The 113,895-nt window shown below is 56.0% G+C and carries 105 protein-coding genes and 1 tRNA gene (1 of these 106 only partly in view); 42 read left to right on the forward strand and 64 right to left on the reverse strand.

The genetic code is table 11. The annotated features are described in order from the left end of the window. Positions 1-735 precede the first annotated feature (735 nt). A complete protein-coding gene (locus ACIGG6_RS09040) occupies positions 736-2,748 on the forward strand; it encodes a sensor domain-containing diguanylate cyclase (RefSeq protein ID WP_399844022.1) in 2,013 nt (670 codons plus the stop codon). 152 nt (positions 2,749-2,900) lie between these two features. On the opposite strand, the gene ACIGG6_RS09045 is transcribed toward ACIGG6_RS09040, so the two are convergent. The 6 genes from ACIGG6_RS09045 to ACIGG6_RS09070 form a co-directional block, all read right to left on the reverse strand. Further along, on the reverse strand, positions 2,901-3,317 hold the full coding sequence (locus tag ACIGG6_RS09045) for a hypothetical protein (RefSeq protein WP_305947784.1): 417 nt from the start codon (positions 3,315-3,317) through the stop codon (positions 2,901-2,903). A gap of 131 nt (positions 3,318-3,448) precedes the next feature. Next, the gene (locus ACIGG6_RS09050; protein ID WP_050713463.1) at positions 3,449-4,219 is read right to left on the reverse strand and encodes a copper resistance protein B; all 771 of its coding nucleotides are present in this window, start codon (positions 4,217-4,219) and stop codon (positions 3,449-3,451) included. 9 nt (positions 4,220-4,228) lie between these two features. Next, entirely contained in the window at positions 4,229-6,109 is a 1,881-nt protein-coding gene (locus ACIGG6_RS09055) for a copper resistance system multicopper oxidase (protein ID WP_253018709.1), read from the reverse strand. 68 nt (positions 6,110-6,177) lie between these two features. After that, the gene (locus ACIGG6_RS09060; RefSeq protein ID WP_287706170.1) at positions 6,178-7,512 is read right to left on the reverse strand and encodes an ATP-binding protein; all 1,335 of its coding nucleotides are present in this window, start codon (positions 7,510-7,512) and stop codon (positions 6,178-6,180) included. Then, positions 7,499-8,164, reverse strand: coding sequence for a response regulator transcription factor (locus ACIGG6_RS09065; protein ID WP_159341611.1), 666 nt, complete (start codon positions 8,162-8,164; stop codon positions 7,499-7,501). Before ACIGG6_RS09065 ends, ACIGG6_RS09060 begins: the two co-directional genes overlap by 14 nt. A 14-nt stretch (positions 8,165-8,178) precedes the next feature. Next, entirely contained in the window at positions 8,179-8,679 is a 501-nt protein-coding gene (locus ACIGG6_RS09070) for a cupredoxin domain-containing protein (protein ID WP_159341612.1), read from the reverse strand. A 342-nt stretch (positions 8,680-9,021) separates the two neighbouring features. Here ACIGG6_RS09070 and ACIGG6_RS09075 point away from each other — a divergent pair, with 342 nt between their 5' ends. Further along, entirely contained in the window at positions 9,022-9,459 is a 438-nt protein-coding gene (locus ACIGG6_RS09075; protein WP_016915528.1) for a DUF411 domain-containing protein, read from the forward strand. An 87-nt stretch (positions 9,460-9,546) separates the two neighbouring features. Continuing rightward, entirely contained in the window at positions 9,547-10,803 is a 1,257-nt protein-coding gene (locus tag ACIGG6_RS09080; protein ID WP_399844026.1) for an ISL3 family transposase, read from the forward strand. 22 nt (positions 10,804-10,825) lie between these two features. On the opposite strand, the gene ACIGG6_RS09085 is transcribed toward ACIGG6_RS09080, so the two are convergent. The 11 genes from ACIGG6_RS09085 to ACIGG6_RS09140 all read right to left on the reverse strand — a co-directional run bounded on the left by ACIGG6_RS09085 (position 10,826) and on the right by ACIGG6_RS09140 (position 20,094). Then, on the reverse strand, positions 10,826-13,138 hold the full coding sequence (locus ACIGG6_RS09085) for a heavy metal translocating P-type ATPase (RefSeq protein WP_159341614.1): 2,313 nt from the start codon (positions 13,136-13,138) through the stop codon (positions 10,826-10,828). Further along, positions 13,131-13,589, reverse strand: coding sequence for a hypothetical protein (locus ACIGG6_RS09090; protein ID WP_008958467.1), 459 nt, complete (start codon positions 13,587-13,589; stop codon positions 13,131-13,133). The genes ACIGG6_RS09085 and ACIGG6_RS09090 overlap by 8 nt, the downstream gene beginning before the upstream one ends. A gap of 27 nt (positions 13,590-13,616) precedes the next feature. Further along, positions 13,617-14,954: an APC family permease gene (locus ACIGG6_RS09095; RefSeq protein WP_159341615.1), complete on the reverse strand. Its 1,338-nt coding sequence runs from the start codon at positions 14,952-14,954 to the stop codon at positions 13,617-13,619. A gap of 220 nt (positions 14,955-15,174) precedes the next feature. Continuing rightward, positions 15,175-15,519: a hypothetical protein gene (locus ACIGG6_RS09100; RefSeq protein WP_022522184.1), complete on the reverse strand. Its 345-nt coding sequence runs from the start codon at positions 15,517-15,519 to the stop codon at positions 15,175-15,177. Between the two features lie 40 nt (positions 15,520-15,559). Next, the gene (locus ACIGG6_RS09105) at positions 15,560-15,766 is read right to left on the reverse strand and encodes a DUF2933 domain-containing protein (RefSeq protein ID WP_035586996.1); all 207 of its coding nucleotides are present in this window, start codon (positions 15,764-15,766) and stop codon (positions 15,560-15,562) included. A 475-nt stretch (positions 15,767-16,241) separates the two neighbouring features. Further along, entirely contained in the window at positions 16,242-16,784 is a 543-nt protein-coding gene (radC, locus tag ACIGG6_RS09115; protein ID WP_451923648.1) for a RadC family protein, read from the reverse strand. Positions 16,785-16,828: 44 nt separating this feature from the next. Continuing rightward, complete coding sequence (locus ACIGG6_RS09120; protein WP_399844029.1) at positions 16,829-17,440, reverse strand: lambda exonuclease family protein; 612 nt, start codon at positions 17,438-17,440, stop codon at positions 16,829-16,831. A 38-nt stretch (positions 17,441-17,478) separates the two neighbouring features. Continuing rightward, a complete protein-coding gene (locus tag ACIGG6_RS09125) occupies positions 17,479-18,270 on the reverse strand; it encodes an ERF family protein (RefSeq protein WP_399844031.1) in 792 nt (263 codons plus the stop codon). Between the two features lie 63 nt (positions 18,271-18,333). Next, positions 18,334-18,528, reverse strand: a complete 195-nt coding sequence (locus ACIGG6_RS09130; RefSeq protein ID WP_399844033.1) for a hypothetical protein — start codon at positions 18,526-18,528, stop codon at positions 18,334-18,336. A gap of 124 nt (positions 18,529-18,652) precedes the next feature. After that, positions 18,653-19,621: a DUF932 domain-containing protein gene (locus ACIGG6_RS09135; RefSeq protein ID WP_399844034.1), complete on the reverse strand. Its 969-nt coding sequence runs from the start codon at positions 19,619-19,621 to the stop codon at positions 18,653-18,655. 116 nt (positions 19,622-19,737) lie between these two features. After that, positions 19,738-20,094 carry a hypothetical protein gene (locus tag ACIGG6_RS09140; protein WP_399844036.1) on the reverse strand — a complete coding sequence of 119 codons (357 nt, stop codon included), beginning with the start codon at positions 20,092-20,094 and terminating at the stop codon, positions 19,738-19,740. 618 nt (positions 20,095-20,712) lie between these two features. Here ACIGG6_RS09140 and ACIGG6_RS09145 point away from each other — a divergent pair. Together ACIGG6_RS09145 and ACIGG6_RS09150 are read left to right on the forward strand one after the other, a co-directional pair. After that, positions 20,713-21,855, forward strand: coding sequence for a YagK/YfjJ domain-containing protein (locus tag ACIGG6_RS09145; RefSeq protein ID WP_399844038.1), 1,143 nt, complete (start codon positions 20,713-20,715; stop codon positions 21,853-21,855). Between the two features lie 172 nt (positions 21,856-22,027). Then, on the forward strand, positions 22,028-22,552 hold the full coding sequence (locus ACIGG6_RS09150; RefSeq protein WP_399844040.1) for a helix-turn-helix domain-containing protein: 525 nt from the start codon (positions 22,028-22,030) through the stop codon (positions 22,550-22,552). Between the two features lie 136 nt (positions 22,553-22,688). Here the strand turns inward: ACIGG6_RS09150 and ACIGG6_RS09155 are convergent, their stop codons facing one another. The 3 genes from ACIGG6_RS09155 to ACIGG6_RS09165 all read right to left on the reverse strand — a co-directional run bounded on the left by ACIGG6_RS09155 (position 22,689) and on the right by ACIGG6_RS09165 (position 27,100). Then, positions 22,689-24,506: a hypothetical protein gene (locus ACIGG6_RS09155; protein ID WP_399844041.1), complete on the reverse strand. Its 1,818-nt coding sequence runs from the start codon at positions 24,504-24,506 to the stop codon at positions 22,689-22,691. A 607-nt stretch (positions 24,507-25,113) separates the two neighbouring features. Then, positions 25,114-26,058 carry a hypothetical protein gene (locus tag ACIGG6_RS09160; protein ID WP_399844043.1) on the reverse strand — a complete coding sequence of 315 codons (945 nt, stop codon included), beginning with the start codon at positions 26,056-26,058 and terminating at the stop codon, positions 25,114-25,116. 271 nt (positions 26,059-26,329) lie between these two features. Continuing rightward, positions 26,330-27,100 carry a hypothetical protein gene (locus ACIGG6_RS09165; RefSeq protein WP_399844044.1) on the reverse strand — a complete coding sequence of 257 codons (771 nt, stop codon included), beginning with the start codon at positions 27,098-27,100 and terminating at the stop codon, positions 26,330-26,332. 532 nt (positions 27,101-27,632) lie between these two features. Here ACIGG6_RS09165 and ACIGG6_RS09170 point away from each other — a divergent pair. After that, a complete protein-coding gene (locus tag ACIGG6_RS09170; RefSeq protein ID WP_399844046.1) occupies positions 27,633-28,631 on the forward strand; it encodes a tyrosine-type recombinase/integrase in 999 nt (332 codons plus the stop codon). Between the two features lie 39 nt (positions 28,632-28,670). Here the strand turns inward: ACIGG6_RS09170 and ACIGG6_RS09175 are convergent. Continuing rightward, positions 28,671-28,747: transfer RNA gene (locus ACIGG6_RS09175), tRNA-Ile, on the reverse strand. A 138-nt stretch (positions 28,748-28,885) separates the two neighbouring features. Here ACIGG6_RS09175 and ACIGG6_RS09180 point away from each other — a divergent pair. After that, on the forward strand, positions 28,886-29,461 hold the full coding sequence (locus tag ACIGG6_RS09180) for a hypothetical protein (protein WP_044629537.1): 576 nt from the start codon (positions 28,886-28,888) through the stop codon (positions 29,459-29,461). Positions 29,462-29,487: 26 nt separating this feature from the next. Here the strand turns inward: ACIGG6_RS09180 and ACIGG6_RS09185 are convergent, their stop codons facing one another. The 5 genes from ACIGG6_RS09185 to ACIGG6_RS09205 form a co-directional block, all read right to left on the reverse strand. Continuing rightward, a complete protein-coding gene (locus tag ACIGG6_RS09185; RefSeq protein WP_399844145.1) occupies positions 29,488-31,263 on the reverse strand; it encodes an ABC transporter ATP-binding protein in 1,776 nt (591 codons plus the stop codon). A 107-nt stretch (positions 31,264-31,370) separates the two neighbouring features. After that, a complete protein-coding gene (locus ACIGG6_RS09190) occupies positions 31,371-32,171 on the reverse strand; it encodes an ABC transporter ATP-binding protein (RefSeq protein WP_399844048.1) in 801 nt (266 codons plus the stop codon). After that, positions 32,168-33,298 carry a FecCD family ABC transporter permease gene (locus tag ACIGG6_RS09195; RefSeq protein WP_399844049.1) on the reverse strand — a complete coding sequence of 377 codons (1,131 nt, stop codon included), beginning with the start codon at positions 33,296-33,298 and terminating at the stop codon, positions 32,168-32,170. The genes ACIGG6_RS09190 and ACIGG6_RS09195 overlap by 4 nt, the downstream gene beginning before the upstream one ends. Positions 33,299-33,324: 26 nt before the next feature. Further along, a complete protein-coding gene (locus tag ACIGG6_RS09200; protein WP_399844147.1) occupies positions 33,325-34,293 on the reverse strand; it encodes a FecCD family ABC transporter permease in 969 nt (322 codons plus the stop codon). A 62-nt stretch (positions 34,294-34,355) separates the two neighbouring features. Further along, the gene (locus ACIGG6_RS09205) at positions 34,356-35,291 is read right to left on the reverse strand and encodes an ABC transporter substrate-binding protein (RefSeq protein WP_399844051.1); all 936 of its coding nucleotides are present in this window, start codon (positions 35,289-35,291) and stop codon (positions 34,356-34,358) included. Between the two features lie 290 nt (positions 35,292-35,581). Here ACIGG6_RS09205 and ACIGG6_RS09210 point away from each other — a divergent pair, with 290 nt between their 5' ends. From ACIGG6_RS09210 to ACIGG6_RS09225, 4 genes are all read left to right on the forward strand, one after another. Continuing rightward, complete coding sequence (locus tag ACIGG6_RS09210; protein WP_399844053.1) at positions 35,582-37,714, forward strand: TonB-dependent receptor domain-containing protein; 2,133 nt, start codon at positions 35,582-35,584, stop codon at positions 37,712-37,714. Positions 37,715-37,944: 230 nt separating this feature from the next. Further along, positions 37,945-39,027: an efflux RND transporter periplasmic adaptor subunit gene (locus tag ACIGG6_RS09215; protein WP_399844055.1), complete on the forward strand. Its 1,083-nt coding sequence runs from the start codon at positions 37,945-37,947 to the stop codon at positions 39,025-39,027. Further along, positions 39,027-41,270: an efflux RND transporter permease subunit gene (locus ACIGG6_RS09220; protein WP_399844057.1), complete on the forward strand. Its 2,244-nt coding sequence runs from the start codon at positions 39,027-39,029 to the stop codon at positions 41,268-41,270. Before ACIGG6_RS09215 ends, ACIGG6_RS09220 begins: the two co-directional genes overlap by 1 nt. Before the next feature lie 6 nt (positions 41,271-41,276). Next, on the forward strand, positions 41,277-41,687 hold the full coding sequence (locus ACIGG6_RS09225) for an efflux RND transporter permease subunit (RefSeq protein WP_399844058.1): 411 nt from the start codon (positions 41,277-41,279) through the stop codon (positions 41,685-41,687). Positions 41,688-41,738: 51 nt separating this feature from the next. Here the strand turns inward: ACIGG6_RS09225 and ACIGG6_RS09230 are convergent, their stop codons facing one another. Continuing rightward, on the reverse strand, positions 41,739-43,697 hold the full coding sequence (locus ACIGG6_RS09230; protein ID WP_399844060.1) for a ligand-gated channel protein: 1,959 nt from the start codon (positions 43,695-43,697) through the stop codon (positions 41,739-41,741). Between the two features lie 190 nt (positions 43,698-43,887). On the opposite strand from ACIGG6_RS09230, the gene ACIGG6_RS09235 reads away from it, so the two are divergent. From ACIGG6_RS09235 to ACIGG6_RS09255, 5 genes are all read left to right on the forward strand, one after another. Beyond that, positions 43,888-44,811 (forward strand): LysR family transcriptional regulator, encoded by a 924-nt coding sequence (locus ACIGG6_RS09235; RefSeq protein WP_399844062.1) that lies wholly within the window; start codon positions 43,888-43,890, stop codon positions 44,809-44,811. Between the two features lie 69 nt (positions 44,812-44,880). After that, complete coding sequence (locus ACIGG6_RS09240) at positions 44,881-45,756, forward strand: AEC family transporter (protein WP_289099950.1); 876 nt, start codon at positions 44,881-44,883, stop codon at positions 45,754-45,756. Positions 45,757-45,878: 122 nt separating this feature from the next. Next, a complete protein-coding gene (locus ACIGG6_RS09245) occupies positions 45,879-47,039 on the forward strand; it encodes a PQQ-dependent sugar dehydrogenase (protein WP_399844149.1) in 1,161 nt (386 codons plus the stop codon). Positions 47,040-47,064: 25 nt separating this feature from the next. Then, positions 47,065-48,510, forward strand: a complete 1,446-nt coding sequence (locus tag ACIGG6_RS09250) for a sensor histidine kinase (RefSeq protein WP_399844065.1) — start codon at positions 47,065-47,067, stop codon at positions 48,508-48,510. Positions 48,511-48,521: 11 nt separating this feature from the next. Next, positions 48,522-49,925 (forward strand): sigma-54-dependent transcriptional regulator, encoded by a 1,404-nt coding sequence (locus ACIGG6_RS09255; RefSeq protein ID WP_399844067.1) that lies wholly within the window; start codon positions 48,522-48,524, stop codon positions 49,923-49,925. A 44-nt stretch (positions 49,926-49,969) separates the two neighbouring features. On the opposite strand, the gene ACIGG6_RS09260 is transcribed toward ACIGG6_RS09255, so the two are convergent. Next, positions 49,970-50,185 carry a hypothetical protein gene (locus ACIGG6_RS09260; protein WP_253501442.1) on the reverse strand — a complete coding sequence of 72 codons (216 nt, stop codon included), beginning with the start codon at positions 50,183-50,185 and terminating at the stop codon, positions 49,970-49,972. A 235-nt stretch (positions 50,186-50,420) separates the two neighbouring features. Beyond that, entirely contained in the window at positions 50,421-50,840 is a 420-nt protein-coding gene (locus ACIGG6_RS09265) for a hypothetical protein (protein WP_399844069.1), read from the reverse strand. A gap of 373 nt (positions 50,841-51,213) precedes the next feature. On the opposite strand from ACIGG6_RS09265, the gene ACIGG6_RS09270 reads away from it, so the two are divergent. The 4 genes from ACIGG6_RS09270 (at position 51,214) to ACIGG6_RS09285 (ending at position 56,142) form a co-directional block, all read left to right on the forward strand. Continuing rightward, the gene (locus ACIGG6_RS09270; protein WP_399844070.1) at positions 51,214-52,416 is read left to right on the forward strand and encodes a glycine betaine/L-proline ABC transporter ATP-binding protein; all 1,203 of its coding nucleotides are present in this window, start codon (positions 51,214-51,216) and stop codon (positions 52,414-52,416) included. Further along, positions 52,416-53,249, forward strand: coding sequence for an ABC transporter permease (locus ACIGG6_RS09275; protein WP_253501433.1), 834 nt, complete (start codon positions 52,416-52,418; stop codon positions 53,247-53,249). Before ACIGG6_RS09270 ends, ACIGG6_RS09275 begins: the two co-directional genes overlap by 1 nt. A 151-nt stretch (positions 53,250-53,400) precedes the next feature. After that, positions 53,401-54,273 (forward strand): glycine betaine ABC transporter substrate-binding protein, encoded by an 873-nt coding sequence (locus ACIGG6_RS09280; RefSeq protein WP_399844071.1) that lies wholly within the window; start codon positions 53,401-53,403, stop codon positions 54,271-54,273. Between the two features lie 228 nt (positions 54,274-54,501). Then, on the forward strand, positions 54,502-56,142 hold the full coding sequence (locus tag ACIGG6_RS09285) for a BCCT family transporter (RefSeq protein WP_399844073.1): 1,641 nt from the start codon (positions 54,502-54,504) through the stop codon (positions 56,140-56,142). Positions 56,143-56,227: 85 nt separating this feature from the next. On the opposite strand, the gene ACIGG6_RS09290 is transcribed toward ACIGG6_RS09285, so the two are convergent. The 3 genes from ACIGG6_RS09290 to ACIGG6_RS09300 all read right to left on the reverse strand — a co-directional run bounded on the left by ACIGG6_RS09290 (position 56,228) and on the right by ACIGG6_RS09300 (position 59,510). Then, the gene (locus ACIGG6_RS09290) at positions 56,228-56,953 is read right to left on the reverse strand and encodes a 3'-5' exonuclease (RefSeq protein WP_399844075.1); all 726 of its coding nucleotides are present in this window, start codon (positions 56,951-56,953) and stop codon (positions 56,228-56,230) included. A 1-nt stretch (position 56,954) separates the two neighbouring features. Further along, positions 56,955-58,865: a DUF294 nucleotidyltransferase-like domain-containing protein gene (locus ACIGG6_RS09295; protein WP_399844076.1), complete on the reverse strand. Its 1,911-nt coding sequence runs from the start codon at positions 58,863-58,865 to the stop codon at positions 56,955-56,957. Between the two features lie 255 nt (positions 58,866-59,120). Then, positions 59,121-59,510 (reverse strand): DUF4168 domain-containing protein, encoded by a 390-nt coding sequence (locus ACIGG6_RS09300; protein WP_253501418.1) that lies wholly within the window; start codon positions 59,508-59,510, stop codon positions 59,121-59,123. A 146-nt stretch (positions 59,511-59,656) separates the two neighbouring features. Here ACIGG6_RS09300 and ACIGG6_RS09305 point away from each other — a divergent pair, with 146 nt between their 5' ends. Together ACIGG6_RS09305 and ACIGG6_RS09310 are read left to right on the forward strand one after the other, a co-directional pair. Further along, on the forward strand, positions 59,657-60,580 hold the full coding sequence (locus ACIGG6_RS09305) for a DMT family transporter (protein ID WP_253501415.1): 924 nt from the start codon (positions 59,657-59,659) through the stop codon (positions 60,578-60,580). Positions 60,581-60,620: 40 nt separating this feature from the next. Beyond that, positions 60,621-61,388: an EAL domain-containing protein gene (locus tag ACIGG6_RS09310; RefSeq protein WP_451923649.1), complete on the forward strand. Its 768-nt coding sequence runs from the start codon at positions 60,621-60,623 to the stop codon at positions 61,386-61,388. Between the two features lie 30 nt (positions 61,389-61,418). Here the strand turns inward: ACIGG6_RS09310 and mtgA are convergent, their stop codons facing one another. The 4 genes from mtgA to ACIGG6_RS09330 all read right to left on the reverse strand — a co-directional run bounded on the left by mtgA (position 61,419) and on the right by ACIGG6_RS09330 (position 65,243). Then, positions 61,419-62,135 carry a monofunctional biosynthetic peptidoglycan transglycosylase gene (gene mtgA, locus ACIGG6_RS09315; RefSeq protein ID WP_253501409.1) on the reverse strand — a complete coding sequence of 239 codons (717 nt, stop codon included), beginning with the start codon at positions 62,133-62,135 and terminating at the stop codon, positions 61,419-61,421. A gap of 10 nt (positions 62,136-62,145) precedes the next feature. After that, on the reverse strand, positions 62,146-63,000 hold the full coding sequence (gene fghA / locus ACIGG6_RS09320) for an S-formylglutathione hydrolase (RefSeq protein WP_188639165.1): 855 nt from the start codon (positions 62,998-63,000) through the stop codon (positions 62,146-62,148). A gap of 83 nt (positions 63,001-63,083) precedes the next feature. Further along, positions 63,084-64,193 carry an S-(hydroxymethyl)glutathione dehydrogenase/class III alcohol dehydrogenase gene (locus ACIGG6_RS09325; protein WP_253501406.1) on the reverse strand — a complete coding sequence of 370 codons (1,110 nt, stop codon included), beginning with the start codon at positions 64,191-64,193 and terminating at the stop codon, positions 63,084-63,086. Between the two features lie 63 nt (positions 64,194-64,256). After that, a complete protein-coding gene (locus tag ACIGG6_RS09330) occupies positions 64,257-65,243 on the reverse strand; it encodes an MBL fold metallo-hydrolase (RefSeq protein WP_399844081.1) in 987 nt (328 codons plus the stop codon). Positions 65,244-65,372: 129 nt separating this feature from the next. On the opposite strand from ACIGG6_RS09330, the gene ACIGG6_RS09335 reads away from it, so the two are divergent. Continuing rightward, positions 65,373-66,260, forward strand: a complete 888-nt coding sequence (locus tag ACIGG6_RS09335) for a LysR family transcriptional regulator (RefSeq protein WP_399844082.1) — start codon at positions 65,373-65,375, stop codon at positions 66,258-66,260. On the opposite strand, the gene ACIGG6_RS09340 is transcribed toward ACIGG6_RS09335, so the two are convergent. Then, positions 66,257-67,624 (reverse strand): L-serine ammonia-lyase, encoded by a 1,368-nt coding sequence (locus ACIGG6_RS09340; RefSeq protein ID WP_399844084.1) that lies wholly within the window; start codon positions 67,622-67,624, stop codon positions 66,257-66,259. The genes ACIGG6_RS09335 and ACIGG6_RS09340 overlap by 4 nt on opposite strands. 186 nt (positions 67,625-67,810) lie before the next feature. Between ACIGG6_RS09340 and ACIGG6_RS09345 the strand changes: the two genes are divergently transcribed. Then, a complete protein-coding gene (locus ACIGG6_RS09345; protein WP_399844086.1) occupies positions 67,811-68,455 on the forward strand; it encodes a hypothetical protein in 645 nt (214 codons plus the stop codon). A gap of 180 nt (positions 68,456-68,635) precedes the next feature. Further along, positions 68,636-70,207 (forward strand): AbgT family transporter, encoded by a 1,572-nt coding sequence (locus tag ACIGG6_RS09350; RefSeq protein WP_399844088.1) that lies wholly within the window; start codon positions 68,636-68,638, stop codon positions 70,205-70,207. 131 nt (positions 70,208-70,338) lie between these two features. Here ACIGG6_RS09350 and rpoD read toward each other — a convergent pair whose 3' ends face one another. The 3 genes from rpoD to rpsU form a co-directional block, all read right to left on the reverse strand. Beyond that, positions 70,339-72,195, reverse strand: a complete 1,857-nt coding sequence (rpoD, locus tag ACIGG6_RS09355; RefSeq protein ID WP_253501389.1) for an RNA polymerase sigma factor RpoD — start codon at positions 72,193-72,195, stop codon at positions 70,339-70,341. A 235-nt stretch (positions 72,196-72,430) separates the two neighbouring features. After that, on the reverse strand, positions 72,431-74,290 hold the full coding sequence (dnaG, locus tag ACIGG6_RS09360) for a DNA primase (protein ID WP_399844090.1): 1,860 nt from the start codon (positions 74,288-74,290) through the stop codon (positions 72,431-72,433). Positions 74,291-74,477: 187 nt separating this feature from the next. Then, positions 74,478-74,693, reverse strand: coding sequence for a 30S ribosomal protein S21 (gene rpsU / locus ACIGG6_RS09365; protein ID WP_016416934.1), 216 nt, complete (start codon positions 74,691-74,693; stop codon positions 74,478-74,480). A 200-nt stretch (positions 74,694-74,893) separates the two neighbouring features. Here rpsU and tsaD point away from each other — a divergent pair, with 200 nt between their 5' ends. Beyond that, positions 74,894-75,937 (forward strand): tRNA (adenosine(37)-N6)-threonylcarbamoyltransferase complex transferase subunit TsaD, encoded by a 1,044-nt coding sequence (gene tsaD, locus ACIGG6_RS09370; RefSeq protein ID WP_399844092.1) that lies wholly within the window; start codon positions 74,894-74,896, stop codon positions 75,935-75,937. Between the two features lie 9 nt (positions 75,938-75,946). Here tsaD and plsY read toward each other — a convergent pair whose 3' ends face one another. Further along, on the reverse strand, positions 75,947-76,516 hold the full coding sequence (plsY, locus tag ACIGG6_RS09375; RefSeq protein WP_253501380.1) for a glycerol-3-phosphate 1-O-acyltransferase PlsY: 570 nt from the start codon (positions 76,514-76,516) through the stop codon (positions 75,947-75,949). 102 nt (positions 76,517-76,618) lie between these two features. On the opposite strand from plsY, the gene folB reads away from it, so the two are divergent. Both folB and folK read left to right on the forward strand, forming a co-directional pair. Beyond that, positions 76,619-76,999: a dihydroneopterin aldolase gene (gene folB, locus ACIGG6_RS09380; protein WP_044629667.1), complete on the forward strand. Its 381-nt coding sequence runs from the start codon at positions 76,619-76,621 to the stop codon at positions 76,997-76,999. Beyond that, positions 76,996-77,541 (forward strand): 2-amino-4-hydroxy-6-hydroxymethyldihydropteridine diphosphokinase, encoded by a 546-nt coding sequence (gene folK / locus ACIGG6_RS09385; protein WP_399844095.1) that lies wholly within the window; start codon positions 76,996-76,998, stop codon positions 77,539-77,541. Before folB ends, folK begins: the two co-directional genes overlap by 4 nt. Here folK and ACIGG6_RS09390 read toward each other — a convergent pair. Together ACIGG6_RS09390 and ACIGG6_RS09395 are read right to left on the reverse strand one after the other, a co-directional pair. Continuing rightward, positions 77,538-78,674, reverse strand: coding sequence for a polynucleotide adenylyltransferase (locus tag ACIGG6_RS09390; protein WP_399844096.1), 1,137 nt, complete (start codon positions 78,672-78,674; stop codon positions 77,538-77,540). The genes folK and ACIGG6_RS09390 overlap by 4 nt on opposite strands. Further along, positions 78,675-79,490 carry a symmetrical bis(5'-nucleosyl)-tetraphosphatase gene (locus tag ACIGG6_RS09395; protein WP_399844098.1) on the reverse strand — a complete coding sequence of 272 codons (816 nt, stop codon included), beginning with the start codon at positions 79,488-79,490 and terminating at the stop codon, positions 78,675-78,677. Between the two features lie 127 nt (positions 79,491-79,617). Between ACIGG6_RS09395 and ACIGG6_RS09400 the strand changes: the two genes are divergently transcribed. Then, positions 79,618-79,803 (forward strand): hypothetical protein, encoded by a 186-nt coding sequence (locus ACIGG6_RS09400; RefSeq protein ID WP_399844100.1) that lies wholly within the window; start codon positions 79,618-79,620, stop codon positions 79,801-79,803. Beyond that, positions 79,803-81,257 (forward strand): GMC family oxidoreductase, encoded by a 1,455-nt coding sequence (locus tag ACIGG6_RS09405; RefSeq protein ID WP_399844102.1) that lies wholly within the window; start codon positions 79,803-79,805, stop codon positions 81,255-81,257. Before ACIGG6_RS09400 ends, ACIGG6_RS09405 begins: the two co-directional genes overlap by 1 nt. Before the next feature lie 6 nt (positions 81,258-81,263). On the opposite strand, the gene apaG is transcribed toward ACIGG6_RS09405, so the two are convergent. Genes apaG through ACIGG6_RS09430 form a run of 5 tightly spaced genes read right to left on the reverse strand, consistent with a single transcriptional unit; the run spans position 81,264 to position 87,078 of the window. Next, positions 81,264-81,641, reverse strand: coding sequence for a Co2+/Mg2+ efflux protein ApaG (apaG, locus tag ACIGG6_RS09410; RefSeq protein ID WP_044629671.1), 378 nt, complete (start codon positions 81,639-81,641; stop codon positions 81,264-81,266). Then, a complete protein-coding gene (gene rsmA, locus ACIGG6_RS09415) occupies positions 81,638-82,486 on the reverse strand; it encodes a 16S rRNA (adenine(1518)-N(6)/adenine(1519)-N(6))-dimethyltransferase RsmA (protein WP_399844104.1) in 849 nt (282 codons plus the stop codon). Before rsmA ends, apaG begins: the two co-directional genes overlap by 4 nt. A 26-nt stretch (positions 82,487-82,512) precedes the next feature. Next, entirely contained in the window at positions 82,513-83,556 is a 1,044-nt protein-coding gene (gene pdxA, locus ACIGG6_RS09420; protein ID WP_399844106.1) for a 4-hydroxythreonine-4-phosphate dehydrogenase PdxA, read from the reverse strand. After that, complete coding sequence (locus tag ACIGG6_RS09425) at positions 83,556-84,593, reverse strand: peptidylprolyl isomerase (RefSeq protein WP_399844108.1); 1,038 nt, start codon at positions 84,591-84,593, stop codon at positions 83,556-83,558. The genes pdxA and ACIGG6_RS09425 overlap by 1 nt, the downstream gene beginning before the upstream one ends. Positions 84,594-84,630: 37 nt before the next feature. After that, entirely contained in the window at positions 84,631-87,078 is a 2,448-nt protein-coding gene (locus ACIGG6_RS09430; protein ID WP_399844110.1) for an LPS-assembly protein LptD, read from the reverse strand. Between the two features lie 70 nt (positions 87,079-87,148). Here ACIGG6_RS09430 and ACIGG6_RS09435 point away from each other — a divergent pair, with 70 nt between their 5' ends. From ACIGG6_RS09435 to speD, 4 genes are all read left to right on the forward strand, one after another. Continuing rightward, the gene (locus ACIGG6_RS09435) at positions 87,149-88,159 is read left to right on the forward strand and encodes an aminoglycoside phosphotransferase family protein (RefSeq protein WP_399844112.1); all 1,011 of its coding nucleotides are present in this window, start codon (positions 87,149-87,151) and stop codon (positions 88,157-88,159) included. Further along, a complete protein-coding gene (murU, locus tag ACIGG6_RS09440; RefSeq protein WP_399844113.1) occupies positions 88,156-88,818 on the forward strand; it encodes an N-acetylmuramate alpha-1-phosphate uridylyltransferase MurU in 663 nt (220 codons plus the stop codon). Before ACIGG6_RS09435 ends, murU begins: the two co-directional genes overlap by 4 nt. A gap of 94 nt (positions 88,819-88,912) precedes the next feature. Next, positions 88,913-89,332 (forward strand): OsmC family protein, encoded by a 420-nt coding sequence (locus ACIGG6_RS09445; RefSeq protein WP_253501342.1) that lies wholly within the window; start codon positions 88,913-88,915, stop codon positions 89,330-89,332. A gap of 219 nt (positions 89,333-89,551) precedes the next feature. Next, positions 89,552-90,346, forward strand: a complete 795-nt coding sequence (gene speD / locus ACIGG6_RS09450; RefSeq protein WP_044629679.1) for an adenosylmethionine decarboxylase — start codon at positions 89,552-89,554, stop codon at positions 90,344-90,346. Between the two features lie 78 nt (positions 90,347-90,424). Here the strand turns inward: speD and lpxL are convergent, their stop codons facing one another. From lpxL to ACIGG6_RS09510, 12 genes are all read right to left on the reverse strand, one after another. Continuing rightward, complete coding sequence (lpxL, locus tag ACIGG6_RS09455) at positions 90,425-91,339, reverse strand: LpxL/LpxP family Kdo(2)-lipid IV(A) lauroyl/palmitoleoyl acyltransferase (protein WP_399844116.1); 915 nt, start codon at positions 91,337-91,339, stop codon at positions 90,425-90,427. Between the two features lie 12 nt (positions 91,340-91,351). Beyond that, positions 91,352-92,452, reverse strand: coding sequence for an alanine racemase (gene alr, locus ACIGG6_RS09460; protein WP_399844117.1), 1,101 nt, complete (start codon positions 92,450-92,452; stop codon positions 91,352-91,354). A gap of 179 nt (positions 92,453-92,631) precedes the next feature. Continuing rightward, complete coding sequence (gene rpoS, locus ACIGG6_RS09465; protein ID WP_253501333.1) at positions 92,632-93,606, reverse strand: RNA polymerase sigma factor RpoS; 975 nt, start codon at positions 93,604-93,606, stop codon at positions 92,632-92,634. 153 nt (positions 93,607-93,759) lie between these two features. Next, on the reverse strand, positions 93,760-94,800 hold the full coding sequence (locus ACIGG6_RS09470) for a peptidoglycan DD-metalloendopeptidase family protein (RefSeq protein WP_253501330.1): 1,041 nt from the start codon (positions 94,798-94,800) through the stop codon (positions 93,760-93,762). Between the two features lie 109 nt (positions 94,801-94,909). Further along, positions 94,910-95,839, reverse strand: coding sequence for a DUF368 domain-containing protein (locus ACIGG6_RS09475; RefSeq protein ID WP_399844119.1), 930 nt, complete (start codon positions 95,837-95,839; stop codon positions 94,910-94,912). Further along, positions 95,836-96,513 (reverse strand): protein-L-isoaspartate(D-aspartate) O-methyltransferase, encoded by a 678-nt coding sequence (locus tag ACIGG6_RS09480; RefSeq protein ID WP_253501324.1) that lies wholly within the window; start codon positions 96,511-96,513, stop codon positions 95,836-95,838. The genes ACIGG6_RS09475 and ACIGG6_RS09480 overlap by 4 nt, the downstream gene beginning before the upstream one ends. After that, positions 96,500-97,246: a 5'/3'-nucleotidase SurE gene (gene surE, locus ACIGG6_RS09485; protein ID WP_399844121.1), complete on the reverse strand. Its 747-nt coding sequence runs from the start codon at positions 97,244-97,246 to the stop codon at positions 96,500-96,502. Before surE ends, ACIGG6_RS09480 begins: the two co-directional genes overlap by 14 nt. A gap of 21 nt (positions 97,247-97,267) precedes the next feature. Beyond that, complete coding sequence (truD, locus tag ACIGG6_RS09490) at positions 97,268-98,308, reverse strand: tRNA pseudouridine(13) synthase TruD (RefSeq protein ID WP_284453502.1); 1,041 nt, start codon at positions 98,306-98,308, stop codon at positions 97,268-97,270. Continuing rightward, positions 98,301-98,789, reverse strand: a complete 489-nt coding sequence (gene ispF, locus ACIGG6_RS09495; protein ID WP_062360982.1) for a 2-C-methyl-D-erythritol 2,4-cyclodiphosphate synthase — start codon at positions 98,787-98,789, stop codon at positions 98,301-98,303. The genes truD and ispF overlap by 8 nt, the downstream gene beginning before the upstream one ends. Continuing rightward, complete coding sequence (gene ispD / locus ACIGG6_RS09500) at positions 98,789-99,499, reverse strand: 2-C-methyl-D-erythritol 4-phosphate cytidylyltransferase (protein WP_089675380.1); 711 nt, start codon at positions 99,497-99,499, stop codon at positions 98,789-98,791. Before ispD ends, ispF begins: the two co-directional genes overlap by 1 nt. Further along, the gene (gene ftsB, locus ACIGG6_RS09505; RefSeq protein ID WP_044630252.1) at positions 99,496-99,858 is read right to left on the reverse strand and encodes a cell division protein FtsB; all 363 of its coding nucleotides are present in this window, start codon (positions 99,856-99,858) and stop codon (positions 99,496-99,498) included. The genes ispD and ftsB overlap by 4 nt, the downstream gene beginning before the upstream one ends. Positions 99,859-99,940: 82 nt before the next feature. Beyond that, complete coding sequence (locus ACIGG6_RS09510) at positions 99,941-101,089, reverse strand: GNAT family N-acetyltransferase (protein ID WP_399844122.1); 1,149 nt, start codon at positions 101,087-101,089, stop codon at positions 99,941-99,943. 171 nt (positions 101,090-101,260) lie between these two features. Between ACIGG6_RS09510 and ACIGG6_RS09515 the strand changes: the two genes are divergently transcribed. From ACIGG6_RS09515 to ACIGG6_RS09530, 4 genes are all read left to right on the forward strand, one after another. Next, positions 101,261-102,616 carry an aldehyde dehydrogenase family protein gene (locus tag ACIGG6_RS09515; protein WP_399844124.1) on the forward strand — a complete coding sequence of 452 codons (1,356 nt, stop codon included), beginning with the start codon at positions 101,261-101,263 and terminating at the stop codon, positions 102,614-102,616. 72 nt (positions 102,617-102,688) lie between these two features. Beyond that, positions 102,689-105,319, forward strand: coding sequence for a GAF domain-containing protein (locus ACIGG6_RS09520; RefSeq protein WP_253503406.1), 2,631 nt, complete (start codon positions 102,689-102,691; stop codon positions 105,317-105,319). Further along, positions 105,316-107,082 (forward strand): GGDEF/EAL domain-containing response regulator, encoded by a 1,767-nt coding sequence (locus tag ACIGG6_RS09525; RefSeq protein WP_253503404.1) that lies wholly within the window; start codon positions 105,316-105,318, stop codon positions 107,080-107,082. The genes ACIGG6_RS09520 and ACIGG6_RS09525 overlap by 4 nt, the downstream gene beginning before the upstream one ends. Continuing rightward, the gene (locus ACIGG6_RS09530) at positions 107,072-107,935 is read left to right on the forward strand and encodes a MurR/RpiR family transcriptional regulator (protein ID WP_054641164.1); all 864 of its coding nucleotides are present in this window, start codon (positions 107,072-107,074) and stop codon (positions 107,933-107,935) included. Before ACIGG6_RS09525 ends, ACIGG6_RS09530 begins: the two co-directional genes overlap by 11 nt. 13 nt (positions 107,936-107,948) lie before the next feature. Here the strand turns inward: ACIGG6_RS09530 and ACIGG6_RS09535 are convergent, their stop codons facing one another. Together ACIGG6_RS09535 and ACIGG6_RS09540 are read right to left on the reverse strand one after the other, a co-directional pair. Next, on the reverse strand, positions 107,949-108,308 hold the full coding sequence (locus ACIGG6_RS09535; RefSeq protein ID WP_044630258.1) for a RidA family protein: 360 nt from the start codon (positions 108,306-108,308) through the stop codon (positions 107,949-107,951). Positions 108,309-108,389: 81 nt separating this feature from the next. Next, on the reverse strand, positions 108,390-108,866 hold the full coding sequence (locus ACIGG6_RS09540; protein ID WP_044630259.1) for an Lrp/AsnC family transcriptional regulator: 477 nt from the start codon (positions 108,864-108,866) through the stop codon (positions 108,390-108,392). Positions 108,867-109,063: 197 nt separating this feature from the next. On the opposite strand from ACIGG6_RS09540, the gene ACIGG6_RS09545 reads away from it, so the two are divergent. Beyond that, entirely contained in the window at positions 109,064-110,749 is a 1,686-nt protein-coding gene (locus ACIGG6_RS09545) for a 2-isopropylmalate synthase (RefSeq protein WP_399844127.1), read from the forward strand. A 56-nt stretch (positions 110,750-110,805) separates the two neighbouring features. Here ACIGG6_RS09545 and ACIGG6_RS09550 read toward each other — a convergent pair whose 3' ends face one another. After that, positions 110,806-111,660: a universal stress protein gene (locus ACIGG6_RS09550; RefSeq protein ID WP_399844129.1), complete on the reverse strand. Its 855-nt coding sequence runs from the start codon at positions 111,658-111,660 to the stop codon at positions 110,806-110,808. 176 nt (positions 111,661-111,836) lie between these two features. Between ACIGG6_RS09550 and crcB (ACIGG6_RS09555) the strand changes: the two genes are divergently transcribed. From crcB (ACIGG6_RS09555) to ACIGG6_RS09565, 3 genes are read left to right on the forward strand one after another with little or no spacing between them, the layout of a single operon-like run. Then, entirely contained in the window at positions 111,837-112,214 is a 378-nt protein-coding gene (crcB, locus tag ACIGG6_RS09555; protein ID WP_399844130.1) for a fluoride efflux transporter CrcB, read from the forward strand. Positions 112,215-112,227: 13 nt separating this feature from the next. Continuing rightward, positions 112,228-112,623 carry a fluoride efflux transporter CrcB gene (gene crcB / locus ACIGG6_RS09560; RefSeq protein WP_172416453.1) on the forward strand — a complete coding sequence of 132 codons (396 nt, stop codon included), beginning with the start codon at positions 112,228-112,230 and terminating at the stop codon, positions 112,621-112,623. A gap of 7 nt (positions 112,624-112,630) precedes the next feature. Further along, a complete protein-coding gene (locus ACIGG6_RS09565) occupies positions 112,631-113,596 on the forward strand; it encodes an arsenic resistance protein (protein ID WP_399844151.1) in 966 nt (321 codons plus the stop codon). Here ACIGG6_RS09565 and cfa read toward each other — a convergent pair. Beyond that, a protein-coding gene (gene cfa, locus ACIGG6_RS09570) for a cyclopropane fatty acyl phospholipid synthase (RefSeq protein WP_399844131.1) crosses the window boundary here: on the reverse strand, positions 113,589-113,895 show its 3' portion. Its footprint extends 854 nt past the window's final position; the window shows 307 of its 1,161 coding nt (coding positions 855-1,161); its start codon lies beyond the right edge, outside the window; its stop codon occupies positions 113,589-113,591. The two genes, ACIGG6_RS09565 and cfa, sit on opposite strands and share 8 nt — an antisense overlap.

Below are 113,895 nucleotides of genomic sequence, written 5' to 3' on the forward strand. Positions count from 1 at the left end.
CGCCCGCTGGCGAACTTCAGGGGAATATCGATTTGATTTGCTCATGGCTCCATCCTCTCAAGGTTTGGAGCCTCCGGGAATCCCGGTACGGTTCAACCAAGGGATTATGAGTGCAACCAAACAAACTTTGGGATCGCGCCTGCAATGCGGAAACAAAGGTTTTTCAATGAGTTAAGTTTTCCATGGTTTACATTACCCACATGGTTTTCACCCTGTTAGCAGCCAAATGACAACCAGGCGGCAACCAATTGACAACCAAATTACCACCGCTGCAGCAAGACGAGGGTGACTACATAGCAGGCTGCATAAAGCGGCTTAGACAGTGAATCAGGGAACAACCTGATAAGCGCACCATTGGAAAAGCAGGCTTCTGCGCTCAGCCCTACCTTCCGTCAGCAGACGTTGAGCCAATTCGTTCACTGTTTGTAAAGCTTCATTCCATGTAGCGGGCTCATCATGATAAACCAGTGAGCCAATAAAACGCTCGTAGCGATACGGATGGATGGGGTTGGTCTTTAAGCACCCGAGGCCATAGAGCAGCTTAACTGCTGGGCTAGTGACAAATTGTGTATGCTGGTTGCCGGACGGAGCCACTGCCCAGCGCGTAGCGGCTCCGTTCCTCTTTTGTTACGTATATTTCATTCAGCACTTTTGCAACTGTTATGATGACTACACTTTTTCCGAAAGGTAGGTGAGGCGCAACAGCGTTGATACCTCGCCCACCAGGTACAGTTCATGACATTGATATCTAATAAAAATGCTTCTTCCAAGCATCGCCCCCAACACTCGTTCATACGCTTGATCATGTTTCCCTTTGCTACTTTGCGTGGGCGCTTGGTCGTTGGTGCCGTAGTGCTGTGGAGCTTGCTTTGTCTTGTCATCTTAACGTTCGGTTGGCAGGCAGGTAAGTACCTGGTTAATGAGACTAATCACCAGCATCTGCGTTATGAGACAGAGCTCATCAGTAACTCGATCACCCTTCAGGTGAATGAGCGGCTCAGAGAACTTGAACGCTTGGCCGAGAGGGTTCCGCTGCCTAGAGAAGGGGCTCTATTTGAACAGCATGGTCACAAGTTGGAACCTCTCTTCGAAGCGCTAATACTCTTTGATACGAGTAGCCAAGTCGTTGATGAATGGCCTATCGACGGAGGACGCCGTGGCAACAATTTCGCTGACCGGGAATATGCTCGATTCATGAGCGCTTTTAAAACGCCTTATGTCAGTGAACCTCTCATGGGTCGCATCACTAACACGCCGTTGGTGCTCATGCTAGTTCCTCTTCGTGACGATGAGGGACACTACACAGGTTTCTTAGGTGGGTTAGTTAACCTCAAGCAAAGCCAGCTATTTAGAAACTTTGACCTACTTCGATTAGGTGCAGGTGGCTATGTGACGATTACGACAGCGTCTGGTCAACGCATCTACGACCCTTACCAAACAGACGCCATCGTGACATTACCTAGCACCATTTCACCTGTCTTAGCACAGGCGCTGGATGGCTGGGAAGGTGAGAGTCATGAGCGCTCACTATCCGGAGAAGATCAACTGGTTGCCTATCGACAAATTTGGCCTGCGAATTGGATTGTCGGTGTGCATCTGCCACAAGTGCAAGCTGAAGCACCTCTTATTGCGGGTATGAAGAAAATTACCACCTACGTATGGGGCATACTCATCTTTATTTTGCCTCTTATCTGGATATTGATTTGGATGGCGTTGCGACCTCTAACGCATCTTGCTCGGCAGGTACTGGAGCTACGAAGTGGTTTCCGCCCTGTATTGGATATTCCGACCACGATGAAAGAACTTCGCCGTGTCGTTGATGTGATTAACGTGACGGAACTTGCTCGCCAGGGGGTCTTACGTGACTTAGCCGAACGTGAAGCTTTATTGAGAGGTACGTTGTCTGCGTCTCCACAAGGCATGTTTGTAACGGATCAGCGTGGCCGATTGACGTTTATCAACGATGCGTTACTTCAGCTTCTAGGCGATGATACTCCTCGAAGCATGCAAGCCTGGAGCCGCCGGATTCACCGTGATGACCGCCGAGATGTCAGAACAGCGTGGTTGCACAGCCTTGTAAAACAAACGAATTTTGCGCGTCAATTTCGCTTTATAAGCGCCAATGAAGGCGTGCTCTGGCTAGATGTGAGTACCGCGGCTGTACGTGTTGAAGGGCATTTTATCGGGACTGTCGGCACAGTGCTCGATATCACTCAGCACCAACAAGACTATGCTCAAAAACGCTGGGAAGCAGAGCATGACTCTCTAACCGGTTTGCTCAATCGTCGCGGTCTGACGAGGCACCTCGAAGAGTTGCTTATTCAGTGGCAAGGCTCGGAAAAACCAACCGCGGTCATGCTTTTCGATTTAGATCACTTTAAGCCAGTCAACGATCAAGGGGGGCACGCTCTAGGCGACCAAATGCTTCAACAGATTGCGCGTATCGTACAGAGCGAAATTCGCAGTAGCGATTATGCCGCTCGACAAGGGGGAGATGAATTTGCCGTATTGCTACCGGGCTGTACTCCAGCACGTGCACTCACCATTGCCGAGTCTCTGCGTGCAAGCATCGCGGATAGCTCGATTGAGGCGCAAGGACGCCAATGGCAAGTGACCGCTAGTATAGGGGTCAGTCATTTCCATCAAGGTGACAAGACAATCGACGACATTCTTAGTCGTGCCGATACGGCCAGCTATCGGGCAAAGCAAAGTGGACGTAATAAGGTTGAAGGAGATGCCGATGGCTAGCCGAAAATCACTTTACCAAGCTGACACTTAGTTACTTTCGTCCAACTTAGGCCCTTAATGTATATCAAAGGCTCTTAGATTTGATATTCGCCTTACAGATTAAAAGGGCCAGCATGAAGGCTGGCCCTATATTTTAAATCATTGACTATATATTAATAGTCAACATGTAACTCATAGCGGTTATTGTCCTTTTCTTTAGCACCTCCCAATGCATTACCTGTTACTTCAAGCTGATAATTACCTGGCTGCAATTGGCGAACCATTTCAAAATGGCCACGGGGGCTGGATGCTTCTGCCACCTGCTGTCCAGCTGCATTGTAAAGCACAGCAGAGATACGGTTACCAGTGCTGGTTGCGCCTGGGAAGTGCTCACTTGCTATCTTCAGCGTAGTCGCTTGTTGAATGTTAATATTGAAACGCTTTGATTGGCCTTGGGCCAGCAATTGTGTAGAAGAGACGCCTCTTTCAAGTAGTGGCAGATCTTGGATGGTCGTCCCATAGTTAGCCAATGCAGGCGTTGAAAGAATGCTAGCTACAAGCGCTCCAAAGAGAATTGATTTAACTTTCATGATAACTACTCCAGTGGTTGGTTACATGGTTATATTAGCTGGGGTTTTTGAAATGAAGCTGAATATAAAAATAAAAATAATAAAAAACGCCACCATTTGGTGACGTTAAAAGTTACACACTGTCAGAGTCGTTAGAACATTAGTTTAACACCGGCAACAACTCCAGTATCTTCAGTGTTGTCGCCACTGGCTCGGGAGAGATCTGCAGTGTCGCCGTATTCTTTCTCCCAATAGGCACCGATGTAGGGGGCGAAGCGTCGGGTCACTTCGTAGCCTAGCCGTAGGCCAGCACGAACCGAGTTAAGGCCTTCGCCCACGCCAAATTCTTCAACTTCACTGGCGGCCACGGCAATTTCGGTGCGCGGCTGTAGGTAGAGCCGCTGAGTCAGGCGCAGATCGTATTCGCCTTCAAAACTGGCGGCCACGTCGCCATCTTCACTCACTTGTAATGCCACGTCGGTTTCAATGCCGTAGGGCATTACGCCTTGCAGGCCGACAACCCCATAGGTGCGTTCAGCGTGATCATCGGAGAAAACACCGCCTTGATAACCGATCCCCCCCTGTAACTCCCAAAAATCAGCCACTAAACGACTATAGAGTAGTTCCAAAGACTCAAACTCAGCATCTTCGCCGTCGCCCTGGACATTTTCGCCTTCTGACTTTAGGTAAATGCGGTTGATATCGCCGCCGTACCAGCCTTGAAAGTCCCATACCACGGCTTCTGGGCCTTTATCAGGCACGCTATATTCGAGCCGATCAAACAGTGCCATACCCATATTATGTTCCTCAGTGGGCGCTGGCCAACTGTCTGGTGCCGCATAGCCATCTTCGGCTTGAGCGGTCGTGGCGGCGGCCATGCCAAGGGCGGCGCTGGCGAGGGTTAAGTAGCGCTTAATTTTCATACTGCCTCCTTAAGAAACTTGAACAACGCGGAACATGCCAGCATCCATGTGATAGAGAAGGTGGCAGTGGAACGCCCAACTGCCCTCTGCGTCTGCGGTGATCAACGCAGACACGCGCTCACCAGGCTTCACATTTAGGGTGTGTTTGCGTGGTATCAATTCCCCTTGGCCGTTTTCCAGCTCCATCCACATACCGTGGAGGTGGATAGGATGCTCCATCATGGTGTCGTTAATGAGGATTAGGCGCAGCCGCTCATCTTTCTCAAAATGAATAGGGCCGGTCACTTCGCTAAACTTCTTACCGTCGAACGACCACATATAACGCTCCATATTGCCGGTCAGGTGCAGCTCAAGCTCACGGCCTGGCTCGCGGCGATCAGGCCATGGTGTGAACGCTTTGAGATCCCGGTAAACCAATACGCGTCGTTCGTCGGGATCAATGCCGATTCCCGCCTGGTTATAGCGAGAACCCGGCTGAGCTTCACCGGCGAGAAGCAAACCATTTGCACCTATTTTGGCCTGCTCGGCTGCCATCCCCCCCATAGTAGAGTGATCCATGCCTTGCATGTTGGACATACCAGAGTGATCCATCCCAGCCATGCTGGAATGATCCATGCCTTCCATATTCGACATCCCAGAATGATCCATCCCCGACATGTTGGAATGATCCATGCCTTGCATATTGGACATGCCAGAGTGATCCATCCCCGCCATGTTGGAGTGATCCATACCGCCCATGCCGTGGGCACCCATGGCTTCCATACCGCGGTCTGCAATTTGACGGCGTTCAGGAATCTCCGCCTGCATGCCTTCACGTGGAGCTAGCGTGGCGCGTGCATAGCCGCTCCGATCCATGGCTTCGGCGAAGATGGTGTATGCCCGGTCGTCTTCAGGTGAAACCAGCACATCGTAAGTTTCAGCCACGCCAATACGGAACTCATCAACAGGAACGGGTTGCACCGGCTGTCCATCAGCGGCCACCACGGTCATCTTCAGGCCAGGAATACGGACATCGAAAAAAGACATGGCTGAGCCGTTAATCACGCGTAGCCGTATCCGCTCACCAGCTTTGAACAAGGCATTCCAGTTTTCTTGAGGAGAATGTCCGTTGAGAAGATAGGTATAAGTACTACCGGTGACATCGGCGATATCCCGCGAACTCATGCGCATTTGAGCCCACATGCCACGCATTTCAGCGGTCTGAGCAAAACCGTTGTTACGAACATCGGCAAAGAAGTCAGCAATCGTGCGCTCTTGGAAGTTGTAATAGCCTTCCATGGTTTTCAGATTTCGGAACACCGACATCGGGTCTTCAAAAGTCCAGTCAGTGAGCAGTAACACATGCTCACGGTCGTAACGGATAGGCTCACGCTCGGCAGCGTCGATAATCAATGGCCCGGCATGGCCAAGCTGCTCCTGCATACCGGAATGACTGTGGTACCAGTAGGTACCGTTCTGACGGACGGGAAAACGGTAGGTAAAGGTTTCACCGGGGGCGATACCTGCAAAGCTAACGCCAGGCACACCATCCATTTCCGGCGGTAGAATGAGACCATGCCAGTGGATGGAGGTGGGCTCGTCCAGCAGGTTGGTGACACGCAGTACTGCGTCTTGACCTTCTTTCAAACGAATCAGCGGGCCAGGACTGGTACCGTTAATGGTAATGGGTTGGGCTTCTTGTCCGTCAATAGGCAACGATTCACGGCGGATCGCCAGCGATACTTCGGGCCCTTCTTCAACGCCCTGAGCATAGACATTGGTACGGCCCCAGGGGTTTGCCCAGGCGGGAGTTAACCCCATTGCCGCAGCAGAACCTAAGCCTAAGGCAGCGCCTCCTTTTAACACTTGCCGACGAGAAAGAGGGCGAGAAATGATACTTGAGCGTGCCATGTGTAACTCCCATCAATGGTGAATAGCACTATCTTGATGGAAGAAGCTGAATCAAAGCTGAATGATGATTAATTGACTACTTCGCCCGTCAAGGGCAAAGCAATCGTTACGCGTAAACCACCCAGCGGGCTTCGTTCAAACTGAGAGTAACCCGAGTAGCGGGCAACTAACTGTGCAAGAATCGAAAGGCCTAAGCCGTAGCCAGGGCGGCGCTCATCCAGACGTGTACCACGCTCTCCCAAGCGCGAAAGTTCCTCGTTTGCAACGCCCTGACCATCATCATCAATCGTTAGCGTGAGTGCAGTTACAGTGACGGCAACATCGCAATGAACGCGCCTGCTTGACCATTTTCCTGCGTTATCAAGCACGATGCCTAATATTTCTGAAAAGTCGTGAGATTCAATGGGAACTTGTTCTTCCTCACTTGCTGAGTGAGTCAGGTCGAATATACGCTCAGGATAGAGGCTACGAAACATCTCAATCAGCCGTAAGCTATCACGAGTAACGTTGGCCATTCGTCCCGCATTAGGACCTGCGATACGTGAACGACGCAGCTCCGCATCCAACTGGGCGTTGATGTCTTCAATACGGCTGAGTAGTTTATGGCGTCTGTTCTCATCGATAGGCCGGTTGCCACGCAGTACTTGAGTCACGGCTGCAAGCGGTGTTTTTAATGCATGTGATAGGTTGGCGACCGATTCTCGCGAGCGCTTTAGACGAAGATCGATGTCGTCCATGAACCAGTTCAACTGGTCGACTAATTCATCTAGCTCCGAAGGGGCTACTAATGACAAGCGATCTCGTTTGCCTGAGCGCAATGCTTCAAGTTGTTGGCGCAGTTGCCAGAGTGGTATGAGTCCACGGTTAACCGCCAGCATATTGAGTAAGATGAGCATCCCTAAAAGCACGGCGGCAATCCCACCGACCCACCAGTGCAAGGTCGCAAGTCCTGCTTCCACCTGTGAAAAATCCTCACCCACCAGTAGCACACCCTGTGTGCCCTGCCACTCAAAATGGCGACGATAGACGAGCATGTGCTGCGTTCCGCGATTCACGTCTATTAGGGCATCACCGTTTTCTTCCAGCAATGGAGCCAGCTGTTGCTGCCATTGCGGGTCGGAAGCGCTGACCGAGCCATTGAAGCGGAGTACATAGAGATGATGAAAGACTTGATAGCCTTGGCTAACCGAGTCGAGCGCAGTCGGCACAGCCGTTTGGTCTTGCTCTAGCTGCGCAACCGCGTGATTTGCTTCACGTTGTAAGCGTTCACCTAAAAAATCTCTTGCCAGACTATGTAACAATATCCCATGCAATAGCCACGTGGTGACCACCACCAGTAGCGCGACGCCGCCGAGCCATGCGAGTAGCCGAATGCGTAAACTGCGTCTATCAATGTGAAGCAAAGAAATACCCCTGACCGCGTCGCGTTTGAATGACTGATTTACCGAGATAACGACGCAGACGAGCGATGTAGACTTCCACCAAGTTAGGTGCTGCAGCGTCCTGCTCCAAGGCATAGAGCTGCTCTAGTAGCTGATCTTTCGAGTGAATACGGTCTGGATGAAGCATTAAGTAGCGCAGTAATCGAAACTCCGTTGCTGTTAGCGAACGCCACGTTTCCCCTTCTAAGCACACACGTTGACCCGCCTCATCCAACGAGACACCGTTTAGCGTAATCACCTGAGATAACTGACCAGACTGCCTACGCAGCAAGGCCTTCAGGCGGGCCATGAGTTCGGCTTCGTGGAAGGGCTTGGTGAGATAGTCATCGGCTCCCGTTTCAAGTCCAATCACTTTATCTTCCCAGGTATCGCGCGCCGTCAAAATCAAAATAGGCGTACTGCGCTTCTGCTTGCGCCAATGAGCGAGAAGATCTAACCCCGATCCATCGGGCAAACCGACATCTAAAATAGCCAGCTCATAATGCTCGGTTGCCATCAGCGACTTGGCCGCTTTCAATGAAGCGGCCAAATCAACCAGGTAACCGTTGTCCTTGAGACTCTCTGCCAAGCTTTCTGCCAACAAATCATCATCTTCGAGTAGCAACAGTTTCATGGGTCTACGTCAGATTAGAGAGAAAAGTTACCGTACATGCCGGATTCATAATGACCGGGAATGTTACAGGCATACTCTAGCTCGTTAACATTGTCAGGGACACTCCATAATAAAGTCCCGGTTTCACCAGGCTCAATGGTGACACCTGCCATGTTCATGCTAGCCATATCGTGACCGTCGCCGTGTGACATATTCGACATATCATGGCCTCCGCCGTTGGCCATGTTTAGCATCATTTGACGATGTTCTTCTTGGGCTTCTTTGCTACCGATCACAAACTCATGTTCTAAATTGCCGGTGTTGGTGATTTCAAATTTGACAATTTCACCCGCCGCCATTTCTAACGTTTCAGGGTCGAACCACATATCGCCAGCATCAAGAGTGATCGTGCGGTCAACGTCAGCGTCGGTCAGGCCACTGTCACCGCCGCCATGGCCGGGTGCAGCCCATGCCGCGCTTGTTACTAGGCTTAGTGAAAGAGCTAGCAAAGACGTTGTTAAAATGGTGTTGCGCATGGTCATTTACCTCAAAAGGGTTGTTGTCACTGCTTCCTTATACGGTGTTAACCTGAAACGAGCCTGAACCCAGCGGGTAGAATATGATCCATCGCAACTTTTCATTTTTTACAACGTTACAAGGCTTGACCTTGAGGTAGCCCTAGAGTCGTACACTCAGGGCGTAATTTCTAACTGACTTGATCGGAGGCTTACCATGATGAATGCCGATTGCTTAGCTTTTATGAGCTCAATGGGCTGGTACGGCTGGCTGATGCCGCTGTTTTTTCTTCTGCTCGTAGGCTTAGGTATCGCGTCGCTCGCAAAATACTTGTTTAGCCACACAACGAGGGCAGGCCGTTCATGAAACATCTTAACGCTACTATTCTATCAATTGCTTTGGCTCTCGGGGCTACATCGGCTCAGGCTGCACTGCCGGACGAAGCTACACTGTACAAAAATCCTCAGTGCGGATGCTGTGATGAATATGCTCGCCACTTGGAAATGCTGGGAGTCGATGTAACCATTGTCGATAACGTTGAGCTCGGCGATATCAAACAGAAGGCTGGCGTCCCTTATGGTTTGGGGTCGTGCCACACCATCGAAATAGGTGACTACTGGATTGAAGGGCACGTGCCGATGGAGGCAGTCGAGGCATTATTTGAAGAACAACCTGACATAGGTGGGATCGGCCTAGCAGGGATGCCCATTGGTACACCAGGCATGCCAGGGCCTCAGGGTGAGCCTTACGAAATCTATATGTTCACTGACCACAAAGACGATTCGTTTATGACTCTGTAGTAGATTTTTGGCTCTTCGACGTTGGGTGTGGAATTCGCCCCCTGAGCTGGGCCAGAATATGACCTCCACAGCGGCAGGAGGTATGACATGGACGGCACCCAGATTCTAACACTCGGCCTGGGCTTGGAAGCGCCCTGGATCCTCAAGAACCAGTACCTGGATACCGCCGTGTCGCCCCACCGCTTGGACCTCTATGTCGAGGCGGAGCGAGGCAGTCTCTATCCCTGCCCAGAATGTGGTAAGGCCTGCCAAGCTCATGACTTTGCCGACAAAACCTGGCGGCATCTGAACTTCTTTCAGCATCACTGTTACCTGCATGCTCGCGTGCCGCGCACGAAGTGTCCTGACCATGGCGTCAAGCGCATAGAGGTACCCTGGGCCCGGCCGGGCAGCGACTTTACCCTGCTGTTCGAGCAAGCGGCCATGTTACTGGTCAAGGAGATGCCGGTACTGGCCGTCTCCCGCCAGTTGGAGATTTCCGACAAACGACTATGGCGCATCGTGCACCGCTACGTTGGCCGCATGTTGGGGGAACTGGATCTGTCCAAGGTGGTGACGGTCGGCGTGGACGAAACCGCCTCCCGGCGCGGTCATCGCTATGTCACGGTGTTCCTCGACATGCAGCGCAAGCGGGAACCGGTTATCTTTGCCGTCCCAGGCTGCGGCAAGGATGCCATCCAGGCTTTCAGCGCCTTCCTGGCGGCCCATGGCGGCGACCCGAATAATGTGGTCGAGGTCGTCTGCGATATGTCGCCAGCCTTCCTTAGCGGCGTGACCGAGCACCTTCCCAAGGCCGAGGTAACGGTCGACTGGTTCCAAATCGTACAGACCTTCACCAAGCGGCTGGACGAGGTACGCAAGAAAGAGCGCCGGGAGCAGGGGCACCCCAAGTCGCTGCGCTGGGCCCTGCTGAAGAACCTGGATAACAAGAACCTGACACCCAAACAGCTTTCGGCGCTCCAGGAGTTGGTGGCCGATCAGAGCGCCACGGCCGATGCCTGGGTGATCAAGGAGAAGCTACGCTGGATCCAGAAGGCTCCAACGCCCAGAGCGGCTCGGTGGCGCATCACGAACTACCTCAAGGTCATGCAGGCGGCGGTGTCTGAAAAGCCACTGCTGAAGCCGATGGGGAAAGCCCTGGCGACGCTTGAGCGGCACCCCGACGCGGTGGTCAGACGCTGGCTCTCGGGACTGACGAACGCAAGACTGGAAGGAATGAATGGTCTGTTCCAAGCGGCTCGGTCACGAGCACGTGGCTACCGGAACGAGGCCAACTTTATCGCCATGATCTACCTGATTGGCAGCCCGGTGGGCCGCCTATTCGATCAGGCGAAATCCACGTGAAGTGACGAAGAACCAGATATTGTTACTTAATAGCAATCATCCTAAGTCGTAAAGCATTGCCAATCACGCTCACTGAAGAGAGTGACATCGCCGCCGCCGCGATAATCGGTGATAACAGCATACCTGTGAAGGGGTACAAAATCCCTGCGGCAATGGGGATGCCTGCCGCGTTGTAAGCAAAGGCAAAAAAGAGATTTTGGCGAATATTACGCATGGTGGCTTTTGAGAGCTTATGCGCCGTGGCAATACCGGTAAGATCTCCTCGCAGTAGAGTAACCCCAGCGCTTTCTATCGCCACATCGGTGCCGGTTCCCATGGCAATGCCGACATCCGCTGTAGCCAGCGCAGGTGCATCGTTCACGCCGTCGCCGGCCATGACAACAATGCGCCCTTCATCACGGAGACGCTGAATCACTCGGCCTTTATCCTCTGGAAGCACTTCAGCTTCGACCTCATCAATGCCTAGCCGACGTGCCACAGCGTTGGCGGAGGTGCGATTATCGCCTGTCAGCATCACCACTCGAATGCCGCCAGCCTGGAGTGAACGAATGGCTTCTTCGGTGGTTTCCTTGACCGGATCGGCAATGGCGAGCAGCCCAGCTAAATTCCCGTCGATGCTCGCAAAGATGACAGTAGCACCGTCGCTGCGCAATTGATCGGCATGTGTGTCTTGAGACTGGGTGTTAACGCCCTCGCTTTCCATCAATAGCCGGTTGCCCAGGGCAATACGCTTGCCATCTATCTGGCCTATAACGCCCATGCCATTGGGAGCCTCGAAGTCCAACGCTTCTGTTAATTTTACCTCTGCCTCTTTAGCCTTTTCGACTATTGCATGGGCCAAGGGGTGCTCGCTGCCTCGCTCAAGACTAGCTGCCAAGCGCAAAAGCTCCGATTCAGCAATGCCTTCAGTGAGAATCAACTCGGTCACTCGTGGTTTGCCTTCGGTAAGCGTGCCGGTTTTGTCGACGACGACGGTGTCGACCTTCTCTAGACGTTCAAGAGCTTCGGCATCGCGAATCAACACGCCTAACTGGGCACCTCGCCCTACACCGACCATAATTGACATGGGGGTAGCAAGACCTAGCGCGCACGGGCAGGCAATGATCAGAACACTAACCGCCGCAATAAGGCCAAACGCCATCGGCGGGGTAGGGCCCCACAATGACCAGGCGATGAAAGCCACAACAGCAATGAGAATAACGACGGGTACAAAGATGCTGGCGACTTTGTCGGCAAGCCCTTGAATGGGTGCGCGGCTGCGCTGGGCGCTGGCGACCATTTGCACAATCTGCGACAGCATCGTGTCCTGGCCCACCTTGTCAGCGCGCATGACAAAGGATCCTTGACCATTGATGCTGCCGCCAATGACGCCATCGCCGACTTCCTTTTTCACCGCTAGTGGTTCACCGGTAACCATGGATTCGTCAACGTTGGAGCGACCTTCCATCACTTCGCCATCTAATGGCACCTTATCGCCGGGGCGCACCCGGAGACGATCCCCTACCTGAACCTGGTCAAGAGAGATATCTTCCTCATTGCCCTGATCATCAAGGCGTCGAGCGGTAGCAGGCGCCAAGTCGAGCAGAGCACGAATAGCGCCAGAGGTTTTTTCACGAGCGCGTAGCTCTAATACTTGTCCCAGTAAAACTAAAACGACAATCACTGCCGCTGCTTCGAAATAAACGGCCACCGAACCATCGGCTTGACGGAAGGCGTCGGGAAAGATGCCCGGTGTGAGGGTGGCCAGCAAACTGTAGAGCAACGCGGTGCCGGTACCGATCGCGATTAGCGTGAACATATTAAGGCTGCGATGCACTAGCGAACGCCATCCGCGTACAAAGAATGGCCAACCTGCCCAGACGACTACCGGCGTTGCCAGCAGCAGTTGAATCCAGTTAGAGGTTTGCTGGGAAATAAAATGCATAAGGCCAAACACGTGGCCACCCATTTCTAGGGCAAACACGGGGAGGGTCAGTACTAGGCCGATCCAGAAACGCCTGGTCATGTCCTTGAGTTCGTCCGAAGGGCCGGTGTCAGCAGAGACGGTCTCAGGTTCCAGCGCCATGCCACAGATTGGACAGTCGCCTGGGCCTTCTCGTCGAACTTCTGGGTGCATCGGGCAAGTATAAATAGACCCCGAGGGTACTGACGCTTGTGACTGTTTGCTTGGCTCAAGATACGCATCAGGCTTGGCAATAAACTTTTCCTGACACTTTTCTGAGCAGAAGTACCAAGTCTTACCCGCGTGATCGGCACGGTGGCGGGAGGTATGGGGATCAACGTCCATGCCACAAACAGGGTCTTTCACCTTTGTCTCGTTATGGTCTTCAGACATCGTTCATTCTCCCCGTTTGGCGAACAAGGCGCATGGCTTCGTGCTCTTCAAGTGCTAAAAGGGAATCTAAGAGCTCTTTAGCCTCAGGAATTTCCGCTTTGCCAACGAGGGTTCGATAAAGGTTTATCGTTTGTTCATGGAAATCAAAAACCTCTCGGCAAATGTCGTCAACACTTAGCGTGGAATAGGGCGCATCGCAGGTACGATGCGTACGGATAGGTTTATGCTCCAAATAGTCATAAACGTAGGTTTTTAATGCTTTCGCGTCAGCAGTCTGTTCAAAGCGCGCCACAACGCGCTGCATTTCCGCTTCCTGTGCAGCTAAGTAATTGAGCAACATGCGAGCGCGCTCTTCTTCGTGTATATCGGCGCAATGAGCAAGGCAAGCTGCAAGATGCTCGTGTAACTGACGGGTCCAATCGATCAATTCACCAAAGGTTCTAACGTCCATTTGGTACCTCCTATAACGCTATTAACGTTAATGAGTGTGAGAGTGCTCGCTATCGTTTGAAGCGTCGCGTTTGGATAGGAAAATCCATTCGCCGAGTAAAAGAGTAGCCATTACTACGCCAGCAACGATGAGCACCATGGGGTCCGAGATGGCTTTTACCCATAAAAAGCCGATTAACACGACAGCATCTAGTAGTATGGCAATGCTAGGAATAACAGGATTAGCCCCCACTCTGTCCTTGAGATGACGAAGCACACCCCAGTGGATGGCCATATCCATGATCAGGTAGAAAATGATGCCTAATGCTGCGATGCGGCTCAGGTCAAAAAAAGCGGTGAGCACTAAGCCAAATACGATGGTGTACACCAGTGTATGCTTTTGTACACTGCCGGGCATGTGGAAATGGCGGTGAGGAACCAGCTTCATTTCTGTCAGCATGGCGAGCATGCGTGAAACGGCAAAGACGCTGGCGATGATACCGCCCGCCGTTGCCAACATGGCGAGAATGACGGTAAACGCAACTGCCGCTTCACCCAGTGCGGGACGGGCAGCGGCGGCCAGGGAGTAGTCTTGGGTTTCGATAATTTCAGGCAAAGATAGGTTGCTGGCAACGGCAAAACCGACAAGGGCATAGATCACCACGCATAGCGCAATCGAGATCGTGATAGCTTTGCCAAGATTCCGCTTAGGATCTTTAAGCTCCGAACCACTATTGGTAATCGTCGTGAAGCCTTTAAATGCCAGTATGCCGAGCGCCGTAGCACCTAAAAAGCCCGTTATCGTAGGCGTAGGTGCATCGTTGCCAGCACCCATTTCGATGGAGTCGGCAATAAACACGCCGACAATACCAAACACTATAATGCCACCTATTTTGATAAATCCGAGCACCGAGGCGACGGTCTCGATCAAGCGGTTGGCGGATAAATTGATCAAAAAGGCTATTAGCAGTAAACCAACCCCGAGTAGGGGCACAAATAGTGAACGATCCCCCAGGTCAAACAACTCAAGCGTGTAGGAACCAAACGTTCTCGCCAAAAAACTCTGTGCGATCACCATGGAAAAATACATCAGGAGGGCATGAAAGGCGGTGGGAAGCGTCGGGCCATACGCTTTCTGTAAATACATGCCAATCCCACCTGCTGATGGGAAGGTATTGGACATTTTAACGTAAGAATAAGCGCTGAAAGAGACAATGACGGCAGCGGCCAGAAAGGCTAGAGGAAATAGCCGACCAATCATTTCGGCCATTTGGCCGGTTAGCGCAAAAATACCGGCCCCAATCATCACGCCGGTGCCTAATGCAACGGCACCGACCAACGAAAGACTGTTTTCTTTATATTGTGGCGTTCTATCCTGCCCAACCATGAAAGCGACTCCTTGTATTCACGGCAACCACAGCAGCAATAACTGCCAAGGACTCCTGTGCGGTGTTTTTTGATGCTATATAAATTAAATATAGAACCTATGTGCAGCCACATGGCAAATGACTAACGGAAGGTCTGATTTTGCGAGGCCACAGGCAAGCAGCTCTTACCCTAAACTAGCTAGTCTTGCTCCTGGTTGTGTCATGTAGCCGTTATGACTATTAATGACAGCTCCAAGGTTCCTGTTTAGCGTTGTCTTTAACGTTCTGATCGACGAAACGGTAATACTCCTTCTTAAAGCGGTTCCACCGATCAGCGCTGACCTGTATGTCATGGAGCTTGAGAATTTTTTCAACGTCATCGATGCAGAGCCTCAGCGCATCGTAAGCAAGGCTGATATTTCGGTTTTTCTCGTTGTAGACCACCTTATCCATTCCATAGAGTCGGTCGATATCTGACAGCGCTTCTTCAATGCGTTTGGATTTACTAGGCTTGATTTTTAAATTCCGAGTCACCAGTGTGTTTTTGGAAACACCCAAGCGGTGCTCTTGTTGTGTCGTTTTCATGGTCTTTCTCCCAGGCGCGTACATGTATATATAGAGTGGTTCAGTCCTTGTCTATTTTGTCCTTATGACCGCCGTGGTGTTTATGCATGAAAATATGCATCAGTGGGCATGCTGCCAAAAAGAGGAAAGGTAAGAACTGAAATAGGTGGAGACGGTGCTCGGTTCCAATCAGGTATCCCGCCCAAATGACAAACCCAGCAAGTGGCACCCACAACATCAGCAAACGACTACTTGTACTGTTACTCATAATCACCTCAGTAACTCGCCCAAAGAGCCAACAGCAGTTAAGGCCGTTGGTTTGGGAAAAATCAAATAAATAACCCCAATAACATCATGGATGATTTGTCTGAACGCAACCTGAACAGCATCGGAGGGAAATATGATCCTGATCAAGCGCCTCGCAAAAAGTAGGCGATAATTACCCAAGCGGTATCCATAGCCTCATTCCCATCATCATTAGGTTTTCGGTGAGCGATACAAAGCTTAATGGGTATTACTGTTGCCGACACAGGCGCACTTGAGCTCACGTTTATCGAGGTATATCGCTTTAAAGACAGAACCTGTCACACGGTGCCAACTAATAGCGCCAGTGGCGCAGCCAGCCAGATAAGCGTATCGGCCAGCAATTAGTAGCTTCGGAAGTATCTAGGCAAAAAAATAAAATGAGCATTGGAGACAGGTACTGCCCCTGGGGCAGTACCTGTACCTTAGAGTATGAACGTTTACAGATACCCTTTTTCTGCGAATGACGTGCATCCATCACTCCCTACCACCACATGGTCAATCACCCGTATATCCATCAAGCCAAGCGCTTCCTTCAGTCGCTCGGTAATACGCCGATCCGCATCACTAGGCTCAGGGTCACCGCTGGGGTGGTTATGCACCAGAATGACAGCGGCGGCGTTGTAGGCGAGCGCTGCTTTTAGCACTTCCCGTGGGTACACGCTGGCAGAATCAATAGTGCCGCGAAACAGCTCTTCAAAGCGGATGACGCGGTGCTGGCTGTCGAGGAACAGCACGCTGAACACCTCATACTCATAGTCCTGAAGCAACAGCTGCAGATGCTCAAACGCTTGCGAAGGCTGAGTAATCTTGCGGCCTTTGGCGAGCTTGCGGCGTGCGAACCGCTTGGCCATGGTGATGATGTCGGTTTCTGTGACCGGCGAAGTGACTAAGTAGGTGCCCGCCACTTCACCGGCTTTGAGTTTGCTATGGGGCATGATGACCTCCAAAAAATAAAGATGCCGGGGTGGTGGCCCCGGCATCTATGTCGTTAATGGTTGAAAGGAATATCTGTGAAAGTGACCGTTCACGCAGCCATCACTTGGCTCATGCGCCGCTCCATTTCCTCATGAAAGGTATCAACCCGCTCGGCAATCGTGCGGATCAGCGCCTCGTCTCGGTAAGCGCGTTTCACAAACAGCGGCATTCCGGGCCAGTAGCTCACAAAGTCGATCCATTCCCGTTCACTGACCCAGAGCCCACCCTGGCATTGGGGCACGTGCTCGTCGGGGATTTCCCCGCTGAGCAGCACCTCAATTTGGAACTTAGGCAGCTTGGTTTTGATCTCCAGCAGGCCGTTTGTCCCAATCAAGCTATCCGGTGAGTAGCCCACGTCGTGGTTGAGGATCAGGCCCACTTCTTTGGGTTTCGGTGCGCCGGTCATATCGCGATACAGCGAGCGGGCGACGCTCTCTAGCTCCTGCCCTCGCTTGGTGTGGGCATTGCCTTGAAACGGCTCGGCCAGCTCACCGGTCATACGCTCACCGATCAACTGGTGCATGTAAGTGATGGCTCCGGTACCCAACCCACCAGGGCCTTTACCATTCACCAGCAATGCCTTGAGTTCCGACATAGTGACGCGCCCAAGACGCGCTGCCAGCCACTCCGGCGAGCCTTGTGGCATGGTGAGTATCTTCATAACGCCTCCTGTAGGCGGTGAGTGAGCAGGCTGCGCCGCTATTTCACGGCTCGCTTGGTGAGGGATGCACGGAGCTTGTCGAAATCTGCCTGGGGCACCTGAACCGCAGCGCCGTATTTGCCGCTGAACCACTCTTGGGTAGTGGCTGGGCATTGGCTGATCAAACGCTGAATCTGACCCGCCTGAAAGGCCGTGACCCTCTTCACGACTGCTCGTGTGCTGGTCTGGCCGTTATCGTCTTGCCCGCGTGTGGTGATATTGAGCAAGGCGCACAGTACGTAGCGCTTGCCGTAGCTGGTAGACGATCCAAGCGCCTGGACGGCGTTCTTGTTACCGCTCATATCCGCAGGCAATAGCATGTTGGTCTCTTCCCGGTGGCCGTCCTTGTGCATCAGCACGCCCGTCACTTGAATGCCGCGTTCCTGTGTCTGAATACGGAAGCTCACCGCGAAGCCGTGTTTTTGTAGGATGGGGCGAACGGTATCGACGATATCCTCCAGCGTGGCGTAGCAACCGTTGTTGGTTTGCCCACGCTCTTCAATGCTGGGCAGCTCGGTCTGCATCGCCGCCATGGCAGCGCTGTAGGCCATCATGGCCTGGCGGTCCATCACGCGCTCCTGCATTTGCAGCAGGCGCTCCATTTTGTCGATATCGACATCAGGATTAAGGGCAGCTCGCTCAATCACCTGAATAATGGCGGTGCTATCAGCTGTAGGATGCGCTTCTAGCGCCGCTGAGTTTGGGGAATGCTGAGCGTTAGCGTCTGCTTGAAGGGAAGGCACTGGGCCTTTTTGGGAAGACGCATTTACTACATGAGTACGCTGTGCCATAGGGCACCTCCTTTTACGTGAAGAGGGTAAATGCGGGCTGGTCAGCCCTGTTCATGGGGTGTGTCATTTAACGAGTGGAGGAACGTCAGGTAAGTGACGCGCAATGTCAGCGGGATCGATACGCTCCAGGCGTATCTCCGCGCGATAGAACTCGCCCTGGGCACACACCAGCGACGTTGCGTGATGGGCGCCGTGCTCTAGCAGTTGTTTGGTTAGTCGAGTGAGAGCCATCTCAATGGCGTCGGAAATAAAGCTCATGCGGGTACCTCGCGGCATAAGCCCCACAGCAAAACGCCCAGCCTTTTTAGGGGCTGGGCGTCTATGCCGTGAGGGTTAGGATGATCATTAGGTGAATCGCTTGTGGGGATGGGTGTGTGGATGGTTACGACACCAGCTGTAGGGCGGCATCTAAGGCCTCCTGTTTGAGCTGTGCCCCCTGACCAAACCAGGCTGAGTCCATACGGGTATCGTTACTACGTGCCCGCTTGTCGTGATCGACGTATTCCGTGACGGCATTGAGCAACCCCCAGGCCGTGTCTTGGGCGGTCACCAAGTGAGCGCCACGCCCTTCGCCGTGGTAGAGCTTCTGCACCTTATTCAGCGCTCGGTAGTTGGGCAGTTTGGAGGGATCGTCCAGCGGCTTCTCGGCCCCACAAATTACTGACTGAAGATACTGCTGCGCTTCCTGCCGAGTGATTTTACGCTCCGCTAGTGTTTTCATCCGATACATGAAGTCATTCCATTGCGACACCGAAATGCCTAACTGACGCTTCACGGCACGCGGATCAAACTCTGAACGATGGGGCACCTTCACCGCTTGCGACGTTCCATCGACGGCAATCTGCAGCGTGTTATTGCACACCACCCGCACCGTGGTGGGTGTGGCCATGGTGGCAAGGGTGCCATCGCAGGAAGTGGCCAACAGCAGGTAGTCATTGACCTCATCCTGACCTTTGAGCGACGTGCTTAAGCCGCTACGTGCTAACGCCCAGAACTTACGTCCGCCTTTCAGCACGCCAGCGGTTTCTAGCTCATACCCGGCGTACTCGGTCAGGTCACGGTAAAACTCCAAAATCTCCTCGGGCTGCACCACCTTATAGCGCTGTGACACCACCGACAGCGGTGCTTTGGTATCTGAGCGGTAGAGCACTTTTTGCTCAGGGAACGAGTGAATGCTGCCCAGGTGGCTAGCTCCTTCGGCGATAAAGCGCACCGGCGCTTCTTCGATATGCCAATTCATACCGGCCTGTTGCTGCCAGACCTCCAGCGGTTGATGACGAGACAGTTGCTGCCCCAGGCCATGCCAAGGGGTATCGCCAACGTAAGCCATGTGTTCAACGAGATGTGCCATGAAGATTTCCTCATAGAGTTTTAATCAGTATCAATACAAACCACTCGTCGCCCGCCCTAACAGGAAGCGGGCTAGGCCGTGGTAACGCATACGAGATAGGAATCAGTGAACTGCGATTAGCGAGAGGGATAGCTAGGGTATTCTGCGAGCGGTAGTCGAAAGGTGTGGCCACACGCGCGGCACTCGATGTTGTCGAGCACCTTGGTATCTAGCTCCTCCCCCAACCGGGCACCGGCAACACCGCCTGCGGTACCCCCCACCAACGCACCGAACAGCGCACCGGCTAAGGTGCCTATCGATACGCCGACCGGGCCTGCGACAGCACCAACCACGGCACCGGCTTTGGCACCGCTCAGCGCTCCCATGGCACCGGTAGTACCACCGGACACAACACCGGTGGTTGCCCCCACATGGCGGCCTAATTGGCGGGGCATCAGCTGCGTTGATGTACAGCGTGGACAGTGGGCGGACATACGCCACCTCCTTGAGTGAAGTGAATTGAAAGCGCCCAAGTGATAGGGCTTCACTCAAGTAATACGGGGCTGAGTTTTCGTTATTTGAAGTAGCCTGCCAAAGCTGTTTTGAGCTTAAGAAAAGCACCACTACCAGGATGTGCCGGTGATACTTTTCTTCTCGAGCAGTGTGTCTGACACACAGGAATAACGGGGAGGTCCACCTCGAAAAGAGCGTGACTGAACCGGTTACTCATAGGCCATGCCGTTTTATGCTTTTGGGGTCCTTTATTATTACGGTTTGCTTACGTGCGTTAGCCTGTGTCTACGACACACCTATAAAACCTATTCATGACAGTATCATAGCGCTATACCGATATAGCCTACATTGCACAGTAGAGGGTATCCACAAGATACCCGACTAGACGATGCAGACACGTTAAAACTGACATACTAAAGAAGTAGCGATAGCCATTAACGTACGCATGAAAGCGTGCGACTGTTCGAACTCGGCAGCTCTCTTCGCTGTTCTAATACCCCATAGCATCCATGGGGCTGCGTGGTAATTTTGTAAGCCTGAGCGGTATCTGGTGAGCGTGGCGCGCAACGCGCTGCACCATAACCGCCTAGGAGTTGATCATGCAGACGTTAACGGCTCATTCAGATGACCTGCCCTCCCACGACGATGTGCGGGCTATTTTGGATGATTGGGAATATGACAGCGACGAGAGAGCGACAGATGCGTATGGAATGGTAAGGGAACAAAAAGAGACGCTGCCTTGGCTAGCGGATCTGGTTGGAGCAGAGAAAGATCTTGAGTGGCTGGTACAGCCATCTTGTTCGATAGACGCCTTGGTGCCTTGCCCCGTGATAGGGCAGCCAGGCTTTGTCACCTTTTATCATTCACCATTACTCACAACGCTCCACGCGATTTATACGGTGCTGGTGGGGTGGTTTGAAGCACGGGCCTTGATACGCCACTTTTGTCCAAGTGCCTATGCGGAGTGTTTCTTATGGGCTTTTAAAGACTGTGACTATCTTCATGAAGCGATGACAGCGGGATGGCGACCACTCACGATGATAGAGCTGCCTTCCTTGCTTGGGGATCTAAAGCAACGGCTAGCGGCGTTTCATCAAGCGACACAGTCTGGCGGTTGCTGGGAGAGGCGGCGTTACTTGGCACGTAAGCGAGACCATAATCGGTGGGCAGCCACGCAGCTACTGGAAGGGCTCTTTGACCGCCACGCCAAATTGCTTGTCGTACGGGTAGATGTAGGCTACACCGAGTATGCCGCACCCTATATGGATGCCAGCATGGTGCATCAGCATCGCCAACGCTTATGTAAAGCCTTCCATCAGCATAGCCTGTTCACACACCTGCTGGGCTACATCTGGAAACTGGAGTATGGCGAATATAAGGGGTTTCACTACCACATGTTATTTTTCTTCGACGGGTCAAAAGTGAGACAAGACGTTCGCTATGCCCAGCGTATTGGGGAGTACTGGAATACCACCATCACCCAGGGCCATGGAGTGTATTTCAACTGTAATTACCGCGCCGAGGAGCGCTACCACGCTAACGCGATGGGGCTAGTGACCTATCACGATGCCGAGAAGCGCCAAGGGCTGATACACATCATCCGTTACTTAACGAAAATTGATGAGTACGCCACGCTCACGGTTCATGGTGATACCTTTGGCCACAGCCAATCTTCTACACCACACCGTGGCTTTGACGCTAAGCCCCTTGGACGGCCTCGACGTCATGCGTCACTGACTTAGCATCGTCCAGTCCTAAGGCACGGCATTGCCGTAGCGAGTAGCGAATAATTCACCGTAAAAACCCTTATTTCCGTCTCTGAAGACGCCTGCCGTAGTGACTACGGCAAATACATCCTATGGACACATTCCGCCGCTGTAATGGCAGGCATCTTCATTGATAGGAGCTTACCCAATGGACGAAGCACTTTTTTTCTCACTGCAACTAGAGAAATTCCCCGGACATGAAGAAACCATGCGGCAGTTTGCTGAAGCCAACGGCATTCCCTTCGACCTAGCAAGCATTTATCAGCTCATTGAGGATCGGCGACGCGACGAACAGCGCCACAAGGCTGAAGAGGCGCTAGCTCGACAAGACGAAGATGATGAGGACTGCCTAGGGTCTTGGCGTTCCTACATCAATGCTAGGCTCAACCGCTCTGCACCTATGCCTGATAGACATCAGACACTACAAGCGATGCAAACGCCCTCTGGTGCCGTGATCAAGGAGACAGAACTCATAGCGTGTGTCATCGCACGCCGCAAAACATTAGGGCTTACCCAAGCTGACTTTGCACGCCGATTAGGAGTCAGCGTGCGCACGTATCAAGACTGGGAACAGAGAAGACGTAGACCATCAGCCATGGCGGAAAAAATACTTCAGCAAATGCTGTCAGTCACAGATCCTGCCACGCAAATGGTCATACATAACAACCGGTAGTTGCCAGACGACTTACGCTTCAGAACCGGCAATCAACGCATAACGACGGACATAACGGCGATTTAAATATCGAAAAAACAGGCTGAATCACGCCTTATTCAGCGAATTTTCACAAAAAGCTGATTTTCAATGTCCGTTAAAGGCTTGCAAATGCAGATGTATCCGGCATTTTTCGCAGTCGCCAAGCACGCCGGTTTGAGTCGATACGTCCGATAGGCTCTAACAGAAGACCATGAGCCTTGAGCACTTCACTGGCTTTTTTAAACCGAATGGACAGCGCTTTTTGTGTTTTAGGAAACCCGACTTCTTGGCCTTTCTGAAGGTAGGCGGGCAACAGCTCAAGCCAATCGGTCATGCTCCATTCAATGGCCTCATTCGCGTTATCTTCCCAACATTGAACCAGCGCTTGGGCAATGTCATCACTTTCATAAGCGTCTTCTTGACCATCGCGCTGTGCAAGTTGGAGCTGCTCCCAGAAAGCCTCTTCAGGCTGTCCTAAATTGACTGCCACGGCCTCTCCGATATGACAAAAGTCACTGAGTGGCCCTTGGCGACGATAGCGCGCTGCTTTTTCCGGAGGCACTAAGTAATGGACACTCTGCTGGACAAGGCCGAAGAGGGCTAACAACTCCGTCAAGGTGCCCGACAGCATTTCTGTCGCCTGTAAACCAAACCCACCGCGAGCGCCTGTCCCAGCATCCATACTGAGGGTGCGAGCCATTAGCGCGGTATCTGTGAGCGGCGACTCTAGACAGCTCATCATCACGGGGCACTGCACGTGAATGCGCATTTTTTGTTTCTTACTATCACGCCATACCCATTCAACTTCTTTACCTTCCATAACACCTAGCAGATTTTTTTGCTGCTGAGGAGTGAGTGAATCGAAACGCTCAAGGCTGATCACATATTCTTGCTGACAAAACGCATTAAATGCTGCAGTGCCGGTAGGCAAAGCGTTGTCCCCTGGCTGTCGAGACGGATCAATGAGCTTTTTAATAACGCGCTGCGCTTGAACAATATGGTCATTATCTCCACCACGAAGCTCTAAAAGCACCTGCTTTTTATCCGGCATCCAAGTAAGCATCATCCACGTGATCACCAACAACAGTGATGTCTCAGGCAACCCCGTCAGCCCTTTCAACCATGGTATTAACCTCTGCGGGACGGCTTGAATGTGAGTATTTATTACTTCCAAAGGCAGGCTACGGTGCGGTATTACGTAGGGTACATCGTCAAATGACGCCCCAGAAAGAGCGACCTGCGGTGACATTGAGTCAACCCTGTAAGCACCCTGGTGGCAGTTAATAACGCGAAAAGAGGGCGCCCTTTCTACACAGCCTGCCCGACCATACACGGGCCTCGTAGACAGCGGCACGCTTGCTCGCTCGGTAAATTTCTCCAGAGCTGAGCGAATGGCACTATTAGACACTTCTACACCGACTCGATGAAAACACGCGGCATTGACGGCTTGACGAATCTCATCCACCCCAGGTGGAAACAGCGTACCGCTGCTCCGTTCCATGAGCAGAACATTTCCTGATGAATTAGCACATGGCTGATAGTAGGTGTTCAGGTAGTTCAGTACCAAATGCTGCTTCTCTTCAGCTGACATGCGTTTTTTATGCTGCGTCTGATTCTTTTTTTCCTGAGAAGATATCTGAGCGGATGGAAATGCAACGTTTTGAACAGGTGGTTGCGGATAAGAGGTGTTGTGATATGACGGATAGGCCGCGCTGTTATACGACGAAGAGACAGCTTCATGGGCGATTTTCGAAGGGTCGGTATTCATAATGTATAATGGGGATGGCTGACGCGCATCGCTTTCAGGCCCACTATAAGCTTGACGGGCCATATCAGACAGATTTTTTTTTAAAGCATCCAGCGATTCGCGTTTATTATTACTCTGACTTTCACGGTGAGGATGCTCTCCATAAGGATCATTAGAATCATCCATTAATAACACCTCGCTTCGCTAGACAATACAGACGGTTATATTAAGCGAACTATAGCGCATGTGACCATTGGGAATAGCACTCTTCCATCCGGTGACTACCTCCTAGTGGTTTTGCATGCAGGATCAAACAGCCCACTACGCCCTGCCTTTCTGAACAGCTGCTACCAATGCCGTATAAGCTCGTTCGATAATGTTATTCATCCACCCGCCATCCTCGATACACGCCTCCGTAAAGGCATCCAGGCCATTGCATAGGGTAACGGCTCCGGCGAAGTCACCAAAGATCGCCCGCCACTGATCGTAAATAGGCACTAGGCTATCTACTAGATCATCATGGGCTATGGGCTCAAGCAGCAGACACTCATAAGCCGCTAGCTCGGTGAGGAGCGCTGTGCAAGCGGCATGAGGTATTGGAAATGTAAAAGATTTATGGATCGGGATAAGCCGTCATGACGCTAATTCAACAGCTCATCGCGACCAGAGGGCCGCTTTACAATGCTTTAACAGGGAATCTTAGATAGCGCATTATAGAGTGTTGCACCGGGCGACATTCAAGCACAATTAGCATGATAGGCAGAATGTTCTACGAATAATGAGTATTTATGGCTTAGTTAAAAATATCACCAAGACTCGTCGCTTCCCAGAGATTCGAAAAGTAGACAGCGACGTCTTCTAGCGAACCCAGCTGATCCACCTGTCTTTCCAACGCGACCGGCAGCTCACCAAAACGGTCTTCCAACAAGCAGATCAAAATATCTTTAGCCAGCCTCTCCTCTGCGTACTGGATACGGCTTAAGGTTTCCGCTGCGAAGCCCTGCCACTCTGGGATTTGTGTACTGGGCGCAGTACTCCACCGCCCCCCAAAATGCAACGCGTGGCGCATCCGGCCAACACGACCGCCAGAGCCGCCCTGCTCATCAATCACTTTGAGCTTTTTTAGCTTCTCGTAAAAGACGTTTTCCACGGCATCGCGAATGCGCTGATCGTTGGGATAGCACGTAAACATCTTGAGCGAGTGATTCAACCAGCAAATGTTATCCGCTATTCGCTTCCCATACACCTTATAGGCCGTTGGCCAGTGGATCTTCTCTCCAAAGGAAAAATTGAACAGCATTGCCTTGATAAGCGAGACCATCACAACTTCTTGATCTTTCTGCGAGGGCGGATTGTTCTTTGCGTGCCCGCCCTTTGTAGCGCGCTGAATCTCAAAATCGTGAGGCTCCGGCATCACCATCGAGAGTGCCGCTAGGTGCCGCTCAGCCTCAATCAGAGAAGATGACATGCGGGAAAACAGTAGCGGCGCATCGCCGCCTAACTGAGCCCCTGAGACCACCGCCTCCAATAGCGCATGTTGGCGACTCACATAGGACGCATGGCTGAGCACTTGGTCGGCATGGCGCTTGTTCAGGGCAACTTCTGACGTTGCGTTTACCGGTGGCATATCCATAGGAATCGGCAAAAAGAGAGGTGGCTCTGTTTCACTCTGTTTGCCCGTCGCTTCTTTGATTCTGTCCAGCCTGCTTTTTTCGTCGTCTACCCCTTCTAGCATCATGACGCACTCTATAGCCTTTTCGGCACGCCTAAGCAGGTCGTCTGCTGGTCCCATCAGTGCAGAGTAGGGCTTGAAGGGCTGGGCTGGCGGGCGAACAAAACAACAGCCTTTTTCCCACATCGATACTTCTGAAGCAGGATGAGATTTTTTAGCAGCAACTGGCTGACTAGGTTGAGGCTTATCGGACACGACCTTCCCTCAAATCATCCCCTCCTGATTTGGCGGGTGAGTTCTCACCGGCGATGTAACATCAAAACAATGGACGCGGGGGTCACTCCGCCGATTGTGACATAGAAGCGTCTGAACGCTTCAGCAGGTACGAGTGAATATCCACCTGAATCTGCTCGCGTGTCATATCGAGAATTTGATATTCACGATTGAGCTTAAATAGTTTTTTGGCCCACTCCGCAGCTACAGACTCAATACCACCCCTGTGGCGACTGATCACCTCGGGGTCGTTGTACAGCATATTTTTAACCATGGCCGCTAACAAGACGTGATGCTCCTGCTCTGAGGCAGGCCTGATACGTTGATTAGCGCCTTTGCTTGCCCGCTGGGAGTAATGCTTACCTTCAAGATTGCTCAAGATATCAAGCGCTGCTAGGTGCCTTTGCGCCTCCAGCAGGCGCGACTGCATAAGCTGGAAGGAGCGCTGCAAGCTGCTGTTAAATCTGCCCATACCTGCCGCAGTCATCGGTGACAATCCTCTTCGGTATTCGTGCAGGACAGAGACTACCTGACGAAGCGCTTGATCGGCATGATGAGCACGCTGCTTATGAAGGGCTACTTTCCCCTGCCGCAAAGCGATAGGCTTGCTCTCTTCGTCGGGCCGATAGCGGCCAAGCTCTAGATCGGAGAACAGCTCGTTAAGGCGAGCATTACGCTCCTCAGCTTCTGACACACCAAGATGCTCGAACACCTGCTCGACAACCTGACAAGCATGCCTAGCTAGCTCCTGGCCTGCCCAGCGCATAGCAGTGGATGGTGGCAAATGTTCCCGCCGCTTCTGCTCATGGGATGACTGTTCGTGTGAATGGCTCAAACCTATTCCTCGCGCTCTCAATTAGCTGAATGACTATAGCAAGGCCTTGATAGCTCAGTCAGCTCTTCTCAAACAGCACAAGCTAGCCATTACTCCCCCTCCCTCCATCATCACTCCTAGTCGACCTCTCTAGAAGTCCTCATTAGCTATTAACGTTCATGTCTGGTTCTGCCATACACAGCCGCCAATTGCATCAGCCCACCCGGAAAACTCACTCAGAAAAAAAATAAAAAATCAAACAGGCTGCTTCAACAAGGCGCGCTTCTAAGCAACACCATCGAGTATCTCACCCGAAAAAAGAGAAGATTTGGTCATTGAGTTAACGCCATAGAGAGGCGCATCCGATGACCTATCCATTACTAAAACCTGAGCAAGTCGCAGAGCTACTAGGCATGGGCATTAGCTGGGTCTACAGCAACAAGCACAAAATTGGATATATCCAGTTTGGCAAGGCAATTCGTTTTGAGCATGACGCCGTTACAGAGTACGCTAGAGGATGCAGGCGCGATCCTCAATTAAAGGAGGATCGTCAATGGGATACAAAGTCTCACAAAGGAAAGATCGAGGTACGTGGATCGTCCGCGCCAGGGTCAACGGCCAGCGTACTCAGCGAACTTTTCAAACAGAAGGAGAAGCGAGGCAATACGCACTAAAGGCAGAGGCCCAACGCCAAGAAGATGAGTTCAATGGAGTAATGGGCCGCAAGCCCAAACGCACTTTTTCGGAGGGTTTGCAGCGAATGGTCAGCGAATATGACGTTCGCTCTCAGAAGCAGCACATCCTGCTGGTCGCCAGATGGATGGATGAGCATGCTCCAAACGTCATCATCGGCCAGGAATTGCTAGATGCGGCGCGCAGGATGCAGAAAGCCCTGAAAGAGAAGGGATTAGCACAGTCGACCATCAACAATCGCATTCAGGTCGTCAAGCGAGTGCTATCGCTATCGTACCGCGAATGGGATTGGATTGACTTGCCACTTGACGGGAAATTGCGAAAGCCATCGCCAAAAAATGATCGCCACGTCTTCCTCTCAGAGCTGGAACTTGCTGAGCTACTCGAAGCTGTTCCCGCACGGTATGAGGTTGAACGAAAAGTAGTATTACTCGCTATGCTGACAGGGATGAGGCGTGGCGAGCTTATGGCCCTGGAGCCGAACAACGTTTACAACGGACGGATTGTGCTCAAGCCACACCAAACGAAGAACGGTAGGCCGAGGGTCATTCCCCTATCCGAGGAGGCGATACCGCTACTTAGTAGCTTACCGTTTGAGACGACGGGCGATAGAGTCAGGAGCGCGTTTGAAAGGGCTCGCGAAGCTATTGGGCGTCCAGACCTACGTTTTCACGATTTGCGGCACTGCTACGCATCGTTACTGGTCAGCAAAGGAGAATCACTAACGAGTATCAGGGATTTGCTGGGGCATTCATCGCTGACAGTGACCAGCCGGTATGCTCACGCTGATCCGACACGATGGGATAGTGTTATTGCCAGATTGCCGCGCATTGGCAACCAAATGACAACCAAGCACTGACAAAAAGAAGCTCTAATCTCTGTAACCAATTGATTTCATTGGTGGGCCCAGTAGGACTTGAACCTACGACCAAGGGATTATGAGTCCCCTGCTCTAACCAACTGAGCTATAGGCCCGAAAAGCGTGCATATAATAGCGAATGTGGGGGGGCGAGGCTACCCCTTGGTGCGCTATCTTAAGGCGAAGTCGGCATTTTTTCGGCACTAATTACCGGCGCTGGGGTCTGGTGGTGAATGCTTCTATGGAGAATCGCTTTGAAAGCTTTGATGGCTCTTTTCCCGCTGCTGTTGGCGCTGCCGGTGCAGGCGGATTGGCAGCTTGATCCTGGCCAATCCCAGGTGCAGGCGTCGATTACCCAACTGGATGGCGAGGCCCCGCAAACTCATCACCATCAGGTGAATAATTTACAGGGCGATATTGCTGCCGATGGCACGCTGCGCCTGCCGCTGCGCTTGAGCCAAACCGATCTGCTCAATCGCTTTGGGGAACTGCCGCCGTGGGTGGGCTTGCTGGCGAATACCACGCTGGTCACGCTGGTGGCGCAAATGCCGCCGGAGCGGTTAGACGGCTTGGATATTGGCGAGTCGATGGTAGAAACCCTCACCTTTCGGGTGCAAACCGACCTGATTAACCAAGAAGAGGCGGTGCCGCTGCGCTTTACCCGCGAGGGGTTAAACGAGGTGCGCGTGACCCACGCCGAACCCATGGCGCTGGATGGCAACGCGCTGATGGCCAACAGCACGGTGCGTACCGTGCTGTCGATGTTGGGCTACCAGCAGATCGATGAGCATGTGCCCGTCACGCTAAATGCGCTGCTGGTGAACCGCTAACGCTTGGCTTAGCCACTGATGAGCGCCTAGTGGCTAAGCGCTTCAACGTCGCCTGCTTGGGCGGCACCGGTTTGTACCCGCCATTGGGCGGCATAATGGCCGTCAGCGTCTAGCAGGCTGGCATGGGTGCCGCGCTCGGCCACTTGGCCTTTTTCAATCACCACAATCTCATCGGCGTGCACAATGGTGGAAAGCCGGTGGGCAATCATAATCACCGTTCGGCCGTGGGCGATGCGCTTTAGCGAGCGCTGAATGGCCGCTTCGGTTTCGTTATCCACCGCACTGGTGGCTTCATCCAGCACCAGAATTGGCGGGTCTTTTAACAGCGCCCGCGCTAGTGACAGCCGCTGGCGTTGGCCGCCAGAAAGGCGCACGCCCCGCTCGCCTACCGGCGTATCCAGCCCTTGGGGCAGCGTTTCGATAAAGCTCCAGGCTTCGGCGGTTTTGGCGGCATCGATAATCGCGGCATCCTCGGCATCCGGTTGGCCGTAGGCGATGTTGTCGCGAATACTGCCTTCGAACAGATACACATCCTGGCTCACTAGACCAATCGCCTGTCGAAGTGAGTGCATGCTGACGTCGGTGATGGGCTGGCCATCTACCCGCACACGGCCACTGGCGGGGTCGTAAAAGCGCAGCAGCAGTTTGATCAGCGTCGATTTACCCGAGCCGGTGGCCCCCACCAGCGCCAGCGTATTGCCAGCGGGCACGTGTAGATTCACACCGTTCACGCCCACCTGGCTGGCTTCATATTGAAAGCTCACCGCCTCGAAACGCACGTCGCCTTTTACGGGGGAGGTTAAAGGCGTGGTGCTGTCGTCCTTCACGGTAATCGGTACTTCGAGCAAATCTAGAATCCGTTTGGTGCTGGCCATGGCGCGCTCGAACAGGTCGATCACTTGGGCAAGGCCGGTGAGCGGCCACAGCAGGCGCTGGGTGAGGAACACCAGCACGCCATACGCGCCCACGTTGAGGCTGCCGTTCAGCGCCATCATGCCGCCGACGGTAAAGGTGGCGAGAAAGCCCGCCAGAATCGCCATGCGGATGACCGGAATAAACGCAGAACTGACTTTAATCGCGCGGCGGTTGGCTTCTACATAGGCTTCGCTGGCCTCCCGCAGCCGCTCTGCTTCCCGCGATTCGCTGGTGAAGCTTTTAATCGTGGCGATGCCGCTGAGGTTATTGGAGAGACGGCTGGCAAGGTCGCCTACTTTTTCGCGCACGTCGCTATACAGCGGCCCGGCTTTACGCTGGAAGAAAAACGCGCCCCAAATGATCAGCGGAATGGGCGTGAATGCTAGCAGCGCGATGAGCGGAGAAAGCACGAAGAACACCGCGCCTACGGCCACCACCGTGACCACTACTTGAATCAGCGCGTTAGCACCGCCATCCAGAAAGCGCTCTAGCTGGTTGACGTCATCGTTCATGGTGGCCACTAGCTGGCCGGAGCTTTTCGATTCGAAAAACGCCATATCGAGGCGCTGGGCGTGCTCATAGGTGTCTTGGCGCATATCCGCTTGCAGCCGCTGGGCCAGGTTGCGCCAGAGAATCTGGAACAGGTACTCAAACAGCGACTCCCCCGCCCAAATAAAGAAGGTGAGCACCGCCAAAATGGTGATCTGCTCTTGAGGCGATTCAAACCCCAGCCGCGCCACAAAGCTGTTTTCCTGGTTCACCACCACATCGATCGCCACGCCAATCAGAATTTCCGGGGCGATATCGAACAGCTTGTTGATAATCGAGCAAATCGTGGCGGTGATAATCTGCCGCCGATAGCCTTTGGCGTAGCGCAGCAGGCGCATTAAGGCGTGAAAGCTTTGATTGACGGACGCTTTGTCAGCGCGGGTCAGGGAAGAAGCCACATCAATTCCTTTTACGTTGTTATCTAGGGTGGTTAACCTTCAACACGTTACGCGGGTTGGCTCGCCCGCCGCACGTTGGCGAGCAAAGGGCTGCCGGTATCGGGATCGAGCAGCAGCGTGCACTCCACCTGATACAGCTCCCGCACCAGTGCAGGCGTCACCACCTCAGCGGGCGCGCCCTGGGAAACAATCTGCCCGTCGCGCATGGCAATCAGGTGGTCGGCGTAGCGGCAGGCGCTGGCTAGGTCGTGCAGCACCATCACCACGGTGCGGCCGTGGCAGGCCAGGTCGCGCACCAGCTCGAATACCTCTATTTGGTGGCCTAAGTCTAACGCGGAGGTGGGCTCGTCGAGTAGTAAAAGTGGCGTTTGCTGAGCGATGGTCATGGCGATCCAGGCGCGCTGGCGTTGGCCGCCGGAAAGCGCTTCCAAAGGCCGGTCGGCAAGCGCTTCAAGCCCGGCAGCGGCCAGGGCGTAGTGCACCACCTGTTGATCTTCCGCCGACCACTGGCGCAGCCAGCCCTGGTGGGGCTGGCGGCCAAAGCGAATTAACTCAGTTACGGTCAGCCCTTCCGGAGCGACCGCCTCTTGCGGCAGTAGTGCCAGCTTGGTGGCAAGTTGGCGGGCGGGCATCTGGGCGATGTCGTGGCCGTTGAGCAGCACGGCACCGCTGTCGGGTTTATGCAAGCGGGCAAGCCCAGAAAGCAGCGTGGATTTACCGCAGCCGTTGGGGCCAACAATGGCGGTTACCTGCCCGCTGGGCAGGCTGACGCCGAGTTCGTGAATCACTTGGCGCTGGCCGTAGCTCATGCTGAGCGCATCGGTGGAAAGCGTAGGTAATGTGTTCATGGGCGGCTCCGTTGCGGACGCATTAGTATCCAGAGTAGCCAGGGGCCACCCACTACGGCGGTAACAATCCCCACGGGGATCTCGATAGGGGCAAACAGCGTGCGGCCCGCTAAATCGGCCAGCACCATCACCAGGGCACCCGCCAGCGTGGCGGCTAGAATGGGAGCATGGCGGGCGCTGGAGAGCGAGCGGGCGATTTCAGGGCCGATCAGCGCCACCAAGCCCACCGGCCCTGCCACGGCAACGGCCAGCGCGGTGAGCACTACTGACAGTAACAGCACCTGCAGCCGCCGCACTTTCACAGCGGTGCCTAAGCCACTGGCGATGGCATCCTTAAAGCGCATCAGCGTGAGCGAGCGGGACAGCGCCAGCGCGGCCACCAGCCCAAGCGCCAAGCCAATACCCAATAGCTGTACCGCGCTTGCCGGGCGGGCATTGAGGGAACCAACGGTCCAGGGGTAGGCGGCGTTGGCGGTATCAATCGCTACCCGCGCCAACATCAGCTGCGTGACCGCGCCAAAAACAGCGCCCACGCCAATGCCCGCCACAATAAAGCGGTAGCCCTGGGTGCCGCTGCCCGCCGCTAGGCCAAAGGTGAGCACGGCGGCGGTGGTCGCCCCCGCCAGCGCCATGGCAGGCGGGGCAATCCCTACGCCTAACCCAACAATCGAGGCCACCGCAAAGGCGGTGGCACCGTTATCGATGCCGATAATGCCGGGGGTCGCCAAGCGGTTACGGGCCAGGGTTTGCATTAATACCCCGGCCAGCGCAAACGCAGCTCCAGTGAAACAGGCAGCGATCAGGCGCGGCAGGCGCAGCTGCTGCACCATAAACTCGGTCATTCTATCGCCCTGCCCCAGCAAGGAAGCCACCACCGCATTGGGGGAAAGCGTCACGCTGCCCAGGCTTAAATAGAGCACGCAGGCAGTGATTAGCGCGGCACTCAACCCGACATTGACCGCCACGGCGCGCTTTTCCAGCAGCACGCTCACCCCATAACGGGGCAGCGCAGCGCGCCAGTAGCCCTGCGGGGCAGCCACCGCGTGGGCGCTCGACTCTTCTTGATAAGCGGTGGATGTGCGGGGCAGTGCCACACCGCTGAGCGACTGTTTTGCCGTCATTTTCATAGCATCAGATAACCAAAGAGAGTGCGTTAGAGCATCGGCAGGCGCTTGGCCCGCACCACCGCAATCAGCACCGGCGCGCCGCATAGCGCGGTGAGTACGCCCAAGGGCAGCTCGGAGGGGGCGACGACGACACGGGAGATAATATCGGCGGTGAGTACGATCAGCGGGCCAACGGGCAGGCAGAACCAGAGCGTGCGGCGAATATCCGGCCCGGCGATGGCCCGCGCCACAAAAGGCACTACCAGCCCCACAAACGCAATCGGCCCGGCAATGGCGGTGGCCGCGCCGACCAATAGCGCCACACAGCCCACCGCCAGCCAGCGAATCAGCCCAGGGCGGTGCCCTAAACCGCTGGCGGCCCGCTCCCCTAGCGACAGCGCGGCCAGCGGCCGGGCAATCAATACAACGCCCACTCCTGCTACCAGCAGGCTGGGCAGCACAGCCCATAAATCGTCTAGCCGCCTACCGGCCAAGCTGCCCACCACCCAAAAGCGAATCTCATCGGCGGCGCGCTGGTCGTAGAGCAGCATCAGAGCGCTGAGCGAACCGAGCAGCCCCGAAAACGCGGCCCCCGCTAACACTAAGCGCACCGGGTCATTCCCCACACCGCGCAGCCGCGCCACGCTGAGTACGCATACGCAGCCGATCAGCGCGCCTAGCTGTGCCACGGGAATGCGTAAAGTGGCCGCGCTGGCCCCTAACACCAGCGCCAGGGAAACAGCAAACGCAGCGCCAGCGCTCACGCCCAACAAGCCCGGCTCGGCCAGCGGGTTGCGGGAAACGGCTTGTAGCAGCGCCCCCGCCACGCCTAGCGCCACGCCAACGGCAATGCCGATCAGCGTGCGGGGGGCGCGCAGCTCCCACACAATAAAGCGCGCCTCGTGATTATCCGCGCCCTGCAGCAAGCCCAGCACCTGGCGGGGGCCAATGCTGCCTGCGCCTATCAATAAACTAACGACGCTCACCACCACAAGGGCGGTGAGCAGAAGCAGCATCCAGGTACGTGGCGAACAGCGCCTGCCGCTCGCGAGGTGAGAAAAACGATTCACGGCACTCGTCACGGCAACAGGGCGTTCTCGATGTCATCCAGAATCACCTGGGCCGCCAGCGGGCCGTTGGCACTGCTCCAGAGCTGGCCATTCACTGGCACTACCCGCTCATTTTGCACAACGTTTAAGCGGTTGAAGGCGGCGCTCTGTTTGGCGCTCTCCAGTGCGGCTTGGCCGTCGTCGTTCAGCGTGGCCAAGAACAGCCAATCGCCGTCTACCTGAGAGAGGTTTTCAAGGCTTAATACGTCGCTATGCACGCCCCGCTCACCGATCAGCTCGCCGCCTTGCACATCCAGGCCGACGCGCTCTAACAGGCCGGTGGCAATCAGATTTTCCGACATCACCATCGGGCCGCCGGGCATCCAGCGCACCAGATAGGCGTTGCTGCCCACGTCGGCGTCAGCTACTGCGTCTGACATAGCGTCGACCCGCTGATCGACGGCGCTGATCGCTTCTTCAATGGCCTCTTCCTGGTTCAAAGCCTGGCCGAACAGGCGCGCTTCAGCTTCCCAGTTATCGGCCGCCAGTGGTTGCGTGTGGGGCACTACGGTAGGGGCGATTTGTGACAAAAGCTGGTACTGCTCCTCCGGCAGCTGTGCTGCGGCTAGAATCAGGTCCGGCTGCTGGGCCAGCACTGCTTCAATATTAATTTCCCGCACGACGCCCACAATCTCAGGGTGTTGTAGCTCGTTCGCGCTGAGGTAGTCGGTCACGTATTCCGCCACGTTGTCGCCGCCACGGGTGGTGACCGCCCCTACCGGGGTCACGCCCGCCGCCAGCGCGGCATCCAGCGCGCCCTCATATAGGGTGACTACACGCTCCGGGTGATCAACAACCTCAACGTCGCCGTAAGCCGTCTCCAGCGTGCGCGCTTGGGCGGTGCCCACCAGCAAGCCGCCCATCACCATCCCGAGTAAACCGCGCTGCAGTAACGTGTGTCGCATGTGAGCCTCTCCTGATTAACCGTTAATTCAATAGTAACGATTCTCAAAAACACTTGCACTCCTATTACATCGAATGCGGTGTTGCAGTTACTGCAACGTTAGGCTGCCCATATTAGTTAGCGGTCTAGCAAACTTTTATAGGCAAGCGCTCCCTACCCGTCACCGTTCCATTAATAGCAACACTATGTTCGATAAAACCATCTCGCAAGTGGGAACTTTTCTTCTTAGAATCCGCAACTCATTTGATAATTAGTTTCATTAGCAAACAAGACTCATATCAGGGGATCGCCATGCCACGCTTTACTCGCACCGCCCTCGCCAGTGCCATCGCGCTGAGCGTTACTGCCTCGGTGGCTAATGCGCAAGAATCAGCGCAACTGGATAACATTGTTGTCTCTGCCAGTGGGTTTGAGCAGGCAATGGTGGATGCTCCGGCGAGTATCTCGGTTATTTCCAGAGAAGAGCTTCAGCGCGAACGCATTACCAGCGTGGCTGATGCACTGCGTAATGTAGAAGGAGTCGATGTTGGCGGACAAGTGGGCAAAACCGGTGGCAGCAATATCAGCATTCGCGGTATGCCCAGCGACTACACGCTAATCCTGATTGATGGCCGCCGCCAAAATGCGGCTGGAAGCGTCACGCCTAACGGTTTTGGTGAAACCTCGACCAGCTTCTTCCCGCCGGTCTCCAGCATTGAACGTATTGAGGTAATTCGCGGGCCGATGTCGACACTGTATGGCTCTGATGCCATGGGCGGCGTGATCAACATTATTACCCGCCGAGTAGACCGCGAGTGGGTTGGCTCGGTCGGCGTCGAGAGTACCTTTAATGAAGATCGTGACTTTGGCGACCGCCGTGAAATCAACCTCTACACCAGCGGACCGCTGGTAGAGGACACGCTGGGCGTTCAACTGCGCGGGCGTTTGTATGAACGTGATGCATCAGAGCTTATCTACACCGACGCTAACGGCAACCCGGTTGAGGTAAGCCAGCGCGGCCCTAGCCCGGTAGAGGGCGATGTATACAACCTGGGCGGTAAACTGACCTGGACACCTAACGACAGCCACGACCTTTGGCTGGATGGGGAAGTGAACCGCCAGCGCTACAACAACGACGAGTGCCAACTCGGCACGCTGGATGGCCGCACCCGCAGCTGTGCGCCCAACCCTGGTGTGGCAAACGGCTATGCCGACGAGCTACGTTTTGAGCGGGAACAGGTGGCTATCGGCCATACTGGGCGCTTTGCCTCTGGCACGCTGGAATCGAGCCTAATGCGTAACACCACGGAAACCACTGGCCGTACGATTCCCGGTGAAGAGGGTGTTGCCTATGAGGGCTTCTCCAGCATTATTGGCGGTGCCCCGCGTAAGCTGGAAACCACCAATACGGTGCTGGATAGCAAGTTTATTATGCCGCTGGGTAACCACATGACCACCGTTGGCCTCCAGTGGTGGGATGCGGAGTTGGATGATGGCTTGGCTAATGAGACTTTCGAGCAAACCACTTGGTCGCTCTTTGCAGAAGACGAATGGATGCTGCGGGATGATCTCGCACTGACTCTGGGCGGCCGCTACGACCATCACGATGCGTTTGGCAGCCAGTTCAGCCCCCGTAGCTATTTAGTATGGAACACCACACCAAACTGGACATTAAAAGGCGGTGTGAGCCGTGGCTACAAGACCCCGACCCTGAATGACCTTCACGCGGGTATTAACGGGGTAACCGGCCAGGGCACGATCCTGACGATCGGCAACCCGGACCTTGAGCCGGAAACCAGCACCAGCAGCGAAATCGGCGCGCACTACGATAGCCAAACAGGCTTTACCGCCAGCGCGACGCTGTTCTACAACCAGTTCGACGATAAAATTGCCAGCGGCAACGATATCCTGATTGAAAACGACCCGCTTATCCCGGATGGCGTGTATAGCCAGGACGTGAATATCGATGAAGCGGTGACTCAGGGGGTTGAGCTCTCCACCAGCTATCAATTCACCCCCGATTGGCGCTTATCCGCTAATTACACCTACACCGATAGCGAGCAGAAAAGCGGCAATAACCGTGGCGAACCGCTAACTGATACGCCCGAACACGCGCTGAACGCCACGCTGCGTTGGCAGGCGACACCGAAGCTAGATACTTGGCTCTCTGCCGAGTACCGCAGCGAGCGTTATCGCAACCGTGAACGTGTTAGGGGCGCGCCCTCCTTCGCTGACCTGGGGGATTTCAAAGCCTACTCGCTGTTTCACCTAGGCGGCAGTTACGCGTTTACCGACCAATTTAACGTCAGCGCCACCCTCTACAACCTATTTGACAAAGACTTTGTCGACTACCGCGCCTACGGCGATGGCACCAGCTTCGGCAACGTTTACGCCAACAGCGAAGAGGGTCGCCGCCTGTGGCTCTCTGCTCGCTATGAGTTCTAAACAGACGCCCATGTAGTTTCACTTACTGTTTCAATGCTCACTTGCTGCCCCGGCTACGCACCGGGGCTTTTTTATGTTTTTTGTGGATCGCCTCAGCAGTAGCTTCCCTCTATAGCGACAATTCATGGTTTTAATATATGTCAACGCACTCGCTTGGGTAGTATGAGCAGCGCGCCTTTTACTCGCCTTCGCATTTACCACCTTTCACTCATGTTAGGAAACAGCCTGTTATGACGGTGCCTTCACTTGCCCGCCCACTCCCCTTTGTACTGCTACTGGTCTTCTCACTCTTCGCCAGCACCGCGCTGGCCCAATCTGCCCCACGAATCGAGCTGGCGAGCGTCAACCGGGAGCCGATTTATCAAGAGCTTAACCTGGTCGGCACGGTGAACTCCCTGGAGGATGCGCTGCTCTCCTCGTCGGTGGCGGGGCTGGTCGCGGCGATTAACGTGAACCCGGGCGACCGAGTCGAAGCAGGCGACACGCTGGTGGCGCTGGATGATGATTTGGCACGCTTTGAGCTAGCCGGGGCGCAAGCGGCAGAAGAGGAAGCCCGGGCTTCGCTTAGCGAAGCGCAGCGGCTGCTGCGAGAGGCGGAATCGGTGGGGGCTGGGCGCAACATTGCCGCTACGGAAGTGAGCGCCCGGCGCAGCGCGGTAAGCGTTGCCAACGCAGCGCTTTCCCGCCTGAACGCCGAACAATCACGGCTCAATGCGCTGTTGGAGCGCCATACCCTTACCGCGCCGTTCAGCGGTGTGGTCAGCGAGCGAAGCGTCAACCTGGGCGAGTGGGTCACACCGGGAGACAGCGTCGCCCGCTTGGTCAACCTCAACGCGCTGCGCGCTGATTTTCAGGTGCCCGAAGCGTTTTATACCGCTTTGGAGGAGAACGCTACACTCACCCTCACGGCAGGCGAGCAGAGCGCTGAAGCCCGCATCGCGACCTTAGTGCCGGTCAGCGCCTCTAGCGCGCGGACGTTTTTGCTGCGTGCCGAAGTGCCCGAAGCGCTGCCGCTCTACCCTGGCAATGCGGTCGACGCCGTGGTGAAAGCTGCCACCGAGCGCGATGGCATCACCGTCTCCCGGGATGCGCTTAGCCGTTACCCAGATGGCCGAGTCACGGTGTGGGTCGCCACGCCTGAAGACAGCGGCACCTATCAGGTACGCGAACAAAGAGTCGAGGTGGGCATCAACTTCGCTGAGCGCGTGGAAATCACCAGCGGGCTTTCCGGCAGCGAGCAGGTAGTGGTTCGCGGCAATGAATCCTTGGTGGAAGGCGTCAGCGTTGAAGCCGTTTCGGAGGGTGGCGAATAATGTTTGCTGCCCTGCTGCGCCAGCAAACCCTGGTGACCGTGATTGCGCTGATTTTCCTGCTGCTGGGCATCGCCGCAACGCTACGCATTCCGGTGCAGATGATTCCGGATATCGAAGCGCGCACCATTACCGTGGAAACGCGCTGGGCGGGCGCGACGCCCCAGGATATCGAAAAAGAGATTCTGGTGGAGCAGGAGCAGTACCTGCGCAATGTGCCTAACCTCACCCGCATGACGGCGGTAGCGGAAAGCGGCAGCGCCGAGATCGAGCTGGAGTTTCCGTTTAGCGTGGACATGACCGCCGCGCTGATTCAGGTGAACAACGCCTTAAGCCAGGTCTCCTCCTACCCCAATAACGTCGACCAGCCTCGGGTGGTGTCGGCCGCGTTCTCCACCGATGCGTTTTTGCGTTTTCACGTTGGCACCCTGCCCGGCAACCCCAACGCGCTGGATATCCAGCTGATGAGCGACTTCATCGAAGACCGCGTGCGCCCGCGCTTGGAAGGCATTGAAGGGGTCTCGGAAGTCGGCGTGAACGGCGGCGCCCAGCGCCAGCTGCAAATTTTGGTCGACCCCGCCGCCTTGGCCCAGCGCGGCGTCTCGCTGCTGGAGCTGCGCGAAGCGATTACCCAGCGCAACCGGGATATCTCCGGAGGCGAGCTGGACGCGGGAAAACGGCGTTACCTGGTGCGCACGCTGGGCCGATTTGATAGCGCCGAGGCGCTGGCACAGCTAGTGGTGGCCCGCGAGGGCGACAGCATCGTGCGGCTGGGCGATGTAGCGGACGTGCGCCAAGGGCAGTCGCGGCTTAATCAGCTGTCGTTCTACAACGGCGAGGCGGGGATTGGGATGGACCTGCGCCGGGAGAGCGGCGCCAATGTCATCGACATCAAATACGCGGTGCAGGATGAACTGGCGGCGATCAACGAGACCGTTCTGCGCCCTGCCGGCATGGAGATTGTGCTAACGGCCGATGACGTGCGCTACGTAGAAGCCTCAGTGAGCAACGTGTGGAGCAACCTGCTGCTAGGGGCTGCCTTTGCCACCCTGGTGATGTACCTGTTTTTGCGCTCGGCCCGCGCCACGTTTATCGGCGTCATCGGCATTCCGTTTTGTACCATTGCCGCCTTTTTGGGGCTGATGCTGACTGGCCGCACCATCAACGTCATCTCCATGGCGGGCATTGCCTTTGCCATTGGCATGAGCGTGGATAACAGCATCGTGGTGTTAGAGAACATCGAGCGCTACCGCCGCCAGGGGCTGGACCGTATTGAGTCGGCACTGCGCGGCGTGCAGGAGGTGTGGCCCGCCACGCTCGCCTCCACCGCCACTACCATCCTGGTGTTCTTACCGATTCTCTTCATCGAAGAGGAAGCCGGGCAGCTCTACTCCGACGTGGCCATCGCGGTGTCGGCGGCGATATTTGCCTCCATGCTGGTGGCCGTCACGCTGGTGCCCTCGCTCTGCTCGCGGTTTAGCTTTTCGATGCATCACGCGTCTAAACCTGACGACGCTCAAGCGCCCGACGACGAGCGCTCTTCTCGGCTGAGCGCGCTGCTGGAGCGGCTGATTGCGACGCCGCTACGCCGCGGGGTGATTCTAGTGCTGACGCTGCTGATCAGCGGCTGGACAATCCTGGCCCTGACACCGCCCGCCGAGTACTTGCCCGAAGGCGAGGAGCCCAAAACCTTTGCACGCATGAGCCCGCCCCCTGGCTACAGCCTGCAGGAGATGGCCAGCATTGCCGAGCAGGTCGAAGCGTACTTTCTGCCCCATGTACAGGCGGAGCCGGATGCCTTTTTAGCGGGCGATACCGAGGTGCCGCCGCTGGCTTACATGAACATGCGCGTGGCCCCCACGCAGCTTTTCATTGTTGCCGAAGCGGTCGACTCTTCGCATATCGAAGCATTGATGGAGGCACTCACTAACTACTACGAGCGCTTCCCCGGCATGCGCGCCTTTGCCTCGAAAGGCTCGATTATTTCCAGTAACGATGGCGGCACGCGAAGCATCAACCTGGATGTGGCGGGCCCGGACTTAGCCACGGTGTACGGCGCTGCCAATACGCTCTACCGCGAAGCCCAGGCGCAGTTTGGCAATCCGCGTATTCAAAGCCAGCCTTCGTCGCTGTCGCTCGACCAGCCCTTGATTCAAATTCGTCCCGACTGGGCCAGGGTCGCGGAGCTGGGAATTTCTGCCGAGGCGGTGGGGTTTTCGGTCTCTGCTCTGGGGGAAGGGGCGTAGAACGGCGTGGGCAGCCTGCTGCCGTTAATCGGCGTTGCACCGCTCAGCCAGCCCTTCGATATGATTACCATGCTGGGCTTTTTAATCCTGATGGGTACGGTGGTGAATAACCCCATTCTGGTGGTCGACCAGGCCAGACGGCGGCTGCATGACAAAACGCTCAGCGTTCAGGAGGCCGTATCACAGGCAGTACAAACCCGCCTGCGCCCCATCGCCATCACCACGCTGACCACCCTGTGCGGGCTCTCGCCGCTGGTCTTTTTGCCCGGCGAAGGTACCGAGCTGTATCGCGGCGTGGGGGCGATTGTGCTGTTTGGCCTGTTGGGTGCGGCGGTGGTCACGGTGACCTTCCTTCCCGCGCTGATGATCAGCGTACTCAAGATCACCGAGCGTCGTTCAGCCCGCTCGCGGGCATAAAAAACGCGGCCACCCATCGGCGGCCGCGTCTATTGCCTACTGACAGGATGTTTAGAAAGCGACGTTCAGGCCCAGCCACACCCGGCGGCCGTCATCCACATAGCCATACTCGTCGTAGGTGATGCGCTCATCAAACAGGTTGTAGATACCGGCGTTCAACGTGGCGCTGTTGTTGAGCTGATAGCCAATACCCGCATCCACGAAGGTGTAGGACGGCGCGACAATCGCGCTTTGCGACGGCCCGGTGGTGGGCTGGCTCTCTTCACCCCGGTAGCTCACTTTGGTCCACTGGCTAAGCCGTGCGTTCACGTCCCAATCCAGCGTGGCCGAGACCTGATGGCGAGGCAGCTGGGTCAGCGGCTCGCCAGCGTACTCGCCGCTTTTCTGTTCGGAATCGGTAAAGGTGTAGCTGGCGGTTAGCGCTAGCGTGTCGGTCAGCGGTGCGCCTAGGCTGGCCTCGACCCCTTGGGTCACTGCATCGTCGATATTGACGCGGTACGTGGGGTCACTGCCGAACTGGTTCGGGCCTGCATTGCAAATATCGATGGGGCAGGCGATACGGGTAATTTTGTCCTCGAAATCGTTATGGAACAGCGTGAGGCTGCCGTTCAGGCCTGCGTCGTTACCGTACAGCAAGGCGATCTCTTTGTTGAGCGAGGTTTCCGGCTCGAGATCCGGGTTGCCGTATACGTTACCGCCACGGCTGATTTGCCCCCAGTCCGGGGTAATTTCCCGCAGGTTGGGGGAACGGTAGCCGGTGGATACACCGCCTTTCAGCGTCCATTCAGGTGTCATGTTCCATACGCTGTAAAGGCGCGGGCTGAGGTGGCTGCCATAGTTGTCGTCATCGTCCAGGCGCAGCCCGCCGGTCAGTGCCCAGGCGTCTGTCAGCATCCACTCATCTTCCATAAACAGCGCCCACTGGCTGTTTTCAACCGCCGTACGGTCGGAGATTTGGTTGGTGGTGCCATCCTCCAGCGACTCCTCTTCCCAGCTCGCGCCGACGGTGAGCATGTGCATACCCAAGGGAATCACTGCGCTGGTTTTCGCGGTGGTGTTGGTAATCTCGATATCCCGCGCTTGGTTTTCGCTGCGCTCACGCTGTACGAAGGTTTCGCTGGTGCCCCAGTCGAAGCGGCCGCTATGGGTCAGCGCTACATGGCTATTGGTGTATTCACCGATACTGTCGGTGCAGCCGCCACGGCACCCTTCCGCAGGCGCCGAGCGCCCAACCAGCGAGCGGCGATCCTGCTCGGTGATCCCCGCTTCTGCAGTAAAGTCGTGGTTATCGCTGGCGGCCAGGCTTAGCCGTGCGGTCAGGCTTTGCAAGCTCTTCTCTTCGTAGCCGTTTTCAATATCGTCTTCGTCGCGTTCTGAGGTGCGGCCATACAGCTGCAGGCCTAAACGATCCGCCACCAGCGGCCCGCTTAGGTAGAAGTTGGCTTGGCGGCTGTCGCCGGAGGCGCTGTCTTCCTGCAGCACGGTATCAAGCTGGATATTGCCGTGCCAGCTATCCGCCACTTTGCGGGTAATCACATTGATCACCCCGCCGATGGCATCGGAGCCGTATAGGGTCGACATCGGCCCGCGCACCACCTCGATACGCTCGATGGCTTGCAGCGGCGGCAGCCAATCCTGTTCGAAGCCTGCGCTGCCGTTGGGTCGTGATTCGCGGGAGTTTTGTGGGCGGCCATCCACCAGAATCAGCGTGTATTGGGAGGGCATACCCCGAATGGAAATATCGTTGCCGTTATCGCCACGCCCGCCACCAGTGACGACCACGCCCGGTACGTCGCGCAGCGCATCGGTGACGTTTTGATAGTGACCACGCTCCAGCTCTTCGCGGGAGATGACGCTGATTGAGGCGGGCGCACTGCTAATTTGCTGCTCAAAGCCAGAAGCGGTGACCACGATATCGTTGAGCTGAGGCGTTTCTTGAGCCGCAACTGCCCCGCAGGCGAGAGATGAGATAGCGCTGGCCAGCAGCGTACGGCGCAAACGTAAAGACATAGCGGGTTCCTTTGAATTGAAAGAGCACTTATACTTAAATACGAATTATTAGCATTTGTATTTTTGCATACTCTTTGCACAAAGAGGCGGGACGGTGCGTTCAACCAACCGGAACACAAATGGCAATTATTTTCATTCAAACAATTAAGTGGCACAATGGCGTGACCTCGTTCCCCCAGTGGCCCCGACTATGTACGATTTTGATGAACTCGCCGCCTTTGCCGATGTGATGACCACCGGCAGCCTGACGCGCAGCGCACAGAAGCTCGGGCTTGCTAAATCCACGTTAAGCCGGCGCATTAGTCAGCTAGAAGCCCGGCTGAACCAGCCGCTGCTGCGCCGACAAGCCAACCGTCTTATCCCCACCGAAGCCGGTCTGTTATTTCAAAGTTACTGCACCGAACTGCTGGCCATGGCCGCCCATAGCCAAGAGGCGCTAGCAGAACTTCGCGAGGAGATCAGCGGTAAAGTGACGCTGGAGGTACACGGTGCGCTGGCCCGAGGCTGGATGGCGGGGGTGATGGATGCGTTTTTAACCCGCTACCCCAAGGTCGAGCTAACCTTGCACACCCGGGAAACGCCGCCTAGTAAAATGCACAGCAATAGCGTGCATATCTGGCTAGGCGCTACCCATGAGTGTGGCTTGAACCAAGAGCGCCTGGGGCACCTCACTCGTGGCTTATATGCCAGCCCCAACTATTTAGCCCGCGCGGGCACGCCGCACCACCCCAGCGAACTCGCTTCACATGCGTGGATTGACCTGTTGGATACCGCCTCTAGCGGCCTGCTGCTGCATCATGCCGAGCATTCTGACTACCTGTTTGATGCGCCCCGTTCACGGCTGCGGGTGGATCTGACGGTGCTACACATTGATGCCATTGCCTATGGCCAGGGCATTGGCCTGCTGCCCCACTGGGTGGTCGAGAAGCGTGAGTGCCATCACCCTGGCGATTTGGTGAACTGTTTGCCGGGCTGGGAGCCTGCCCCGCTCCCCATCACGCTGCTTTACGCTTACGGGCACCACTCCCGCCGGGTAAATGCGCTGCTTGAGTTTCTCCGCGAGCAAGTACCTGCTGCGTGGCAAACGCTTCCCGAGGCCACTCATGCCACCTAAGACATTCGCCTTGCCAGTTAGCCGCCTAATTACTGACAATAGGCAGCCGATGATCGTCAAGGAACGTTAATGCTCGCTGAACTCTTCGCCGTCATGGCGCCAGTGCTGGCCGGTGCCGGGCTGGGTTTTTTATGGGTACGCTTAGGGCAACCCTACCCCGTCGATTTTATTACGCGTTTGGTATTCAACATTGGTACCCCTGCGCTGGTACTGGCGTCGCTCTCTGGTGCCAACATTGATGCCGGCACCTTTGGGCAGATGATGCTGGCCACCGCGCTGGTCATTATCAGCATGGGGGCAGCCAGCTTTGCCGTGGCCAAACTGCTGCGTCGAGATTGGCGGGTACTGATCGCGCCGATGATGTATCCCAACACGGGCAATATGGGGCTGCCTGTCGTGCTTTACGCTTTCGGCAGCGCAGGTTTTGCTTACGGTATTACGGTGATGGTGACGGTATCGCTGTTTCAGTTCACCTTAGGAGCCGTGCTCAGCAGTAGCGGAAGCCCGATTAAAACGCTGATTAAAACCCCTACGGTTTATGCCATCTTAATTTCCATGACCCTGCTGTTGACCGACACGCCGCTCCCGCTATGGATGGCCAACACCGTTGATTTAATGTCTGGGTTCACAGTACCGCTGATGCTCATCACCCTCGGTGTGTCGCTCGCTAGTATTCAGGTGAAAAGCTTACGCTCAGGGGTTGGCTTTAGCTTGATCCGTATCCCTCTGGCCGCCGCTGCCGCTTGGTTTATTTCTGGTTGGCTTGGCTTACCGCCGCTGGCGCAGAGCATTTTGGTGGTGCAAATGTGCATGCCCGTGGCGGTATTCAACTATCTGTTTGCCCAGCGCGCCCGGCGCGAACCCGCTTATGTGGCCAGTTTAGTCTTCTGCTCAACGCTCATGGCGCTGATCTATTTACCGGTACTGTTGGCACTGTTGATGTAGCGCCGGGGAACCCCCGCCCGCTTACGGCAGTCACTGCTAGACTTAGACTCTGATCCAGCGCTAACAGAGGACACTCGATGCCAACTCGACACGCTATGCCCAATCGATATGTCGGCCCCCTGATGACTCCACGCCGTTCACTGCGTTTACAGGCTAAACGCTGGGTGGCTCCTTCCCTGGTGGGGCTGCTGCTTGCCAGCACTGCCCAGGCAGAGGTGGTTCATTATGCCCTGGAAACCGACCACTTCGCGATTACCATTGAGCGTGTGGCCGATGGCTTTGCGAACCCGTGGGCGGTGGCGTTTCTTCCCGATGGTCGCTACTTGGTGAGCGAGCGCAGCGGTGAGTTAAATCTCGTTGACTCTGACGGGCAAACGCAAGTGCTTGAAGGCATGCCCCAAGTGAGCCAGAACGGCCAAGGTGGCCTGCTGGATGTGGCGCTGCACCCTGAGTTTGGCGATGGCGAGCACGATTGGATCTACTTTACCTGGAGCAAGCCTGAGGGCGATAACAGCCGTTCAGCGCTCTCCCGCGTTAAGTGGAAAGGGGATTCGTTAGGCGACGTTGAGCACCTTTTCGAGCAGGATCGCGCCTCCTCTCCCGGTCGACACTACGGCTCCCGTTTGGCATGGCTCAAAGATGGCACGCTGCTGATGAGCATCGGAGACCGCGGCGTAGACCCTTCTCGCGCTCAGGCCAGCGATGACCACGCAGGCTCTACCCTTCGGCTCACCGAGACCGAAGAGGCCCCTGGCGATAATCCCTTTGTGGATGACGACGATACACTGGATGAAATTTACACCATGGGCAATCGCAACATTCAGGGCATGACCGTTCTCAGCAATGGTGAACCTTGGGCCACCGAGCACGGCCCGCGAACGGGTGATGAGCTGAATCAGATTGTGCCTGGCAATAACTACGGCTGGCCGGAGGTGAGTTTAGGCAATGACTACAGCACCAACGAGCCGATAGGCGTTGAATCTAAGCCTGGCATGGTTGACCCGGTGTATCGCTTTGATGGGCGCTTTGCCCCCTCAGGTCTTGCCGAGGTGACTAGCGATGCCTTTGAGCCCTGGCAAGGAAGCCTGCTGGCGGGTGGTCTGGGCAGCCAAAAGCTGCTGCGCCTTACCCTTGAAGAGGGTCAAGTGGCCGATGAAGAGCTGATTTTAGAAGGTGAGATCGGCCGTATTCGCGATGTGCGCCAAGGGCCAGATGAAGCGATTTATTTGCTAACCGACGGCGGCCAAGGCAGCCTTTACCGCCTAACACCCAGCGAGCGCTAACGTTAAGCCACCATCAGGAAGCACGATGCGATTACGTAACCTCATCATCTTAACGGTCATCGTGCCGCTTTTCGTTATCCTGGTGGTCTTTAGCCTGGTGGCGATTAAATCGCTGGAAGATAACGTTCGCTCCAAGCTGCAAACCGAGGTGGAGATTATCACCCGCGCGCTCAGCACCTCGCTGAGCTACGCGGTGGCTCGAGACAGCGCCACGCCGCTAGAAGAGGCGCTGCAGTCGGCGTTTTCGTTTCACCGCATCTACGGGGCCTACGTATTCGATACCCAAGGCCGTGAGGTATACGGCCTTGGGCTGGGTAAAGATCTGTTCACACCAGAAGAGATTCAGCAGGTCATCGAGCGCGACGACCTGCACAGCAGCTACCGACAACAGGAAGGTTGGACCTACTACTCTGCTCTCACGCCGCTACGTACCCAAGATGGCACTGTGCAAGGGGTGCTGCAGGTCAACCGACTCAATACCGGCATTGAGAATTACACCGGGTTTATCAGCATTGTGGCCGTGCTGGTCTTCGTGATTGGCGCGGCAGGCATTGTGTTTAGCATTTGGTGGGGGTTTCGCCACTATATCGAGCGGCCGCTAAACCGTCTGTTGCGCGTCATGCTGCTAGTGGAAGATGGCGACCGCAGCCAACGGGCCACAGTAGACGGCCCGACGGAGTATCGCCGTTTAGCGTCGGGCCTGAACGGCATGCTGGACGCCATGGCCGAAAAAGATCGTGATATCGATGCTCGCCAGCGGCGAGAAATCGAGCTGGAAAAACGCCTGCGCAAATCGAAAAAGCTGGCAGAGCTTGGCGTGCTGGCCGCCGGGGTGGCCCACGAAATTGGCGCACCGCTGACAGTCATCAACGGCCAGGCCCAGCGGTTGGCCCGCAGGGATACGATTGGCGACGACGAGCGTGCTAGGCTTGGCCGGATTCGCGGCGAGGTAGAGCGAATCGTCGAAATTGTCCGCCAACTGATGGAATTAGGCCGACAACATAACGTGGAGAAAGGACACCAAGCCCTTGACCAGCTTATCATTAGTGCCAGCGAGCTAGTCGAGGAGGAGCTGGAACCACGAAATATCTATCTGGATATTGATCTTCCGTCCCCTCCCCCCCATTTATTAGTTAACGGTCAACAAATTGTGCAGGTGCTGACCAACTTATTACGCAACGCCGCCCAAGCCCCGGACGTTAGCCATATTCGTGTTCGCGCCCAGGCGCACAGCGACGAGCTTACGGTATGGGTCGAAGACAACGGGCCAGGCATACCGACTTCGCATCATCATCAAGTGTTCGACCCCTTTTTCACCACCAAGCCGGTGGGCCAGGGCAGCGGCTTGGGACTATCGATGGTGCACCGCATTATTAACGACCACGGCGGGACGATTGGCGTATTTGACAGCGCGCTTGGCGGCGCTGGATTTGAAATTACGCTTCCCCTTAGTGAAACCGCATCCGCTTGAGGACGACGTTTGTGACCCATCAGGAACACCTTTTACCGTTATTGGTGGTGGAAGATGACGCCGCTATACGTGAGTTATTAGAGGAAGAGCTCAACGACGCGGGCTACGACACATTGGGTGTCCCCAGCGCAGAAGAGGCCATTGCCCTGCTGAGCCACACGCCGGTGGCCATGATGATTACCGATGTACGGCTACCCGGCATGACCGGTATTCAACTACTTCAGCAGCTACGCCAGAGTGGCAGCGAGCTAGGCATTATTGTGATCACCGCGTTTGGCACGATTGACCAGGCGGTAGAAGCTCTCAAACTGGGCGCGGACGATTTTTTGACCAAGCCTCTTGATTTAGATGCCATCCGCGAAGCCGTTTTTCGCGTACTGGAGCGACAGCGTTTGTCCCTTTCCCATGATACTGAACTCAGTCACTTCCACGGTATTGTGGGTAAAAGCCATGCGATGCAGTCGCTGTTTCACGATGCTTCTCGATTAGCGAAAAGCGATGCGCCTATTTTGATCCTGGGCGAAAGCGGCACGGGTAAAGAGTTGCTGGCCCGCGCCATTCACCAAGAGAGTAGCCGCCACGATGCGCCTTTCGTTCCCGTTAACTGCGCCAGCATTCCTGCCGACTTGATGGAGAGCGAATTTTTTGGCCACGTGAAAGGCGCCTTTACCGGCGCTAACGAGGCCCGTAAAGGCCTGTTTCACAGCGCCCAGGGCGGCAGCCTGTTTCTCGATGAGATTGGCGAAATGCCGATCAATCTGCAGGCCAAGCTACTACGCGCCCTGCAAGAGAAAACCGTTCGCCCGGTAGGCGGCGAGCGTGAGGAACCAGTAGATGTACGCATTATTGCCGCAACCCACCGCCACCTGGAAAAAGAGATTGAGCAGGAGAACTTTCGCAGTGACTTGTTCTACCGCTTAGAGACATTCTCACTGCGCATTCCACCGCTACGCGAGCGCGGCACGGATATCGAACACTTGGTGTTCGCACTGATTGATAAGCACGCAGAAGCCCAAGGCAAACAGATCGAACAGATCGAGCCAGAGGCGCTCAATAGCCTGCTGAACTACACCTACCCTGGTAATGTGCGTGAGCTGGAAAACGCAATTATGCGCGCGGTAACGCTCAGCGAAGCGGGCGTACTGCAGCATCAGGATTTACCTGAGCGCCTGCGCGAACAGTCTAGCCAGCAAAAAAGCAGTGCCGACAGCACCCCAACGCTAAGCGGCGAGGTGCTACCCGGCACGCAGATTCCTGCCCCGGCGCCTGCCCGTTGGCCAAGCCTAGAAGAGGTAGAAAAACGCTATATCCGTAAGGTGCTGGAGGCAACGGGAGGTAACAAACGACGCACGGCTGAGGTGCTAGGCATTGCGCGTCGCACACTTTACCGCCGCTTGGAAGATAGTGAAGAGTAACAGCATTGTGCCGGTCGCCGTTGAGCGACCGGCAGCCCTTGCATTTAATCCGTTACGCCATCGCCGGGCGCTTCTCGGGTAGCCTGCCCGTCATTTGACATTGGCCCGGTGTCCATTGGCTCTTGGGGCTCATCGGGTTGTAGCTCCTCAGACTCCGTGGTGGGCGATTCTGCATCACCACAGCCAGACAGTACACCTGCCATCAATAGTGCACTAAACAGCAGTGCCATCCACCGCGTATTGTTTAATCGTGACATCATGTCGTTCTCCTTCCTTGATAATGGGCTATCGCAGCGCGCCATGATGACGCCTGCTTACCTAACCTTAGCGGCTGCCCGCCAACTTGCAAAAACAAGTACCACTACTTTGGTTAGAAAGATTTGGTGAGCAAAAAAAGCCCCCGCGGGCGCGGGGGCGAAAGGATGATAAACCGTGTGGAGCAGCCGCAGGGAACAGACAGCTGGGTCGGCTTACCATCGTAGGGAGCGTCGACGGCTATTGGCCGTTAGTCATCTCGTCATCTTCATTGCCACTGGTGGCGTCCTCTGCGGCGGACTCATCTGCACCGGGCATCGGGTCGGTGCCTTCACCAAACCCAGGATTCTCTTCAGGGTCAGCCTCTGTTTGCGACCCATTTGTCATCGGCTCTTGAGCGGTCGCTGAATCTTCACCCAAACCTGGGTCACTGCTCATTGGCTCATCAGCCATCTCAGGCTCATTCTCAGCCGTCGGAGCTTGACCCGTTGAGTTCGTCGCATCCTGCTCCATAGTTTCAGTTTCAGGCTGCTGTGCTGGGGGCATTTTCTCTTCACCGTTACCGCAGCCCGCAAGAGCCAAGGTACCAACGGTTGCCGCTAACATGCAGAGCGTCAAAATACGTGGACGCTTATTCATCTGGCTAGCTTGCTTATCCATAAGGTTACCTCCATTTTCATCTGTATTGCTTACCAAGACACCTTCACAGATCATGCCAATGTTGCCAAAAAATATTTTAATCATCTAAAAACAAAAGCTTAATATAAAATCGAAACAGCTCAACAATGTCATGATAGGGTCATGGGCGGGGGTTCAAAATGGCACATGTGGCGTAATATGGCCTGGCTGGCGGGAGCGTTGTGACACATCCCGCCCATTTATGTATAATAATTTTTAATAATTTATTAAACATAACCTAATCTTCTACTTATGAACCGTTTTGTGTCGCTGCTTGCAGGGAGCACGTAAATGCCGCAGGTAAGCGCATTGAGTAACGACACAAGGCTGCTCATTCAATCAAAAGGCACCGCTGATGGACGAGACACGCCCTGTCAAAATTCAGGTACGCGGCTTGAGCAAGGTATTTGGCAAGCAACCCAAAAAAGCCCTTGAGCTACGCGACCAAGGCCTTAAGCGCCCCGAAATTCTTGAGAAAACAGGCCAAACCTTAGGCCTATCCGATATCTCCTTCGATGTCTACGAAGGTGAATTGCTGGTGATTATGGGCCTATCCGGCTCAGGCAAGTCCACCCTGATTCGCTGCTTGAACCGTCTGATCGATACCACCGAAGGTGAGATTATTATCGATGGGGAAAACATTCCTACATTGGGTGAAAAGGCCCTGCTGGAGTGCCGCCGTCGCCACTTTTCGATGGTTTTCCAAAACTTCGCCCTGTTCCCCCATCGCACGGTTCAACAGAACGCCGAGTTCGGCCTGGAAATTCGCGGTGTCGAAAAATCGGAGCGCCAGTCGATTGCTCATAACGCGCTGAAGCAAGTGGGCTTAGAAGGCTGGGAAGACGCATACCCCAATCAACTATCAGGTGGTATGCAGCAACGCGTTGGGCTTGCTCGCGCCCTGGCGAACGATGCCAGCGTGCTCTTAATGGACGAGGCGTTCTCCGCCCTCGACCCGCTGATCCGTAAGGATATGCAGCAAGAGCTACTGCAGCTGCAAACCAAAATGCAGAAGACCACTGTCTTCATCACCCACGACCTGGATGAAGCGCTCAATATCGGCGACCGTATCGTGCTGCTAAAAGATGGTGAAGTCGTACAAATTGGCACTCCAGAAGAGATTCTGACCAAGCCCGCCGATGACTACGTCCGCCGCTTTATTGAAGGGGTGGACCGCTCGCGCATTTTGACCGCCGAGAGCGCCATGCGCCCAGTGCGCACCACCGCACGGGACAGCGACGGCCCGCGCACGGCGCTGCACCGTATGCGCGATCACAGCATTGACTCCATCTACGTCACTGACCGTGACCGTCAGTTGTTAGGCCTGCTGGAAGCGGACGCTGCCAGCCGTGCCATCGAGGCAAAAGCCGAGACCATTACCGACCATCTGACTCAAGATTTCCGCAAAGTGCCGCCAGACGAGCCGCTGCAAAACCTCTTCGCCATGTTTAGCGAAAAGAGCTACCCGATTGCGGTGGTGGATGAGCAGCAGCGCCTGCTGGGCGTAGTGGTAAAAGGCGCGGTCTTGGATGAACTGGCACGAGCAGGAGAGCAGTAATGGAGATAGCACGTATTCCTTTAGGTAGCTGGATCGAAAGCGGCCTGACGTGGCTGACAAGTGAATATTCGGTGGTTACCCGCGGCATTTCCCGCGTGACACAGACAGGGATCAACAGCCTCAACGATGGCCTAATGTGGCTACCCGAGTGGGCACTGCTGGCGATTATTGCACTGCTTTGCTGGAAGCTGGCCAGCACCCGTTTAGCGATTGGCGCCGTTGCCGGGTTGGCTTTGATCTGGAACCTAGGGCTTTGGAACCCGATGATCGAGACGCTGACGTTGGTGGTGATTGCCACGCTCGTCGCAGTAGTCATCGCCCTGCCTGTGGGAATTGCCGCCGCGCTATCCGAGCGGCTCTACCGGGTGATCATGCCGGTGCTGGACTTTATGCAGACCATGCCAGCGTTTGTGTATCTGATCCCTGCCATTCCGTTCTTTGGCATTGGATCGGTCTCGGCCATTTTCGCCACGGTCATTTTCTCCATGCCACCCGCGATTCGCTTTACCACTCTAGGTATTCGTCAAGTGCCGGTGGAGCTAATTGAAGCCGCCGATGCCTATGGCGCCACGCGTGGTCAAAAGCTGTTCAAGGTACAGCTGCCGCTCTCGCTACCGACGGTGATGGCTGGTATCAACCAGACTATTATGCTGGCACTCTCGATGGTGGTCATCGCCGCCATGATCGGTGCAGACGGCCTGGGCAGCGAAGTGTGGCGTGCCATTCAGCGCCTGCGCCCTGGCGATGGCTTCGAAGCGGGTATCGCCGTGGTTATCCTAGCCATGCTGCTAGACCGCTTGACCCAGTCGCTGCGCAAATCGCGCCGCTCATAGCCGCTCTCGGCGCTGCGTTGACCATGGCACTTGATCCACCCGTGATGAGTGACCATGCTGAAAGCGCCGACAGGTAATTTACGTTAAATCAAAAAGCGCTATTTTATACCGCAGTGGCGAGCGCCACTGCTCACCAACAGGGAGCAAGTGAATGAAAACTCGTACGTTGAATCACCGCATCCGTCTCGCCTCATTAGCCCTCGTCGCTGGCACAGGTCTCACTGCCGGTAGCATGGCTCACGCTCAAGACCAAGGCACGGTTAATCTGGCCTATGTAGAGTGGTCTTCTGAGGTCGCTTCCACCAACGTTATTGCCGCTGTACTAGAGCAGGCGGGGTTTGAAGTTGAGCTGACCTCGCTGTCTGCTGCGGCGATGTTCCAAGCGCTCTCCACTGGCGATGCCGATGCGATCGTCGCCGCTTGGCTGCCCACCACTCACGCTGATTACATGGAGCGTGTCGGTGCCAACACCGAAGACCTGGGCGCCAACCTCGATGGCACCAAACTGGGCTTAGTGGTTCCCGAGTACACTGATGTGGACTCCATTGCCGACTTAAACGACAACGCCGACAGCTTTAACGGCGAGATCATCGGTATTGACCCCGGTGCAGGCCTGATGGCACTCACCGAAGAGGTTGTGGATACCTATGACCTCGGGCTGGATCTGCGTAGTGGCAGCGGTGCCACCATGACAGCGGCACTGGCTAGCGCTATCCAAAACGAAGAGGACGTGGTCGTTACCGGCTGGACACCTCACTGGATGTTTGCTCGCTTCGACCTGAAATACCTTGAAGACCCGGAAAACGTCTACGGCGGTGCCGAGCAGATCCATACTGTTGTACGTAGCGGCTTAGAAGACGATATGCCGGAAGCGTACGCTATCCTGGATGCGTTTGAGTGGACACCCGAGCAGATGGGTGAGGTCATGCTGATGAACCAGGAAGATGGCAGCGACCCCTACGAAAACGCCAAACAGTGGGTAGAAGAGAACCAAGATGTGGTTGAGCAGTGGCTCAATAGCTAAGCCCTCTACCTAAGCGTTAAACAACAGAGGGCTAAGGCCCTCTGTTGTCGTTGTAAACGTAGTGCTTTTTCGTGGTAATGTTCGCGCGCGTTGAATAAAGATTAAGCAACGTTTGCTATTGTTAGCTGTGTAACGCACGCCTGCTTCCGCACCCTTTGATGTTCAGTGGCCTACCGCTGTTCTAAAACGGTGCGTTTAGCGGTTTCTGTTCGACATAGAGAGGCTCCCGTGGATAACCCTGACTCTAAGCGTCCCGCTGAAGAGCCGGTTTCAGAAGGCATCCCCGCCCCTGATGGTCCGGCTAACCTGATCGATACCGACTACGTGATCGGTCAGGACAATATTACTACCAGTGCGATGGGCTTTAACCTTGATCTACATGGCAAGGTATTTACCATTTCTGCGCTCGTGGTGTTGCTATTTGTAGTGCTAACCCTAGCACTGCAAGATGCGATTTCACCGGTTTACGACGCCATTTTTGGTTTCTTAACCGGTAATCTGGCTTGGTTCTTTATCCTGGCCGCCAATATCTTCGTCATTCTGTGCCTGGGCTTGATTGTCTCGCCGTTAGGTAAAATCCGCATTGGCGGGGCAGATGCCAAGCCAGATTTTACCTATACCGGCTGGTTCTCCATGCTGTTTGCCGCTGGCATGGGTATTGGCCTGATGTTCTTCGGCGTTAACGAGCCGCTGACCCACTTTGGCACCTCCTTAGATGGTGGCGATTGGGCACCGCTAGCAGGCGCTGAAGGCGATGCCGCAGGTGCTGCTGCGCTGGGCATGGCCGCGACGATCTTCCACTGGGGTCTGCACCCGTGGGCGATTTACGCCGTGGTGGCGCTGTCACTGGCGCTATTCTCGTTCAACAAAGGCTTGCCGCTCTCCATGCGTTCCGTGTTTTACCCGCTGCTGGGTGAGCGCGTATGGGGCTGGCCGGGTCACTTGATCGATATTCTGGCGGTCTTCGCCACGCTGTTTGGTCTAGCCACGTCGCTGGGCTTAGGTGCTACTCAGGCGGCCGCTGGTTTAACTTACCTGTTTGGCGCGCCGGAAAGCGACATCACGATGATTCTGCTGATCATCGGCATCACCATGATCGCTATCTGCTCAATTATTGCCGGGGTCGATAAAGGCGTTCAGCTACTGTCGAAAATCAACATTGCGATGGCTGCCGCGCTGCTGTTCTTCGTGATCGGTGTTGGCCCGACGCTGCTAATTGCCACCGGCTTCTTCGAGAACCTGGTGAACTATGTGGTTCATCTGCCAGCGCTGTCGAACCCGTTTGGCCGTGAAGACGCGAACTTCAGCCAAGGCTGGACGGCCTTCTACTGGGCGTGGTGGATCTCCTGGTCCCCGTACGTCGGTATGTTTATCGCGCGGGTATCCCGTGGCCGTACCGTCCGTGAATTCCTGATCTCCGTACTAATCGTACCGTCTGTTGTATCGGTACTCTGGATGACCACCTTCGGTGGTACCGCGATTGACCAGTACGTCAGCCAAGGTATTGAGGCCGTTCGCGATGCAGGCGTCGATCTGCAGCTGTTTATCATGCTAGAGCAACTGCCGCTGTCACAGATCACTTCGTTCCTTGCCATTGTGCTGGTCATCGTGTTCTTCGTGACCTCGTCGGACTCCGGCTCATTGGTGATTGACTCCATCACCGCAGGCGGCAAGGTGGATGCACCGAAACCTCAGCGCGTGTTCTGGGCGATCATCGAAGGCGCGATTGCCATTGCACTGCTGCTGGGTGGCGGTTTGACCGCGCTGCAGACCATGGCCGTGTCGACCGGGTTCCCGTTCACCATCATTCTGCTAGTGGCGTGTTACGCTATTATCAAAGGCTTGATGAGCGAACCCAAAGCTGTGTAAAGCACTCCTTTATCTCGGCAAGACACAAACGGGCAGCCCTTGGGCTGCCCGTTTGCATGTTAGGACGGTGAAATAAATCCAGGCGTTAGCACCACAGCGCTTTTAGCGGCGTCTCGGGCGTATAACGATTGGCAATTTGAGCCTGTAGCAATTCGGCGGTGGCCAACGCATCGACTAGCGCATGATGCCCTTGGTAAGCAGGTAAGCCGTAGCGCTCACGACTGGCGTTAAGACGAATCGACACCGGTGGCCGACCTAGCCAACGGCGAAAGCGCGCCCAGAGGGTTTGCCGGTGTAAGCGCGCTTCCAATGACATCGTATCAATCATCGGAAACAGCACCCCCTCACCCCGCCGCGCTTTCACCGCTGCATCAAGAAAGGGCCGCTCAATATTGCGAAAGTGAACCACCACTACCCGCCCTGCCAACTCCGCTAACAGTTCATCCAGCACGCCGTCCAGGTCTGGCGCATCGGCAATTTCAGAGTGCGTGATGTGGTGGTAAGCAATCGACGCTTCATCCAGCGGCCTGGGCGGCTTCACGACCCAGTAACGGCGCTGAGCCATGGGAATACGCCCCAGCGTAAACGGCACGACACCAATGCTGACAATCGCATGGCGGCGCTCATCTAGCCCAGTGGTTTCCATATCCAGCGCCACCATGGGCACTTCTGACAAGGGCGTATCAGGATCGGGCATGGGCGTGTTGAAAAAGCGCTTCAACATCTCATCTTGAGCTCGCTCAGCGCGGGCTTCCATATAACTCGCCCAGTCGGCCTGAGTAACTTTTTGGCGCGGTCGTATGCCGTGCATATCAGCGCCCCTGCCGTTGGGTGGGAACGGGATAGCGGAACTTCAAAAACTTCTGGGCATTGCTCAGCACCTGAAAAGCGTCTTTCAGGGTATGGCGTTCGCTATCTTCCACGTTTTCGGGCTCGATGTTGTTATCCGGCTCACGCTCCTCCTGCAGGTCGATCATTTGATGGCGTATCCGCGACATGCACAAAAACTCGAACGCATAGTTCAGCTTGTCGCTGACACCGGTCGCCAGCAGCTGGGTTTTGCTGATGTCGTCCAAGCGCTGGAAGGAGTTTTGCGCTTTGGAACCGCAGGCCAATGCATGCACGCGAATCAAATCCACCATCGGTGCCGTTCCGCGCCGCTTTAGGTTGATGGAGTTGTTGTGCTTGCCATCTTTTTCCATCACGAAGGTGCGGAAGAACCCCAAAGGCGGCGTGCGATTAAGCGCATTACGCGCCATCGCCGCCAGGAACAGCGGCGACTTGGGAGCGGTTTGGGCAATCAAATCCTGCAACGTTTCAACGAACAGGTCTTCCCCATAGATGCTATCCAGATCAAAAAATATCGAGCTGTGCAGCAGCTTCTCGGGCGTTGGGTTCGCCATCCAGTCATGGAAGTAGCGTTTCCATACCGACAGCGGCTGACGCCACTGGCGATTGATCGCCATCACATCGCCCTTGCAATAGGTGTAGCCACAGGCGGCCAGACCATCGCTCACAAACGCCGCCAAGGCATGGAAGTACTCGTCATGCTCTTCGGGGACGAAGTCATCAGAGAGAATCAGCGCATTATCCTGGTCGGTGACGATGCTCTGCTCATTACGCGCCATGGAGCCATTGACCATATAGCAATAAGGCACTGGCGGCGGCCCGAGGGTATCTTCTGCCAGCTCCAGCAACCGGCGAGTGAAGCTACGCCCAATCGTGGAGAGCGCGCTGCCCACCATTTGCGAGTTCGCGCCCTCCTGCACCATGCGTACAAATGCCGCTCGAACATCCGGCGCAAGCTTGGCGAGCCCCTGGGCACTGGACTGGTTGAAAATATTGCTGACCAGATAAAGTCCGCTGTGGGTTTCATAGCGAATAATATCGGAAAGGTGCACGACCCCCACCGGGCGCTGGCGGTAAAGCACCGGCAGATGGTGAACGTTGCTACGCAGCATGGTTAGCATCGCTTCATACACTGTGGCATCTGATTGAATGGTAATCAGCCGCTCAGAAATCACATCGCCAATGGCCGTGGTGGGCGATAGGCCTTCGGCCACTACCCGCGTGCGGAAATCGCTGTCGGTGAGGATGCCGCACATCTGCCAGGTTTTGCCTTCACTATCCTGGAAGCTGTAGCGGGGGTTATCGCTACCTTCATTAATCACCAGCACCGCAGAGGCCTGGGCATCGCTAATCTGCTTGGCCGCCTGTTGTACGCTGGTGGTGGATTCGACCATCACCGGGTAACGGGTGACCAGCTTACGAATACGGGTCACCATCATGTCGTTAGACTTCTTCTGCTGCTCGGCGGCGGTCTCTAGCCGCGGGCGCTCCAGCTCAACGAAATCAGCGAAGTCGTCATCTTCCTCGCACAGGCGCTGAAACACTGCATCGGGGATAAAATAAATCAGCGTATCTTCAATGGCTTTGGCGGGAAAACGCACCTTATGGTTACGCAGCAGGCTAAAGTGGCCAAAGATATCCCCCTCGCCTAGGCGATTATAGAGCTCCCCTTGGCGGCGATAGACTTCAACTGCGCCACTGCGAATGTAGCAAAGCTCATTCAGCGTATCGTTAAGTGTCAGGATATCGCTATCCGTTTTGAAGTAGCTGACCTCTACCTGCTCGGCAATCGCGTCCAGCAGCTCATCCGATAAACCATCAAACGGGGGAAACTGCCCCATATGCTGACGTATTTCTAATAGCTCAACGTCCATACGCTCTCCTGCTGGGCGCTTTGTCTCTTTAGCTGGCTATCCGGCAGCCAATCCTGGGCTAAGTTTGTCTTGAACAACCAATATCGACAACCCTTCGGGAATGAAAGCGTAGTGATAAATAATGGTGACTAATAAAAAAGCCCAGCGCGGTGGCGCTGGGCTTTGATCGGCTGGCGGCGTGTCGGATACTTCGCACGTTAAGGAAAATCTGTCACTATCCGCATAGCCTTAGATGAATCACTTAAGAAATGGCGCTTATGACTGGTTAGCCATCTCTTGAACGCGCTGCATCATCTCTGGGTCTTGCTGAATTGATTGACCAATTGCATTGAAGGTATCGACATCCAAACCGCTGTCTTCAACAACTTCAATCATGCGGTCGTTAGCTTCAGCGCGAACTTCCTGTTGAGCGGTTTCGTCTTCTGCTTCCTGCAGACGCTGTGTGTACTCTTGTGAGATCACGGCGATTTCTTGAGAAGCATCGGCGAACTGCTGTAGCTGCTGATCAGAAAAGTCCTGAGCCGGGGCTTGCTGAGTAGCCATCGGGTCTTGTGCCGGTTCTTCGGCTTGCTGCGCCTGGGCAGTGCCAGCCAGAAGACCAGTGGCGAGAAGAGCAGCAGAGAACAAAGCAGTCATACGTTGCATAGTAAGAAACCTCATTGGCGCGTTATGAATGTGCCCAGTGTGACGCGCCGTTCGGGCGCAGGTTCAATCTTTTATGTAAAACCAAGTAACAAAAAGAACAAAACGTAAGTTATTCACGCAGCAACTCATGCTGCTATAGGAGAATTATGTCTAGTATTTTCAATGCTTTAAAAGAAAAAGACGCCGCCTCTCTCGGGCTTGCCGCCATGCCTGGTATCTTCGTTCTTTTATGGAGCACGGGCTTTATCGGCGCAAAATTTGGCCTCCCTTACGCCGAGCCATTCACCTTCTTATTTATCCGTTTTGTACTCACGCTAATGCTACTGATTCCACTGACGTGGCTGATGCGTATTTCCTGGCCTTCATCACCCAGGTTATGGAAACACATTGCGGTATCGGGTTTGCTGGTCCATGGCACCTATTTAGGGGGTGTGTTTTACGGCATTTATTTGGGCATGCCAGCGGGCTTGGCCGCTCTGCTCGTCGGCCTTCAGCCGCTATTAACGGCCGCCTGTGCTGGCCCACTGCTAGGCGAACGGCTCACTAAACAGCAGTGGCTAGGCCTATTATTGGGCTTAATCGGCATTAGCTTGGTATTAGGCAGTAAATTGGAGCTGGGCAGTACCCTGTTTAGCGGTTTTGGTGCAGGGGCACTGATTAGCGTGATGGCAGCGCTGGCAGGTATTTCCCTCGGCACGCTGTATCAAAAGCGCTACTGCACCAGTATGCCCTTGCTGTCCGGCGCGGTGATTCAGTACATGGCAGCTGGTGTGCTCTTAGGGTTTGGCGCACTGCTGTTTGAAAGCCGGGAAGTTGAGTGGAGTATGACGTTTATTCTAACGCTTGGCTGGCTCGTGCTGATTCTATCAATTGCCGCTATCCTGCTATTGATGGCCTTGATAAAGAAGGGGGAGGCTTCCCGCGTGGCGAGTCTCTTTTATCTTGTGCCTCCGGTCACCGCGCTACAGGCGTGGTGGCTTTTTGATGAGCGCTTACCGCTCCTTGGCTTAGCAGGTATGGTAATCGCCATTGCCGGTGTGGTCATGGTGGTGCGCCCTTCAAAGACATAACTCATACGATAATGATGAAAATTCCAGGGCTTGGAAAAAAATGACTGCACAACCTCACTGCGCCAGGGTAAACGGCGTTTGCAATCGCTGTGATACGCCGGTTCCCTTCGCGTTTACGATGGCTTTTCAACCGATAGTAGATGTGACTCAGCGGCAGGTGGTTTATTACGAAGCATTAGTGCGTGGCATAAACGGAGAGTCGGCCTTTTCGATCCTCAATCAAGTGACCGATGAGCTAATGTACCGCTTTGATCAAGCTTGTCGGGTAAAGGCAATCGAACTTGCCAGTGAACTAGGCATGACTGAACGGCTTTCGATTAACTTTCTGCCTAATGCTGTGTACGAGCCGGAAGCCTGCATTCAATCGACGCTAGAGACATCACGCCGGGTCGGCTGGCCAACTGAGCGGCTCAATTTTGAAATTACTGAAACCGAGCGCGTAGTGGATCGTGCCCATATGCGCTCAATTATCGACAGCTATCGCCGTATGGGCTTTACCACGTCGCTGGATGATTTCGGCAACGGCTACGCGAACTTGGACCTACTGACGGACCTTCGCCCCGATACGCTAAAAATCGACCGCGAACTGGTGATGGAATGCGATAGCAATAGCCGCCGCCAAGCCATTCTGAAAAGCATGGTGGCACTGGCCCGCACCCTGGGCACCCAGCTAGTGGCGGAGGGTGTCGAGACCCGTGAAGAGTCGCGCTGCCTGTTGGCGCTGGGTATTGCCGTGCAACAAGGCTATTACTTTGCCCGCCCAGAGGTGGGCAAACTGCCCACCGTGGCGCTGGAAAAGTATGACTAGAAAAACCTATGGTTCGTTAGTTGTGAACGATTAAAGCCGTTCAAGATAGGAAGTGCCGCCTAAATTACGCATTTGCTGGCGAATCCATTGGCTGCGACGCTCTACCTGGGCGTCGGGCCTAGAGGCACTGCGATTACGAGGATTGGGTAAAATGGCGGCTAGCAGGCTTGCCTGCCTCTCGGTCAATGCACTTCCTGAGGCACCGAAATAGTGGTTAGCCGCGGCTTCTAAACCGAAAACGCCGGTATCCCACTCCGCCACGTTGAGATATACCTCTAGTATCCGCTGTTTGCCCCATAGCGTTTCAATCAAGAGGGTAAACCACGCTTCCAGCCCTTTGCGTACCCAGCTACGCCCGCTCCATAAAAACACGTTTTTGGCGGTTTGCTGGCTCAGGGTGCTGGCACCGCGCAGCCGCTCACCGTCTCGGCTCGCTTCCCAGGCGCGACGCATCTCCACAAAATCAAACCCACGGTGCTGAGGAAAACGCTGATCCTCGGCGGAAATCACCGCCAGTTTGGCATTGCTGGATAAATTTTCCCAACTGCGCCACTGGCGCTGAATATCTATCGGTTCGCTGTTTATCCAGCTTTGCACCTTGCGCTCAACCATCACCATAGAGCCCGGCGGCGGCACAAAGCGAAATAGCAGCACCAGGGCAACGGAGAGCACCACGAACCCGAGCGCACCACGCCAGATAAGACGCCATAACAGACGAAGAAAGCGGCGCAGCGCGCGATTGAGCATCTCGGAATCCTTAGCGTTTCATGAGGTGTTCCGCATGATAGCGCAAATGGTCCTCAATGAACGAGGCGATAAAGAAGTAGCTGTGGTCATAACCTGGCTGACGACGCAGCGTCAGCGGGTGGTCATGCTCTTCACACACGGCTTCCAAACGCTCGGGCATCAGCTGCTCTTCCAAGAACTGGTCCGCTTCGCCTTGGTCGATAAACAGCCGCTGGCGGGAAGCACCGTTGGCCACTAGCTCGCAGGCGTCGTACTGGCGCCAGCGGGACTGGTCATCACCCAGATAGCTGGTGAACGCTTTTTGCCCCCAGGGGCAGTTCATGGGGTTCACAATCGGCGCAAAGGCGGAGACCGAACGGAACCGGCCAGGATGGCGCAGGGCAAGAATCAGCGCCCCATGGCCGCCCATGGAGTGACCGCTGATAGATTCGCGTCCATTAACGGGGAAGTGCTGGCGCACCACCGACGGTAACTCTTCAATCACGTAATCGTACATACGGTAGTTGGATTTCCACGGCGCCTGGGTGGCGTTCACGTAGAAACCCGCCCCGGAGCCAAGGTCATAGCTATCGTGCTCGCCGGGGAGATCGGTGCCACGCGGGCTGGTATCCGGACAGACAATCGCCACGCCTAATTCGGCGGCAATGCGGTGCGCGCCAGCCTTCTGCATAAAGTTTTCGTCGTTGCAGGTCAGACCCGATAGCCACCATAACAGCGGAACACGCTCGTTTTCTGCCTGGGGTGGCAGGTACACGGCGAAGACCATGTCGCAATCCAGCGCCCGGGAGTAGTGGCGGTAGCGCTTGTGCCAACCGCCGCAGCTGCGGTTGGCCGACACCAGTTCTAAAGTTTCACTCATGCTCATGGGGCAGGCTCCTTCAGAAGATGAAAACGCGGCGGGTCTCCCCTACCGCGTTCGTTTATCCGGTTTCTTTCGCTAGATGATACTCAGTAATGCAGGACGGTACGAATGCTCTTGCCTTCATGGAGCAGATCGAAAGCTTCGTTGATCTTCTCAAACGGCATATCGTGGGTGATAAAGTCGTCGATGTTGAGCTCGCCATTCATATAGCGATCCACGTAGCCCGGCAGCTCGCTACGGCCTTTCACACCACCGAACGCCGAGCCTTTCCAAACGCGGCCTGTCACCAGCTGGAAGGGACGGGTTGAGATCTCTTCGCCTGCGCCTGCCACGCCGATAATGATCGATTCACCCCAGCCTTTGTGGCAGCACTCAAGCGCTGAACGCATCACGTTGACGTTGCCGATACACTCAAACGAGTAGTCGACGCCGCCATCGGTCATGTCAACGATGACCTGCTGGATCGGGTCACTGTAATCTTTGGGGTTGACGAAATCAGTCGCGCCGAACTGCTTGGCCAGCGCAAATTTGTCCGGGTTGACATCAATCGCGATGATTTTAGAAGCTTTCGCCATCACCGCCCCCTGAATGACCGCCAAGCCAATGGCACCCAAGCCGAACACGGCAACGGTAGAGCCGGGCTCTACTTTCGCGGTATTCATAACGGCACCAATACCCGTGGTAACACCGCAGCCCAGCAGGCAGATTTTATCCATCGGCGCTTCTTTGGAGACCACCGCCAGCGATACTTCCGGCAACACGGTGTACTCACTAAACGTGGAGGTGCCCATGTAGTGGTGCAGCATTTTGCCGTCTAGCGAGAAGCGTGACGTGCCGTCTGGCATGACACCTTTACCTTGGGTCGCACGTACGCTACCACAGAGGTTGGTTTTACCTGAGAGGCAGAATTTACACTTGCCGCACTCGGCGGTGTATAGCGGAATAACGTGGTCGCCAGGTTTCACGCTGGTAACACCTTCGCCCACTTCTTGAACAACGCCCGCGCCCTCGTGACCCAGTACGGCGGGGAAGTTGCCCTCAGGGTCGGCACCGGACAGCGTATAGGCGTCTGTGTGACACACGCTGGTGGCGGCCATTTTCACCAGCACTTCTCCCGCCTTCGGGCCTTCAACATCAATCTCAACCAGCTCAAGCGGCTTACCCGCTTCTAATGCAACCGCAGCACGTGATTTCATAATAGCTCCTACTTATATGGCAGCGAGCGAGCACGCATTAACGTGCCCGCTAAAGATGATGGGTTACTCGCTATCGCTACTGACAGGCCCAAACTCGATGGGCAGCCAGCGGTAGCCCTCTGAGTCTTCAACAATATGGCCAATGCCTGGGAACGGCATATGCGCACCAGCCACCCAGTACTTATCGGCTACCGCGCTTTCCAGCACGGCTTGGCGGGTGCTTGCGGCCTGCTCCGGGTCAGAGTCAAACTCAATCGTGACGCTGGGATCCGCAAACTGTACGCCGTAGTTGTGTACGACATCGCCCCACACCAACATCGAGTCGTCATCGCTATTGAGCATGAAGCTGGCATGACCCGGCGTATGGCCATGGGTGTCTTGCGCCACGATGCCCATTAATAGCTCATCGCCCTGCTCAAAGGGGCTGAAACGATCTGATTCTTGATAGGGTGCCACGGCGTCTTGCGCCATAGTGAAGAAGGCGCGCTGCTCTTCCGGCAGCGCCTGAGAGCGCTCTTTGTCCAGCCAGAAGTCAGCATCGTCTTGGCTCGCCCGAAGTTCCGCATTAGGGTAGATCGCATCGCCATTTTCGTCTGCAAGGCCACATACGTGATCTGGATGCAGGTGGGTCATCAAAATCGTATCGACATCTTCAGGCGCGTAGCCGGAAGCGCGTAAATTCTTCTCCACTTGGCCCAAGGTCGGGCCGAAACAAGCCGATGAACCTGCATCCACCAGCACTAAGTTCTCGCCGGTGTGCACCAGAAAAGCGTTCACGGCAGTTTGCACACCGCTTTCGGCATCAATAAACAGCGCGTCGAGATGACGCAGAATCTCGTCTTGCTCCATACCGGATAACAGCGATGTATCCAGCGTCGTATAGCCGTCATACAGTGCCGTTACTTCGTACTCACCTACCATCATCCTGAACCAGCCGGACGCCTGTTCCTGCTGCTGGGCAGGCAGTTCTGCCTGTGCAGCGGCTACCCAACCGGCGCTGACGGCCGCCACTAAGGCAAGACGAGACCAGCGTGCAGAGATCATCGACATAAGCAAGACACTCCATTGATGCGCTAAAGAGACTTGCAGTGTAGGTCAGCTGGGCGAAGGTGATAAAGCGGGATACACTCACAAGATTATTGCCATTGGGCAACAATCTAACGTTTTATAAGGAAATATATGCAGCGTTGGGACCGTATTGAAGCCTTCGTCGAGGTCGTCAGGCTGGGTACTTTTTCCGCCGCCGCTCGGCATCTGAAAGTCTCTACCTCTCACATCAGCCGCTTGGTCAGCCAGTTGGAGAATCAACTAGGCGTACAACTGCTCTATCGCACCACGCGGCAGATTCGATTAACCGATGCTGGGGCGCTCTATGTGGAGCACTGCCGCCATCTATTTGACGGGCTACGGGACGCCGAGCAGGCGATTAGCGAATTACAGGCAAGTCCTCACGGGCTTTTGAAACTTACCTCGGCCACCACCTTCGGCGAGCGCTATATTGCGCCGCTGGTGAATGACTTCCAGCGCCTGCATCCGCAGTTGGAGGTACATATGCACTTCACTAACCGCCCAGTAGAGTTGATTGAAGAGGGTTACGATATTGCTATCCGGATGGGAGTTCTAAAGGATTCCAGCCTGATTGCCAGAAGGCTCTGCGAACGGCGGGAGTATGTGGTGGGGTCGCAAGCCTATTTTCGCCAAGCTCCCAGACCCCACACCCTTTCAGAACTGAGCCAGCATCGCTGCTTGATCGGCTCTCGCCCCAACTGGCTTTTTGAAGTCAACGGCCAGCGCCGCGAGGTGAAGGTAGAAGGGTGTTGGAGCGGCAACTCCGGACCCGCCCTGCTGGATGCGGCGCTAAAGGGGCTTGGGCTAGCCCAACTGCCGGATTACTACGTGGCTCCTTATCTTGCCAGCGGCGAGCTGGTGCCGGTACTAGAGCCTTTTCAACACAACGATACAGCGGTCTGGGCGGTGTATCCTCGCCATCGACACCTGTCGCCGAAAATTCGCCAGTTGGTGGACTACTTGGTGGCGAATATTGCCACCACCCTACCCGTCACTTAACACTCAATCGCGTTGACCGCGAGGCCGCCTTTAGAGGTCTCTTTGTACTTATCCTGCATATCGCGACCAGTATCGCGCATGGTGCGAATCACTTTATCCAGCGAGACAAAGTGGTCACCGTCGCCGTGAAGCGCCATGCGCGCGGCGTTGATCGCTTTCACCGAGGCAATGGCGTTGCGCTCAATACAGGGCACCTGCACCAACCCCGCAACCGGGTCGCAGGTGAGCCCTAAGTTATGTTCTAGGCCAATTTCCGCGGCGTTTTCTACCTGCTTGGGCGTACCGCCCAACACTTCGGCAAGCCCAGCGGCTGCCATGGCACAGGCCGACCCCACCTCCCCTTGGCACCCCACTTCCGCACCGGAAATTGAAGCGTTCTTTTTGCATAGAATGCCCATAGCACCGGCGGTCAGCAAAAAATTCACTACATCGGCATCGCAGGCATCGGGCTCAAATTTCAAATAATAAGCCAGCACGGCGGGCACAATGCCCGCGGCGCCGTTGGTAGGCGCGGTCACCATCCGCTTACCGGCGGCATTTTCTTCGTTCACCGCTAGCGCAAACAAGTTGACCCAGTCCATCACGGTGAAACTGGTCACAATCAGGCGCTGATTGGCGGGCGGCGAGAGCAGTTGCTGATGCAGTGAGTGGGCGCGACGGCGGACATTTAAGCCGCCCGGTAGGCGCCCAGTGGCCTCCAGGCCATTTTCAATACTCTGGCGCATGGCGTGCCAAATGGTGAGTAATTCGTCACGTATCGCGGCTTCGCTGCGCCAGGCTTTCTCGTTTTCTAACATCAGCTCGCTGATGCTCAGGCCGTGCTGCTGGCACAGTGTCAGTAGCTCATTTGCCGACTCAAAGGGGTAAGGCAGCGCTGTTTTGTCTTCATCCAGCCCACCCCGGTCAGCGCAGGCCTGATCCACATAAAATCCACCGCCCAAAGAGTAATAGGTGTTCGTACTGATCACCGTATCGCCTTGATACGCCGTGAGGACCATGGCGTTAGGATGAAACGGCAGGCAGGCCTCATCCCATTCGATATCTCGTGCGCGCTGAAACGCTAGCGCTTGGCCGTTGGGCAGCCTCAATGGCTCGCTGTTATCCAATGCGGCTAAGCGTTCGGCGATGGTATCAAGGTCAACCGCCTCTGGAGTCTCGCCCATCAACCCCATCACCACGGCATTATCAGTGCCGTGACCGACACCAGTCGCTGCCAGCGAGCCGTGCAGCCTTACCACAACACGGCTGACCTTGGGCGCTGTCAGCGCCATGACGAAATCCCGCGCTGCCCGCATGGGTCCAACGGTATGTGAGCTGGATGGGCCAATACCAATCCGAAACAGATCAAAGACGCTAATTGCCATAAAAGTGCCTGCCCCTAGAGGTAATTATTACGCTTGTAGCGCTACTTTGTAGCCTAACCGGCTAGCCGTCGAGAAATTCTCAGCAAGTTAGACGTGCGAGCATAGAAAGGTGACGATATAATGAACATTCATTCCTGCATGTTTGTTTGCCTCCCGTAACATTTTATCTCCGATAAGGACATTGGTATGTCACCATCTCCCCCCTGGGCGATTAGCTTTCGCACCGCCCTACTTCGTGCCACGCTCTACACGCTAGCGATTGGCGGCATTGCTCAAGGTGGCTTCCTAGAGGTGTTGTATCTACCTGAGGTGCGCTATACCGAGCTTGGGTTCACAGAGTTTACCCAAACGTTGATATTGGCTAGCTGCTGCGCGCTGCTTATTTATATTCGACAAGTGCTGAAGATCTGGCCAACGGTAACACTGCTGCTCTTGGCGTTTGTGTCCGCTTCGCTCGTACGCGAGCAAGATTACTTTCTGGACTATTACGTAGCGGATAACACCTGGAAGTTTATAGTGGCGCTGATTGTGCTACCGAGCCTTGCCTGGGTCATTATTCATCGTCAGCGTTTCCTGGATGAGTTCCGCTACTACAGCAATACGTTTTCATTTGGGCTGTTTGCGGCAGGTGTCCTGGTCACTTATATCTTTTCTCGTCTATATGGACGTCAGGATTTTTGGCGCGCCGTGCTTGAAGAGAACTACATTCGCGACTTTAAAGATATCGCCGAAGAGGCCATTGAACTGCTGGGCTACAGCTTAATTCTGTTCGCCCTAATTGAACTATTTTTCCTCGCTCGCCGCCTGCATCGCGCACGGCTGACGCTTTAATACCTCCTGACGTTCGCCCCTTCTCAAGCGCCGCTGACTGGCTCAGTCAGCGGCGTTTCATTTTTTAAATTCCGCTATGCGTAAAGCCATTTGCGCCGCTTGCATCATCAACGTAGTGTCAGCCACCAAACCTACATGGGCATTTTTGCTGAAAAATAACCTATCAACGATATAAATCTTATGACAAACCCACAAAATCGTGAAGAAAACCTAAAACGCGGAGCATTTACCCGCTTTCTCGATAGCGTCGAGTGGCTAGGTAATCTGCTGCCGCACCCGGTCACACTGTTTGCCATTCTCTGCGTACTGGTCGTGGTCGCCAGCGGCATCGCTGCCGCACTGGGCGTTTCAGTCGCCGACCCACGCCCCGCCAATGAGGGCGAGTGGATAGTGGTGAACTCGCTCTTAAATGCGGAAGGGCTACGTCGCTTAGTGACCGAAATGGTGACGAACTTCACCAGCTTTGCGCCCCTGGGCACGGTACTAGTGGCCATGTTGGGGGTTGGCGTTGCCGAGCACTCTGGCCTGCTGTCCGCCAGCATGCGCGCGCTAGTGCTTAACCGCTCACCGCGCATCGTCACCTATGCAGTGGTGTTTGCCGGGATTATGTCGAACATGGCTGCCGAGCTTGGTTATGTCGTTTTGATTCCGCTGGCAGCGATGATCTTCCACTCCTTAGGGCGGCACCCGTTGGCGGGCCTGGCGGCGGCGTTTTGTGGCGTCTCCGGCGGCTACAGCGCCAATTTATTGATTGGCACCGTCGACCCGCTGCTCTCTGGCATTACCCAGGAAGCGGCACGGTTGCTCGACCCTACCTATTCAGTCGGGGCTGAAGCCAACTGGTTCTTTATGTTTGCCAGCACCTTCTTTGTGACTCTCATTGGCGGCTTGGTCACCGAACGCATTGTGGAACCTAAGCTTGGCAAATTCGACTCCGCCTACGCGGACAGCGATATTGACCAAAACCGTATGGAGGGCCTGACAACCACCGAAAAACGGGCGCTGAAAGGCACCGGCCTAGCCACCCTGGCGCTCATTGCGCTGGTCGCTGTGATGGTAGTACCAGAAAGTGGCATTCTGCGGAACCCGGAGACGGGCCTTGTGAGCGGCTCGCCCTTCCTGCGCGGTATTGTGGTTATCGTCGCCATTGCCTTCACCGTGCTGGGCTTTGTCTATGGCCGACTCGCGGGCACCATGCAAAACGATCGCGATATCGTCGATGCCATGGCCAAAAGCATGAGCAGCCTGGGGCTCTATATTGTGCTGGTGTTCTTTGCCGCTCAGTTCGTGGCACTATTCAACTGGAGCAACTTTGGCACCGTGACCGCCGTGGCGGGCGCTGACCTGCTGGACTCCCTAGGCCTGCGCGGCCCTGGCCTGTTTGCGCTGTTCATCCTCATGTGCGCCTTCGTGAACCTGTCGCTGGGTAGCGCGTCGGCGCAGTGGGCGGTCACCGCGCCGATTTTCGTGCCGATGCTGATGCTAATGGGCTATGCACCTGAGGTCATTCAGGCGGCGTATAGGATTGGCGACTCTGTTACCAACCTAATCACGCCAATGATGAGTTACTTCGGCCTGATTCTGGCGGTGGCTACCCGTTACCGTAACGATATGGGTATTGGTACGCTGGTCGCCCTCATGCTGCCCTACACGCTGTTTATGCTGGTTGGCTGGAGCCTGCTGTTCTTTATCTGGGTATTTGTCTTTGGCTTGCCGGTGGGCCCTGGCTCCGCTACCCACTACTCTATGTAAGCACCTTCTGTGGAAACGCCCTGCTATTACCTGCGGGGCATTACGCAAAAAGCCCGCCGTTCAGAGAACGGCGGGCTTTTTGGTCTTCGTGGCGACTCTATTCACCACTCATGCTTCACTACTCGCGGCCTTCACTCGTCCAGGAACGAACGCAGCGGCTCTGAGCGACTGGGGTGGCGCAGCTTGCGCAGCGCTTTGGCTTCAATCTGACGAATCCGCTCGCGAGTAACGTCAAACTGTTTGCCCACCTCTTCCAACGTATGGTCGGTATTCATATCAATACCAAAGCGCATACGCAGGACTTTCGCTTCGCGGGCGGTCAAGCCACCCAGCACGTTGCGAGTCGCTTCGATCAAGCCTTCGCCGGTAGCCATATCGATAGGCAGCAGCATCGTGCCATCTTCGATAAAGTCGCCCAAGTGCGAATCGTCGTCATCACCAATCGGCGTCTCCATGGAGATCGGCTCTTTGGCGATTTTGAGCACCTTGCGCACCTTATCTTCCGGCATTTCCAGGCGTTCGCCCAGCTCTTCCGGCGTCGGCTCACGGCCCATCTCTTGCAGCATCTGGCGGGAAACACGGTTGAGCTTGTTGATCGTCTCAATCATGTGTACCGGGATACGAATGGTACGCGCCTGATCCGCAATAGAACGGGTAATCGCCTGACGAATCCACCACGTCGCGTAGGTCGAGAACTTGTAGCCACGACGGTATTCGAACTTGTCTACCGCCTTCATCAAGCCGATATTGCCTTCCTGGATCAGGTCCAGGAACTGCAGGCCACGGTTGGTGTACTTCTTGGCAATCGAGATTACCAAGCGCAAGTTCGCCTCAACCATCTCTTTCTTGGCGCGACGAGCTTTTGCTTCACCAATCGACAGCTTGCGATTGACTTCCTTCAAATCAGCCACGGTGAGCTGCACCATGTCTTCTTCAAAGGCAATCTTACGCTGTGAACGCGCGATATCGGCACGCAGCGGCTCTAGGCGGTCAGCGTACTTGGGCTGCGCTTCCTGGAAAGCGTCGAGCCATTTCGGATCAGACTCGTGGCCCGGGAACGACTTGATAAACGTCTTACGCGGCACCTTGGCTTTCTTAACACACAGCTGCATGACCGCTTTTTCTTGGGCACGCACCTGTTCAACACTGATCCGCACCTGGCCGACCAGACGCTCGAAGTGCTTCGGTACTAGCTTGATCGGCGAGAACAGCTCAGCAAGGCGCTCCTGCTCGAACTTAAGCTCAGCGCTGCCGCGGCCGTGCTTAGCCAACGCCGCTTCAACCGATACGTTCTGTTCACGAATCTGCTCGAAACGCGCCTTGGCCTCTTCAGGATCCGGGCCGCCTTCGCTAGCAGTGGTGTCGTCCTCTTCATCGTCTGCATCGCTGTCGATATCGTCATCATCGCTCAGCTCAGTCTCGACTTCAGGTTCCGGCACTTCCGCTTCAGCAACGCCCGGAATACCTTCGTCGGGGTCGATAAAGCCAGAGAACAGGTCAGATAGGCGCCCAGGAGCTTCTTCATCCTGGGTGGCGTCGTAGGCGTCAAGAATCGAGGCAACCGCGCCTGGCAGGTACGCCAGTGCGGACATCACTTCCCGCGTGCCCTCTTCGATCCGTTTGGCGATTTCAATTTCGCCCTCACGGGTCAAAAGCTCAACCGTACCCATTTCACGCATATACATACGCACTGGGTCGGTGGTGCGACCGACGTCGCTTTCCACGGCGGCGAGGGCCGCAACGGCCTCTTCCGCAGCGGACTCGTCCGTGGAGTGATCCGACATCATCAAAGTGTCTTCATCTGGCGCTTCCTCAACGACACTAATACCCATGTCGTTGATCATGCCAATGATGTCTTCCACTTGATCCGGGTCGGCGATATCCTCGGGTAGATGGTCGTTGACCTCGGCATAGGTCAGGTAGCCCTGTTCCTTGCCGCGCGCGATCAACTCCTTCAGACGTGACTGCTGCTGCGCATTTCCAGCCATAGAAACCCTATCTCGACGAAGAAGAATGAAACACCTGGGGCGCTGAATCGATTAAACTCAACAAGCCGAACAGTATAGCGTAAATAGCTGGAATTTTTCCAGCGAAACGTATTTGCGCGGTCATTCAGGTGTGTTAGGTTGTTCGGTTAGGCCAGCGCCTGGCGACTAACCCTGTATGTGGTGCTGAAGCTTGTTAATTCAACCCCATTGTGCGAATTGCTTTGGTTTGACGCCCTCATGTGCGCTGAATTAGCTCCATCATCAGACTCGCCAACCGCTGCCGCTGAGCTTTATCCAGCTTCTGGCCAGAACGCTCTAGTGCCAACAGCGCATCGTACTCTTCCTGGGGCGAACGCTTACGCTGCTTCTCGACCAAATGCTCTACCAGCCCGCTTAGCTCTGCTTCCCTTGTACTCTTAGGAATCAGCAGTTCCCGCTGTGCCAGCTCTGCTAAGACCTGCCCCTCATGACTACCCTGAAAGTGTGCTAGCACCACCTGCGGACTGCGATAGCGCCCAGCGCGCAGCAGCTCGATTAAAGCGCGGCACAGCGGCGCCTCTTCACTATTTTCTGGCAGCCAATCCAGCGATTCGGGCAACGATGTCACCAAGCGCGGCTCATGAAGCAACAGTTGCACAATACGGCTCACCGTAGAGAGCGTTTGCAGCTTTGCCCCTTGGCGGCGGCCACGTGCCGCCGCGCGAGGCGGCGCCTGCTCTGGCACCATTTCAGCGGCTGGCTCCTCAACAGGCCCCCACTGCGGCAACGCTTTTGCAGCGGCATCTGCCGTGCGCTTATCTAACAGCGCCTGCAACTGCGACTGTGCCAGCCCGCTACGCTTTGCCAGTGATTCAAGCAGTAGCGATTTGAGCATGCCTTCAGGCACTTTGTTCAATGCCTCCAGTACCTGGGTGGCAAACCGCTCGCGCCCTTCCACCGTATTCAAGTCGCGCCCCTGAGCGGCCTGCTCAAAGAGAAACTCCGAGAGTGGCATCGCACAGGTCACACGATCCTGAAATGCTTCGCTGCCCTCGCGACGCACCAGTGAATCAGGGTCATCGCCATCGGGCAGAAATAGGAAACGCGCCTCACGTCCATCAATCATTTGCGGCAGGGCCGTTTCCAAGGCGCGGCTTGCCGCCTGACGGCCTGCCCGGTCACCGTCAAAGCAGAACACCACTCGGCTCACCAAACGAAACAGGCGACTTAAGTGATCTTCCGTGGTGGCAGTTCCCAAGGTGGCGACGGCGTTATGGATGCCGTACTGGGCCAGCGCCACCACATCCATATAGCCCTCTACCATCACCAGCTGCTCTAGCTTGCTGGATGCTTGGCGCGCCTCATACAAACCGTATAGCTCGCGCCCCTTATGAAAGACAGGCGTTTCTGGTGAATTGAGGTATTTAGGCTGCTCATCGCCCATTACTCGGCCACCAAAGGCGATGGTTCGGCCACGCAAATCGCGGATGGGAAACATTACCCGATCGCGAAATCGGTCATAGGTGCGGCCGGTATCTTCCCGGTGAATCAGCAGCCCGTACTCTACCTGTACCGGCTCGCCGATACCTTTTGCAGACAGGTGCTGTTTGAGCGCCTCCCAACCGCCCGGCGCATAGCCAATGCCGTAGGTGGCAATCACCTCAGGCGACAGTCCGCGCCCCTGTAAGTAGCGTTGGGCACTTTGGCCCTCCTGCATCTTTAGCCGCTCGCGATAGAAGCTGGCGGCCACTTCCAGCAGGTTAACGCCCTCTTTGCGCTTTTTTTCCCGCTGCTGGGCACGGGGGTCATCAGCGCCTTCCCGTGGCACATCCAATCCTAAACGCCCGGCTAACTGCTCCACGACTTCAGGGAACGGCAGCTTGTCGTACTCCATCAAAAAACGCAGCGCATTACCGTGAGCACCACAGCCAAAACAGTGGTAGAACTGTTTATCGGCACTCACCGTAAACGACGGCGTTTTTTCTTGATGGAAAGGACACAAACCGGAGAAGTTGCGGCCCGCTTTTTTGAGCTGCACGCGCTCGCCAACCACTTCCACCACGTCAACGCGGCCAAGCAGGTCGTCAATAAAACGCTGTGGAATTTGGCCTGCCATGAACTGCGGGCATCCTCGCGCGAAGCGCTAATGGGCGGGCCTAACGTCATCAGGCAACGCGCCTGATCACCTTAAACCGCGCAAAACACACATCACAGAACGAAAAACAAACGGCCACCTAGTGGCGGCCGCTTGGCATCCCTCTTGAGATAACCAGCTAACTGCGCAGGCTATCCCCAGGTACGGATCAATAGAGCCGTTCGAAACGCTTACGCTCACGCTGCAACTTCTTAGCGTGACGTTTTACGGCAGCTGCCGCTTTGCGCTTGCGCTCAGCAGTCGGCTTCTCGTAGTGCTCGCGACGACGTACTTCAGAGAGAACGCCAGCTTTTTCGCAAGAACGCTTGAAGCGACGCAGGGCGACGTCAAACGGCTCGTTATCACGTACTTTTACAGAAGGCATTAAGCACTCACCTACCTTAAGGAGTCTTGAGTTCGGATAGTACGCACACCGAACAAGACGGTGTACGACCCAGTTTTACAGCGCACAGTAGTCTAGTCGTGGTTGGCGATCTTTGCAAATCCTTACGCCCCTTCACTGCCACAATGCTAGACTAGCCGGTTTTAAACCTCTGCCTTACCACTTACACGAGTTCTTTTGCTATGCGCGTACTGGGCATTGAAACGTCTTGCGATGAAACTGGCGTCGCTATTTACGATACCGCGTTCACCGGTGGACAGGGTCTGCTGTCCGATGCGCTGTATAGCCAAATCGCCATGCATGCGGAGTATGGCGGCGTCGTCCCTGAGCTGGCCTCTCGGGATCACACCCGCAAGCTATTGCCGCTAATTGAGCAAGTATTGAAGGATGCCAACCTCACCCGTCAAGACCTGGACGGTATCGCCTACACCGCCGGGCCAGGCCTGGTTGGCGCCTTGATGGTGGGCGCTAGCACCGCTCACGGCATGGCCAAAGCTCTGAATATTCCGGTGCTGGGCGTTCACCATATGGAAGGCCACCTGCTGGCTCCCATGCTTGAAGATGATGCCCCCGAGTTCCCGTTCGTAGCTCTTCTGGTCTCGGGGGGGCACACCCAATTGGTGGAGGTGCAAGGGCTGGGGCACTATCAGCTATTGGGTGAATCAGTAGATGACGCCGCCGGGGAAGCCTTCGATAAAGCCGCGAAAATGCTCGGACTTGCCTATCCTGGCGGCCCGCTGGTGGCCAAGCTTGCCGAACAGGGCGACCCAAAACGGTTTCGTTTTCCACGCCCAATGACCGACCGCCCCGGCCTGGATTTCAGCTTTTCTGGTTTAAAAACCCATACCCTGACGGCGATTCGCCAGTTAGAAGCAGCGGGCGAGCTGGATGAGCAGGCCAAAGCAGATGTGGCCCGGGCCTTTGAAGAGGCCGTGGTGGATACGCTGGTGATCAAATGCCGCCGAGCGCTCGACCAAACCGGGCTAAAGCGCATTGTTATGGCAGGTGGCGTGAGCGCCAATACCCGTCTGCGTGAACGGCTAGCGCTGGAAACACAAAAGCGTCAGGCGCGCGCCTACTACCCCCGCGGGCGTTTTTGTACCGACAACGGCGCCATGATTGCCTATGTCGGGGCGCAGCGCTTGGCGGCAGGCGAGCGGGATGACAACGGCGTGATGCAGGCTACGCCCCGTTGGCCGCTCGATACCTTGAATGCCCCCGAGTAATCGCCGCGCCTAGCCGCGCAGGTGGGGCTCTTCCCCACGGCGTAAGCGGCGAATATTGAGGCCGTGTCGAGCCAGCACCAATAGGCTAAAGCCCCCTACTACGCTCACGTAACTCGGGGCTAGCCAGAGGCACAGCAGCGGGGCCAGTAGCGCACTAATAAGCGAGGCTGCCGCTGCGGTACGTAAACGCCATGCCAATACCGCCCAGCAGAGCGCCGTCAGCAGCGCCACGCTGGGCACCAATACCAGCAACACACCAAACGCACTGGAGACCGACTTTCCACCACGGAAGCTAAACCAAATCGGGTAGCTGTGACCCAGCAGCACGGCTAGGCCGACTAGCCCTTGCAGCCATACCGGCAGCGCTAGCAGCTTCGCAGCCAGCACTGCAGGCACCCCTTTCAGCGCATCCAGCAGCAGCGTGGCGGCGGCGAGCCGCGGGCCATACAGCCGTAGTACGTTAGAAAAACCTGGATTATAAGAGCCACAAAACCGAGGATCGGCAACGCCTGCCCAGCGGCACACGCTCACTGCCGCCAGCCAACTGCCGCTTAAATAGCCGATCACTATCCATATCATGGCCTGCCCACCCTGGCATTGGCGGCCAACGCCGCTGCCTTACTGTCGTTTCTGGTCATCCTCAAGTACAATCGCCCGCTTGTTGACCCTGGGGGAAGGCCTGTGGACCGCATTTTGATCGAAGCACTCACCGTAGACACCGTCATCGGTGTGTACGACTGGGAACGCACGATAACGCAATCGCTGAGCCTGGATCTATCGCTGGCAACGGATATTCGGCCAGCGGCCGCCACGGATGATTTACGCTTAACGCTTGATTATGCCGCGATCTGCCAGCGAATCCAGCAGTTCGCCGATGAGCATCAGTTCGCCTTGGTAGAAACCTTCGCTGAACGTCTCGCCGCCTGCTTGCAACATGAATTCCCGATTAGCTGGCTGCGCATGACCGTCCGAAAGCCGGGCGCGGTGCCTCAAGCGGCAAGCGTTGGTCTTGAAATTACTCGCGGTACGCTGCCGGAGGCTACCAAGGACCCGAATTTATGAGCCTGGTAACTCTCAGTCTAGGCAGCAACATTGATCCCGACACGCATATTCGCCTCTGCCTGGATGCTCTAGAAGCTACGTTTGGCCGCCTACAGATATCGCGTATTTTTGAAAGCGAGCCCGTAGGTTTCAAGGACAGCCGCAACTTTTACAACTTAGTAGTGGCGTTTGATAGCGACTGGTCGGTGGGTGAGCTCCAGGCGTGGTCTAAGCAGCTTGAGATTGATCATGGTCGCACCCCCAACATGGCTAAATACAGCCCCCGTGCTCTGGATATCGACCTGCTGACCGTCGGCAGTTTCTGCAATACGATTGACGGCGTCGCCCTTCCCCGCGCGGAAATCACCCGCAACGCCTTTGTGCTCCAGCCACTCGCTGAACTGTTACCCAACGAGCGCCACCCCGCCTGCCAAACGTCCTACGCTACGCTCTGGAAGCGCTTCACACTAGGTGACCAGCGCCTGTGGGCGATTGATTTTCACTGGCGGGGCCGTTGGATTTCCCAAGCCGACCCGCAGCCTCGTACGGCCATGGCGCGCTAGCGCGATTCCCCCTCGCCTAACGCGCCTGCCACCGCCTTCTGCCGATGCTGGCGCAGCGCTTCTCCTAATGCCGCTCCCCGATACCCCTCGCTCAGCAGCGCTTGCGGGCTTACCGCTTGCGCTGCTTGCCACGCAGCGCGCAGTACCGCTTGGCGCTCAGGCGCCAGACGGCTAACAAGCGCTAGCTGCGCCGCTACCTGGGCAGGTTTGCGCCAGCCATCCAGCCGCTCCAGCCAGTACAACACTCGCTCGTCGTTTAGCGGCGTATTGAGCAGTGCTTTCGTCAGCGCGGTATGGCGAGCCAGCTGCGCTACTGCGTTGGGCAGCCGCAGCCTGCTCGCTAGCGCATCCCGCTGCTCATCACTCAGCGGCGAGACCAGCAGCGCGTAGCGCCAGTGGGCCAGCGGCAATGCAGACTCCTCAGGCGCGCTTGGTATTTCAGCGAGCGCGGCAGTCAACGTCTCGCCCTCGACAAGCTCAGGCCACCAAGTGGCAAGCGCCTGGCACTCGTTTAGCGTGGTGAAATATTGTTCAGGATTGGGTTCACCCAATGCTTTCTCGGTTTCTATCCACACCCGCTCTGCGGCTAAGTGGCCAAGCTCACCGCTTTGGCTCACTTCACGCATCAGCGTGTGGGTATCTGGGGCAATGGTAAAACCCAGGTGAGCATAGCGGGCTAGAAAACGTGCGGTACGCAGCACCCGCAGCGGGTCTTCGCTAAACGCAGGCGATACATGGCGCAGCAGGCGCTGCTCTATATCCTGCTGGCCGTGAAAGGGGTCTGTCAGTTGGCCGTCTGGCCCTTGGGCGATGGCATTGATCGTCAGGTCACGCCGTGAGAGATCCTCTTCCAGTGTTACATCGGGGCTGGCATACACCTCAAAACCACTGTAGCCATGACCGGATTTACGCTCCGTGCGCGCCAGCGCATACTCTTCCGCGGTGTGCGGGTGCAAAAACACCGGAAAATCTCGGCCAACGGGCTTAAAGCCCCGCTGACGCATCGCTTCCGGTGTGGCGCCTACCACTACCCAGTCGTGATCTACTACTGGCCAGCCAAGCAGCGCATCCCGCACCGCGCCGCCTACCCGGTAAACATCAAGCCCTTGGGTCAATGCATCCTGTTGAAACACTTAACGGCCTCCTTGCAGGCTCGGCACGCTAGTGCGTTCGCCGGTGTCCAGGTTCATCGCGGTGAGTGAGCCACCCCATACGCAGCCGGTATCTAGCCCTTGAACGTTGATCTTCGCATTCGGCGTGCGCCCTTCCAGCGCCGCCCAGTGGCCAAACAGAATGTGCAGATCATCCTGACGAGCAAATTGAAACCAGGGGGCAAAGCCTGTCGGTGCGCTATCGAGCCCCTCTTTGGCGGCAAAATCGAGGTGCTCCTGCGCATCAATGAAGCGCATGCGGGTAAACACGTTAACGATGCAGCGCAGGCGATCCAAGCCTTCCAAATCCTCCCGGAAACGATCAGGCTGATTACCAAACAGCTGGGTCAGAAACGAGCCAGCGCTTTCGCCCTGCAGCGCTTCCTGAACTTCACCGCTCAGCGCCAGCGCCTGCTCAGCACTCCAGCTCGGCAGCACACCGGCGTGAGTCATTAACGTATTGCCTTCTTGAACCGCCAAAGGCTGGCTCTGTAGCCAATCCAGCAGCGCTTCCCGCTGGGGCGAGGCGAGAATATCGTCCAGCGTATCGTTTTTCTTCAGTTTGCCGCCTCCACGGGCGACCACCAACAGGTGAAAATCGTGGTTACCGAGCACGCAGCGCACGGCACTGCCCAGCGCTTTGGCTTCCTGCAGGCAGGCAAGCGACCCTGGGCCACGGTTAATCAAATCCCCAACCAGCCAGAGCGTATCGTGGGCCGGGTTAAAGTTTATTGTTTCCAACAGGCTAATAAATTCGACATGGCAGCCGTGCAGGTCACCAATAACATAGGTACTCATAGGCTAATGCCTTGTGATGAATGCAATAAAAAGTGGACGTCACATAAACCCCTGGAGCAATTCCCAAAGTTACACCACTATGTAATCAGACCATTCGCAACTTAATGTTAAGGATAACGATACGCTAATGAGCCTCTACTTTCCCCGTCCTTCACCTACCAACCCTGACCGTCGGGTCGTTTTAAAACAGCTACTGGTGTCGACTGGGGCAGCGCTGACACTCAGCCGTTTTCCAATAGCCGCCGCCCAACCCACTCAGCCAGCTACCCCTGTGCTGGTGAACGGCTGGCTGCTACGCGCTGAAGACCGCTGATGTATCTCTCTTTCGAAACACTGGCGGCCCAGGATACTGTTTATGATATCTGCATTGTGGGCGCTGGTGCTGCCGGGATCGCCATAGCCGTCACGCTGGCCCAGCAGGGCCACCGTACGCTGCTATGTGAAGGTGGCGAAGCCTCTTATAGCGAGCGCTCCCAGGCGATTTACCGTGGCGATATCGTTGGCGACCCTTATATTCCCCTTGATGATGCGCGCCTACGCTACTTAGGCGGCTCTACCAACCACTGGGGCGGCATTTGTAGACCGCTGGACGCTCACGATTTTACCGCGAAGGTGGCAGCTCCTGAAACCGCGTGGCCAATCACCCAAGAAGCGCTCGCGCCTTACTACGCAAGCGCCGCTACGCTGCTGAACTTAACGCCACCCCACGCCGACTACCCCGTCACCGGCTCAGGGCTTGAACGTATCTACTTCTCTTTAGGGGACCCCGTTCGGCTTAAAGATAAATATGCCCCTGCGCTGAATGCCTCCTCCAATGTTGATTACTGTTTAACCGCCAATCTTGTCGGGCTTGAAAGCCATAATGGCCGCATTGAGCGCGCGACGTTGCGCAGTTTTCAAGGGGATAAGTGCTACGTACACGCACGCTTTTTTGTGCTGGCCTGCGGCGGTATCGAAAATTCACGCCTGTTGCTGTGGTTAAACCAGCAATCCAGCGGGCAACTGATCCGCAATGCCACTACTCTGGGCCGCTACTGGATGGAGCATCCCCATGCCTCCGTAGGCCAAGCGCTGCTGTTTGAGCCGCAGGCATTGGGGCTTGATCAGGAGTACAACGTATTTTTATCGCCTACTCCGGAGATGCTCACTAAGCGCCAATTGCTCAACTGCGGCTTGCGCCTACACCGTATGAACGCAGAAGCAACTCAGCAACTGATCGAAGCGCTATCGCGAGATGCTCCGTCACTCGGTGAGCAGTTGGCCACTTGGCAAGCCCAAGGCCGTGTGATGCATGGCGTGATTCTGCGCGCTGCCTGGGAGCAGGAGCCGCGTTTTGAGAATCGCGTAGAGCTTGGCACTGAAGTGGATGAGTTTGGTATCCCCCACAGTCGACTGGTGTGGCGGCAGTCGGCGCTGGATCGCCATACGATCCGCGAAAGCATGATATTGCTGGGCGAACACCTGCTGAACCAAGATATTGGACGCCTACAATTAGCCGACTGGCTAGCCGTCCAGCCCGTCACCATGCCCAGCGAGGGCGAGCTAGCGGGAAGGCATCATATGGGCGGCACGCGGATGAGCCACAGTGCAGAACAAGGCATCGTCAATAGCGACTGTCGGCTGTTCGACCAAGAGAATATGTTTGTGGCAGGGTCGAGCGTCTTCCCAAGTGTTGGGCACGCCAACCCCACGCTGACCATCGTGCAACTGGCGTTACGACTGTGCGACCATCTAGATCGTCAACTGACGCTGCAACCCCGCGCTTAATCAACGTTAATGCAGTTGGCGGGGTACCGCTAGACGAAAAGGCGAAACGGGCACATCAAAAGCCCGCTGGGTATACGTATTAAGCAGGGTGTAAGCACCTTCCATCACGCCGACTGGCGTTTGCAAAATCGCCCGGCTGGTATAACGAAAACGTTGGCCAGGGCCGATTAACGGCTGCTGGCCCACCACGCCTTTGCCGCGCACCTCTTGGCTATCGCCGCTGCCCTGGGTGATCTTCCAGTAACGTGCCATCAGCTGCACGCTGTGCGGGCTTTGGTTGTGCACCGTCACGGTGTAGCTAAACACGTAGCGGGATTCGCTGTCGCTAGACTCTGCGTCCCGAAACTCCGGGGTGACGCTAACTTCGATGTCCAAACCGCTCACGCCTCGTTGCTCCCCTGGCTCACACCGTTACCCGCGGCGCTGGTAGCCTCGTCGGCAGCCACCTTGTTGGCGATCGTGACGTACTCGGCCACTGTCAGCGTTTGCGGACGACGCGCAGGGTCGATACCCAACGCTTCCAGCGTGTCGGCGCTGACTCGCCCTTTCAGGTTGTTGCGCAGGGTTTTACGCCGCTGCCCAAAGGCCAGCTTGACCAGTTCAAACAGCAGCGCCGGGTCATCGGCGGTGTAAGGCAAGCTTTCGTGGGGCGTCAGGCGCACAATCGCAGAATCCACCTTCGGGCGAGGCACAAAGGCTTCCGGCGGCACGATGAACAGCTGATCAACCTGACAGTAGTACTGCGCCATCACCGAAAGGCGGCCCCAATCGGTGCTGCCCGGCTCGGCAGCTAAGCGCTCCACTACCTCTTTTTGCAGCATAAAGTGCATATCGGCAATCGCATTGCCCATGGTCAGCAGATGCACAATCAGCGGCGTTGAGATGTTATAGGGCAAGTTACCCACTACCCGCAGCGCCGGGCCATCGCCCTTCAGCTCGGCAAAATCGAACTTCAGCGCGTCGCCTTCGTGAATCACGAACTCGGGGTAGTTGAAAAACTGCACCCGTAGGCCAGGAATCAGGTCGCGGTCGAGTTCGATTACTTCCAGCTTGCCGGTTGCCTCTAACAGCGGCGCCGTCAGTGCCCCTTGCCCAGGGCCGATTTCGACGAGTCGGTCGCCTTCGCGTGGCCCGATAGCGCGGACGATACGCGAAATGATGCCGAGGTCACGCAGAAAGTTTTGACCGAAGCGTTTACGAGCACGGTGCTGCTGAGGCACTTGAGACATCTAACAGTGTTCCTTGGAGGGTTGATTCATGGAGCGGCCAGGGTGCTGGCACGCTGGGCAGCAAGCCGCTGTGCAAGCGATAGCGCGACGCCCAGGCTATTGGGGTCGGCAGTGCCGCGGCCCGCCAAATCCAGCGCGGTGCCGTGGTCCACTGAAGTACGTACCAGCGGTAGGCCGAGGGTAATATTCGCAGCTTGCCCAAAGCCTGCGTATTTTAGCACTGCCAAGCCCTGGTCGTGATACATCGCCAGCACCGCATCGACTCCGGCTAGGTGGCGTGGAGTGAACAGCGTATCGGCGGGCAGCGGCCCTTGGATATCCAGACCCTCAGCGCGCAGGACGTCGAGGGCAGGGATAATAATATCCAGCTCTTCGCGGCCCAAATGACCCTCTTCACCCGCATGGGGGTTGAGGCCGCACACCGCAATGCGTGGATTCAAGATGCCAAATTGGCGCCGCAAGTCAGCGGCCAGTAAGCGGCTAATCTGGGTGACCCGCTCAAACGTAATGGCATCGGCCACATCACGCAGCGGCAGGTGGGTCGTTACTAGGGCCACACGCAAATCGCCGCCACCTTGCCAAAGCGGGTTCTTGGCATGCAAGGCAGCATCGGTGGCCAGTAGCATCACCACGTCATCCACGCCGCAGGCATCGCGCAACCACTCGGTATGGCCGGTGAAGTGGGGAAAGCCGCCTTCGATGATGACCCCTTTATGTAGCGGCGCGGTGACCATCGCCGCAGCCTGCCCTGCTTGGCAGGCGTCTACGGCGATTTGCAGTGTTTCTAGCACGTAGCTGGCATTGGCAGGATTGAGCACCCCAGGCGTGGCAGGCGCGCGCAGTGCGGCGGGCCACACCACCAAACGCCCTGGAGAGGATATATCCAAGCTACCCGGCGCGGCCTCGACGACCTCTACGGCCAGCCCGAGCAGCTTGGCGCGCTGGCGCAGCATCTGCGGGTCGCCCACCGCCACCGTATTGGCTAAGTGCCCACGAGCGGCCAGCATCAGCGTCAGCTCTGGCCCGATGCCCGCGGGCTCACCGGTGGTAAGCAGCAGCGGCCGCGTCATTAGAGACGGATATCCACGAAGGCCTGTTCACGAATTTCACGCTGCCAGGTTTGCAGCTCTTCGTTGGCACGACGCTGGAAGATGGCTTGGCGCACCTGCTCACGACGGCTCTCTTCGGTCACGTCCTGACGGCGGCGCTCCAGCACTTCGATAACGTGGTAGCCGAACTGAGAGCGTACCGGCTCAGAGAGCTGGTTAGGGCTGAGCGATGTCATGGCTTCTTCAAAGGCAGGTACCGTTTGGCCTGGGCGTACCCAACCCAGGTCGCCGCCGTTCATGGCGCTGCCACGGTCGTCGCTGTATTCACGGGCCACTGAGGCGAAATCTGCGCCCTGCTGCAAGCGCTGGCGGGCTTCTTGGGCACGGGCGCGGGCTTGGTTTTCATTGCGCGTGGGGGTTAGCTCTACCAACACGTGGCGGGCACGAGTCTCTTCAATAAAGGCTTGATCTTGCTGGCTCGGCTGCTGGCTTAAAAAGCGCTCAACGTCGCGATCAGAGACCGTCACTCGCTGGCTAATTTGACGCTGTTGCACTTGGCGCATCAGCATTTCGCGGCGTACGTCTTCACGCACGTCAGCCAGAGTAATGCCGTCGGCTTCTACCGCATCGGCAAACTGATCCAGCGTCATGTTGTTGGATTCGGCAATGCTGCGTAGCTGGCGGTTGAGTTCGGTGTCATCCACACTCAGATTGGCTCGGCGGGCCATTTGCAGCTGGATTTCATCCATGACCATACGCTCCAACACTTGCTGGGCCAGCTGGTTACGCGGCGGCAAATTGCCGCCCTGAGCCGCTGCTTGCTGCTCCACCTGGGCAATGCGGTCATCCAACTCGCTGCGCATGATGACGCCATCATTGACGACCGCGACGACGCTATCCAACTGCTGACGCTGGGCCGACTCGAAATTTTGCGCATGCACGGTCAGCGGAACCAGCGCCGCACCCGTGCTCAGGCAGAGCACCATCAGGCTGCCTGCGGACAGCTGGGTGGCTCGTTTCTTCAGCGCGCAGCTCAGCAAGGTCTTTCTGATCATCATAAAAAGTCTCTTTCAGTCGCTATTTTAAAGTGGTCGTTCATAAGGGCGTGGGACGGTAGCCAGGAATCGCCTGCTCAAAGTAGCCGTCGGCCTCTTGACCCACGCCACCTAGACCACGAAACACAAAGCGCAAAAATAGCCCGCGGTCGTTGAAGTCATCGCCAACCCGCGCCGTATCGTTATCGTCGATCCATTCACGCCATACCAGCTGTACGCCATAGCAGCAGTCGTTCCACTGCAGACCCGCGAGCTGTTCCAGGGGACGGTTGTTGGTTTGATCGTGCAGGTAGCGGCCAATCAAATCAATCCTTGGGTTCGCTTTCCACGCCAGCGAAAGATCCCACTCTTCGCGACTGTAGTCACGGAAGCCATCGTCGCCGGGTATCACGCTCGGATCGAACCCTTCGATCTCCCAACGGTAGCCAAGGTTCACTACGTGTCCTTCCGGGTGGCGATAGCGTACATCCACACTGGAGCGCTCGGTCTGTTCACGCTCGTCATCGTAGAGCCATTCGTAGCCGGTACTCCAGCGATCCGATATTTGCCAATCCAGGCGAGTGACCAGCGGAGAGCGGTCACGGGTGGCCTGATAGCGGCTTTCCGGATTCACGGAAGGGTCTTCGCTGGGGCGCGGCGGCAGCGTGCCCGGGTCGCCTTCACTATCGATGCGCCGCTCGGAGAAGTAGTAGCTTTGGCCTATGCCTAAGGTGAGCCTGTCTCGTCCGTTGCTATCTTCGATAAAGCGTGACTGAACGCCTAACGATACGCGATTGAGATCACCCACGCGGTCGGCACCGGAGAAGCGGTGGGGCGACCAAAGTTGGTCCCAGGAGAACGCCCGTTCGCGACTATCGAAATCAGGCAGTTGGGTCTGGTCGGTGCGCGGCACATAGGCATAGTTCACACGCGGCTCTAGCGTTTGCCGGTAGTCGCGCCCACCCAGCTCAAGCTCGCGCTCGAAGACCAGACCGCTGTCGATGGAAGTAATCGCCACACTGCGGGTGGGCGAGGTGGTGCGATCAGTGACTCGGTCGCCATAATCCAGCTGGTAAGCGGTGTGCCAAAGCTCGGTGCGCGGCTCTATATAGCCCCAAGGCTTCTCATAGCGCCAGCCCACAACAGGCGTTAAGTGCAGGCGCGACCCAGTCGCCGCTTCGCGCTCCGGCACTCGACGCTCATCCACATCGCGCCAGAAGTAAGTGGCATTCGAGCGCCACTGGGTATACAAGCCGTTGCCCAACTGCCAGTCGGAGTTGGCGGTTAAGCTGGGCAGGCGATAAAACGGGCGATCGGTGTCGCTAAGCGGGTCTTCCAAACGTTGGAAGCCCTGGGCGCGGGCGTCTAACTGCCAGCGCTCCCCGCGGTAATCCACCTGGGCAAGGCGCTCCATACTGACCCGGTCGCTGTTGCCAAACTCGCCACCAAAGTCGTCAAAATAGCGCCCGTCGCTGGCGGCGCCGTAACGGAGCCGGTAATCACTGCGGGGCGTTAACGTGCCCGCGTGTTGGGCATCAATGTACCAGCGGTCGTCGCCTTCAAAGCGGTTGTCACCGCTATTGGTGCCGCCGTCGCTATCGAGATAACCGCCCTCGACCAAGCCTTGGCTCTGTTCTAGCAGGTAACGATACTCACCGTTGAGCAGCAATCCTCGGTCAGACATCCAGCGCGGCGTGATAGTAGCGTCTTGATTAGGTGCAATGTTCCAGTAGAACGGCTGGGTATAATCAAAGCCGTCGCTGGAAAAACTGACCGAAGGCGACAGCAGCCCGGTATGGCGGCGGTCATCAATGGGGAAGCGCAGCCACGGCCAGTAAAATACCGGCACATCTTTAACTTCCAGGCGCGCATGGCGGGCAGTGCCAAACCCTGCGGCTTGATCAAGGCGAATATCGCTACCTACCAACTGCCAGCTATTGGCGCCGGGGTCGCAGGTGGTAAACGTGGCCTCCTGAAGGCGGTACTGATTTTCGCCGGTCTGCTCTAGCTGGCTGGCCTGGCCGCGCAGGTGCTGGTCGTAGAGCACATAGTGGCTGTTACGCAGCGAGGCGCGGTCTTCGTTCAGCATGAGGGTGGCTTGCTCGCCACGCACCAGGGCTTGTCCGTCGCGGATAGCCAGGTTGCCCTCAGCATCCACCTGCTGACGGTCTGCGGGTAGAAAGACGCGCTCTGCCTGCAGTTCGGTATCGCCCCGGCGTAGTACCACGTCGCCACGCAGCAGAGCTTCACCGTCTGCGGCGTAATCCACTTCCCGGGTTTCTACCGAGAGCGTTTCCGGGTTCTCTTCCGCTGGCAAGCGGTAGGCGGGCATCACATAGCGCCCCCGGCATAGCTGTTGCGGCGCTTCTTCTTGGCTCCAGGCCTGCCAGTCCAGCGCCTCTGCGGGCAGTGCTTGCCCCTGCGCCACCGCTGAAAACGAGGCGCCAGCGAGCAAACTGCCCAGCAGCGTATGCGCAACCGGTACGGTGCGCGAGATTCGCTTGCCCATGTTCGTTATCCTTGGCATCCAGAATCGGTATTATACAGCCCGCATGATGCCCGACCAGCAAGGAGCTTGCATGTCCTCTTCTCGGATTGACGCCCTCACTCAGTGGGCGGCGCAACACCACGGCCTTGATAGCGCCACCATTCGCCTCTCTGCTGCGGGCGGTGACGCCAGTTTTAGGCGCTATTTTCGACTAACGCTACCGGATGGCAACACCCAAGTGGTGATGGATGCACCCCCGGCACAGGAGGACTCGGCGCCGTTTGTGGCTATCGGCCAGCGCTGGCACGCCGCCGGGCTGCCTGTGCCTTACATTCACGCCAGCGACTTAGACGCTGGTTTTTTGCTGCTTGATGACTTGGGTGACACACCGCTGCAGGCCACCTTTACCGACCCGGCCCGCACAGTGCAGAGTCATTTAGACGCACTTGCTTTGATTGCCCAGTTGCAAAACCGCACTAACCCGGCCGCCCTGCCTGACTACGATGCCGCCCTGCTTGGCCGGGAGCTGGACCTGTTTCCCGAGTGGTGCCTGGGGCGCTGGCTGTCGCTATCAGTTCCCGATAGCTGGGAGGCAGTACGCGATAAATTGATAGAGCATGCATTAGCGCAGCCGGTGGTGAGCGTCCACCGCGATTTCGATGCGATGAACCTGATGCTGCACGATCAAACGCTTTACATGATCGACTTCCAGGACGCTGTGGCAGGTCCGCTCAGCTATGACGTCATCTCCCTGCTGCGGGGCCGCTACTGCCGTTTTAGCGCTGACCAGTTTGCCTCCTTCGTCGGCGCTTTCTATCAGCAGGCGCGGCAAGAGGGTCGCCTGACCCGCTCGGTCAGCGAGGAAACTTTTTTAGCGCAGTGCCACGCCATGGCCGCACAGCGCTCGCTAAAAGTGCTGGGCATCTTTTGTCGGTTGACGCTGCGCGACAGCAAAGAAGGCTATTTAGCCCGCCTGCCCCACTTTTTGGCGCACCTGGAAGATAGCCTAGCGGCCCTACCCCAACACCGCGAGTTTGCCGACTGGGTAACGGGCGTGCTGCGCCCGGCGATCATGCAGCGCCTGGAAGAGGGCGCGCCATGAAGGCGATGATTTTGGCGGCAGGCCTGGGCAAACGGATGCGCCCGCTCACCGACCACTGCCCTAAACCATTGCTGCCCGTGGCGGGCAAACCGCTGATCGTGCACCACTTGGAGCGCTTAAAGCGTGCTGGCATTAATGAAGTGGTCATTAACGTGAGCTACCGTGCTGAGCAAATTATCTCTGCACTGGGCGATGGCTCGGCCTACCAAATGTCCATTCACTGGAGCCAGGAGGCTAGCCCGCTTGAGACCGGCGGCGGCATTCAACAGGCACTACCGCTGCTGGGCGATGCGCCGTTCTTACTGGTCAATGGCGATGTCTGGTGTGACTACCTGCCAAGTGTTTCCGCACTGGCAGCAGGTGATTTGGCGCACCTGGTATTGGTGGATAACCCCTCCCACCATCCCGAAGGCGATTTTGCGCTACACCAGGGGCGCGTTTCACCACACGGGGAGGCCCGCCTCACCTTTGCAGGCATCAGTTTGCTACGCCCGGAGCTGGTCGCCGGTGAGCCCCCCGGCGCCTTCGCCCTGGCCCCACTACTGAAACGGGCCATGGCAGAGCACCGCGTTAGCGGCGAGCACTTTGCGGGCCACTGGGTCGATGTGGGCACGCCTGAACGACTGGCCGAGCTTGATAGGCACCTTCAATCAGCCTGATACCAGCTGGCAGCGCACGATGAAGCCGTGCGTTGCCTTCTAGAAATGTTATGCTGCGCGACTTACCTTTCGTCGCCAAGATGAGGAGAGCAACGTGAAAGCACGGGTAAAATGGACCGATGGCCGCCAGTTTGTGGCGGAATCCGGTAGCGGACACAGCGTTGTGATTGATGGCCCACCCGACCACGGCGGTCGCAACACCGGCCCTCGGCCGATGGAAATGCTGTTGATGGGCATGGGCAGTTGCACCGCCTTTGATATCTTGAACATTCTTGATAAGGCCCGCGCAGATGTCACCGACTGCGTTGCCGAGCTGGACGCCGAGCGCGCCGATGAAGTGCCGTCCGTGTTCACCAAGATCCACGTCCACTTTGTGGTCACTGGTCGTGGCTTAAAAGAGAAGCAGGTTCAGCGGGCCGTGGAGCTGTCGGCAGAGAAATACTGCAGCGCTTCTATCATGCTGGTCAACGGCGGCGTTGAGATCACTCACTCCTTCGAGATTGTCGAGGCTTGAACCCCACGCCGCGACACCTTCACTCAGGTTCAAAAAAAATGGCGTGGCCGGATGCAACCCTCGCCTCGGGCGGGCATAATACGCCCGCTTGTTTTTCCCCATACTGCGTAGTGCGGGGCCGCTCGATGAATAGCGGCTGCGTCAGCACGGTAACAAGTGTTTATCGGTTCCGGCGCTGGATCGTCGGGGTGTCTTCATCTGCCATAGGGAGGTTCGGACGTGTCAGATAATCTCCGACTCCACGGGTTCAACAACCTGACAAGCTCGTTGAGCTTCAATATTTACGACATCTGTTACGCCAAAACCGAAGAGCAGCGTGCGGCTTATATCGACTATATCGATGAGCTTTACAACGCCGAACGTTTGACGCAGATTCTCAAGGACGTGACCAATATTATCGGCGCCCATGTGCTGAATATTTCGCGTCAAGATTACGAGCCCCACGGCGCAAGCGTGACCATCCTGATCGCCGAACACGAGCTGGATGAGCCAACGCCTGGGCAAACCGAACCAGGCCCAGGCCCGCTACCGGAAACCGTGGTGGCCCACCTGGATAAGAGCCACGTGACGGTACACAGCTACCCAGAGTCGCACCCTGACAACGGCATTAGCACCTTCCGTCTGGATATCGATGTCTCGACCTGTGGGCATATCAGCCCGCTGAAAGCGCTGAACTACCTGATCCATAGTTTTGATTCCGATATCGTGACCATGGATTACCGCGTGCGCGGCTTTACACGGGATGTGGACGGCAAAAAGCTGTTTATTGACCACGACATCACCTCGATCCAGGACTACTTGGCGGAAGACACCAAGCAGGCCTATCAGATGATCGACGTGAACGTGTATCAAGAGAACATGTTCCACACCAAGATGCTGCTGAAAGACTTCGAACTGGATAACTACCTGTTCGGCACCTCTCGCCGCGACATCACCTTTGAAGAAGCGCGGGATATCGAAAGCCGCCTACGTAAAGAGATGCTGGAGATCTTCTACTCCCGCAATCTCGATTAAGGCGTTGCCTTAAGCAAGCTATGAAGCCAACGAAAAGCTGCCCGCGGGCAGCTTTTTTTATGCGCCCTGTTGATACGGCTAGTAAAAACCTGCCTCGCCCTCAGGACGGGTTTTAAAGCGTCGATGCAGCCATAGGTACTGCTCGGGGTGCTTGCGAATCGCCCGCTCAATAAACGCATTTACCCGCGTAGCATCGGCCAGTTCATCGCCGCTAGGGAAATCTTCAAAGGCGGGCAAACACTCAATGGTGTAGGTGCGATTATCCGGATTACGATGGAACATTAGCGGCACCACAGGGGCGCCCGTCATGCGGGCAATTTTGGCCGTAAGACGAATCGTCGCCGCTTGCTGACCAAATAGCGGCGCAAAGACGCTCACATCGCGGCCAAAATCCTGATCCGGTGAGTACCAGACAATGTGCCCTGCTTTGATACGGCGCACCACCCCACGCAGGTCGTGGCGGTCGATGGCTTGGCCGAAAATACGCGAACGGGCGCGGGTCATAAAGCGCTCGAACAGCGGGTTGTTATGGGGGCGATAGACCACGTCTGCTGGGATAAATAGCGAGTGTAGCGCTCCACCTAAATCCAGCGTTGAGAAGTGAATACCGACCACCAGCACGCCTTTGCCCTGCGCTTTGGCGCGGGCAAGATGCTCCTGCCCGTGATAGGCGACCCGATGACGCATCCCTTCTACATCGCGGCACCAGCCTGTGGCGGTTTCCACCAAGCCAATGCCGTTGGCAATAAAGGTTTCTTTGACCAGTTGGCGCTGCTCATCTGCGCTTTTCTCCGGAAAGCAGAGCGCAATGTTGGTGGTGGTGATGTGCCGACGGCGCTTCACAAAACGCCACGCTAACAGGCCAATCGCTTTACCTACCCATAGCTTCAACCGCCAGGGGAGCCACGCGGCCACATACATTAGGCCAATCGCCAGCCATGTCGGCCAGTAGCGAGGGTGCGCAAAGGAGCGCGGATAAGACGATTTTGACATACAGATAACCGTTTAAACGTGAGCCCCATGATAGCGCCGAGGTGCCCTGGGAAGCACACTGGTCAGCAGCGTATAGCTGATGGTATCGCAGTAGCGGGCCACCTCGTCCACCGGCAGCACACTGCCATTGCTAGCAGTTCCCCATAGCACCACTTCACTGCCAATCGCGGCATCAGGCACATCGGTAACGTCCACCGTCAGCATATCCATAGAGACCTTACCGGCAATGGGGCAGCGCTGGCCGTTGACCAGTACCGGTGTACCATCGACCGCGTGGCGGTCATAGCCATCGCCATAACCTGCGGCGACCACGGCAATTTTAGAGGGTCGCTTGGCCTTCCAGCGGCCGCTATAGCCCACCTGTTCCCCCTCCGCCAACTCGCGCAACGCAATAATCTCTGAGCGTAATGTCATCACCGGGCGTAGCTGCTGGGTGATCTCGTTAGCCACTTCCAGCGGGTCGCTGCCATAGAGCATCACGCCGGGGCGATTCCAGTCGCCATGTGCGGCAGGCCATGCCAGCGTCGCCGGGGAGTTGGCCAGACACAGCGGTGCCTTCAGCTTGGCAGCCAGCGCTTTCAGCGTATTCATCTGGCGGTTGAAGTAGCTAGGATCTTTCGCATCGGCGGTGGCAAAGTGGCTCATCAGATGCAGCGCCGTTACCTGCGGAGTATCCACCAAACGCTGCCAAACACTGGTCGCCTCCTCCGGCGAGAACCCCAAACGGTGCATCCCCGAATCCACCTTTAACCAAACAGGAATAGGCTGCCGTGGCGAATACGTCAGCAGCGCTTCGACCTGCCACGCACTGTGCACACTGATCCATAAACGTTGCTGGTCGACCAGCGCCAGCTCATCGGCACTGAAAATACCCTCTAGCAGCACAATGGGCGCTTTGATGCCTCCTTCGCGCAGGCTCAGCGCCTCTTCGATGCAGGCCACTGCAAATGCCGGAACGTCAGTTTCTAAGGCACGGGCACAGGCCAGTGCACCGTGGCCGTAGGCATCGGCTTTAATGACGGCAACTGAGCGGCTTTGCGGAGCGCAGCGGCACGCCAGTTGATAGTTGTGACGCAGCGCGTCCAAATCAATATGGGCCACTAACGGGCGCATGGCTCTCTCACTTACTAGGTCACTGACCGGCGTACTTGCCGGACTGAGCGGAGTCACTCAGTAATGTATGAATGAAAATGGTTCGCCCTAAAAACAGCGCACCGAGCAGATAACTCGGTGCGCTATTAATACTTCCGTTGGGCTTGTCGGAAGCAGCTGGTTTAACTCTCGACCCGGAATTAACTCTCGAAAATCGCGTCGAGGGAAAGCCCCTGTTTTTCCAGGGAGCGGCGCAGCTTCTTTAACGCTTCTACCTGAATTTGTCGAACGCGTTCCCGCGTTAGGCCAATCTCGGCACCCACTTCTTCCAGCGTTGCTGCCTCGTGACCGCGTAAACCGAAACGGCGTACCACGACTTCGCGCTGTTTTTCGCTTAGCTCATCCAGCCAGTGGTCCACGTGTTCGCGCACGTCGCCATCCACCAAGCACGCTTCTGGCCCCAGCACCTCATCGTCGGTGAGCGTATCAATCAGCGGCTTATCGCTGTCGCCGCCCATGGGATAATCCACCGACGACACCCGCTCGTTAAGCCCCAGCATTTTCTTAACTGTCTCGACCGGTTTATCAAGATGCTCGGCGATCTCTTCGGCGGTAGCTTCGTGATCCAGCTTTTGAGTCAGCTCACGGGCAGCGCGCAGATAAATGTTGAGCTCTTTCACCACGTGAATCGGCAGACGAATAGTACGCGTCTGGTTCATCAGCGCACGCTCAATCGTTTGGCGAATCCACCACGTGGCGTAAGTAGAGAAGCGGAAGCCCCGCTCGGGGTCAAACTTCTCCACCGCCCGAATCAAACCAAGATTACCTTCCTCGATTAAATCGAGCAGCGTTAAGCCTCGGTTCAGGTAGCGTCTGGCAATCTTGACCACTAGACGCAGGTTAGACTCAATCATCCTTGAGCGGCCAAGCGCATCGCCTTTACGCGCTAGGCGGCCATAGTAAACTTCTTCTTCCGGCGTCAGCAGCGGAGAAAAGCCAATTTCGTTAAGGTAGATCTGTGTCGCATCCAAGCTTTGAGTCGATTGACGGTCTTCACGGCCCAGCGCTTTTTCAAACGCTTCCTCCTCTGCCGTGGCGTCGTCGTCGGCGTCATCTAACGCCTCTTCAACCTCATCCAGGTCAATCTCCTGTAGGTCCTTTTCCAGCATACTCATGGTCATACCCCCGTTGTCTCGCCTAACCGCCATTTAGAAAAGTAAGGGTGGTCGCACTCCCTGTGCGCATACACCTTATTGTTATATGACGCTCTAATTCAGCTATGCGGGTTGCCCTAGCAGGCTTGACACGTTACACCTGCTAGGTAATGACTAGCGCGATGGCAGATAGTCCAACGGATTTTGCGGCTGACCATCGCGGCGCACCTCAAAATGCAGTTTGATGGCATCTGCATCGCTATTGCCCATCGTGGCAATCACTTCACCTGCCTCGACGACATCATTCTCTTTGACGCTTAAACTATCATTATGTGCATAGGCGCTGAGAAACTGATCGTTATGTTTCAGTAGTATTAGGTTACCGTAGCCACGTACACCGCTACCGGCATAGACCACAATACCAGGGCCTGCTGCACGAACAGGTTGCCCCTTTTGCCCGGCGATATCAATCCCGGCTGTAATGCTGCCTCCCTGCCCAAACTCACCGGTGACCTGACCATCGGTTGGCCATTGCCAATCGATGTTTTCGGCAGGCGTAAAGGTACGCGACGAGCGATCGGTACGGGCGGTTTGAGTGGGCTGAGCGGCAGGCTCTGGCTCAGCGGCAGGTTCCGGCTCTGGCTCTGGGGTCGGTTCAGGCGTGGGCGCTGGCTCCTGCGCGGGCTGAGCTGGCGGCTGTTGATTAGTGGATTCAACCGGGGCATTAGCAGCGGCAGCCACCTGCTGGGATGCTTCCACCGCCGTGCGCTCAGCCCGCTCGGCGGTTAGGCGCTGGTTACGTTCAATGGCGCTCTCATCAGGCAGCAGCCAATCCAGTTCCTGGTCGTTGCTTGCCACGGCAGTCGCCTGGGGCTGCAGGCCCGTTGCCACCGCGCCACTTGCAACAGCAGGCGCAGGGTTGGCACTGGGCTGGTTAGTAACGCCACCCGCTCCTTCACGCAGCGCAATGGTTTGTCCGGGGTAAATTTGATAAGGCGCTTCAATATTGTTAATAGCTGCCAACTGGCGATAATCCAGGTTGTGCTGCCAAGCAATACCGTAGAGCGTATCACCTGCCTTAACGCTATATTGGGGCGAATTCTCGACCGCGCTGCGGGCTTCGCTCAAATCGCGCACCTGCGGCGTATTGTGCTGCTGGTTAGCACAGCCGCTAACTGCCAGCGCCAATACCGTCATGATGAAAACCTTACGCATCAAACCCTACTCCTTTTCAACGCCGCGCGCTAACTAACAATTGAACGACACTCAATTGAACGACTGTTCTGTGAGTGGCTGCCTAATAGATGACGGCCTATGAACGATGTTAGGCATGATAGGCTGCACGGCGGTTCAATAATATGACCAGCAGCGCGCCGATTGCCATCAACGTTATCACGCCTGTTACTTGTGCCGACGCTCCTGTCAACACGGCGTAATCGCTGGGTAATAGATAGCGATAATCCAGCGGAATCATTTGCCCATCGGGGCCTAGCTGGTAGCGTAACAGCTCACGCCAGGGCCAGAGAACCGGTAGCGAGCCAACAATAAAGCCCAACAATAGCTGTAGTGTCGCGCCATGGTAGCGCCGCAATAGCCACGAAAGCAGTCGTGAAGAGAGCGCCAACCCGATGATGCACCCCATTCCAAACAGCATGATAATGCCAAGATCGAAGCTGCGAATAGCCCCCATGATGGTGCCGTAGAGCCCCATCGTGAGCAATAAAAAGCTGCCGGATACACCAGGCAGCAGCATCGCACTAATCGCGATAGCGCCAGCCACTATGACTACCAGCGCTTCATTGCCAATCATCAGCACCAGCGGCATCATGCCGGGAAGCAGTTTGGCTAACATTAACCCAATCGCCAGCGGCAGCAAGTACCAAATTTTCCATCGTTCTCCAGCCTGCCCGACCACTAGTGCCGAGGCCGCTACAAGCCCGAAAAAGAACCCCTCCAATAGCAGCGGTTGCGCCTCCATTAGCCACAGCGCTAAGTGAGCCACGCTCACCAAACTGACCGCAACACCCAGCAGTAGCGGTATTAGAAACGCCAAGTTCAGGTGCCGACTTAAGCCCACCCAGCCCCCGCGACGCCAAGCGCCAAAGGCGCTAGGCCCACACTGTTTAATAGTGTTAATTAACTCTTCATAAATACCGGTAATAAAGGCAATCGTGCCTCCCGATACGCCAGGTACTGCATCGGCAGCGCCCATCCCGGCGCCTTTTAAAAACAGTCCTATGGGTCGACGCTTCAATCCACCACTCCTTGCAATAGGGGTACAAAACGCACGGGTTCAAGCCTGCGTTTTTCAAAGGCAGAGCCAATACGCTTAATTTGGGTAAGCCACTGACTGCCATCTGACTCTTCCAGCGGTGCAATAAGCACACCGTCATAACTCAGCTGTTCAAGTAATACTTCCGGCAGCGTTTGCGCGCAGGCCGTGAGCAAAATAACGTCAAAGGGCGCAGCTTCCGGCCAGCCTTCGCTGCCGTCGGCCACAGCTAATGTCGCTGGGGCACCTAGCCGCCATAGCCGCTCTGCTGCTCGCTCGTGCAGCGTATAGATTCGCTCCACGGAGTAAAGCGTTTCTACTAGGCGCGACAAAATCAGCGTTTGATAACCTGAACCAGTCCCCACTTCCAGCACGCGCTGGGGCGACGCGCGAAGTACCAGCTCGGTCATGCGCGCGACGGTTAGCGGCTGGGAAAGCGTTTGACCAAAACCAATGGGTAGAGCGGTATCTTCATAGGCGCGATGAGCGAGCGCTTCATCGACAAACAGATGACGCGGCTCGCTGGCCATCACTTCTAACACGCACTGGTTACGCACGCCTTGTTGAATCAGGCGCTTGATCATACGGTCACGGGTGCGCTGGGAAGTCATTCCACGGCCGCGCAGCTCTCCAGGCGATAGCTCAGGCAAAGGCATCCAACCAGTCCTGCACATCACGACGCGCGGGGTGGCGCGTTAAATCAGTTTGCAGTGGCGTAATCGATACATAACCTGCTTCGATGGCCGCAAAGTCGGTATCTTCACCGTCGTCAGCGTTAGCCGCCACCGGGGCAATCCAGTAGCGGGTACGGCCCCGGGGGTCTTGCACCGGTACAGGCTTTTCGGCTGGGCCGCGGTAGCCCAAGCGGGTAACTTTAACACCTTTGATTTTTTCCCAGGGCAGGTCAGGGACATTCACATTCAGCAGCGTACGAGGCGGCAGTGAGAGTTGATCAGCGGCACCGATGAGGCTCGCGGCAAACTTGGCTGCCGTCGCAAAATGGTGGGCGCCGCACAGCGACATGGCAATCGCCGTCATACCTATATTACGCCCCTCCATCGCGGCGGCGACCGTGCCTGAATAAAGCACGTCATCACCGAGGTTACTGCCATGGTTAATCCCTGAAATGACCAAATCAGGACGCTCGTCCCACACCCCATTCACGCCTAAATAGACGCAGTCGGCCGGAGTGCCGTCCACACTATAAAAGCCGTTGTCTAACGCCGTCAGCGCGAGCGGACGCGATAGCGTCAGCGAATTACTGGCCCCGCTGCGGTCACGGTCAGGGGCAACCACGCGTAGGTTAGCGTGGGGTGTTAGCGCCTCGTAAAGTGCTCTAAGGCCGGGGGCGTGAACACCGTCATCGTTGGAAAGCAGCAGTCGCCGCATCAGAATCTCCTCACCTCAGCGTTAAGCCATGTCGGGATGATGAATTAACTCGCCAATGACCGCCGTGGCAAAGCTGCCTCGCGGCAGGGCAAACGAGAGTAGCACGGCGTCTGCTTCGAAGGTTATTTGCGGCGCAATAAGCCGGGCACGTAGCGCACGCTGCCCGCGCTTGACGCCGCTCTTTTCAAGCCCTTCACACAGTGCAGGGTGCTGAGCGGCGAGCTGCGCTTCATAAGCCCCAGCATCTCCTTCAGCCGAGCGACCAACGCCCCACAGCACACCGGTTGGGTGAACGTCTAGCGCAGCGGCGCGCTCCACCAAACTCTCCTCCACCGCCTCAATGCCAAACACACTTTGGGTGCCATCAAGCATAAGAGCATCCCCAGCGATGGGCTGGCACCAGTTACCATCCTGCAGCCGCGCGCTAAGCAGTTCATTGAATAAAAAGCTGCGAGCGGTGGAGAGCATCATGCCCTGCCGGTCGTCGCGCTTGCGCCAGCCTTTCGCCAGCACGGCGGCGGCACGCTGTAAGTTGCGCGCCCCTGCGCCAAAGCGCTGATGGCCGAAATAGTTGGGCACGCCCTGGGCGCAGAGCGTTTCCCAGCGTGGCAAAAAATCGGCCGACTGAACGGCCTCACCGCTCAGGCGTAGCGTAAAGTGGTTAGTGCGATGCACGCCCCGCTTTAGCTTACGTGGGTGGCGCGCCTGCTCAAGTACCGTAACCCCCAGCGCTGCCAAAGAAGCCGACAAATCCGCCGGGGCATCGCGCCCTGGCAAATGGACGCTTAACCATTGGCGAGCCACCGCGACCCGATCTTTCATGCCGGAATAGCCAATATCTCTAGGCGTGACGCCACACAATCGGCTTAGCTGTTTCACCATATCTAACGTGGTTTGGTTGCGCTTTTCAAGCCGCAGCCACAGGTGTTCACCATGAGCTTCCGGGGTAAAATCGAGCTGCTCATCGACGATAAAGTCTTCCGGCTGAGCACGGTACTGCCCTGGCGCGGGCACGCCGAAAGCGGGCGTTAGGCTACGCTGCCATGGGGGTAGGTTAAGCATTCAGCGCCTCTGGGGCCGTCAGCAGTACCACCGCCTCTGCGGCAATGCCTTCACCGCGCCCGGTGAAGCCAAGGCGCTCAGTAGTGGTGGCTTTGACGTTTACCTGGCCAAGACTAATTCCTAAATCTTCAGCGATGACGGCGCGCATAGCGTCAATATGGGGAGCCATTTTGGGCGCCTGGGCCATTAACGTTGCATCCAGATTCACCACGCGATACCCCTCGCTACGCACCAGGGTTACCACATGGCGCAGCAGGCCACGGCTGTCAGCACCGGCCCAGGCGGGGTCGGTATCCGGAAAATGACGGCCGATATCCCCCAGCGCACAGGCACCCAGTAGCGCATCGCTGATCGCGTGGAGCAGTACGTCGCCATCAGAGTGGGCCACAAAACCGTGGTCAAACGGCAGCTTAACGCCGCCAATCATTAAATGGTCACCCGGCCCAAAGCGGTGTACGTCAAAACCGTGGCCAATTCGCATTAGGAACTCCTGTTGCTGGCGGTTGCCGACTGGGCGGCCAGAATGGCAGCCGCCAGGGCTAAGTCGTCAGGGTGGGTCACTTTTAGATTATCTCGGCGTCCGCTCACTAGCCGTGGCGCCTCGCCCAGCGCTTCTACCGCCGAGGCTTCATCAGTGACCACCGTGCCAGTTTGCTGAGCCTGCTCAAGCGCATGGCGCAGCAGCGAGTAACGGAAACTCTGTGGCGTCAGCGCGTGCCATAGGCCATCCCGCGGTTCGGTAATTTGGCTGAGCTGGTCACCGTTATCGCGCTTCATGGTATCCGCCACCGGCATTGCCAGAAGCGCACCGCCTGAGTGTGTCTGCGCTGCTTGATAGAGCGCGTGGAGATCATCACGAGTAATGCACGGACGCGCGACATCGTGCACCATCACGAGGTCTGAGTCCTCGGCGGTCATCGCTTGCAAAGCGTTTAATACGCTATGCATACGCTCGGCACCGCCTGACACACGCTGCCACTGCGCAAAAGGCACCCAGGTGGGGTCGAACCAGCGGTCGTCGCTGTCTAGGCAAAGTACCAACCGCGCCTGCGGAAAAGCGGCGTGAAGCCGTGCCAAGGTGTGGGCCAGAATGGGCTGATTGTTCAACGTCAAATACTGTTTAGGCTTATCGGCCCCCATACGTCTGCCCTGCCCCGCTGCAGGAACGACGAGCCATAGTGTGTTACTCATTCTGCGGCGCCTTCACTGCTCGGTGGTATAGCTCCAGGCAGGGAAACCAGCCCCGCATTGATTCCCACTAGCTCGTTTTTGATGGCAACACCGGGCACCCAATAAAATTGTTCATCGGTGCGCACCATGCCCATATCGCTACGGGCGCGCTCTTCAATGGCATCGAGTCCCGTTTTTAAGTCAGTGACTTCCGCTGCGAGCCTTGCATTGCGCTCACGCATTGGCACGTTGTCGGCTTCCTGCACGGCAACGCGTTGCTCTACCTCCTGGAGGTCTTGCCAGCCGCCGTTTCCCAGCCAAAGCTGGTACTGCAGCAATCCCAGTGCGGCAAGCAGTATCACCACGAGCCATTTGTGCATCACAGAGATCCTTTGTGAAAGCGAGAACGGCGCGCATTATGCCATTAAGGGCGATAGGCAGCGAGCCGCAGCGCTGTGGGAATTATTTAAACGGTAAGGCATCTTCGGCGGCACGGCGATAGGCCATGATATGGGCAGCCTCTTCTTGGCAAAACTGCGCGACCCCTGCGGCAAGCCCTGGATGGGCCACATAGTGCAGCGAGCGAACCCGCTGCGGTGCAAAGCCCCTTACCAGTTTATGCTCGCCCTGGGTGCCAGGGTCAAATAGGGTTAGCCCCTTGGCTAGGCAGTAGTCGATGCCTTGGTAGTAGCAGGCTTCGAAATGCAGGCAGTCCGCGATGATTTCACTGCCCCAGTAGCGTCCATAAAGAGTGTGTGCACCGCGAAAATAGAGCGCAGCGGCCACGGGCCTGCCCTCCAAACGCACCTGCACCAACATCAGCGCCTCGGGCATTACTTGGCGTAATCGTTCAAAGAAGACGTGATTAAGATAGGGTGGTCGGCCGCGCTCATGATATGTAATGGTGTAGCAGCGATAGAAGTGTGCCATATCGACATCACTAATCGCAGCGCCTTCTAGACGATGCAGCGTAAGGCCCTGATCAGCGACTAACCGCCGCTCACGCTTTATCATTTTGCGACGCTTTGAGGTCAGACTAGCTAAAAAGCCGTCAAAATCGCCGAAACCTCGGTCTCGCCACTGAAACTGTACCCCTTCTCGCGCAATTAGCTCAGGACACTGGCGCTGCCACGCCTCGACCTCTGGCTCCTCGGCAAACAGCAAGTGCCAACTGGAAAGTCCCACCTCATCGCACTGCTGCTTCCAACCGATGGCTAACTGCTCACGGACAGCGGCAGTATCGGTATTCGCGGCGATCAGTGCTCGGGGGCCAGGCACAGGCGTAAAAGGAATAGCGCTTAGCCCTTTGGGGTAGTAGTCGCCACCTGCCCGCTCCAGCGCCTCCGCCCACCCCCAATCAAACACATATTCGCCATAGGAGTGGTCCTTGCGGTACATGGGCAGCGCCCCGACCAACCGGGAATCTTGCCAAACGCATATATGGCAAGGCTCCCAGCCAGTAGCTGCACTCACCGAACCGCTCGCTTCGAGTGCAGCCAAAAAGGCATGGCGTAAAAAGGGCTGCTCTTCACTCACCAGCGCATCCCACTGGCTTGCCGCAACGGTATCAATCGCAGGTAGAATGGTAAGGGACAGCGAGTGTGAACGCATAACATCTCCCATGGCACACTGGCATAGGTTGTGAATCGTTTACTGTACCATCAAGGCCATGACAGCGTATGAACCACCTTGTTTTGCTTACGATCTTTTGGACCGATAAACACTGCACCCACGCGCACTGAAACCAGCACTGTCGATAACGGATGATTCCAAGGAGAGGCTATGAAGCGCGACCTTACGAGTATGTTTAATGCTCAGCGTCATACGGCTGGCCAAGCGCCATTTCCAACGTTAGGGGTGCGCCGAGAACGCTTGGCCCGCTTAGCCAAAATGACGAAGCGCCATCAGCAAGAGATCGTGCGAGCAATCCAAACCGACTTTGGCCAGCGTAGCGACGTAGAAATACACCTTGTTGAAATTAGCGCTGTGCTGCAAGCAATTCGCCATGCACGCCGCCACTTATGGCACTGGATGCGCCCTCGCCGAGCAGGCGTACCTTGGAAAATGTGGCCCGCTCGTGCTCGCGTTGCCCCTCAGCCCCTTGGCATTGTGGGAGTGATGTACTCCTGGAACTACCCTTGGCATCTTGCTTTGATGCCGGTGGTAGATGCGTTCGCCGCAGGTAATACGGTACTGGTAAAGCCCAGTGAGCAGGCGCCACATACCAGCGCTCTATTGGCCAAACTGGTGCCTCAATACTTCACCGACGAAGAGTTTGGCGTGGTGGAGGGTGGCGCTGATATCGCCACAGCATTTAGCGCGCTGCCGTTTGATCACTTGCTCTTTACCGGCTCAAGCGCAGCGGGCCGCCAAGTAGCCGCTGCCGCGGCTACCCACCTCACCCCCGTCACGCTGGAGCTGGGTGGCAAATCACCTGCGCTTGTCGCGGGTGACGCTGATTTAGAACAGGCGGCCGCCGCGATTATCTTTGGCAAAGGCTTGAATGGGGGGCAATCCTGCACAGCGCCGGACTATGTACTGGTTGAGAGCCGCCACCTTGACGCCCTTACTCACGCTTTAGAGCGAGCCATCCAACATCAGCGGCCAAACGCAAAAGAGGCCACCGGCTATGTGAGCGATGTCCACCAAGCGCGCATCGAGCAGCTATTGGGTGAAGCACGCGACCACGGCTGCCGTGTAATTGACCAAGGCGCCCATGCCCCCGCGCTCGTCATCGACCCGCACCAGGGTTTAGCGCTAATGCAGGAGGAGATTTTTGGCCGCATCCTGCCGCTTATTAGCGTTAAGCAAATGGACGACGCCATTCGTTTTATTAATGCTCGCCCTCACCCACTCGTTCTCTACGCGTTCACCCGTAACAAGGCGCTCCAGGAATCCCTTCGTCACACCACCCGCTCTGGTGCGCTGGTGTTTAATGAGACGCTGCTGCACCACGCCGTTTCCTCCTTACCCTTTGGCGGCGTTGGTGAAAGCGGCATGGGGGCTTACCACGGCCGTCACGGTTTTGAACGTTTTAGCCATTTGCGCGGCGTCTTTTATCAATCCCAGCGCCCCACCAGCCGGTGGCTAAGACCCCCTTATCGACGTTGGTTGCTGAAATTACTAGGGCTTGACTAAAGCTATTAAGCTAATGTCCGATATTCACTTAATACGCCTTATAGTTACAAGCCACTACATTTAGGAAACATTATGCAAGCCGCCGACCTACCTAATAATGAAACACAGCGCCTGACGGCCTTGCATGTACTCAATGTTCTCGATACACCTGCCGACACAGCCTTTGATCGCATCACTGAGCTGGCCTGCGAACTGTTTGATGTGCCGATTGCTTTAGTATCGTTGGTTGATAAAGAGCGCCAATGGTTTAAAGCTCACAGCGGGCTTGAGGCCTATGAAACCAACCGTGAGATCTCATTTTGTGCCCATGCCGTAGCAGCTAATCGCCCCTTAGTCATTGAAGATACCAAAAACGACCCGCGCTTCGCTGATAACCCATTGGTATTAGAGCAGCCTCATATCCGTTTTTATGCAGGCCACCCGCTTTGCCCCAGCGATGACCAGTTACCCGTTGGTACGCTGTGCTTAATTGATGAACAACCACGCACCTTTACTGAACGTGATCATCGCATCCTGCACAATTTAGCCAAGCAGGTAGATGAATTGCTCCGCCAACATGAGCTTAAGGAGCGGCTTTCACGTACGGCAAAACAGTTTGAAGCACTCTTTACCAAAAGTGCGACAGGTAAAGTACGCGTCGATCGGGCGGGAAATGTCATCGCCATTAACCCATTTGCACTCAACTTATTGGGCTACCAAGCTGAAGAAGTTGTCGGCAACAATGTGGGAATGCTCGCCTTCCCAGAGACCGCGGAGAAATACAATTATTTAATTAGCCGCTACTTCTCTTCCGATGCTAATGAACAGAACGTTGGAAAAGGGCGCGAAATTGTAGTGCGCCATAAGAAAGGGCATCAGATTCCCGTACATTTAGCAGTGAACGCCATTCACAATGACCGTCAGGAGTTTGTTGAGTTTCTGGCGATACTCACTGACCTTTCAGATATTAATGAAGCAAAACATCGCGTAAACCGGGAACGCCGCTTATTACAAGTGCTTCATCAAGGCATTACCGACTACCAAGCGTTAATGTCTGGAGAGCAGCTGTGGACATTCTTAATGGAAGCGCTGCGCGAACTCACCGACAGCGACTATGCCCTGATTGGCGAAGTGTTACCGACTGACACCACCAACGCACTCAAAATCCATGCGATCACCGATCTCTCCTGGAGTAACGAGTCACGTCAATTAATGGAAAGCCTGCGCAGCGGCGATATGATGCTAACCAACCCTGGTTCGCTGCTAGGCCGTGTATTCGCTTACGGTGATGTGGTCATTACCGATGATGTGTATAGCCACTCTAAGCGCGGCGGCTTCCCGCCGGGCCACCCACGCATCAATAACTATTTGGGCGCGCCTATTTTCAGCGGTGATAAGCTGATTGGTATGTTCGCTATCGCCAATAGTCAGCAGCCGCTTAGCCAGGCGCTATTGGACTGGTTACAGCCGTTTACCGACACCTGCGCTTTACTGATCAACCTTTACCGCCAAATGTCAGAGCGCGAGCAGGTCACCAGAGATTTGGCGGCCGCCCGAGATCAAGCGGAAAAAGCCAATCAAGCAAAGAGTGAGTTCCTCTCCTCCATGAGCCACGAGCTGCGCACACCGCTTAATGCCATCATTGGTTTTTCGCAGTTACTCGGTAAGGGAAGGCGTGACCCACTCAGCGAGAAACAGCAGCGCCAGGTCGGCCAAATCGAGAAAAGCGGCCAGCATCTATTGAGCCTCATTAACGAAGTGCTTGATCTGGCGAGAATCGAAGCTGGCCATATGACGCTCTCTATTGAGCCAATCTCTGTAGAGGGTGTTATTGAGGATGCCTGCAGCACGCTAGAAGCCAATATAGATGCTGCCAGTATACAGTTAATCCGTCACCCGATTGATAGCACGTGGTCAGCCTCCGCCGACTACACACGCACTAAGCAGATACTGCTTAATCTGTTATCCAATGCCATTAAGTACAACCGCGAGCACGGCACCATTACCATTGGGGTAACGCAGCAAGATTCTGAACTACGCTTCAGCATTAGTGACACAGGACCGGGCATTGCCCCCGAGCGGCAAGAGGAACTCTTTGAGCCGTTTAATCGCCTAGACGCTGAGTACGGCACCATCGAAGGCACGGGTATTGGGCTGGCAATTACTCGAGAACTGGTTGAGCGCATGTCGGGGTGTATTGGCGTGGACAGCCAGCCGGGCAAAGGGTCTACTTTCTGGTTTACGCTCCCTGTTGCCAACGTTGCCCCACTAACAGAACAGACCGCAACACGCACCTTGGCCGATGCGGAAAAAGCTCAGCGCGATTATCGGCTGCTTTATATTGAGGATAACCCCACCAACCAACGCTTGATGGAAGACATTATTGATGACTTCCCCCACGTGGATCTTCAAACCGTTAATAGTGCTGAACTCGGGCTTGAGATTATGCGTCACTCACCGCCTGATCTTGTACTTATGGATATCCACCTGCCGGGGATGAACGGCTACCAAGCCCTCGATGCCATACAAAACGATGCGCAATTGAAGCATATTAATGTTGTTGCGCTCTCTGCCAATGCGATGGAACGTGATGTGGTACACGGCTTAGCCGCTGGTTTTGCTGATTACCTGACCAAACCTATCGATATCGACAAACTATCGGCAACGCTCAGCACCTATTTTTCCGCCGCACCGGCAACAGACGCACCAAGGAAGGCTCCATGACATTTATGAACAAACACCTGCTTGTTGTTGACGACAACAGCGTGAATGTTGAGCTGCTTCTCGACCTATTAGACGACCACGGTTTTGATAATGTGCACGGAATAAGCGACCCCCGTCATGTACTCACCCACTGTCAGCGGCAGCTACCCGATCTAATTTTGCTCGATATCCGTATGCCGCACCTAGACGGCTACGCGGTGATGGGACAGCTACAGGAGCATTTTGCCGACCAAACGCCCCCCATTATTGTATTGACCGCCCAAATCGACGACGACACCCGCCACCGGGCGCTAAACATGGGCGTTCGCGACTTTCTTACCAAACCGTTCAAGCATGACGAAGTACTGCAGCGCATTCGCAATACGTTAAGCGTGGAACACCGCTATCAGGTTCGTGACAAGCAGGCAGAAACCCTGGAGCAAATGGTCGCCAAGCGAACGGAGGAACTGGATCGCCAATCCCGCACCGACCCGATTACCCAGTTACCCAACCGCCGGGCACTAACGCAAACCCTACAGCGGGCTGCCCAGCTGGGCAGTGATACCGGGTTACTGTTTATTGCCCTAGACCACCTTGATGATGTGGTTCGTCTCCACGGCTATAGCATTGCAGACCGGTTGATGGTGCATATCAGCCAGCAGTTAAACGCCCAGCTAGCGCCTGGGTGTACGCTAGGGCTATGGGGCGGCAGTGAGCTGCTAGTGGTCGCACGTACAGAGCTTACCGAGCTACGGCAGTTGGCAGCGCGCCTGCTCGTCTGCTTCGACCAAGACCAGGCCTTAGGCGATTTACTGCTACCGCTCAATGCCCGTATCGGCATCAGCTGGGCCCAGGGCCATTTCGATACCGAACGCTTGGTACATATGGCTGCCCTAGCCCTGCCCCAAAACGGCTCTTTACGCATCCAAAGCTACAATGAAACCCTGGAAACCCAGCAGCGCCACCGCCTTCACCTGCAACAAGCTATACGTGGAGCGACTCAGCGCGGAGAAATGTCCTTGGCGTTTCAACCCAAGCTGTCGCTACTGACCCACCAAATTATCGGTGCGGAAGCCCTGCTGCGCTGGCATCATCCCGAGCTTGGTCACGTATCACCGGCAGATTTCATCCCCTTGGCCGAGGCCAGCGGTGATATTCTCTCTATTGGGGAGTGGGTACTGGAAGAAGCCATGCGCTATATTGCCCATTGGCGCCAGCAAGGGCTTCTTAACGATCACTTTCATATTGCGGTTAACGTGGCGGCCCGCCAGCTGGCACGTAAGGATTTTGCTAAAAACCTACTAACACGCTTAGCTAAGCACAACATTCCTGAGCGCTTTTTTGCTTTAGAGGTCACCGAATCCGGCCTGCTCAGCGATATGAATAACGCGCGCATCCAGTTAGCTCAATTGACCGAAGCAAAGATTGCTGTTGCCATCGATGATTTTGGTACCGGGCATTCCTCGCTGGCTTATGTAAAGACACTGCCTTTCTCAACCCTAAAGATTGACCGCGCCTTTGTGATGGACTTGGAAAAAGACACGGTGGATCGCCAACTGGCTCTGACCATCACCCAGTTAGCCCATGCAGTAGGCTGTAATGTGGTGGCTGAAGGCATCGAAACCGCAGCTCAAGCAGACTACTTACGTTCTATTGGTTGCGAAGCTGCACAGGGGTATTACTATGCTCGTCCATTGCCCGCCGATGAATTTTATCGCTGGTGCACAAATTGGAAACCTCACCCAAACTTAACGCCTGCCACGGAGTCTGTTAATGGCGCATGACCTGCTAGACCGCTTACGGGAACGCTTAGAAGAGTTGAACCGCTCAGAGCGCAAAGTCGCGAACGTAATTTTGGAAGACCCCGCCGCGGCCACCAGCCTGAGCATCGCAAGCCTTGCCCAGGCAGCTAGTGTCAGCGAGCCGACCGTTAACCGTTTCTGCCGTAACTTTGGCGCCAAAGGCTACCCGGATTTTAAAATCAAGCTGGCCCAAAGCTTGGCGGGGGGCACGCCCTACGTCACCCGCGCCGTTGAGCCCGGCGATACTGCCACGCAGTACACCCATAAAATCTTTGGGGCCACCATTGCCGCGCTGGACGAAGCCCAGCGTGAAGTGGATATGGCCGCCGTCGAGCGGATGGTGGATTATCTGACGCAGGCCAAGCAGATTCACTTTTTTGGGCTGGGTGCGTCAGGTGCCGTGGCGCAAGACGCGCAGCATAAGTTTTTCCGCTTTAACCTGCCGGTCATGGCCTATGTAGACGTGCTGATGCAGCGCATGGTAGCCGCCGCCTGCCACACCGGCGATGTGGTGGTGATCATCTCTTATACCGGACGCACCAGGGAGCTGGTGGATATCGCCAAAGTGGCCAGGGAAGCAGGTGCCGTCGTACTCGGCATTACCGCACCGAACTCTCCGCTCTCACAGGAGTGCACCGCCACGCTTGAAGTCGCCACTCCTGAGGACACCGACCACTATATGCCGATGACCTCACGAGTTATTCAGCTCACCTTAATTGATGCGCTCGCCACCGGGGTAACGCTTAGGCGCGGCGAAGATTTTCTGCCGCACCTGAAAAAGATCAAAGACAGCCTGCGCGATACCCGCTTTCCAGCGGAAAAGCCCACTAAGTAAGCGTCACTAGTGGTTACGCGTCCACAGCGGTGGTGACGGTAATTTCCACTTTTAACTCGTCGGCAGGCATTGGCGCGCATACGCAGGTGCGTGCCGGTGCATAGCCATCTGGCACCCAGGCATCCCATACTTCGTTCATCGCTGCGAAATCGCCACCATCTTTCAGGTAGATAGTGGCACTTAGCAGCTGCTCGCGGCTGGAGCCAATCTCTTTTAGCAGCGCATCTACCCGCGCCAGCATGCTCTCGGTTTGCGCTTTGATGTCGCCATGGCGCGCCTCAGGACCCGCCACCTGACCACATAAATAGGCAACGCCCTGGTGAATCACGGCGCGGCTCATACGAGCTTTTGTATCATGACGCTGAATGCTCATAGATTAATCTCCTAAGAAGATGAAAAAAACCAGTGTAAACCGCCACCAAGCCGCTGCCTATGCTTCGTTAGCCAACGCGCATTAGGTGGGCACGGGACGATGTTCAAACACGCGGCGCAAAACGAAGCTCGTATGGGCCCCGGTCACCCCTTCAATTCGGTTGATGACGTGCAGCAGCAGGTGCTGGTAATCATCCATATCCTTCACCAGAATTTTGAGCTGAAAATCCGCCGCTTGCCCGGTAATGATCAAACACTCCACCACGTTGGGGATAGTGCGAATATGTCGCTCGAAGTTATCAAACCGCTCAGGGGTGTGCTGGTCCATTGAGATGTGCAGCAATGCCATCAGCTGAAACCCCAGCGGGCGCGCATCCACCACCGCACGGTACTGGGTAATCAGCCCATGCTCCTCCAGCGCCCGCACCCGGCGTAAGCAGGGCGATGGCGAAAGGCCAATACGCTCGGCCAACTCCTGGTTACTAATGCGCCCTTCCACCTGTAGCACATCCAGAATACGCCGATCAAAACGATCCAGCGTCAAGGGTGATACCGTCATAGCCGACAGCTCCTACCAATAAAAAAGTATATATTGATACATTCTGCCACTTACTCTCAATAATGCCATTTTTTCGCAATAACCTTTCAAGGCAAGTTGAGTAAACTGGTGTGACTGTCACAAGCAGGATCGTCTTAAAAGCGGCTGACGCCACAAGCGGCCGCCCTAAACAACTCAACGTTTTCAGGAAACTTACCATGGCTGCTTTTGATCATCGCAAATATCGCCCTGCTCCGCGGGTGCCCGCCTTTAACCGCCAGTGGCCCGACCGGGAGCTTACCCACGCTCCTATCTGGGTAAGCGAAGACCTACGCGATGGTAACCAAGCCCTACTGGAGCCCATGACAGTTGAGCAAAAGCAGCGCTTTTGGCACCAGATTATTAAAGTGGGCATTAAGGAAGTCATGGTGGGCTTTCCCTCCGCCAGCCAGCCGGATTACGACTTCGTGCGCTGGTTGATCGAAGAGGATCAAATTCCGGAAGATGTCACCATTGCCGTGCTGGTACAGTGCCGCGAACACCTGATCGAAAAAACGTTTGCTTCGCTGGTGGGCGCCAAACGCGCCATTATCCACCTGTACAACTCCACCTCGACCATCCAGCGGGAGCGAGTATTCGAGATGGACCGCGATGGTATTACCGATATCGCAGTGCAAGGGGCGACCTGGGTAAAAACCTATGCCGCGCAATATCCAGACGTTGATTGGCGCTTCCAGTACTCGCCGGAGAGCTTCTCCAGCACGGAAATCGACTTCTCGCTGGCGATCTGCGAAGCGGTGATGGAAGTATGGCAGCCCACCCCAGACAACAAGTGCATTCTTAACCTGCCCACCACGGTAGAAGTGGCTGGCCCGCATCATCACGCCGACCAAATCGAGTACTTCTGCCAGCACATTAGCCGCCGCGACAGCGTGATTATTTCCGTTCACACCCACAATGATCGTGGCGGTGCCGTGGCCTCGGCTGAGCTTGCCCTGTTAGCGGGTGCCGACCGGGTAGAGGGCACCTTGCTGGGTAACGGCGAACGCACCGGCAATATGGATATTGTCACGCTGGCGATGAACCTCTACAGCCAGGGGATTGACCCCGAGCTGGATCTTTCCAATCCAGACGAGATCATTCAAGTGGTTCACGAATGTACCGGCATTACGATGCACCCCCGCCACCCCTGGGTAGGCGAAATGGTCTACACCGCCTTCTCAGGCAGCCACCAGGATGCGATTCGCAAATCGCTCAAACACCAGAAACCCGATGAGCCGTGGCAAGTGGCCTACCTGCCGATTGACCCCCACGATATTGGGCGGGATTACCAAGCGGTCATTCGGGTGAACAGCCAGTCGGGCAAGGGCGGCATGGCCTTCCTACTGGAGCGCGACTACGGCATTAACCTGCCCCGCTGGATGATGCTAGCGCTGGCCCCTTACGTGCAGAAAGAGAGCGAGCGACGTAACAGCGAGCTCTCTAGCGAGATGATTCGCCAAGTGATGTTCGATAACTTCTCCCATGACGCACCGCTAGCGCTGGCCGACTACCGGCTCTCGAAGGGGCAGCAGGAAGGTATCGATATGACTCTGTGGCAGGGTGCCGAAACGCTGCGCTTATCCGGCACGGGAAATGGCGCGATGTCATCATTCACTGACGCCTGGAAGAAACATACCGGCACCCATGTGGCCATTCTCGATTACAGCGAGCACTCGCTAGGCGGCGACAGCGAGGCCAACGCCATTGCCTTCGTGCAGCTTAATATTGATGGGCAGCGCATCTGTGCCGTGGCGGAAGATAGCGACACGGTCAGCGCCTCGCTTAAAGCGGTGCTATCGGGGATTAACGCAGCGCAACCAACTCGCACCACTCAGCCAGAGGCCGCCACCAGCCTCGCGTAAGCCGCCTGGCCGCCGCTAAGGGGTAGCGGCGGCCAGGGTTTAGCGTCAACCGCTATTCAGCGCAGTATCAACACCGGTAAATGCGCGTTACGCAGCATTGCCGTGGTGGTGCTGCCCACCAGCAGATGACGAATGCGCGAGTGGCCGTAAGCCCCCATAACGAGCAGGTCAATGTCCTTTTCTTGCTTATAAGCGCGCAGCGTCTCTTCCACCTCACCGGCGCGAATAGCGCCTTCGGTTTGGTGGCCTGCGGCCCGGAGGGTATCCATAGCCCACTGCAGCTGCGAGTGATTCTCTGCCGTCTCTGCGCCCACAATCACCACATGGCATGATGCGTCATCAAACAAGGGGCTTTTCGCCAGCATTTCAACGCCTTTTCGCGCTGTTTTGCTGCCATCGAAGGCCATCAGCACGCGTTTGGGCAGCGTAAACGCCTTCGGCACCATCAAGATGGGACGGTGGAGCTCACGTACCACGCGCTCAAGGTTAGAGCCCAAGTGGCCGCTGGCTTGGTGGGCCGCTTCCCCTCGCTTTCCTAGCACCAGCAAGCGGATCTCTTTTTCATGCTCGGCCAAGGTATCCACCAGGGTGCCATTGCGCTGCATACAGGGCGGCTCTGCAAACCCAGCCGCTTCTACCCGCGCTTTCGCGGCATCCAACATCAAGCGCCCCTGCTGGCGAGCAAGCTTGCCGCGCTGCTCTTCAATATCCGAGAGCTGCTCCAGAAGATGTTCCCGCGTGCCCAGGCCTAGATGGCCGGTTAAGTCGGGCTCCGCCACCTGCGTGTGGTTATCAACGGTGTGAAGAAAACGCAGCGGTGCCGAAAGCGCCGTGGCTGCCCAAACCGCATAGTCACACACACTTTCTGAATAGTGGGACCCATCAATGGCTGCTAACACGTAATCAGACATACTGGCTTCTCCTTGAGAGGGTGCACCAAACGTTGTCGTTATTCTGACTCTGTTGTACACGAAGACGTTGGACAGCAACACCGTCAGCGGCACGTTTTTAGGCGCTCAGTCCCTGATGAATACAGATGCTACAATTAGCCGCCTATCAATAGATTCATCATAGGGCGAGGAGCAGCATGGGACATGGCATCACCAGCGTATTACTCGTGGCACTGGGCGGCGCACTGGGGGGTATCGGGCGCTTTGCCATTTCCAACGCGATGGCTCATGCGCTAGGTAAAGCCTTCCCCTGGGGAACACTCTGCGTCAACGCTAGCGGAGCGCTATTAGCAGGTTGGCTACTAGGCGTTTACGGCGTGGCTAATACGCAGTCGCTTTGGCTATTTGCGGTAGCAGGCCTGTTAGGCGGCTATACCACGGTGTCGTCGTTTAGCTTGCAGACCCTTGAGCTGTGGCAACGCGGCCAGGCAAATCGCGCCGCGCTCAATATGGTCGCTACGTTACTATTAGGCATCGCCATGACAGCGCTAGGCTGGTGGTTGGCCCAGGGTTAGCAAGGAGTCCTTGATGAGTATCAACGCCTATCTAGCCGTCGGCCTTGGCAGCGCTATAGGAAGCGTTCTTCGCTATAGCGTTTCGCTGGCTTCTATGGCCGTGCTGGGTAGCCACTTCCCCTGGGGAACGCTATTGGTAAACATACTGGGTTCTTGCCTCATCGGCTGGTTAGCCGCGACAGCTTCACGCGCGCCACATGGCAAACTGGCGCGCCAGCAGCCGCTGTTAGTGGCAGGGTTTTGCGGCGGCTTCACTACCTTTTCGCTCTTCAGCCTGGAAACGCTGCACTTGGCACAGCAGGGCAGTATGGGGCTGGCGCTGCTGTACGGCATAGGCAGCCTGCCCCTCTGTGTATTCGCCGCCTGGATGGGCGAGCGTTTGGCCTTTTTAAACCAACCAGCGGCCTAATCTCTTGATACGCGAACAGCTTGAACAGCAGCAGTCCTGGATTTATCTGGCTTTTATCGTGCTCGGGCTTTGCCTGGGCCTACTGGCCCCGAAACAGGTGGCAGCGCTTGAGCAGGCGCTATGGCCGCTGCTCGGTTTACTGCTCTACGCTACTTTCACCCAAATCCCGCTACTGCAGATAAAGCAAAGTCTCCAAGATATACGCTTTATGGCGGCGTTATTAATGGGTAACTTTATTGTTATTCCTGCGCTGCTGGGATTGTTGGTAGTGTGGCTGCCCCTACCGCCGCCAGTGCTGGCGGGCGTATTACTGGTGCTGCTGGTGCCCTGCACCGATTGGTTTATTACCTTTACACACTTAGGCAAAGGCGATGCGGCCCGTGCCATTGCCGCCACGCCACTTCTGCTGTTGGTGCAGATGATCGCATTACCGGTCTACCTGTGGCTGTTTTTAGGCAGCGAGTGGCTTCACTTAACGCTATCGCCCGCGCTATTGATCGCCTTTTTGGGGATTATCGCCCTGCCTCTGCTACTCGCTTGGCTCACAGAACATACAGCACACAGGTATGTGGCGGTGGAACGTACCATCTGCGCACTTGGCCTAATGCCGGTACCGCTACTGGCTGTCGTCGTGTTAATTATCGCGGCGACTCAAGTCACGCAGGTGCTAGCGCTACGCCAGCTGCTATGGCAGGCAATGCTCATTTTTATGGGCTTTCTCATCGTCGCAGGGCTGTTGGGCAGGGTGCTCGGCGGGCTGTTTAAATTACCGCCCGCTAGTGCCCGGACGCTGGCATTTAGCTTTGGTACGCGTAACTCCTTTGTCATGCTGCCCATTGCCCTAACGCTGCCCAGCGGGTGGCAGGCTGCCGTAGTCGTGATTGTTTGCCAATCGCTCGTCGAGCTATTTGGCATGGTGGCCTTTATCCGCTGGGTGCCAGGCAAACTGCTGCCGGAGCGAGTGGTTAGCTAACACGGGAATATCCGCCAAGCACCCCCTGTTTGCTCATCACCAGTTGCCAGAGATGAATTTCCCTGGCGCGGAAAGCTCCTGCACAAAGCAGCAGATAGTAGCGCCACATGCGGTAAAAATGCTCGCCAAACTGCTCTTTAAATCGCGGCCAGTGGGTCTCGAAATTATGGTGCCAAGCCATTAAGGTGCGGTCATAGTCAGCCCCGAAGTTATGTATATCTTCAATAACAAACAGTGCTTCGGCGGCGTCTGTGATTTGCCCTAAGGTAGGCAACTCACCATTGGGGAAAATATACTTA

Origin of the sequence: Vreelandella lionensis, assembly GCF_044543515.1 — a bacterium.
Classification (GTDB): Bacteria; Pseudomonadota; Gammaproteobacteria; order Pseudomonadales; family Halomonadaceae; genus Vreelandella; species Vreelandella lionensis.

Excerpts from the sequence above, each read along its gene's own strand:
- ACIGG6_RS09090 (WP_008958467.1), bottom strand. The coding sequence starts at position 13,589 with ATGGACGTTAGAACCTTTGGTGAATTGATCGATTGGACCCGTCAGTTA.
- lpxL (WP_399844116.1), bottom strand. The coding sequence starts at position 91,339 with ATGTCAAAATCGTCTTATCCGCGCTCCTTTGCGCACCCTCGCTACTGG.
- ACIGG6_RS09050 (WP_050713463.1), bottom strand. The coding sequence starts at position 4,219 with ATGAAAATTAAGCGCTACTTAACCCTCGCCAGCGCCGCCCTTGGCATG.
- ACIGG6_RS09260 (WP_253501442.1), bottom strand. The coding sequence starts at position 50,185 with ATGATGTCACGATTAAACAATACGCGGTGGATGGCACTGCTGTTTAGT.
- ACIGG6_RS09145 (WP_399844038.1), top strand. The coding sequence starts at position 20,713 with ATGCAGACGTTAACGGCTCATTCAGATGACCTGCCCTCCCACGACGAT.
- ACIGG6_RS09280 (WP_399844071.1), top strand. The coding sequence starts at position 53,401 with ATGAAAACTCGTACGTTGAATCACCGCATCCGTCTCGCCTCATTAGCC.
- ispF (WP_062360982.1), bottom strand. The coding sequence starts at position 98,789 with ATGCGAATTGGCCACGGTTTTGACGTACACCGCTTTGGGCCGGGTGAC.
- ACIGG6_RS09350 (WP_399844088.1), top strand. The coding sequence starts at position 68,636 with ATGACAAACCCACAAAATCGTGAAGAAAACCTAAAACGCGGAGCATTT.
- ACIGG6_RS09290 (WP_399844075.1), bottom strand. The coding sequence starts at position 56,953 with ATGCACGGCATACGACCGCGCCAAAAAGTTACTCAGGCCGACTGGGCG.
- ACIGG6_RS09270 (WP_399844070.1), top strand. The coding sequence starts at position 51,214 with ATGGACGAGACACGCCCTGTCAAAATTCAGGTACGCGGCTTGAGCAAG.
- ACIGG6_RS09400 (WP_399844100.1), top strand. The coding sequence starts at position 79,618 with ATGAGCCTCTACTTTCCCCGTCCTTCACCTACCAACCCTGACCGTCGG.
- ACIGG6_RS09210 (WP_399844053.1), top strand. The coding sequence starts at position 35,582 with ATGCCACGCTTTACTCGCACCGCCCTCGCCAGTGCCATCGCGCTGAGC.
- ACIGG6_RS09160 (WP_399844043.1), bottom strand. The coding sequence starts at position 26,058 with ATGATGCTAGAAGGGGTAGACGACGAAAAAAGCAGGCTGGACAGAATC.
- ACIGG6_RS09525 (WP_253503404.1), top strand. The coding sequence starts at position 105,316 with ATGACATTTATGAACAAACACCTGCTTGTTGTTGACGACAACAGCGTG.
- ACIGG6_RS09335 (WP_399844082.1), top strand. The coding sequence starts at position 65,373 with ATGCAGCGTTGGGACCGTATTGAAGCCTTCGTCGAGGTCGTCAGGCTG.
- alr (WP_399844117.1), bottom strand. The coding sequence starts at position 92,452 with ATGCGCCCGTTAGTGGCCCATATTGATTTGGACGCGCTGCGTCACAAC.
- ACIGG6_RS09470 (WP_253501330.1), bottom strand. The coding sequence starts at position 94,800 with ATGCGTAAGGTTTTCATCATGACGGTATTGGCGCTGGCAGTTAGCGGC.
- ACIGG6_RS09205 (WP_399844051.1), bottom strand. The coding sequence starts at position 35,291 with ATGCGACACACGTTACTGCAGCGCGGTTTACTCGGGATGGTGATGGGC.
- rpoS (WP_253501333.1), bottom strand. The coding sequence starts at position 93,606 with ATGAGTATGCTGGAAAAGGACCTACAGGAGATTGACCTGGATGAGGTT.
- dnaG (WP_399844090.1), bottom strand. The coding sequence starts at position 74,290 with ATGGCAGGCCAAATTCCACAGCGTTTTATTGACGACCTGCTTGGCCGC.
- ACIGG6_RS09425 (WP_399844108.1), bottom strand. The coding sequence starts at position 84,593 with ATGATGATCAGAAAGACCTTGCTGAGCTGCGCGCTGAAGAAACGAGCC.
- rpoD (WP_253501389.1), bottom strand. The coding sequence starts at position 72,195 with ATGGCTGGAAATGCGCAGCAGCAGTCACGTCTGAAGGAGTTGATCGCG.
- ACIGG6_RS09515 (WP_399844124.1), top strand. The coding sequence starts at position 101,261 with ATGAAGCGCGACCTTACGAGTATGTTTAATGCTCAGCGTCATACGGCT.
- ACIGG6_RS09075 (WP_016915528.1), top strand. The coding sequence starts at position 9,022 with ATGAAACATCTTAACGCTACTATTCTATCAATTGCTTTGGCTCTCGGG.
- fghA (WP_188639165.1), bottom strand. The coding sequence starts at position 63,000 with ATGAGCATGAGTGAAACTTTAGAACTGGTGTCGGCCAACCGCAGCTGC.
- ACIGG6_RS09105 (WP_035586996.1), bottom strand. The coding sequence starts at position 15,766 with ATGAGTAACAGTACAAGTAGTCGTTTGCTGATGTTGTGGGTGCCACTT.
- ACIGG6_RS09140 (WP_399844036.1), bottom strand. The coding sequence starts at position 20,094 with ATGTCCGCCCACTGTCCACGCTGTACATCAACGCAGCTGATGCCCCGC.
- ACIGG6_RS09310 (WP_451923649.1), top strand. The coding sequence starts at position 60,621 with ATGACTGCACAACCTCACTGCGCCAGGGTAAACGGCGTTTGCAATCGC.
- ACIGG6_RS09345 (WP_399844086.1), top strand. The coding sequence starts at position 67,811 with ATGTCACCATCTCCCCCCTGGGCGATTAGCTTTCGCACCGCCCTACTT.
- plsY (WP_253501380.1), bottom strand. The coding sequence starts at position 76,516 with ATGATATGGATAGTGATCGGCTATTTAAGCGGCAGTTGGCTGGCGGCA.
- rpsU (WP_016416934.1), bottom strand. The coding sequence starts at position 74,693 with ATGCCTTCTGTAAAAGTACGTGATAACGAGCCGTTTGACGTCGCCCTG.
- ACIGG6_RS09195 (WP_399844049.1), bottom strand. The coding sequence starts at position 33,298 with ATGAAAATGACGGCAAAACAGTCGCTCAGCGGTGTGGCACTGCCCCGC.
- ACIGG6_RS09230 (WP_399844060.1), bottom strand. The coding sequence starts at position 43,697 with ATGTCTTTACGTTTGCGCCGTACGCTGCTGGCCAGCGCTATCTCATCT.
- ACIGG6_RS09435 (WP_399844112.1), top strand. The coding sequence starts at position 87,149 with ATGTCCTCTTCTCGGATTGACGCCCTCACTCAGTGGGCGGCGCAACAC.
- ACIGG6_RS09480 (WP_253501324.1), bottom strand. The coding sequence starts at position 96,513 with ATGCCTTTGCCTGAGCTATCGCCTGGAGAGCTGCGCGGCCGTGGAATG.
- ACIGG6_RS09245 (WP_399844149.1), top strand. The coding sequence starts at position 45,879 with ATGACTCCACGCCGTTCACTGCGTTTACAGGCTAAACGCTGGGTGGCT.
- crcB (WP_399844130.1), top strand. The coding sequence starts at position 111,837 with ATGGGACATGGCATCACCAGCGTATTACTCGTGGCACTGGGCGGCGCA.
- ACIGG6_RS09265 (WP_399844069.1), bottom strand. The coding sequence starts at position 50,840 with ATGGATAAGCAAGCTAGCCAGATGAATAAGCGTCCACGTATTTTGACG.
- ACIGG6_RS09240 (WP_289099950.1), top strand. The coding sequence starts at position 44,881 with ATGCTCGCTGAACTCTTCGCCGTCATGGCGCCAGTGCTGGCCGGTGCC.
- ACIGG6_RS09070 (WP_159341612.1), bottom strand. The coding sequence starts at position 8,679 with ATGCGCAACACCATTTTAACAACGTCTTTGCTAGCTCTTTCACTAAGC.
- ACIGG6_RS09395 (WP_399844098.1), bottom strand. The coding sequence starts at position 79,490 with ATGAGTACCTATGTTATTGGTGACCTGCACGGCTGCCATGTCGAATTT.
- ACIGG6_RS09185 (WP_399844145.1), bottom strand. The coding sequence starts at position 31,263 with ATGCGCCTGCTGCGCTACGCCAAAGGCTATCGGCGGCAGATTATCACC.
- ACIGG6_RS09045 (WP_305947784.1), bottom strand. The coding sequence starts at position 3,317 with ATGAAAGTTAAATCAATTCTCTTTGGAGCGCTTGTAGCTAGCATTCTT.
- truD (WP_284453502.1), bottom strand. The coding sequence starts at position 98,308 with ATGCTTAACCTACCCCCATGGCAGCGTAGCCTAACGCCCGCTTTCGGC.
- ACIGG6_RS09055 (WP_253018709.1), bottom strand. The coding sequence starts at position 6,109 with ATGGCACGCTCAAGTATCATTTCTCGCCCTCTTTCTCGTCGGCAAGTG.
- ACIGG6_RS09540 (WP_044630259.1), bottom strand. The coding sequence starts at position 108,866 with ATGACGGTATCACCCTTGACGCTGGATCGTTTTGATCGGCGTATTCTG.
- ACIGG6_RS09130 (WP_399844033.1), bottom strand. The coding sequence starts at position 18,528 with ATGAGCTTTATTTCCGACGCCATTGAGATGGCTCTCACTCGACTAACC.
- ACIGG6_RS09150 (WP_399844040.1), top strand. The coding sequence starts at position 22,028 with ATGGACGAAGCACTTTTTTTCTCACTGCAACTAGAGAAATTCCCCGGA.
- ACIGG6_RS09520 (WP_253503406.1), top strand. The coding sequence starts at position 102,689 with ATGCAAGCCGCCGACCTACCTAATAATGAAACACAGCGCCTGACGGCC.
- ACIGG6_RS09275 (WP_253501433.1), top strand. The coding sequence starts at position 52,416 with ATGGAGATAGCACGTATTCCTTTAGGTAGCTGGATCGAAAGCGGCCTG.
- ACIGG6_RS09125 (WP_399844031.1), bottom strand. The coding sequence starts at position 18,270 with ATGGCACAGCGTACTCATGTAGTAAATGCGTCTTCCCAAAAAGGCCCA.
- tsaD (WP_399844092.1), top strand. The coding sequence starts at position 74,894 with ATGCGCGTACTGGGCATTGAAACGTCTTGCGATGAAACTGGCGTCGCT.
- ACIGG6_RS09065 (WP_159341611.1), bottom strand. The coding sequence starts at position 8,164 with ATGAAACTGTTGCTACTCGAAGATGATGATTTGTTGGCAGAAAGCTTG.
- ACIGG6_RS09235 (WP_399844062.1), top strand. The coding sequence starts at position 43,888 with ATGTACGATTTTGATGAACTCGCCGCCTTTGCCGATGTGATGACCACC.
- ACIGG6_RS09545 (WP_399844127.1), top strand. The coding sequence starts at position 109,064 with ATGGCTGCTTTTGATCATCGCAAATATCGCCCTGCTCCGCGGGTGCCC.
- rsmA (WP_399844104.1), bottom strand. The coding sequence starts at position 82,486 with ATGTCTCAAGTGCCTCAGCAGCACCGTGCTCGTAAACGCTTCGGTCAA.
- ACIGG6_RS09330 (WP_399844081.1), bottom strand. The coding sequence starts at position 65,243 with ATGTCGATGATCTCTGCACGCTGGTCTCGTCTTGCCTTAGTGGCGGCC.
- ACIGG6_RS09190 (WP_399844048.1), bottom strand. The coding sequence starts at position 32,171 with ATGAACACATTACCTACGCTTTCCACCGATGCGCTCAGCATGAGCTAC.
- ACIGG6_RS09340 (WP_399844084.1), bottom strand. The coding sequence starts at position 67,624 with ATGGCAATTAGCGTCTTTGATCTGTTTCGGATTGGTATTGGCCCATCC.
- mtgA (WP_253501409.1), bottom strand. The coding sequence starts at position 62,135 with ATGCTCAATCGCGCGCTGCGCCGCTTTCTTCGTCTGTTATGGCGTCTT.
- ACIGG6_RS09295 (WP_399844076.1), bottom strand. The coding sequence starts at position 58,865 with ATGGACGTTGAGCTATTAGAAATACGTCAGCATATGGGGCAGTTTCCC.
- ftsB (WP_044630252.1), bottom strand. The coding sequence starts at position 99,858 with ATGCACAAATGGCTCGTGGTGATACTGCTTGCCGCACTGGGATTGCTG.
- ACIGG6_RS09325 (WP_253501406.1), bottom strand. The coding sequence starts at position 64,193 with ATGAAATCACGTGCTGCGGTTGCATTAGAAGCGGGTAAGCCGCTTGAG.
- ACIGG6_RS09040 (WP_399844022.1), top strand. The coding sequence starts at position 736 with ATGACATTGATATCTAATAAAAATGCTTCTTCCAAGCATCGCCCCCAA.
- ispD (WP_089675380.1), bottom strand. The coding sequence starts at position 99,499 with ATGAGTAACACACTATGGCTCGTCGTTCCTGCAGCGGGGCAGGGCAGA.
- ACIGG6_RS09215 (WP_399844055.1), top strand. The coding sequence starts at position 37,945 with ATGACGGTGCCTTCACTTGCCCGCCCACTCCCCTTTGTACTGCTACTG.
- murU (WP_399844113.1), top strand. The coding sequence starts at position 88,156 with ATGAAGGCGATGATTTTGGCGGCAGGCCTGGGCAAACGGATGCGCCCG.
- pdxA (WP_399844106.1), bottom strand. The coding sequence starts at position 83,556 with ATGACGCGGCCGCTGCTGCTTACCACCGGTGAGCCCGCGGGCATCGGG.
- ACIGG6_RS09405 (WP_399844102.1), top strand. The coding sequence starts at position 79,803 with ATGTATCTCTCTTTCGAAACACTGGCGGCCCAGGATACTGTTTATGAT.
- ACIGG6_RS09170 (WP_399844046.1), top strand. The coding sequence starts at position 27,633 with ATGGGATACAAAGTCTCACAAAGGAAAGATCGAGGTACGTGGATCGTC.
- ACIGG6_RS09085 (WP_159341614.1), bottom strand. The coding sequence starts at position 13,138 with ATGTCTGAAGACCATAACGAGACAAAGGTGAAAGACCCTGTTTGTGGC.
- ACIGG6_RS09100 (WP_022522184.1), bottom strand. The coding sequence starts at position 15,519 with ATGAAAACGACACAACAAGAGCACCGCTTGGGTGTTTCCAAAAACACA.
- ACIGG6_RS09155 (WP_399844041.1), bottom strand. The coding sequence starts at position 24,506 with ATGGATGATTCTAATGATCCTTATGGAGAGCATCCTCACCGTGAAAGT.
- folK (WP_399844095.1), top strand. The coding sequence starts at position 76,996 with ATGAGCCTGGTAACTCTCAGTCTAGGCAGCAACATTGATCCCGACACG.
- ACIGG6_RS09200 (WP_399844147.1), bottom strand. The coding sequence starts at position 34,293 with ATGCTGCTTCTGCTCACCGCCCTTGTGGTGGTGAGCGTCGTTAGTTTA.
- ACIGG6_RS09250 (WP_399844065.1), top strand. The coding sequence starts at position 47,065 with ATGCGATTACGTAACCTCATCATCTTAACGGTCATCGTGCCGCTTTTC.
- ACIGG6_RS09120 (WP_399844029.1), bottom strand. The coding sequence starts at position 17,440 with ATGAAGATACTCACCATGCCACAAGGCTCGCCGGAGTGGCTGGCAGCG.
- crcB (WP_172416453.1), top strand. The coding sequence starts at position 112,228 with ATGAGTATCAACGCCTATCTAGCCGTCGGCCTTGGCAGCGCTATAGGA.
- ACIGG6_RS09530 (WP_054641164.1), top strand. The coding sequence starts at position 107,072 with ATGGCGCATGACCTGCTAGACCGCTTACGGGAACGCTTAGAAGAGTTG.
- ACIGG6_RS09220 (WP_399844057.1), top strand. The coding sequence starts at position 39,027 with ATGTTTGCTGCCCTGCTGCGCCAGCAAACCCTGGTGACCGTGATTGCG.
- ACIGG6_RS09550 (WP_399844129.1), bottom strand. The coding sequence starts at position 111,660 with ATGTCTGATTACGTGTTAGCAGCCATTGATGGGTCCCACTATTCAGAA.
- surE (WP_399844121.1), bottom strand. The coding sequence starts at position 97,246 with ATGCGGCGACTGCTGCTTTCCAACGATGACGGTGTTCACGCCCCCGGC.
- ACIGG6_RS09300 (WP_253501418.1), bottom strand. The coding sequence starts at position 59,510 with ATGCAACGTATGACTGCTTTGTTCTCTGCTGCTCTTCTCGCCACTGGT.
- ACIGG6_RS09080 (WP_399844026.1), top strand. The coding sequence starts at position 9,547 with ATGGACGGCACCCAGATTCTAACACTCGGCCTGGGCTTGGAAGCGCCC.
- ACIGG6_RS09535 (WP_044630258.1), bottom strand. The coding sequence starts at position 108,308 with ATGAGCATTCAGCGTCATGATACAAAAGCTCGTATGAGCCGCGCCGTG.
- ACIGG6_RS09510 (WP_399844122.1), bottom strand. The coding sequence starts at position 101,089 with ATGCGTTCACACTCGCTGTCCCTTACCATTCTACCTGCGATTGATACC.
- ACIGG6_RS09430 (WP_399844110.1), bottom strand. The coding sequence starts at position 87,078 with ATGGGCAAGCGAATCTCGCGCACCGTACCGGTTGCGCATACGCTGCTG.
- ACIGG6_RS09135 (WP_399844034.1), bottom strand. The coding sequence starts at position 19,621 with ATGGCACATCTCGTTGAACACATGGCTTACGTTGGCGATACCCCTTGG.
- radC (WP_451923648.1), bottom strand. The coding sequence starts at position 16,784 with ATGCCGGGGCCACCACCCCGGCATCTTTATTTTTTGGAGGTCATCATG.
- ACIGG6_RS09305 (WP_253501415.1), top strand. The coding sequence starts at position 59,657 with ATGTCTAGTATTTTCAATGCTTTAAAAGAAAAAGACGCCGCCTCTCTC.
- ACIGG6_RS09095 (WP_159341615.1), bottom strand. The coding sequence starts at position 14,954 with ATGGTTGGGCAGGATAGAACGCCACAATATAAAGAAAACAGTCTTTCG.